The 115,343-nt window shown below is 60.6% G+C and carries 100 protein-coding genes, 1 tRNA gene and 2 pseudogenes (2 of these 103 running past the window's edge); 45 read left to right on the plus strand and 58 right to left on the minus strand.

Annotation, left to right across the window (positions count from 1 at the left end; translation table 11 throughout):
* From PMI25_RS20800 to PMI25_RS20810, 3 genes are all read right to left on the minus strand, one after another.
* On the minus strand, positions 1–773 hold the 5' portion of the coding sequence (locus PMI25_RS20800) for an NADH:flavin oxidoreductase (RefSeq protein WP_007968034.1). The gene continues 331 nt to the left of window position 1, outside the view; only the first 773 of its 1,104 coding nucleotides appear in the window; it begins with the start codon at positions 771–773; its stop codon lies off the left edge, out of view.
* A 140-nt stretch (positions 774–913) separates the two neighbouring features.
* On the minus strand, positions 914–1,396 hold the full coding sequence (locus PMI25_RS20805) for a glutathione peroxidase (RefSeq protein WP_007968033.1): 483 nt from the start codon (positions 1,394–1,396) through the stop codon (positions 914–916).
* 122 nt (positions 1,397–1,518) lie between these two features.
* Complete coding sequence (locus PMI25_RS20810; RefSeq protein ID WP_007968032.1) at positions 1,519–2,004, minus strand: FKBP-type peptidyl-prolyl cis-trans isomerase; 486 nt, start codon at positions 2,002–2,004, stop codon at positions 1,519–1,521.
* Here PMI25_RS20810 and PMI25_RS20815 point away from each other — a divergent pair.
* Genes PMI25_RS20815 through PMI25_RS20825 form a run of 3 tightly spaced genes read left to right on the plus strand, consistent with a single transcriptional unit; the run spans position 1,973 to position 5,365 of the window.
* Positions 1,973–2,299, plus strand: a complete 327-nt coding sequence (locus PMI25_RS20815; RefSeq protein ID WP_045122156.1) for a DUF3565 domain-containing protein — start codon at positions 1,973–1,975, stop codon at positions 2,297–2,299. The genes PMI25_RS20810 and PMI25_RS20815 overlap by 32 nt on opposite strands.
* Before the next feature lie 60 nt (positions 2,300–2,359).
* Positions 2,360–4,459, plus strand: a complete 2,100-nt coding sequence (gene pta / locus PMI25_RS20820; protein ID WP_007968031.1) for a phosphate acetyltransferase — start codon at positions 2,360–2,362, stop codon at positions 4,457–4,459.
* Entirely contained in the window at positions 4,460–5,365 is a 906-nt protein-coding gene (locus PMI25_RS20825; protein WP_007968030.1) for an acyltransferase, read from the plus strand.
* Positions 5,366–6,513: 1,148 nt separating this feature from the next.
* On the opposite strand, the gene cysN is transcribed toward PMI25_RS20825, so the two are convergent.
* The 3 genes from cysN to PMI25_RS20840 all read right to left on the minus strand — a co-directional run bounded on the left by cysN (position 6,514) and on the right by PMI25_RS20840 (position 10,347).
* Positions 6,514–8,412 carry a sulfate adenylyltransferase subunit CysN gene (gene cysN / locus PMI25_RS20830; RefSeq protein ID WP_007967230.1) on the minus strand — a complete coding sequence of 633 codons (1,899 nt, stop codon included), beginning with the start codon at positions 8,410–8,412 and terminating at the stop codon, positions 6,514–6,516.
* Positions 8,413–8,421: 9 nt separating this feature from the next.
* Positions 8,422–9,339, minus strand: coding sequence for a sulfate adenylyltransferase subunit CysD (cysD, locus tag PMI25_RS20835; protein ID WP_003221715.1), 918 nt, complete (start codon positions 9,337–9,339; stop codon positions 8,422–8,424).
* Positions 9,340–9,588: 249 nt separating this feature from the next.
* Positions 9,589–10,347 (minus strand): Nif3-like dinuclear metal center hexameric protein, encoded by a 759-nt coding sequence (locus tag PMI25_RS20840; RefSeq protein WP_003221714.1) that lies wholly within the window; start codon positions 10,345–10,347, stop codon positions 9,589–9,591.
* A 103-nt stretch (positions 10,348–10,450) separates the two neighbouring features.
* On the opposite strand from PMI25_RS20840, the gene algW reads away from it, so the two are divergent.
* The gene (gene algW / locus PMI25_RS20845; protein ID WP_007967229.1) at positions 10,451–11,605 is read left to right on the plus strand and encodes a Do family serine endopeptidase AlgW; all 1,155 of its coding nucleotides are present in this window, start codon (positions 10,451–10,453) and stop codon (positions 11,603–11,605) included.
* Between the two features lie 121 nt (positions 11,606–11,726).
* Here the strand turns inward: algW and hisC are convergent, their stop codons facing one another.
* The 10 genes from hisC to PMI25_RS20895 all read right to left on the minus strand — a co-directional run bounded on the left by hisC (position 11,727) and on the right by PMI25_RS20895 (position 19,692).
* Positions 11,727–12,779: a histidinol-phosphate transaminase gene (gene hisC, locus PMI25_RS20850; RefSeq protein ID WP_007967228.1), complete on the minus strand. Its 1,053-nt coding sequence runs from the start codon at positions 12,777–12,779 to the stop codon at positions 11,727–11,729.
* A 2-nt stretch (positions 12,780–12,781) separates the two neighbouring features.
* A complete protein-coding gene (gene hisD, locus PMI25_RS20855) occupies positions 12,782–14,119 on the minus strand; it encodes a histidinol dehydrogenase (protein WP_007967227.1) in 1,338 nt (445 codons plus the stop codon).
* A gap of 125 nt (positions 14,120–14,244) precedes the next feature.
* Positions 14,245–14,880 (minus strand): ATP phosphoribosyltransferase, encoded by a 636-nt coding sequence (hisG, locus tag PMI25_RS20860; RefSeq protein WP_007967226.1) that lies wholly within the window; start codon positions 14,878–14,880, stop codon positions 14,245–14,247.
* A gap of 127 nt (positions 14,881–15,007) precedes the next feature.
* Positions 15,008–16,273 carry a UDP-N-acetylglucosamine 1-carboxyvinyltransferase gene (murA, locus tag PMI25_RS20865; RefSeq protein ID WP_007967225.1) on the minus strand — a complete coding sequence of 422 codons (1,266 nt, stop codon included), beginning with the start codon at positions 16,271–16,273 and terminating at the stop codon, positions 15,008–15,010.
* Positions 16,274–16,295: 22 nt separating this feature from the next.
* Positions 16,296–16,535, minus strand: coding sequence for a BolA family protein (locus PMI25_RS20870; protein ID WP_007953556.1), 240 nt, complete (start codon positions 16,533–16,535; stop codon positions 16,296–16,298).
* A gap of 116 nt (positions 16,536–16,651) precedes the next feature.
* Positions 16,652–16,957, minus strand: coding sequence for an STAS domain-containing protein (locus tag PMI25_RS20875; protein WP_025109450.1), 306 nt, complete (start codon positions 16,955–16,957; stop codon positions 16,652–16,654).
* Positions 16,954–17,607, minus strand: a complete 654-nt coding sequence (locus PMI25_RS20880) for an MlaC/ttg2D family ABC transporter substrate-binding protein (RefSeq protein WP_007967223.1) — start codon at positions 17,605–17,607, stop codon at positions 16,954–16,956. Before PMI25_RS20880 ends, PMI25_RS20875 begins: the two co-directional genes overlap by 4 nt.
* An 11-nt stretch (positions 17,608–17,618) precedes the next feature.
* Positions 17,619–18,086 (minus strand): outer membrane lipid asymmetry maintenance protein MlaD, encoded by a 468-nt coding sequence (mlaD, locus tag PMI25_RS20885; RefSeq protein WP_007967220.1) that lies wholly within the window; start codon positions 18,084–18,086, stop codon positions 17,619–17,621.
* The gene (mlaE, locus tag PMI25_RS20890; RefSeq protein ID WP_003221704.1) at positions 18,086–18,883 is read right to left on the minus strand and encodes a lipid asymmetry maintenance ABC transporter permease subunit MlaE; all 798 of its coding nucleotides are present in this window, start codon (positions 18,881–18,883) and stop codon (positions 18,086–18,088) included. Before mlaE ends, mlaD begins: the two co-directional genes overlap by 1 nt.
* Positions 18,883–19,692 (minus strand): ATP-binding cassette domain-containing protein, encoded by an 810-nt coding sequence (locus tag PMI25_RS20895; protein ID WP_003221703.1) that lies wholly within the window; start codon positions 19,690–19,692, stop codon positions 18,883–18,885. Before PMI25_RS20895 ends, mlaE begins: the two co-directional genes overlap by 1 nt.
* Positions 19,693–19,967: 275 nt before the next feature.
* On the opposite strand from PMI25_RS20895, the gene PMI25_RS20900 reads away from it, so the two are divergent.
* The 10 genes from PMI25_RS20900 to PMI25_RS20945 all read left to right on the plus strand — a co-directional run bounded on the left by PMI25_RS20900 (position 19,968) and on the right by PMI25_RS20945 (position 26,980).
* Positions 19,968–20,942: a KpsF/GutQ family sugar-phosphate isomerase gene (locus PMI25_RS20900; RefSeq protein ID WP_007967217.1), complete on the plus strand. Its 975-nt coding sequence runs from the start codon at positions 19,968–19,970 to the stop codon at positions 20,940–20,942.
* Positions 20,942–21,466: a KdsC family phosphatase gene (locus PMI25_RS20905; protein ID WP_007967216.1), complete on the plus strand. Its 525-nt coding sequence runs from the start codon at positions 20,942–20,944 to the stop codon at positions 21,464–21,466. Before PMI25_RS20900 ends, PMI25_RS20905 begins: the two co-directional genes overlap by 1 nt.
* Before the next feature lie 8 nt (positions 21,467–21,474).
* Complete coding sequence (gene lptC, locus PMI25_RS20910) at positions 21,475–22,047, plus strand: LPS export ABC transporter periplasmic protein LptC (protein WP_007967214.1); 573 nt, start codon at positions 21,475–21,477, stop codon at positions 22,045–22,047.
* The gene (lptA, locus tag PMI25_RS20915; protein WP_007967212.1) at positions 22,034–22,579 is read left to right on the plus strand and encodes a lipopolysaccharide transport periplasmic protein LptA; all 546 of its coding nucleotides are present in this window, start codon (positions 22,034–22,036) and stop codon (positions 22,577–22,579) included. The genes lptC and lptA overlap by 14 nt, the downstream gene beginning before the upstream one ends.
* Positions 22,579–23,304 (plus strand): LPS export ABC transporter ATP-binding protein, encoded by a 726-nt coding sequence (gene lptB / locus PMI25_RS20920; RefSeq protein WP_007967211.1) that lies wholly within the window; start codon positions 22,579–22,581, stop codon positions 23,302–23,304. Before lptA ends, lptB begins: the two co-directional genes overlap by 1 nt.
* A gap of 173 nt (positions 23,305–23,477) precedes the next feature.
* Positions 23,478–24,971: an RNA polymerase factor sigma-54 gene (locus PMI25_RS20925; RefSeq protein ID WP_045122144.1), complete on the plus strand. Its 1,494-nt coding sequence runs from the start codon at positions 23,478–23,480 to the stop codon at positions 24,969–24,971.
* Positions 24,972–25,044: 73 nt separating this feature from the next.
* Positions 25,045–25,353 (plus strand): ribosome hibernation-promoting factor, HPF/YfiA family, encoded by a 309-nt coding sequence (hpf, locus tag PMI25_RS20930; RefSeq protein ID WP_007953578.1) that lies wholly within the window; start codon positions 25,045–25,047, stop codon positions 25,351–25,353.
* 11 nt (positions 25,354–25,364) lie between these two features.
* On the plus strand, positions 25,365–25,829 hold the full coding sequence (gene ptsN, locus PMI25_RS20935) for a PTS IIA-like nitrogen regulatory protein PtsN (protein ID WP_007967207.1): 465 nt from the start codon (positions 25,365–25,367) through the stop codon (positions 25,827–25,829).
* A gap of 2 nt (positions 25,830–25,831) precedes the next feature.
* Positions 25,832–26,689, plus strand: a complete 858-nt coding sequence (gene rapZ / locus PMI25_RS20940) for an RNase adapter RapZ (protein WP_007967205.1) — start codon at positions 25,832–25,834, stop codon at positions 26,687–26,689.
* Positions 26,690–26,704: 15 nt separating this feature from the next.
* Complete coding sequence (locus PMI25_RS20945) at positions 26,705–26,980, plus strand: HPr family phosphocarrier protein (RefSeq protein WP_003221684.1); 276 nt, start codon at positions 26,705–26,707, stop codon at positions 26,978–26,980.
* Between the two features lie 81 nt (positions 26,981–27,061).
* Here PMI25_RS20945 and PMI25_RS20950 read toward each other — a convergent pair whose 3' ends face one another.
* From PMI25_RS20950 to pmbA, 6 genes are all read right to left on the minus strand, one after another.
* Positions 27,062–27,955 (minus strand): ZIP family metal transporter, encoded by an 894-nt coding sequence (locus PMI25_RS20950; RefSeq protein ID WP_007967203.1) that lies wholly within the window; start codon positions 27,953–27,955, stop codon positions 27,062–27,064.
* Between the two features lie 30 nt (positions 27,956–27,985).
* Positions 27,986–28,597: a superoxide dismutase gene (locus PMI25_RS20955; protein WP_007967201.1), complete on the minus strand. Its 612-nt coding sequence runs from the start codon at positions 28,595–28,597 to the stop codon at positions 27,986–27,988.
* Position 28,598: 1 nt separating this feature from the next.
* Entirely contained in the window at positions 28,599–29,039 is a 441-nt protein-coding gene (locus tag PMI25_RS20960; protein WP_007967199.1) for a hypothetical protein, read from the minus strand.
* 27 nt (positions 29,040–29,066) lie between these two features.
* Positions 29,067–30,443: a class II fumarate hydratase gene (locus PMI25_RS20965; RefSeq protein WP_007967197.1), complete on the minus strand. Its 1,377-nt coding sequence runs from the start codon at positions 30,441–30,443 to the stop codon at positions 29,067–29,069.
* Positions 30,424–30,831 carry a hypothetical protein gene (locus PMI25_RS20970; protein WP_007967195.1) on the minus strand — a complete coding sequence of 136 codons (408 nt, stop codon included), beginning with the start codon at positions 30,829–30,831 and terminating at the stop codon, positions 30,424–30,426. The genes PMI25_RS20965 and PMI25_RS20970 overlap by 20 nt, the downstream gene beginning before the upstream one ends.
* Positions 30,832–31,047: 216 nt before the next feature.
* Entirely contained in the window at positions 31,048–32,394 is a 1,347-nt protein-coding gene (pmbA, locus tag PMI25_RS20975; RefSeq protein WP_007961590.1) for a metalloprotease PmbA, read from the minus strand.
* A 108-nt stretch (positions 32,395–32,502) separates the two neighbouring features.
* Here pmbA and yjgA point away from each other — a divergent pair, with 108 nt between their 5' ends.
* Positions 32,503–33,027 carry a ribosome biogenesis factor YjgA gene (gene yjgA, locus PMI25_RS20980; protein WP_007961589.1) on the plus strand — a complete coding sequence of 175 codons (525 nt, stop codon included), beginning with the start codon at positions 32,503–32,505 and terminating at the stop codon, positions 33,025–33,027.
* 51 nt (positions 33,028–33,078) lie between these two features.
* On the opposite strand, the gene tldD is transcribed toward yjgA, so the two are convergent.
* From tldD to mreB, 8 genes are all read right to left on the minus strand, one after another.
* A complete protein-coding gene (gene tldD / locus PMI25_RS20985) occupies positions 33,079–34,521 on the minus strand; it encodes a metalloprotease TldD (RefSeq protein WP_007961588.1) in 1,443 nt (480 codons plus the stop codon).
* 4 nt (positions 34,522–34,525) lie between these two features.
* Positions 34,526–35,386, minus strand: a complete 861-nt coding sequence (locus PMI25_RS20990) for a carbon-nitrogen hydrolase family protein (protein ID WP_007961587.1) — start codon at positions 35,384–35,386, stop codon at positions 34,526–34,528.
* Positions 35,387–35,444: 58 nt separating this feature from the next.
* Positions 35,445–39,248, minus strand: coding sequence for a YhdP family protein (locus PMI25_RS20995; protein WP_007961586.1), 3,804 nt, complete (start codon positions 39,246–39,248; stop codon positions 35,445–35,447).
* A 75-nt stretch (positions 39,249–39,323) separates the two neighbouring features.
* A complete protein-coding gene (gene rng / locus PMI25_RS21000; RefSeq protein ID WP_007961585.1) occupies positions 39,324–40,781 on the minus strand; it encodes a ribonuclease G in 1,458 nt (485 codons plus the stop codon).
* 58 nt (positions 40,782–40,839) lie between these two features.
* A complete protein-coding gene (locus PMI25_RS21005) occupies positions 40,840–41,436 on the minus strand; it encodes a Maf family protein (protein WP_007961584.1) in 597 nt (198 codons plus the stop codon).
* A gap of 44 nt (positions 41,437–41,480) precedes the next feature.
* Entirely contained in the window at positions 41,481–41,972 is a 492-nt protein-coding gene (gene mreD / locus PMI25_RS21010) for a rod shape-determining protein MreD (RefSeq protein WP_007961576.1), read from the minus strand.
* Positions 41,972–43,081: a rod shape-determining protein MreC gene (gene mreC / locus PMI25_RS21015; RefSeq protein ID WP_081755227.1), complete on the minus strand. Its 1,110-nt coding sequence runs from the start codon at positions 43,079–43,081 to the stop codon at positions 41,972–41,974. The genes mreD and mreC overlap by 1 nt, the downstream gene beginning before the upstream one ends.
* Positions 43,082–43,222: 141 nt before the next feature.
* Positions 43,223–44,260, minus strand: a complete 1,038-nt coding sequence (mreB, locus tag PMI25_RS21020) for a rod shape-determining protein MreB (protein ID WP_002555108.1) — start codon at positions 44,258–44,260, stop codon at positions 43,223–43,225.
* A 211-nt stretch (positions 44,261–44,471) separates the two neighbouring features.
* Here mreB and gatC point away from each other — a divergent pair, with 211 nt between their 5' ends.
* From gatC to PMI25_RS21050, 6 genes are all read left to right on the plus strand, one after another.
* The gene (gene gatC / locus PMI25_RS21025) at positions 44,472–44,759 is read left to right on the plus strand and encodes an Asp-tRNA(Asn)/Glu-tRNA(Gln) amidotransferase subunit GatC (protein WP_003221657.1); all 288 of its coding nucleotides are present in this window, start codon (positions 44,472–44,474) and stop codon (positions 44,757–44,759) included.
* Positions 44,760–44,775: 16 nt separating this feature from the next.
* On the plus strand, positions 44,776–46,227 hold the full coding sequence (gene gatA, locus PMI25_RS21030) for an Asp-tRNA(Asn)/Glu-tRNA(Gln) amidotransferase subunit GatA (RefSeq protein ID WP_007961566.1): 1,452 nt from the start codon (positions 44,776–44,778) through the stop codon (positions 46,225–46,227).
* Between the two features lie 146 nt (positions 46,228–46,373).
* Entirely contained in the window at positions 46,374–47,819 is a 1,446-nt protein-coding gene (gatB, locus tag PMI25_RS21035; protein ID WP_007961565.1) for an Asp-tRNA(Asn)/Glu-tRNA(Gln) amidotransferase subunit GatB, read from the plus strand.
* Positions 47,820–47,968: 149 nt separating this feature from the next.
* Positions 47,969–48,343, plus strand: a complete 375-nt coding sequence (locus tag PMI25_RS21040) for a septal ring lytic transglycosylase RlpA family protein (RefSeq protein ID WP_007966094.1) — start codon at positions 47,969–47,971, stop codon at positions 48,341–48,343.
* Positions 48,344–48,389: 46 nt separating this feature from the next.
* The gene (locus PMI25_RS21045; RefSeq protein ID WP_007966092.1) at positions 48,390–49,451 is read left to right on the plus strand and encodes a calcium/sodium antiporter; all 1,062 of its coding nucleotides are present in this window, start codon (positions 48,390–48,392) and stop codon (positions 49,449–49,451) included.
* On the plus strand, positions 49,448–49,825 hold the full coding sequence (locus PMI25_RS21050; protein ID WP_007966091.1) for a carboxymuconolactone decarboxylase family protein: 378 nt from the start codon (positions 49,448–49,450) through the stop codon (positions 49,823–49,825). The genes PMI25_RS21045 and PMI25_RS21050 overlap by 4 nt, the downstream gene beginning before the upstream one ends.
* Before the next feature lie 73 nt (positions 49,826–49,898).
* Here PMI25_RS21050 and PMI25_RS21055 read toward each other — a convergent pair whose 3' ends face one another.
* The 5 genes from PMI25_RS21055 to kdgD form a co-directional block, all read right to left on the minus strand.
* Positions 49,899–50,840: an AEC family transporter gene (locus PMI25_RS21055; RefSeq protein ID WP_007966090.1), complete on the minus strand. Its 942-nt coding sequence runs from the start codon at positions 50,838–50,840 to the stop codon at positions 49,899–49,901.
* A gap of 235 nt (positions 50,841–51,075) precedes the next feature.
* Positions 51,076–52,629 (minus strand): galactarate dehydratase, encoded by a 1,554-nt coding sequence (garD, locus tag PMI25_RS21060; RefSeq protein ID WP_007966089.1) that lies wholly within the window; start codon positions 52,627–52,629, stop codon positions 51,076–51,078.
* A gap of 11 nt (positions 52,630–52,640) precedes the next feature.
* Positions 52,641–54,005: an MFS transporter gene (locus PMI25_RS21065; protein WP_007966088.1), complete on the minus strand. Its 1,365-nt coding sequence runs from the start codon at positions 54,003–54,005 to the stop codon at positions 52,641–52,643.
* Between the two features lie 158 nt (positions 54,006–54,163).
* Positions 54,164–55,609: an aldehyde dehydrogenase family protein gene (locus PMI25_RS21070; RefSeq protein ID WP_007966087.1), complete on the minus strand. Its 1,446-nt coding sequence runs from the start codon at positions 55,607–55,609 to the stop codon at positions 54,164–54,166.
* 59 nt (positions 55,610–55,668) lie between these two features.
* Positions 55,669–56,580 carry a 5-dehydro-4-deoxyglucarate dehydratase gene (gene kdgD, locus PMI25_RS21075; protein ID WP_007966086.1) on the minus strand — a complete coding sequence of 304 codons (912 nt, stop codon included), beginning with the start codon at positions 56,578–56,580 and terminating at the stop codon, positions 55,669–55,671.
* A gap of 236 nt (positions 56,581–56,816) precedes the next feature.
* On the opposite strand from kdgD, the gene PMI25_RS21080 reads away from it, so the two are divergent.
* Together PMI25_RS21080 and PMI25_RS21085 are read left to right on the plus strand one after the other, a co-directional pair.
* A complete protein-coding gene (locus PMI25_RS21080) occupies positions 56,817–58,130 on the plus strand; it encodes a hypothetical protein (protein WP_007966085.1) in 1,314 nt (437 codons plus the stop codon).
* 2 nt (positions 58,131–58,132) lie between these two features.
* Positions 58,133–58,321 carry a hypothetical protein gene (locus tag PMI25_RS21085; RefSeq protein WP_007966083.1) on the plus strand — a complete coding sequence of 63 codons (189 nt, stop codon included), beginning with the start codon at positions 58,133–58,135 and terminating at the stop codon, positions 58,319–58,321.
* A 138-nt stretch (positions 58,322–58,459) separates the two neighbouring features.
* On the opposite strand, the gene PMI25_RS21090 is transcribed toward PMI25_RS21085, so the two are convergent.
* Together PMI25_RS21090 and PMI25_RS21095 are read right to left on the minus strand one after the other, a co-directional pair.
* Complete coding sequence (locus PMI25_RS21090; protein ID WP_024164483.1) at positions 58,460–59,209, minus strand: FadR/GntR family transcriptional regulator; 750 nt, start codon at positions 59,207–59,209, stop codon at positions 58,460–58,462.
* 174 nt (positions 59,210–59,383) lie between these two features.
* On the minus strand, positions 59,384–61,111 hold the full coding sequence (locus PMI25_RS21095; protein ID WP_007968927.1) for an ABC transporter ATP-binding protein/permease: 1,728 nt from the start codon (positions 61,109–61,111) through the stop codon (positions 59,384–59,386).
* 269 nt (positions 61,112–61,380) lie between these two features.
* Between PMI25_RS21095 and PMI25_RS21100 the strand changes: the two genes are divergently transcribed.
* Complete coding sequence (locus PMI25_RS21100; RefSeq protein ID WP_007968928.1) at positions 61,381–61,710, plus strand: hypothetical protein; 330 nt, start codon at positions 61,381–61,383, stop codon at positions 61,708–61,710.
* Positions 61,711–61,781: 71 nt separating this feature from the next.
* On the opposite strand, the gene PMI25_RS21105 is transcribed toward PMI25_RS21100, so the two are convergent.
* A complete protein-coding gene (locus PMI25_RS21105) occupies positions 61,782–62,342 on the minus strand; it encodes a response regulator transcription factor (RefSeq protein WP_007968930.1) in 561 nt (186 codons plus the stop codon).
* Positions 62,335–63,597: an ATP-binding protein gene (locus PMI25_RS21110; RefSeq protein ID WP_007968932.1), complete on the minus strand. Its 1,263-nt coding sequence runs from the start codon at positions 63,595–63,597 to the stop codon at positions 62,335–62,337. Before PMI25_RS21110 ends, PMI25_RS21105 begins: the two co-directional genes overlap by 8 nt.
* A gap of 413 nt (positions 63,598–64,010) precedes the next feature.
* On the opposite strand from PMI25_RS21110, the gene PMI25_RS21115 reads away from it, so the two are divergent.
* Complete coding sequence (locus PMI25_RS21115) at positions 64,011–64,730, plus strand: SIMPL domain-containing protein (protein WP_007968934.1); 720 nt, start codon at positions 64,011–64,013, stop codon at positions 64,728–64,730.
* A 169-nt stretch (positions 64,731–64,899) separates the two neighbouring features.
* Here PMI25_RS21115 and PMI25_RS21120 read toward each other — a convergent pair whose 3' ends face one another.
* A complete protein-coding gene (locus PMI25_RS21120; protein ID WP_007968936.1) occupies positions 64,900–65,259 on the minus strand; it encodes a DUF6124 family protein in 360 nt (119 codons plus the stop codon).
* 893 nt (positions 65,260–66,152) lie between these two features.
* Here PMI25_RS21120 and PMI25_RS21125 point away from each other — a divergent pair.
* The 9 genes from PMI25_RS21125 to PMI25_RS21165 all read left to right on the plus strand — a co-directional run bounded on the left by PMI25_RS21125 (position 66,153) and on the right by PMI25_RS21165 (position 78,784).
* Positions 66,153–67,754: an ABC transporter substrate-binding protein gene (locus PMI25_RS21125; RefSeq protein WP_007966692.1), complete on the plus strand. Its 1,602-nt coding sequence runs from the start codon at positions 66,153–66,155 to the stop codon at positions 67,752–67,754.
* Positions 67,755–68,014: 260 nt separating this feature from the next.
* On the plus strand, positions 68,015–69,640 hold the full coding sequence (locus tag PMI25_RS21130; RefSeq protein WP_007966695.1) for an ABC transporter substrate-binding protein: 1,626 nt from the start codon (positions 68,015–68,017) through the stop codon (positions 69,638–69,640).
* 303 nt (positions 69,641–69,943) lie between these two features.
* Positions 69,944–71,542, plus strand: coding sequence for an ABC transporter substrate-binding protein (locus PMI25_RS21135; protein WP_007966697.1), 1,599 nt, complete (start codon positions 69,944–69,946; stop codon positions 71,540–71,542).
* A gap of 174 nt (positions 71,543–71,716) precedes the next feature.
* A complete protein-coding gene (locus PMI25_RS21140; RefSeq protein WP_007966699.1) occupies positions 71,717–73,129 on the plus strand; it encodes an OprD family porin in 1,413 nt (470 codons plus the stop codon).
* A 78-nt stretch (positions 73,130–73,207) separates the two neighbouring features.
* Positions 73,208–74,803 (plus strand): ABC transporter substrate-binding protein, encoded by a 1,596-nt coding sequence (locus tag PMI25_RS21145; protein ID WP_007966700.1) that lies wholly within the window; start codon positions 73,208–73,210, stop codon positions 74,801–74,803.
* Positions 74,804–74,876: 73 nt separating this feature from the next.
* Positions 74,877–75,887, plus strand: coding sequence for an ABC transporter permease subunit (locus tag PMI25_RS21150; protein WP_007953665.1), 1,011 nt, complete (start codon positions 74,877–74,879; stop codon positions 75,885–75,887).
* A gap of 11 nt (positions 75,888–75,898) precedes the next feature.
* Positions 75,899–76,825: an ABC transporter permease subunit gene (locus PMI25_RS21155; RefSeq protein WP_007966702.1), complete on the plus strand. Its 927-nt coding sequence runs from the start codon at positions 75,899–75,901 to the stop codon at positions 76,823–76,825.
* Between the two features lie 10 nt (positions 76,826–76,835).
* Positions 76,836–77,804, plus strand: coding sequence for an ABC transporter ATP-binding protein (locus tag PMI25_RS21160; RefSeq protein ID WP_007966704.1), 969 nt, complete (start codon positions 76,836–76,838; stop codon positions 77,802–77,804).
* Positions 77,804–78,784, plus strand: coding sequence for a peptide ABC transporter ATP-binding protein (locus tag PMI25_RS21165; protein WP_007966705.1), 981 nt, complete (start codon positions 77,804–77,806; stop codon positions 78,782–78,784). The genes PMI25_RS21160 and PMI25_RS21165 overlap by 1 nt, the downstream gene beginning before the upstream one ends.
* A gap of 209 nt (positions 78,785–78,993) precedes the next feature.
* Here PMI25_RS21165 and PMI25_RS21170 read toward each other — a convergent pair whose 3' ends face one another.
* The 3 genes from PMI25_RS21170 to PMI25_RS21180 all read right to left on the minus strand — a co-directional run bounded on the left by PMI25_RS21170 (position 78,994) and on the right by PMI25_RS21180 (position 83,108).
* Positions 78,994–79,248 (minus strand): hypothetical protein, encoded by a 255-nt coding sequence (locus PMI25_RS21170; RefSeq protein WP_045122146.1) that lies wholly within the window; start codon positions 79,246–79,248, stop codon positions 78,994–78,996.
* A gap of 157 nt (positions 79,249–79,405) precedes the next feature.
* On the minus strand, positions 79,406–80,635 hold the full coding sequence (locus PMI25_RS21175; RefSeq protein ID WP_007966709.1) for an MFS transporter: 1,230 nt from the start codon (positions 80,633–80,635) through the stop codon (positions 79,406–79,408).
* Positions 80,636–81,524: 889 nt separating this feature from the next.
* Positions 81,525–83,108, minus strand: a complete 1,584-nt coding sequence (locus tag PMI25_RS21180) for a peptide chain release factor 3 (protein ID WP_007965665.1) — start codon at positions 83,106–83,108, stop codon at positions 81,525–81,527.
* Positions 83,109–83,465: 357 nt separating this feature from the next.
* Here PMI25_RS21180 and PMI25_RS21185 point away from each other — a divergent pair, with 357 nt between their 5' ends.
* The 5 genes from PMI25_RS21185 to PMI25_RS21205 all read left to right on the plus strand — a co-directional run bounded on the left by PMI25_RS21185 (position 83,466) and on the right by PMI25_RS21205 (position 88,706).
* Entirely contained in the window at positions 83,466–84,155 is a 690-nt protein-coding gene (locus PMI25_RS21185; protein ID WP_177325736.1) for an ABC transporter permease, read from the plus strand.
* A gap of 21 nt (positions 84,156–84,176) precedes the next feature.
* Complete coding sequence (locus PMI25_RS21190; protein ID WP_007965670.1) at positions 84,177–85,070, plus strand: glycine betaine ABC transporter substrate-binding protein; 894 nt, start codon at positions 84,177–84,179, stop codon at positions 85,068–85,070.
* A gap of 12 nt (positions 85,071–85,082) precedes the next feature.
* Positions 85,083–85,736, plus strand: a complete 654-nt coding sequence (locus PMI25_RS21195) for an ABC transporter permease (RefSeq protein WP_007965673.1) — start codon at positions 85,083–85,085, stop codon at positions 85,734–85,736.
* Positions 85,733–86,890, plus strand: a complete 1,158-nt coding sequence (locus PMI25_RS21200; RefSeq protein WP_003221591.1) for an osmoprotectant ABC transporter ATP-binding protein OsmV — start codon at positions 85,733–85,735, stop codon at positions 86,888–86,890. Before PMI25_RS21195 ends, PMI25_RS21200 begins: the two co-directional genes overlap by 4 nt.
* A gap of 652 nt (positions 86,891–87,542) precedes the next feature.
* Complete coding sequence (locus tag PMI25_RS21205; protein ID WP_003221589.1) at positions 87,543–88,706, plus strand: type III PLP-dependent enzyme; 1,164 nt, start codon at positions 87,543–87,545, stop codon at positions 88,704–88,706.
* Between the two features lie 85 nt (positions 88,707–88,791).
* Here PMI25_RS21205 and PMI25_RS21210 read toward each other — a convergent pair whose 3' ends face one another.
* Both PMI25_RS21210 and PMI25_RS21215 read right to left on the minus strand, forming a co-directional pair.
* Positions 88,792–89,532, minus strand: coding sequence for a tetratricopeptide repeat protein (locus PMI25_RS21210; RefSeq protein ID WP_007965676.1), 741 nt, complete (start codon positions 89,530–89,532; stop codon positions 88,792–88,794).
* Complete coding sequence (locus tag PMI25_RS21215; RefSeq protein ID WP_007965677.1) at positions 89,529–90,209, minus strand: Fe2+-dependent dioxygenase; 681 nt, start codon at positions 90,207–90,209, stop codon at positions 89,529–89,531. The genes PMI25_RS21210 and PMI25_RS21215 overlap by 4 nt, the downstream gene beginning before the upstream one ends.
* 208 nt (positions 90,210–90,417) lie before the next feature.
* Between PMI25_RS21215 and PMI25_RS21220 the strand changes: the two genes are divergently transcribed.
* Both PMI25_RS21220 and PMI25_RS21225 read left to right on the plus strand, forming a co-directional pair.
* Positions 90,418–92,745: a TonB-dependent receptor gene (locus tag PMI25_RS21220; RefSeq protein WP_007965678.1), complete on the plus strand. Its 2,328-nt coding sequence runs from the start codon at positions 90,418–90,420 to the stop codon at positions 92,743–92,745.
* A 214-nt stretch (positions 92,746–92,959) separates the two neighbouring features.
* A complete protein-coding gene (locus tag PMI25_RS21225) occupies positions 92,960–95,488 on the plus strand; it encodes a PepSY domain-containing protein (RefSeq protein WP_045122157.1) in 2,529 nt (842 codons plus the stop codon).
* 129 nt (positions 95,489–95,617) lie between these two features.
* On the opposite strand, the gene PMI25_RS21230 is transcribed toward PMI25_RS21225, so the two are convergent.
* The 4 genes from PMI25_RS21230 to ptsP all read right to left on the minus strand — a co-directional run bounded on the left by PMI25_RS21230 (position 95,618) and on the right by ptsP (position 102,892).
* Positions 95,618–97,159 carry an alkaline phosphatase D family protein gene (locus tag PMI25_RS21230; RefSeq protein ID WP_007965681.1) on the minus strand — a complete coding sequence of 514 codons (1,542 nt, stop codon included), beginning with the start codon at positions 97,157–97,159 and terminating at the stop codon, positions 95,618–95,620.
* A 185-nt stretch (positions 97,160–97,344) separates the two neighbouring features.
* Complete coding sequence (locus PMI25_RS21235) at positions 97,345–99,078, minus strand: PTS fructose-like transporter subunit IIB (protein WP_007965683.1); 1,734 nt, start codon at positions 99,076–99,078, stop codon at positions 97,345–97,347.
* An 11-nt stretch (positions 99,079–99,089) separates the two neighbouring features.
* The gene (gene pfkB / locus PMI25_RS21240) at positions 99,090–100,031 is read right to left on the minus strand and encodes a 1-phosphofructokinase (RefSeq protein ID WP_007965685.1); all 942 of its coding nucleotides are present in this window, start codon (positions 100,029–100,031) and stop codon (positions 99,090–99,092) included.
* Positions 100,031–102,892, minus strand: a complete 2,862-nt coding sequence (ptsP, locus tag PMI25_RS21245; RefSeq protein ID WP_007965686.1) for a phosphoenolpyruvate--protein phosphotransferase — start codon at positions 102,890–102,892, stop codon at positions 100,031–100,033. Before ptsP ends, pfkB begins: the two co-directional genes overlap by 1 nt.
* Before the next feature lie 306 nt (positions 102,893–103,198).
* On the opposite strand from ptsP, the gene cra reads away from it, so the two are divergent.
* Positions 103,199–104,194, plus strand: a complete 996-nt coding sequence (gene cra / locus PMI25_RS21250; protein WP_007965689.1) for a catabolite repressor/activator — start codon at positions 103,199–103,201, stop codon at positions 104,192–104,194.
* A 3-nt stretch (positions 104,195–104,197) separates the two neighbouring features.
* Positions 104,198–104,974, plus strand: a complete 777-nt coding sequence (locus PMI25_RS21255; RefSeq protein ID WP_007965690.1) for a TatD family hydrolase — start codon at positions 104,198–104,200, stop codon at positions 104,972–104,974.
* On the opposite strand, the gene PMI25_RS21260 is transcribed toward PMI25_RS21255, so the two are convergent.
* The 6 genes and pseudogenes from PMI25_RS21260 to PMI25_RS21280 all read right to left on the minus strand — a co-directional run bounded on the left by PMI25_RS21260 (position 104,975) and on the right by PMI25_RS21280 (position 111,624).
* On the minus strand, positions 104,975–105,364 hold the full coding sequence (locus tag PMI25_RS21260; protein ID WP_007965692.1) for a hypothetical protein: 390 nt from the start codon (positions 105,362–105,364) through the stop codon (positions 104,975–104,977).
* Between the two features lie 293 nt (positions 105,365–105,657).
* A pseudogene (locus PMI25_RS30000) lies at positions 105,658–106,230 on the minus strand (methyl-accepting chemotaxis protein); the annotation flags it as partial.
* 333 nt (positions 106,231–106,563) lie between these two features.
* A pseudogene (locus PMI25_RS30005) lies at positions 106,564–107,655 on the minus strand (methyl-accepting chemotaxis protein); the annotation flags it as partial.
* 321 nt (positions 107,656–107,976) lie between these two features.
* Positions 107,977–108,816: a regulatory signaling modulator protein AmpE gene (ampE, locus tag PMI25_RS21270; protein WP_007965695.1), complete on the minus strand. Its 840-nt coding sequence runs from the start codon at positions 108,814–108,816 to the stop codon at positions 107,977–107,979.
* Complete coding sequence (gene ampD / locus PMI25_RS21275) at positions 108,813–109,373, minus strand: 1,6-anhydro-N-acetylmuramyl-L-alanine amidase AmpD (RefSeq protein ID WP_003221563.1); 561 nt, start codon at positions 109,371–109,373, stop codon at positions 108,813–108,815. The genes ampE and ampD overlap by 4 nt, the downstream gene beginning before the upstream one ends.
* Before the next feature lie 64 nt (positions 109,374–109,437).
* Entirely contained in the window at positions 109,438–111,624 is a 2,187-nt protein-coding gene (locus PMI25_RS21280; protein ID WP_007965698.1) for a DUF1631 domain-containing protein, read from the minus strand.
* Between the two features lie 370 nt (positions 111,625–111,994).
* Here PMI25_RS21280 and nadC point away from each other — a divergent pair, with 370 nt between their 5' ends.
* Positions 111,995–112,843 (plus strand): carboxylating nicotinate-nucleotide diphosphorylase, encoded by an 849-nt coding sequence (gene nadC / locus PMI25_RS21285; protein ID WP_024164484.1) that lies wholly within the window; start codon positions 111,995–111,997, stop codon positions 112,841–112,843.
* A gap of 51 nt (positions 112,844–112,894) precedes the next feature.
* Here the strand turns inward: nadC and PMI25_RS21290 are convergent, their stop codons facing one another.
* The gene (locus PMI25_RS21290; RefSeq protein ID WP_007961446.1) at positions 112,895–113,194 is read right to left on the minus strand and encodes a DUF6388 family protein; all 300 of its coding nucleotides are present in this window, start codon (positions 113,192–113,194) and stop codon (positions 112,895–112,897) included.
* A gap of 276 nt (positions 113,195–113,470) precedes the next feature.
* Between PMI25_RS21290 and PMI25_RS21295 the strand changes: the two genes are divergently transcribed.
* Positions 113,471–113,965, plus strand: a complete 495-nt coding sequence (locus PMI25_RS21295; protein ID WP_007961445.1) for a hypothetical protein — start codon at positions 113,471–113,473, stop codon at positions 113,963–113,965.
* Positions 113,966–113,971: 6 nt separating this feature from the next.
* On the opposite strand, the gene PMI25_RS21300 is transcribed toward PMI25_RS21295, so the two are convergent.
* Positions 113,972–114,047, minus strand: a tRNA-Thr gene (locus PMI25_RS21300).
* 257 nt (positions 114,048–114,304) lie between these two features.
* Positions 114,305–115,343: the 3' end of a polyribonucleotide nucleotidyltransferase gene (gene pnp / locus PMI25_RS21305; protein ID WP_007961443.1), read on the minus strand. It continues 1,067 nt past the right edge of the window; the window shows 1,039 of its 2,106 coding nt (coding positions 1,068–2,106); its start codon lies beyond the right edge, outside the window — the gene reads right to left on this strand; its stop codon occupies positions 114,305–114,307.

Here is a 115,343-nt window from a genome sequence, read left to right on the forward strand (position 1 = left end):
TGGAAAATATCCACACCGGCATCGGCCAGCGGCTTGAGGAATTCGCCCAGCGCTTCCGGGGTCTGCACCAGACGTGCGGTGTAATCCTGCTGCTTCCACTGCGAGAAACGGAAGATGATCGGAAAGCCTTCACCGACTGCCGCACGCACCGCTTGAATCAGCTCGATGGCGAAGCGCGAACGGTTGGCCAGGCTGCCGCCGTATTCGTCGGTACGCTGGTTGCTGCCTTCCCAGAAGAACTGGTCGATCAGGTATCCGTGGGCACCGTGAATTTCCACGCCGTCCATGCCGATGCTTTTGGCATCTTTGGCCGCCTGGGCGAACGCGGCGATCACGTCCTGAATGTCCTGTTTGGTCATGCCGTGCACCACGACCTGACCATCCTTGAGTTTTTCCGTCGGACCGTAAGCCGGCACGCTGGCGTCCGGTTCAGTGCCGATGCGGCGCACGCTGCCGACATGCCACAGTTGCGGAACAATCTTGCCGCCCTCGGCATGCACCGCGTCGACGACTTTTTTCCAGCCAGCCAGTGGCGCTTCACCGAAAAACTGCGGCACGTTCGGGTAACCGTTGGAAGCCTTGTGACCGACCGTGGTGCCTTCGGTGATGATCAGGCCGACACCGGCCGCAGCACGGCGACGGTAGTACTCGATCACTTTGGAATTGGGTACGCCACCCGGGGAAAACGAGCGGGTCATCGGCGCCATGACCACGCGGGTCGGCAGTTCGAGGGCACCGAGGTGGAACGGTTTGAACAGGGCTTGCACCGGCATGGGAAGGCTCCACAGGGAATGACTTTATGACGGCGATAATATGAACAGTCAACGCCCTTGAACAGCACTATTGATTTGAATGATTAAGGGTCAAAAGTCAGGCAAAAAAATCGCAGCTCAATGGCTGCGATTTTTGTGTTTCAGCCCAGCGCTTTTTCAATCGCGTGGACAATGGTCGGATCATCCGGCGGCGTGCGTGGCGAGAATCGCGCCAGCACCCGGCCGTCCTTGCCGAGCAGAAACTTCTCGAAATTCCAGGTGATGTCACCGGGAAATTCCGCGCCCTCTCCCGCCAGCAAGCGATAGAGCTGATGGCGATCATGACCGTTGACTTCAAGCTTGCTCGACAACGGGAACGTCACGCCGTAGTTGAGGCTGCAGAACTCTTGAATTTCCTTCTCGGAGCCTGGTTCCTGGCCGGCAAACTGGTTGCACGGCAGGCCCAGCACACTGAAGCCCTTGCCCTTGAATTGCTGGTAGAGGTTTTCCAGTGCCGCGTACTGTGGGGTCAAGCCGCATTTGGAGGCGACGTTGACCACCAGCACGACTTGGCCCTTGAAAGGCGCCAGCGGTAGCTCCTGACCATCCAGGGCTGTCAACTTAAGGTCGTGAAAAGCACTCATGACGGACTCCAGATTCCCGTGTTCTACTCGAAACAGCCACTTGGCGAGAGCGCCAAGGACAGCCGCGGACTAAAAAGGCGCCCGCAGGCGCCTCTCCAGTACTCGAAGCTTAGCGCAGAAAATCAGTGGTGATGGCCACCTTCGCCATGGACGTGGCCATGAGCGACTTCTTCCTGGCTGGCGTCACGGATAGCAACGACCTTCACTTTGAAGTTCAGGCGCTGACCGGCCAGTGGGTGGTTACCGTCGACGGTGACGTCGTCGCCGTCCAGGTCACGGATGGTCACGATCTGCATCTGGCCGTCCGGCGCCGAAGCGTGGAACTGCATGCCGACTTCCAGCTCGTCAACGCCTTCGAACATGCTGCGGCTCAGGGTGCTGACCAGTTCAGCAGCGTATTCGCCGTAAGCGTCTTCCGGCTCAACGGACACTTCCAGCTCGTCACCGACAGCTTTGCCTTCCAGAGCTTTTTCCAGGCCCGGGATGATGTTGCCTGCGCCTTGCAGGTAGACCAGCGGAGCGCCGCCGGCGGAGCTGTCGATGACCTCACCAGCGTCGTTGGTCAGGGTATAGTCGATGGAGACAGCCTTATTGGCGGCGATCAGCATGGGGCGAGACCTTTTGCAGAAGAATATAGAAAGGCCAAGTTTAGCGAAGCAATCGCGCGAAAGCGAACACAACCCGGACAAACGGGATTCGACGATCACCGGCTTCCATCAGGATGAAGACGGTCACTGGGTGGCCGAGCTTTCCTGTGGCCACACCCAGCACCTGCGTCACCAGCCGCCGTGGCAATCGCGGGCCTGGGTTCTTGATCCGGCGCAACGTATTGAAAAAATAGGCCAACCCTTTGCCTGCGGTTGGTGCGCACAAGGCTCGGTTAGCGATAACCTTGGCGACTGAATTGCGGTAGGCGGTCACGTATAGATCGCCACCATTGCCATGCACCCTTAGAGAATACGCATGCAAACTTTTTTTATCGCGCCCACCGATTTTGGCGTGGGTCTGACCTCCATCAGCCTCGGGCTGGTGCGCACCCTGGAGCGGGCCGGACTGAAAGTCGGCTTCTTCAAACCGATTGCCCAACCGCATCCGGGCGATACCGGCCCTGAGCGTTCCACCGAACTGGTGGCGCGCACCCACGGCCTGAAACCGCCGCAGCCACTGGGCCTGGCCCACGTCGAGCGGATGCTCGGCGACGGCCAGCTCGATGAGTTGCTTGAAGAAATCATCGCCCTTTATCAGCAAGCCGCCATCGGTAAAGACGTGCTGGTGGTCGAAGGCATGGTGCCGACCCGCAGCGCCAGCTACGCCGCACGGGTCAATCTGCACCTGGCGAAAAGCCTGGATGCCGAGGTGATTCTGGTCTCGGCGCCAGAAAACGAAGTGCTCGCCGAACTCTCCGGCCGCGTCGAATTGCAGGCGCAGCTGTTCGGCGGCCCGAAAGACCCGAAAGTCCTCGGCGTGATCCTCAACAAGGTCAAGACCGACGAGAGCATGGACGCTTTCGCCACACGTCTGAAGGAGCATTCGCCGCTGTTGCGCAGCGGTGATTTCCGCCTGCTCGGCTGCATTCCGTTCCAGCCCGAACTCAACGCACCGCGCACCCGTGACGTCGCCGACCTGATGGGCGCGCAGGTGCTCAACGCCGGCGACTATGAAACCCGGCGCATGACCAAAATCATCATCTGCGCGCGCACCATGCGCAACACCGTGGAGCTGCTCAAGCCCGGCGTGCTGGTGGTGACCCCTGGCGACCGCGACGACATCATTCTCGCCGTCAGCCTCGCGGCGTTGAACGGCGTGCCGCTGGCCGGGCTGTTGCTGACCAGCGACACCCTGCCCGATCCACGCATCATGGATTTGTGCCGAGGCGCGTTGCAGGCCGGTCTGCCGGTGCTGTCGGTGAGCACAGGTTCCTACGACACCGCTAATCTGCTCAATGGCCTGAACAAGGAAATCCCCATCGATGACCGCGAGCGTGCGGAGATCATCACCGATTTCGTCGCCAGCCATCTCGACGCCAAATGGCTGCATCAACGCTGCGGCACCCCGCGGGAAATGCGCCTGTCGCCAGCGGTATTCCGTTATCAACTGATCCAGCGCGCGCAGTCGGCGAACAAACGCATCGTCCTGCCAGAGGGCAGCGAGCCGCTCACCGTGCAAGCGGCGGCGATCTGTCAGGAGCGCGGCATCGCCCGTTGTGTGTTGCTGGCCAAACCCGAAGACGTCGAAGCGGTAGCCCGCGCTCAGGGCATCGAGTTGCCGCCGGGACTGGAGATCCTCGATCCGGACCTGATCCGCGAGCGCTATATCGAGCCGATGGTCGCCCTGCGCAAGAGCAAGAGCCTCAACGCGCCGATGGCCGAACAGCAACTGGAAGACACCGTGGTGATCGGCACCATGATGCTCGCGCTGGATGAGGTCGATGGCCTGGTCTCGGGCGTGATCAACACCACCGCCAACACCATCCGCCCGGCGCTGCAACTGATCAAGACCGCACCAGGCTGCACGCTGGTGTCGTCGGTGTTTTTCATGCTGTTCCCCGAAGAAGTGCTGGTCTACGGCGACTGCGTGATGAACCCGCACCCGAGCGCCGTCGAACTGGCGGAGATCGCCCTGCAGAGCGCCGATTCCGCAGCGGCATTCGGCATCACCCCGCGCGTGGCGATGATCAGTTACTCCAGCGGCGAATCGGCCAGCGGTGAAGAAGTCGAGAAAGTCCGCGAAGCCACCCTGCTCGCCCACGAGCAACAGCATTCGCTGCTGATCGACGGCCCGCTGCAATACGACGCCGCTGCCAACGCAGACGTCGCCCGGCAACTGGCGCCGAACAGCCAGGTGGCCGGTCGCGCCACGGTGTTCGTGTTCCCCGACCTGAACACCGGCAACACCACTCACAAAGCCGTGCAACGCAGCGCCGACTGCGTCAGCCTCGGCCCGATGCTGCAAGGCCTGCGCAAACCGGTGAACGATTTGCCGCGCGGCGCGCAGGTCGACGACATCGTCTACACCATCGCCCTGACTGCGATTCAAGCCGCCAACCGACCTATGGATGTGTAAATGCTGGACTTCCTGCCCGCCCCGATTCGCGGTGTCATCGCCGCGCTGCTGTTGGCGCTCAATACGATTCTGCTATGCTCGTTCCTGTTCTGCGTGGCGCTGATCAAAGTGCTGCCGTTCGACCTCGCCCGCCGCGCCTCACTGTGGCTGATGAGCCACACCCACGAAGCCTGGATCAGCAACAACAAAGCCTGGATGAACCTGGTGCGCCGCACCCGCTGGCACATCAGCGGCCTGCAAGGTCTGGACTACCAGCACTCGTACCTGATCACCAGCAACCACCAGAGCTGGGTCGACATTCTGGTGCTGCAATACGTGCTGAATCGGCGCATCCAGCCGCTGAAATTCTTCCTCAAGCAGGAGCTGATCTGGGTTCCGGTGATCGGTCTGGCGTGGTGGGCGCTGGGCTTTCCGTTCATGAAGCGTTACTCCAAGGCATACCTGGAAAAGCACCCGGAGAAGAAAGGCAAGGACCTGGAAACCACACGCAAGACCTGCGCAAAGTTTCGCGATAACCCGGTGGGCATTTTCAACTTCGTCGAAGGCACACGCTTCACCGAAGGCAAGCACGCGCAGCAGCAGTCGCCGTTCAAATACCTGCTCAAACCCAAGGCGGGTGGTATCGCCTTCGTGCTCGATGCGATGGGTGAGCAACTGGAGTCGATCGTCAACGTGACCATCCACTATCCGGGCGGGCGTCCGGGTTTCTGGGATCTGCTGTGCGGCAACGTGCGTGACGTGGTGGTGCACTTTGAAGAGCTGCAGATCCCGCCAGCGTTCATTGGCAAGAACTACGACCAGGACGGCGAATATCGCCTGCAATTCCAGGGCTGGATCAACCAGCTGTGGCAGGACAAGGATGCGCTGCTGGAACAGATGCACCGCGAATTCGCAGACAAACGCTAATCCCCTGTAGGAGTGAGCCTGCTCGCGATAGCGGTGGAACAGCCACTCCAATGTTGAATGACACACCGCTATCGCGAGCAGGCTCACTCCTACAGTTGGATTGGGTGTGTTCAGTTGGAGATTGGTCGACTCGCAGGCCGCCTTCGCGAGCAAGCTCGCTCCCACAGTTTGAACCCGGCGTATTCAGGTAGAGATTGGTCGGCTGTCAGGCCGCCTTCGCGAGCAAGCTCGCTCCCACAGTTTGAACCCGGTGTATTCAGGTAGAGATTGGTCGGCTGTCAGGCCGCCTTCGCGAGCAAGCTCGCTCCCACAGTTTGAACCCGGTGTATTCAGGTAGAGATTGGTCGGCTGTCAGGCCGCCATCGCGAGCAAGCTCGCTCCCACAGTTTGAACCCGGTGTATTCAGGTAGAGATTGGTCGGCTGTCAGGCCGCCTTCGCGAGCAAGCTCGCTCCCACAGTTTGAACCCGGTGTATTCAGGTAGAGATTGGTCGGCTGTCAGGCCGCCTTCGCGAGCAAGCCCGCTCCCACAGTTTGGACCCGGTGTATTCAGGTAGAGATTGGTCGGCTGTCAGGCCGCCTTCGCGATCAAGCTCGCTCCCACAGTTTGAACCCGGTGTATTCAGGTAGAGATTGGTCGGCTGTCAGGCCGCCATCGCTGGCAAGCCAGCTCCCACAGGAAAAACTAAAGCCAGGCGCACGCTTTTCACCACTCAAATGGCCGAGTGTCAGCTCGCCGAAAGCTCTTGATCTTGATCCACGGGCGACGTCGGAAGGCTGAGTGGAGGGATTGATCCGGGGGTGGGAGCGCAGCGACCGTTTGGCGAAGCCAAACACAGCGAGAGGAGGTGCAGCGAAGCAAACCGTAGGCGCTGCCCCCGGATCAATCCCGCAGCGAAGGAACCCCGAGCTTTAGCGAGCGGGCCGAACGCAGGAGCAAGCCTTTTTGGTTACTTTTTCGGCGTCTGGAAAAAGTGACCCGCCGTAAGGGCGGAACCATAATCAGCCGTTACCGCAGCAACGGCTATGTACTCAATCAACAAGAGCATGCTCGGCCCAAAGGCCGCCACCGCCAAAAACCAAATGACCCACAATAAAAAAGCCCGCCGATGATCACTCATCCGCGGGCCTTTCATTTCCAGCTAACGCTTAAATCGCGCCACGCTTGCGCAGCAGATCCAACACCTGCTTGACGCTCTCTTCCAACGACAGCGACTGCGTGTCGATCACCAGATCAGCATTCAGCGGCACGTCATACGGGAACGACTCACCCGGAATATTATCGCCACCCGCAGCATACAAGCCCTGCGGATCACGCTCAGCGCACACTGCCGGCGAGGCCTGCACGTACACGGTCAGCAGACGCTCCTTGCCGATCAGATCCTTGGCTTGCTCACGACCTTCAGCACTCGGCGCCACAAACGCCGCCAGGGTCAACAGACCGGCCTCGTTGAACTGACGCGCCACATGCGCCGCACGCCGCCAGTTCTCGGTACGCCCGGCACGATCCTGCGGCAGGCCTTTGTTCAGATCCTGACGCAGATTCTGACCGTCGAGCACAAACACCGCACGGCCCATGTCGAACAGCTTGCGCTCGACTGCATAGGCCAGCGTGCTCTTGCCCGCGCCCGACAGGCCGCTGAACAACACGGTGGCTGGCTGCTGACCGAAGCGCTGGGCACGCTCCTCAGTGGCAACATGAGCCAGTTTGCCGTGGTGCGAGGCAGTCCCATGAGCCACTGGCTGAGCGACGATCATGCCGGCGCCGACGGTGCCATTGGTCAAACGATCGATAACGATGAACGCGCCGGTGGTGCGGTTGCTGTCGTAACCGTCGAGGGCGATCGGCGCGTCGAGCGCGATCTTCACCTTGCCGATTTCGTTGAGCTGCAACGCGCTCGCCGGGCCTTCTTCAAGGGTGTTGACGTCAACCTTGTTGACGATGCTGGCAATCGAGCCCGGCACGTAACTGGTGGCGCGTTTGATGTCGTATTTCTTGCCCGGCAGCATCGGCTCTTCGGCCATCCACACCAGCATCGCTTCGAAGCTGTCGGTGACTGGCGGCACGTTGTCGGCATGCACCAGCAAGTCGCCGCGAGAAATGTCGATCTCGTCTTCCATGGTCAGCGTCACCGCCTGACCCGGGCCTGCGTGCTCCAGTTCACCTTCGAAGGTGACGATGGATTTGACGCGGCTGCTCTTGCCGGATGGCAGAACCACGACTTCGTCGCCCTTGTGCACGATGCCGCTGGCCAGCGTGCCGGCGAAACCACGGAAGTTCAGGTTCGGACGGTTGACGTACTGCACCGGGAAACGCAGATCGGTGAAGTTGCGGTCGCCCGCCACTTCCACGGTCTCGAGAATCTCCATCAGCGACTGGCCTTTGTACCAAGGCGAGCGCTCGGACTTGTTCACCACGTTGTCGCCCTTGAGCGCCGACATCGGCACGAAGTGCATGCTGGTCGGCTTCATCTTCAAGCCTTCGGCGAACTTCAGGTAGTCGGCCTTGATCGACTCGAACACGCCTTCATCGAAGTCTTTGAGGTCCATCTTGTTGATGGCGACAACGATGTGCTTGATACCCAGCAAGGAGGCGATGAAGCTGTGGCGACGGGTCTGGGTCTGCACGCCGTAACGCGCATCGACCAGGATGATCGCCAGGTCACAGGTGGACGCACCGGTGGCCATGTTGCGGGTGTACTGCTCATGGCCGGGGGTGTCGGCGATGATGAATTTGCGTTTGGCGGTGGAGAAATAGCGGTAGGCGACATCGATGGTGATGCCCTGCTCACGCTCGGCCTGCAGGCCGTCAACCAGCAACGCCAAGTCGATGTCGTCACCGGTGGTGCCGACTTTCTTCGAATCGCGGGTAATGGCTTCCAGATGATCTTCGTAGATCATCTTGGAGTCGTGCAGCAGGCGCCCGATCAGGGTGCTCTTGCCGTCATCGACGTTACCGCAGGTCAAAAAGCGCAGCAGCTCTTTACGTTCGTGCTGGCCCAGGTAGGCGAGGATGTCCTCGCTGATCAAATCAGAAACATGCGACATGACAACCCCTTAGAAATAACCCTGACGTTTCTTGTCTTCCATCGAGCCTGCGCCATCGTGGTCGATGACCCGGCCCTGGCGCTCGGAAGTTCGCGTCAGGAGCATTTCCTGAATGATGTCCGTCAGCGTCTCGGCTTCGGACTCCACCGCGCCCGTCAACGGGTAGCAGCCAAGGGTACGGAAACGCACTTTCTTTTTGACGATGCGTGCCTTGTCCTCGTCGGACAGGTGTTCGAGGATACGGTCGTCGTCGATCATGATCAGCGTGCCGTTCTTCTCGATCACTTCACGCTCGGCGGCGAAGTACAGCGGCACGATCGGGATGCCTTCGAGGTAGATGTACTGCCAGATGTCCAGCTCGGTCCAGTTCGACAACGGGAACACACGGATGGATTCGCCCTTGTTGACCTTGCCGTTGTAGACGTTCCACAGCTCCGGACGCTGGTTCTTCGGATCCCAGCGATGCTTGCTGTCGCGGAACGAGTACACGCGCTCTTTGGCGCGGGATTTCTCTTCATCGCGACGGGCACCGCCGAACGCGGCGTCGAAACCATGCTTGTCGAGCGCCTGCTTGAGGCCCTCGGTCTTCATGATGTCGGTGTGCTTGGCACTGCCGTGGGTGAACGGGTTGATGTTCTGCGCCACGCCATCGGGGTTGATGTGGGTGATCAGGTCCAGGCCCAGCTCTTCGACCATCTTGTCGCGGAACTTGTACATCTCCTGGAATTTCCAGCGAGTGTCGACGTGCATCACCGGAAACGGCAGTTTGCCCGGGAAGAACGCCTTGCGTGCCAGATGCAGCATCACGGCGGAGTCTTTACCGATGGAGTACAGCATCACCGGGTTGTCGAACTCGGCGGCCACCTCGCGGATGATGTGGATGCTTTCCGCCTCCAGCTGTTTCAGATGCGTCAGTTTGTCGACCATGGCTACTCACGAAAGCTTTCTTATGAACGGCCAGCGGGCCGTGTTCGAGCGGGGAATCCTAGCACAGCGACCTCTTCTAATCAGGACGCCTACTAGATCGAAAGGGCATATCAATATGCCCACCCGTTTGGGCGCCCAACCCGTGAGGAGTGAGCCTGCTCGCGATAGCGGTGTATCAGTCACCGCTATATTGAATGTGACAAAGCTATCGCGAGCAGGCTCACTCCTACAGAGGAAATGCGGTGGATTTCAGATCGGGTTCGGGCAGTCGATGAAGATGTGTTCAAGGGCGAAACGTTTTGCCAGGTAGTCGCCCAGTGCCTGCACGCCATAGCGCTCGGTGGCGTGGTGACCGGCGGCGATGAAGCTGATGTCGTTTTCCCGCGCGCTGTGGAAGGTCTGCTCGGAGGCTTCACCGCTGAGGAACAGATCAACACCCGCCGCCACGCCCTGATCGATATAACCCTGCCCGCCGCCAGTGCACCAGCCGACCCGACGAATCATCGCACTGCCTTCGACCAGCAGCGGCTCGCGGCCCATGACCTCTTGGACCTTGCGCGCGAAATCACGCGGGGTCATCGGCTCATTCAACGAGCCAACCAGTCCGACAATTTTCAGGTTGTCCGGATCCAGTGGCCCTTCAACGGTAATGTCCAGCTGACGCGCCAGCTGCACGTTATTGCCGACTTCCGGGTGCAGATCCAGCGGCAAGTGATAGGCGAGCAGACTGATGTCGTGCTTGAGCAAGGTTTTCAGGCGACGCTGCTTCATGCCGGTGATGCACGGGTTCTCGCCCTTCCAGAAATAGCCGTGATGCACCAGCACCAGATCGGCCTCGGCTTCGACTGCGGCATCGAGCAAGGCCTGACTGGCGGTGACGCCACTGACGATGCGCATCACTTGAGGACGGCCTTCGACCTGCAGGCCGTTGGGGCAATAATCGGCGATTTTTGCACTGCCGAGGTAACGGTCGGCTTCTTCGACGAGGGTGCTGAGGGCGACGGCCATGAAAGACTCCTAAATATCCCGTTCAGAGGCGCGCGCGGCCTCGTATAATGCGCGACATTATCGGCGGTCTGCCCCCGCCTGCAACTTTTCCAGGACGTGCTTAATGCTCAAGGCGCTGCGTTTTTTTGGCTGGCCGCTGTTGGCCGGTGTGCTTATCGCTCTGTTGATTATTCAGCGTTACCCGCAGTGGGTCGGGCTGCCGAGCCTCGACGTCAACCTGCAACAGGCCCCGCAAACCACCAGCGTGCAGCAGGGGCCGGTGTCCTATGCCGACGCGGTGACCATCGCCGCACCGTCAGTGGTCAACCTTTACACCACCAAGGTCATCAACAAACCGGCGCACCCGCTGTTTGAAGACCCGCAGTTCCGGCGCTTCTTCGGTGACAACTCGCCGAAGCAGAAACGCATGGAATCGAGCCTCGGTTCCGGGGTGATCATGAGCCCGGAAGGCTACATTCTGACCAATAACCACGTGACCACCGGCGCCGACCAGATCGTGGTCGCACTCAAGGACGGTCGCGAAACCCTCGCCCGCGTCATCGGCAGCGACCCGGAAACCGACCTCGCGGTGCTGAAGATCGATCTGAAAAGTCTCCCGGCGATCACCGTCGGCCGCTCCGACAGCATCCGCATCGGCGACGTCGCACTGGCCATCGGCAACCCGTTCGGCGTCGGCCAGACCGTGACCATGGGCATCATCAGCGCCACTGGGCGCAACCAGTTGGGCCTGAACAACTACGAAGACTTCATCCAGACCGACGCGGCGATCAACCCGGGCAACTCCGGCGGCGCACTGGTCGATGCCAACGGCAACCTCACCGGGATCAACACCGCGATCTTCTCCAAGTCCGGCGGCTCGCAGGGCATCGGTTTTGCGATCCCGGTGAAACTGGCGATGGAGGTGATGAAGTCGATCATCGAGCACGGTCAGGTGATTCGTGGCTGGCTGGGTATTGAAGTACAGCCGCTGACACAGGAACTGGCCGAGTCGTTTGGCCTGTCCGGACGTCCGGGAATTGTCGTTGCAGGGATCTTCCGCGATGGCCCGGCACAGAAGGCCGGCCTGCAGTTGGGTGACGTGATTCTGAGTATCGACGGCGAACCGGCCGGTGATGGCCGCAAGTCAATGAACCAGGTGGCGCGGATCAAACCGACCGACAAGGTCACGATTCAGGTGATGCGCAACGGCAAGGAGATCAAGCTGACCGCTGAAATCGGCCTGCGTCCACCGCCGGCGCCGGTCAAAGAAGAAGAGTAAGCAACTGCCAAAAACACTGTGGGAGCGAGCTTGCTCGCGAAGAGGCCGTCACATTCAACATCGATGTTGAATGACCAACCGCTTTCGCGAGCAAGCTCGCTCCCACAGGTTTAGCGGTGTTCTACAGGTTGCCGAGGCCGTCGATCAGCGCCTGGTTCTGCTCCGGCGTGCCGATCGAAATCCGCAGGAACTGGGCAATCCGCTCCTGCTTGAAGTGACGCACAATCACGCCCTGCTCACGCAGTTTCGCTGCCAGCCCCGCGGCATCGTGTTGCGGGTGACGGGCGAAGATGAAGTTTGCCGCCGACGGCAGCACCTCAAAGCCCTTGGCCTGCAACTGCGCAACGACCCACTCGCGACTTTCGATAACCAGACGGCAGGTCTTGTCGAAGTACTCACGGTCTTCGAACGCCGCCGCCGCGCCGACAATCGCCAGGCGATCCAGCGGATAGGAATTGAAGCTGTTCTTGATCCGCTCCAGCGCTTCGATCAGATCCGGATGACCCACCGCCAGACCGACGCGCAGCCCGGCCAGCGAGCGCGACTTGGACAGGGTCTGGGTCACCAGCAGATTCGGATAACGATCCACCAGACTGATCGCGGTTTCGCCGCCGAAGTCGATATAAGCCTCGTCTACCACAACCACCGAATCCGGGCTGGCCTTGAGGATCTGCTCGACCGCTTCCAGTGCCAACAGGCAACCGGTCGGTGCGTTCGGGTTCGGGAAGATGATCCCGCCGTTCGGCTTGGCGTAATCCGCCGGGTTGATCTGGAACTGCGCGTCCAGCGGCACCGCATCGAACTGGATACCGTACAGTCCGCAATACACCGGATAGAAGCTATAGCTGATGTCCGGGAACAACAGCGGCTGCTCGTGTTGCAACAGACCGTGGAAGATGTGCGCGAGCACTTCGTCCGAGCCGTTGCCGAGGAATACCTGATTGCTCTGCACGCCGTAGTAGTGGGCGACGGCGTTTTTCAGCAGATCGCTGTTCGGGTCCGGGTACAGGCGCAGGTTGTCATTGAGTTCGGTCTGCATCGCCGCCAGCGCTCTGGGCGACGGGCCGTAGGGGTTTTCGTTGGTGTTGAGCTTGACCAGTCTGGTCAGCTTCGGCTGTTCGCCCGGCACATACGGCACCAGATCCTTGACGAACGGGCTCCAGAATTTACTCATGTTCACTCCCCCTGCCCTGGCAGAAAGTCTGCGTCTTTGATGCGGTATTCGGCGCTGCGTGCGTGCGCGCTCAGGGATTCGCCACGGGCCAGCACGGACGCGGTCTTGCCCAGCTCGGAAGCACCGGCCTCGGAGCAGAAGATGATCGACGAACGTTTCTGGAAGTCGTACACACCCAGCGGCGAGGAGAACCGCGCGGTGCCGGAGGTCGGCAGCACGTGGTTCGGACCGGCGCAGTAGTCGCCCAGTGCTTCGGAGGTGTGGCGGCCCATGAAGATCGCGCCGGCGTGGCGGATCTGCGGCAACCACGCTTGTGGGTCGGCGACCGACAATTCAAGGTGTTCCGGGGCAATGCGGTTGGCGACTTCGATGGCTTGCGCCATGTCGCGCACGTGGATCAGCGCACCGCGACCATTGATCGAGGTTTCGATGATGGTTGCGCGGTCCATGGTCGGCAGCAGTTTGTCGATGCTGGCGGCGACCTTGTCGAGGAATTCGGCATCCGGGCTGACCAGAATCGCCTGGGCGTCTTCGTCGTGCTCGGCCTGGGAGAACAGGTCCATGGCGATCCAGTCCGGATCGGTCTGGCCGTCACAGACCACGAGGATTTCCGACGGGCCGGCGATCATGTCGATGCCGACCTGACCGAACACGTGACGCTTGGCGGTGGCGACATAGATGTTGCCCGGGCCGACGACCTTGTCCACCTGTGGCACGCTTTCGGTGCCGTAAGCTAGCGCGGCAACCGCTTGCGCGCCGCCGATGGTGAACACCCGGTCGACGCCGGCAATGCACGCCGCCGCCAGCACCAGTTCGTTGATTTCGCCGCGCGGGGTCGGCACCACCATGACCACTTCGGTCACGCCGGCGACCTTGGCCGGAATCGCGTTCATCAGCACCGACGATGGATACGACGCCTTGCCGCCCGGCACGTAGAGGCCGGCGCGATCCAGTGGCGTGACCTTCTGGCCGAGCACGGTGCCGTCAGCCTCGGTGTAGCTCCAGGAATCCTGTTTCTGTTTTTCGTGATAGCTGCGCACCCGCGCCGCGGCTTTTTCCAGCGCTTCGCGCTGTGCCACGGTGATGCGGGTCAGGGCCAGTTCCAGGCGCTCGCGCGGCAGGATCAAGTCAGCCATCGAGGCGACTTCGAGGCCGTCGAACTTCTGGGTGAACTCGACCAGCGCCGCGTCACCGCGCTCGCGCACCGCCTTGATGATGTCCAGCACGCGCTGATTGACCGAGTCGTCAGACACACTTTCCCAGCTCAGCAGATGATCCAGATGATGCGCGAAATCCGGGTCAGCAGCGTTGAGTCGGCGAATTGCAGTCGGTGCGGTCATAGCGAGAGCCTCATAGGAATGGCAAAAACTCAGGCGCCCTAACTTAGCAGTCGTTTCCGCTTGGGCACCTGAGATTCTGGCTATGAGGCGGATAGACGGGCGCGACTCAAGGTCGCGCAGGTGAATCAGCCGCGGTGTCGCGATTCCACTGCGTTGCGCAGGGTATCGATCAACGCCTGGATTCGGGCGTGTTGCATCTTCATCGAAGCCTTGTTGACCACCAGGCGCGAGCTGATCGTGGCGATCAGTTCCTGAGGTTCCAGGCCGTTGGCGCGCAGGGTGTTGCCGGTGTCGACCACGTCGATGATCTTGTCGGCCAGACCGATCAGCGGCGCCAGCTCCATCGAACCGTAGAGCTTGATGATGTCGACCTGACGGCCCTGCTCGGCGTAGTAACGCTTGGCGACGTTGACGAACTTGGTCGCCACGCGCAGACGGCCCTTGGGCTCGGCCGCGCCGATCTTGCCGGCGGTCATCAGCTTGCACTGGGCAATCTGCAGATCCAGCGGCTCGTAAAGGCCCTGGCCGGTGTATTCCATCAGCACGTCTTTACCGGCGACGCCGAGGTCGGCCGCGCCATGCTCGACATAGGTCGGCACGTCGGTGGCACGCACGATCAACAGACGTACGTCATCCTGAGTGGTGGGGATGATCAGCTTGCGGCTCTTGTCCGGATTCTCGGTCGGCACGATGCCGGCTTCAGCGAGAAGCGGCAGGGTGTCGTCAAGGATGCGGCCCTTGGACAGTGCGATGGTCAACATGGGAAACGTCAGTCCTTATCAAGGTACTCATGCCCGGTCGCAATCGGCGCCGGACACACATCGAGCCGGTAACCGGCTCGACTCGAAACGAATTCGGTGGACACCTCCCTGTGTCCGCATGCAGCAATCAGCCCGGAACGCGACGGATCTTGGCGCCCAGCATCTGCAGTTTTTCTTCGATGCACTCGTAACCACGGTCGATGTGGTAGATGCGGTCGATCAGGGTGTCGCCTTCGGCAACCAGTGCCGAGATCACCAGGCTGGCCGAAGCGCGCAGGTCGGTGGCCATCACTGGCGCGCCCTTCAGGACTTCAGTACCGGTAACGATCGCAGTGTTGCCTTCGACCTGGATCCTGGCGCCCATGCGGTGCAGTTCGTACACGTGCATGAAACGGTTTTCGAAGATCGTCTCGATCACTGCACCAGTGCCTTCGGCAATGGCGTTGAGCGAGATGAACTGCGCCTGCATGTCGGTCGGGAACGCCGGGTACGGCGCTGTACGCACGTTGACCGCTTTCGGGCGCTTGCCGTGCATGTTCAGCTCGATCCAGTCGTCACCGCTGGTGACTTCGGCGCCAGCTTCACGGAGCTTTTCCAGAACGGCTTCGAGGATGGTCGGATCGGTGTCCTTGACCTTCACACGGCCACCGGTGACCGCTGCGGCCACCAGGTAGGTGCCGGTTTCGATACGGTCAGGCATGACTTTGTAGAAGCACGAACCCAGACGCTCGACGCCATCGATGGTGATGGTGTCGGTGCCGGCGCCGGAAACCTTGGCGCCCATGGCGTTGAGGAAGTTCGCCAGGTCAACCACTTCAGGCTCACGCGCAGCGTTCTGCAGCACGCTGCGACCCTTGGCCAGGGCCGCCGCCATCATGATGTTTTCGGTACCGGTCACACTGACGGTATCGAAGAAGAAGCTTGCGCCGCGCAGGCCGCCTTCAGGTGCCTTGGCCTTGATGTAGCCGCCTTCGACGTCGATCACCGCGCCCATGGCTTCGAGGCCACGGATGTGCAGGTCAACCGGACGCGAACCGATGGCGCAACCGCCAGGCAGGGCGACTTCGGCTTCGCCGAAACGCGCAACCATCGGGCCCAGTACCAGGATCGAGGCACGCATGGTTTTCACCAGTTCGTACGGCGCGATCAGGGTCTTGATGGTGCGTGGGTCGATTTCGACGCTGAGCTTCTCGTCGATCACCGGCTCGATGCCCATGCGACCGAACAGCTCGATCATGGTGGTGATGTCGTGCAGGTGCGGCAGGTTGCCAACGGTCACCGGGCCATCGCACAGCAGGGTGGCAGCCAGAATCGGCAGGGCGGAGTTCTTCGCCCCGGAGATACGGATTTCGCCATCAAGACGAACGCCACCGGTAATAATCAATTTATCCATAAGAATCTCGACGCCCTTGGGCTCAGGTGCGCTCGGCCCAGGCCGCGCTGCTGAAAAATTTCATAGTGACCGCGTGGATGCTGCCATCGGCGATCCACGGGTTCAAATGGGCATAAATGCTCTGCTGACGCTTGACCGGGCTCAATGCCGCCAGTTCATCGCTGATCACGTTCAGCTGAAAGTTGCAGCCTTCGCCTTCAACTTCCACCTGCGTTCCTGGCAGCTTTCCTTCAAGGAAGCTCTTCACTTCTACGGCCTGCATGCTCAACCTCAATCGGCGCCCTGTGCGCACGGGTCGGACATCATACAAAAAAGCCCCGCGCCTGCGAACCCCGCATTGGCAGGACTCTGACGGGGGGCTTCTTTATCGATGCGGGTTCAGGGGTGCGCCAGCAACTCGGTCAATTCACTGACCTGAGCGATTTCGCGCATGTCTTCCGGCATCGCGCGGATGCTGACGGCCTTGCCGGCCGCCTGGGCATCGCGCATGAAGCACAGCAGCAAGGACAAGCCGACGCTGCTGGACTTCTTCACTGCCGAACAATCGATGACCAGCGCTGCCGCCTTGCTGGACTTGATCAGCGCCTGGCCTTCCTTGCGCAGGTCGGGACCCGTGCGGTAATCCAGCACTCCGCTGAGCAATAGCTCGTCGACGTCACTCATACGAACTGCCGCCTCATTCATTGCGCTGGCTTCGCGGCAGCTTTGTCGGTTTCTTCCTTGGCTTTGGCGACTTCGCCGGCCCAACCATTGATGGTCTTGTCCAGATCGTTGCCATTGCGCTGCATTGCGTCGGCGAACTGATCACGGAACAGCTTGCCGATGTTGATGCCATTGATGATCACATTGCGCAGTTTCCACTCGCCATTGATCTTCTCCAGCGTGTACTGCACAGGGTAGATCGCGCCGTTGTTGCCCTTGACGGTCATGCCGACGCTGGTGCGATCGCCGGACTCATCCTTGGCAGGATCAACGGTAATGCCCTGGTTGTTGTATTCGAGCAAGGCATTGCCATAGAACTGGAACAGGCCGCGCTTGAAGTTTTCCTGGAAGGTCTGCATCTGCGCCGGCGTGGCCTTGCGCGAGTACTTGACCGTCATGATGCTCTTGGAAATGCCTTCGGCATCCACCACGGGACCGACGATGGTGTTCAGCGCCGTGTAGAAATCCTGCGGATCCTGCTTGTACTTTTCTTTATTGGCCGACAGGTCGGCCAGCATCCGGTTCGTGGTGTCCTGAATCAGGTCGTGTGCCGACTGTCCAGGCGCAGCGTTAGCCAGCAGTGGCAGGGCCGCGAGCAACACCAACAGGCCACGTCGCAAGGTAGAGATCATTCAAAAGCTCCTCATTTGGCGTCTTTGCTAACGGTATTGAGCAGGAATTTACCGATCAGGTCTTCCAGTACCAGAGACGACTGCGTGTCGTGGATGGTTCCACCATCCTTCAGACGGGTGTCTTCCCCGCCCACGCTGATACCGATGTACTTCTCGCCCAACAGGCCAGCGGTCAGGATAGACGCTGTGGAGTCGGTCGGCAGGTTGTCGACCTTTTTATCCACTTGCAGGGTGACCCGACCGGTGAAGCTGTCGCGATCCAGATCGATGGCCGTGACCTTGCCGATGGTCACACCGGCCATGGTCACTTTGGCTCTGACCGTCAAACCGGCGATATTGTCGAAGTAGGCATACAGTTTATAGGTGTCGGTGGTCGACGTCGGAGACAGCCCACTGACCCGCAGAGCAAGCAGCAACAAAGCCAGGATCCCTGCCAGCAGGAACAGGCCGACACCGATTTCCAGGGTGCGGTTTTGCATCAGAAATCTCCAAACATCAAAGCGGTCAGAATAAAGTCCAGGCCCAGTACCGCCAGCGAGGCAAATACCACGGTCTTGGTGGTGGCGCGACTGATGCCCTCGGAAGTGGGCTCACAGTCATAGCCTTGGAAAACGGCAATCCAGGTCACGACGAAGGCGAAAACGATACTTTTGATGACGCCGTTGAGCACATCGCTGGTGAAGTTCACGCTGTTCTGCATGTTCGCCCAGTAGGAGCCTTCATACACGCCAAGCCAGTCGACAGCCACCCACGAACCGCCCCAGATCCCCACCACGCTGAAAATCATCGCCAGCACCGGCAGGGAAATGAAACCGGCCCACAGACGCGGGGCAATAATGTATTTGAGCGGATCGACACCGATCATTTCCAGGCTGGAAAGCTGTTCGGTGGACTTCATATTGCCGATTTCCGCGGTCAGCGCCGAACCGGCACGCCCGGCAAACAGCAACGCCGTCACCACCGGCCCCAGTTCACGCAGCAACGTCAGGGCGACCATCTGCCCCACGGCCTGCTCCGAACCGTAGCTCGACAGAATACTGAAGCCCTGCAGCGCCAGCACCATACCGATGAAAATCCCCGACACGACGATGATCACCAGCGACATCACGCCAACCGAATGCAGTTGCTTGACCAGCAGGCCGAATCCGCCGCTGATGCCGCCACGACCGAGCAGGGCGTGAAACAGGAACAGGGTCGCGCGACCGAACACCGCGACGGCGTCGATCGCCGCCTCGCCGAAACGGCGCACGCGTTCTATTAGTGAAATTCTGCGCATCAGCGCTTCCCCAGAAGATCTGCGCGGTAATCCGTCGCTGGAAAATGATACGGCACCGGGCCATCGGGGTTGCCGGTCATGAACTGGCGAATACGCGGCTCATCCGAATTCATCAATTCGTCCGGCGTGCCCTGCCCCAGCACCTGACCATCACCTACTACATAGATGTAGTCAGCGATGCTCGCGGTTTCGGCCAGATCGTGAGAGACCACGATACTGGTGATTCCCAACGCATCGTTGAGCAGACGGATCAGGCGTACCAGCACGCCCATGGCGATCGGATCCTGGCCGACGAAAGGCTCGTCATACATGAGAATCTGCGGATCGAGCGCAATCGCCCGGGCCAGCGCCACCCGGCGCTTCATGCCGCCGGACAGCTCGTCGGGCATCAACTCGATGGCACCGCGCAAGCCGACCGCCTGCAATTTGAGCAGGACGATGTCGCGGATCATTTCATCCGGCAATTGGGTATGAACGCGCAGGGGGAACGCGACGTTCTCGAAGACATCGAGATCGGTGAACAGCGCGCCGCTCTGAAACAGCACACCCATGTGCTTGCGCGCATCGAACAGATCACTGCGCGACAGTGTCGGCAGGTTCTGGCCGTTGACCCAGACTTCGCCGCTGGAAGGACGCAACTGCGCACCCATCAAGCGCAACAAAGTGGTCTTGCCGCACCCGGAAGGTCCCATGATGCCGGTAACCTTGCCACGCGGGATGCGAATATCGACGTTATTGAAAATGCTGCGCGCACCGCGCTTGAAGGAGACTCCCTTCAGCTCGACCGCGTAGGCGTTATCGGCACTCATCTAAACTCCTTGCGATGCAGCCTCTCACTCGGACGCCTGGCTTTCCTTGGAAAGCACATACCTCCCGGGCAGGCCGAACTGGCGGCGAACTATATCACTGCAAAGGCCAAGCGCCCAAGGCCCATGCCCCTCTGTGTTCAGCGACATGACAGGCCCGCCCGCGCTTTTTCAGGGTTTTGGTGACAAGGAATGACAAAGCACGACGAACTTGCGTGAGGCTTTTCAACATAACCGCTATAATCGCCGCCTTTTCATCGGGCTATACGATTTCTGACATGAGCCAATCCAGCGACCTGATTCAATCGGCACAACGCACCATCCGCCTCGAAGTGGAAGCCGTACAAGGCTTGTTGCCCCATATCGACGCCGATTTCGTACGCGCTTGCGAGATGATTCTGGCCAGCAAAGGCCGTGTGGTGGTGGTCGGCATGGGCAAATCCGGGCACGTCGGCAACAAGATTGCCGCAACCCTGGCCAGCACCGGCACCCCGGCATTTTTCGTCCACCCGGCCGAAGCCAGCCATGGCGACATGGGCATGATCACCCGCGACGACGTGATCCTCGCCCTCTCCAACTCCGGCTCGACCAACGAAATCGTCACCCTGCTGCCATTGATCAAGCGCCTCGGCATCCAGTTGATCAGCCTCACCGGCAATCCGCAGTCGCCGCTCGCCAAGGCCGCCGAAGTCAATCTCAACGTTCACGTCGAGCACGAAGCCTGCCCGCTGAACCTGGCACCGACCTCTTCGACCACTGCGGCGCTGGTCATGGGTGATGCCCTGGCGGTGGCGCTGCTGGAAGCGCGCGGTTTCACTGCCGAAGATTTTGCTTTTTCGCACCCGGGCGGCGCTCTGGGTCGACGCCTGCTGCTGAAAGTGGAAAACGTCATGCATGCCGGGCAAGAGCTGCCGCAAGTGCAGCGCGGCACCCTGCTCAAAGACGCGCTGATGGAAATGACCCGCAAGGGTCTGGGCATGACCGCGATCGTTGAAGCAGATGGCAAGCTGGCCGGGATCTTTACCGACGGCGACTTGCGCCGCACCCTGGATCGCAGCATCGACATCCACAGCGCCACCATCGACCAGGTCATGACCGCACACGGCAAGACCGCACGGCCCGAGATGCTCGCCGCCGAAGCGCTGAAAATCATGGAAGACCACCGAATCAACGCACTGGTGGTCGTGGACGAAGAAGATCGCCCGATCGGCGCCTTCAACCTCTCCGATCTGCTGCGTGCAGGAGTGATGTAATGACCACCGATCTGCTGCAACGCGGCAAAGCGATCAAACTGGCGGTGTTCGACGTCGACGGCGTCCTCACCGACGGGCGCCTGTACTTCCTCGAAGACGGCAGCGAATTCAAGACCTTCAACACCCTCGACGGCCAGGGCATCAAGATGCTGATGAATGCCGGTGTCGAAACCGCCATCATCAGCGGCCGCAAGACGCCGGTGGTTGAACGCCGGGCGAAGAACCTCGGCATCCCGCACCTGTTTCAGGGCCGCGAAGACAAATTGGTGGTTCTGGACGGTCTACTGGCGCAACTGGGCCTAAGCTATGAACAGGTCGCCTACCTCGGTGACGACTTGCCTGACCTGCCGGTGATCCGCCGCGTAGGCTTGGGCATGGCCGTCGCCAATGCCGCCGATTTCGTGCGCGAACACGCCCATGGCGTCACTCGGGCCCGCGGTGGCGAAGGTGCCGCCCGTGAATTCTGCGAATTGATCCTGCGCGCCCAGGGCCGCCTCGATGCGGCCAACGCCGCGTACCTGTGAGCCAGACCATGTTTAGCAAAAAATTTCGCAACTTCCTGCTGTTCGGCTGTATCGCTGCCATGTTTGCGGCGGTCGGCTACTGGAACATCAGTCCGGAACGGTTCCTCGACAAACCTGCGGTCAAGGTCGAAGACACTGCAATCGACTGGTACGCCACCAATACGCATACCCTGCAATACCTGCCGGACGGCAAAGTGCAGTACGAAATGACCTCCGACAAGGCCGAACACCTGAAAGCGACGGATGTAACTCTGGTTACCAAACCGGACCTGAACATGTATCGCGGCACCGAGTTTCCATGGCACGTGACCAGCGAGCGCGGCGAAGTGAATCCGGACGGAACGCAGGTAGAATTGATCGACTCGGTACGCATCAAGCGCACCGATGAAAAGAACCGCGACACCCTGATCACCAGCACACGCATGACGGTGTTCCCTCAGCAGCAATATGCGCAGACCGAGCAACCCGTTAGAATCGACGGCGCTGGCGGTGTATCGACTGGCGTGGGAATGAAGGCGTATTTGAAGGACAGCAGGATACACCTGCAATCGAACGTAAGAGGACAGTATGAGGCTCGTTAAAACCCTCCCTATTTTGCTCAGTCTGGGCGCAGCACTGGGAAGCGTGAGCGCCTGGGCTCTGCCGAACGATCAGCAGCAACCTATCCGCATTCAGGCCGACGACGCCCAACTGGACGACAAGAATGGCATCGCCACCTATAAAGGTGACGTGATCATCACCCAGGGTTCGATGATCGTTAAGGGCAATACGGTGACCATCACCCGTACCCCGACCGGTGATATCGACGTGGTGACCTCGGTGGGCAACCTTGCCTACTTCGAGCAGTTGCAGACTCAGGGCGACAAAAAGCCGGTACAAGGCTGGGGCGTGACGATCCAGTACCACGCCGCGCAAAACCGCGTCGTGCTGATCGACAAGGCCAAGGTTGTCGACAAGGACAACAACACCACTCAGGGCGAGAAAATCGTCTATGACACAGTGAAGAAGCTGGCCAGTGCCGGTCGCGCTACCGGTAGCAAAGTCACCGAAGCGCGTCCGCGCATCGACATGGTGATCCAGCCGAAGAAGAAAACCGACGAGAAGACCCAGTAATGGCAACTCTGAAAGCCCAACACCTGGCCAAGGCCTATAAAAGCCGCCAGGTTGTGCGCGACGTCAGCCTGTCGATCGACAGCGGCCAGATCGTTGGCCTGCTCGGCCCGAACGGCGCCGGCAAGACCACCTGCTTCTACATGATCGTCGGTCTGGTGCAGGCCGATCAGGGTCGCGTGCTGATCGATGATCTGGACGTCAGCCATCAGCCGATGCACGGTCGTGCCAAGGCCGGTATCGGCTATCTGCCGCAAGAAGCGTCGATCTTCCGCAAACTGTCGGTGGCCGATAACATCATGGCCATCCTCGAAACCCGCACGGAACTCGACAAGGCCGGTCGTCGCAAGGAACTGGAAAGCCTGCTGCAGGAGTTCCATATCAGCCACATCCGCGACAACCTCGGCATGAGCCTGTCCGGTGGTGAACGCCGCCGGGTGGAAATCGCCCGCGCCCTGGCGACCGCACCGAAATTCATCCTGCTCGACGAACCGTTCGCCGGTGTCGACCCGATTTCGGTTGGCGACATCAAGCAGATCATCCACCACCTCAAGGCCAAGGGCATCGGTGTACTGATCACCGACCACAACGTGCGTGAGACCCTGGATATCTGCGAAACCGCCTACATCGTCAACGACGGTCAACTGATCGCCGAAGGCGATGCGGCGACCATCCTTGCCAACGATCTGGTGAAGGAAGTGTACCTGGGCCACGAGTTCCGCCTCTAAGCGAGCCGCCCGGGCGCTGTATCGATTCAAGCAGGATTTAATACGCTTTAATTGTTACAGCGCTCTAGGCAAACACGACAGTTTCAGGCATATAATTTGCTTAAGTTTGGCGCTCCGGCGCCCTGTAGTGGATGGCGCATGCGCGCCGGCGAATAAGGTGTTAAGCCCCTGCCATGAAACCATCGCTAGTCTTGAGAATGGGCCAGCAGCTGACGATGACACCGCAGCTGCAACAGGCCATCCGCCTGCTCCAATTGTCGACCCTGGACCTGCAACAGGAAATCCAGGAGGCCCTGGAATCCAATCCGATGCTCGAACGCCAGGAAGAAGGCGACGACTTCGACAACTCCGATCCTTTGGCCGACAACGCCGAACAAAAACCCAACACCGACATTCAGGAACCCTCCTATCAGGAAACCGCTCCGACGGTGGACAACCTGGAAGATGGCGAATGGAACGAGCGCATTCCTAACGAACTGCCCGTTGATACCGCTTGGGAAGACGTCTACCAGACCAGCGCCAGCAGCCTGCCCAGCAGCGATGACGACGAGTGGGACTTCACCACCCGCACCTCCGCCGGCGAAAGCCTGCAAAGCCATTTGCTCTGGCAATTGAACCTGGCGCCGATGTCCGACACCGACCGCCTGATCGCCGTGACCCTGATCGATTGCATCAACAATCAGGGCTACCTCGACGAAACCCTCGAAGAAATCCTCGACGCCTTTGATCCGGAGCTCGACATCGAGCTGGACGAGATCGAGGCCGTTCTGCACCGCATCCAGCAGTTCGAACCCGCCGGCATCGGCGCGCGCAACCTCGGCGAATGTCTGTTGCTGCAACTGCGTCAGCTCCCGGCCAAGACTCCGTGGCTCAACGAAGCCAAACGTCTGGTCAGCGATTACATCGATCTGCTCGGCAGTCGTGACTACAGCCAGTTGATGCGGCGCATGAAGCTCAAGGAAGACGAGCTGCGTCAGGTCATCGAACTGGTGCAAAGCCTCAATCCACGCCCGGGCTCACAGATCGAATCGACCGAAGCCGAGTACGTGGTGCCCGACGTCATTGTGCGCAAGGACAACGAGCGCTGGCTGGTCGAATTGAATCAGGAGTCGGTGCCCCGTTTGCGGGTCAACGCGCAGTACGCCGGTTTCGTCCGTCGCGCCGACACCAGCGCCGACAACACCTTCATGCGCAACCAGTTGCAAGAAGCACGCTGGTTCATCAAGAGCCTGCAGAGCCGCAACGAAACCCTGATGAAAGTGGCCACCCAGATCGTCGAGCATCAGCGCGGTTTCCTGGAATACGGCGACGAAGCCATGAAGCCGTTGGTCCTGCACGACATCGCCGAAGCGGTAGGCATGCACGAATCGACGATTTCCCGGGTCACCACGCAGAAATTCATGCATACCCCACGGGGCATTTATGAACTGAAATACTTTTTCTCCAGCCATGTAAGCACCTCCGAAGGCGGTGAATGCTCGTCCACGGCGATCCGCGCGATCATCAAAAAACTGGTTGCAGCGGAAAATCAGAAAAAGCCGTTGAGTGACAGCAAGATCGCTGGTTTACTGGAGGCACAAGGCATTCAGGTGGCTCGCCGCACCGTCGCCAAGTACCGTGAATCCCTAGGGATCGCGCCTTCGAGCGAACGCAAGCGGTTGATGTAAGCCACGTTACAGCGTTCCAGTGGCAGGCTGTTCGGCCTGCCGCTTTATGCACTGGCAACGAAGGAGAAGCTGTATGCAAGTCAACATCAGTGGACACCAACTGGAAGTGACCCAACCTCTTCGTGAATACGTTGAGCAAAAGCTCAAGAGGCTGGAGGGGCATTTCGACAAGATCACCAACGTGCAAGTCACGATGTGCGTCGAAAAGCTGAAGCAGAAAATCGAAGCCACGCTGCATATTCCCGGCAACGAGGTCGTCGCAAACGCGGAACATACCGACATGTACGCAGCGATCGACGCGCTGACCGACAAGCTTGATAAACAACTCAAAAAGCATAAGGAAAAGACCCAGAGCCTGCTTCAGGGCGCTACCGGTCGATAACCCCCACCCCCATGATCCGACTTGAAAGTATCCTGACCCCCGGCCGTTCCCTGGTGAACGTGCCGGGCGGCAGTAAAAAGAAAGCCCTCGAACAGATTGCCAACCTGATCGCCCGCGAAGTGCCGGATCTGGAGATGCAAGATGTCTTCGAAGCGCTGATCGCCCGTGAGAAACTCGGTTCCACCGGTTTCGGCAACGGCATCGCCATCCCCCACTGTCGTCTCAAAGGCTGCGAAGCGCCTATCAGCGCTTTGATGCACCTTGAAGCGCCCATCGATTTCGATGCAATCGACGGCGCACCGGTTGACCTGCTGTTCGTTCTGCTGGTCCCGGAAGCCGCCACCGATGCTCATCTGGAATTACTGCGCCAGATCGCCAGCATGCTCGATCGCAAGGAAGTGCGCGAAAAACTGCGTAGCGCACCGAGCAATGAAGCCTTGTATCAGGTCGTCCTGAGCGAGCAGAACGGTCACTAATCATGCGCTTGATCATCGTCAGCGGCCGCTCCGGCTCGGGTAAAAGTACCGCCCTGAATGTTCTTGAGGACAACGGCTACTACTGCATCGACAACTTGCCGGCCGGTCTGCTGCCGGAGCTCGCCGAACGCGCCCTGATTCATACCGAGCTGGCTCAGCCGTTGGTGGCTGTGTCGATCGATGCGCGAAACCTGCCGAGTCATTTGTCACGCTTCCCCGAGTTGCTCGAAGAAGTCCGCGCCCGACACATCCAGTGTGATGTGCTGTATCTGGATGCCGACGAAGAAACCTTGCTCAAACGCTTCTCGGAAACCCGCCGTCGCCACCCGCTGAGCACCGCCAACCGCTCACTGGCCGAAGCGATCGAAGATGAAACCGCCCTGCTCGGCCCGATTGCCGACCTGGCCGATCTCAAGGTCAACACCACCAATCTGAATCTGTACCAGTTGCGCGATACCATCAAACTGCGCCTGCTGAACCAGCCGGAGCCGGGGACGGCATTTCTGGTTGAATCGTTCGGTTTCAAGCGCGGCATGCCGGTGGACGCGGATCTGGTGTTCGACGTGCGCTGCCTGCCCAATCCGTACTGGAAGCCTGAATTGCGCGCACAATCCGGACTCGACGCACCGGTCGCCGAGTATCTGGCGACGCAGCCGGAGGTCGAAGAGATGTTCCAGGACATATACGGCTACCTGAATAAATGGTTGCCGCGCTTTGCGGCGAGCAATCGCGCCTATGTCACCATTGCCATTGGCTGCACTGGCGGACATCACCGCTCCGTTTACCTGACCGAACGCCTGGGTCAGGCCCTGCAGAAAACCCTGAAGAACGTCCAGGTTCGCCACCGCGACCTCACTTAAAGGATTCACACCGCGATGCCTGCTCTGGAAATCGAAATCATCAATAAACTGGGCCTGCATGCCCGAGCGTCGGCCAAGTTCGTCGGGGTGGCGGGGCAGTTCCCGGATTGCACGATCAGAGTGGGTCGCACACCGGAAACCACGGTGGATGGCAAAAGCATCATGGCGATGATGATGCTGGCCGCCGGTAAAGGCACCAAAATATATTTGAGTACTGAAGGACATCAGGAACAGGAAGCGCTGGATGCGCTGGTGGCGTTGATCAACAACTACTTCGACGAAGGCGGTTGAACGTTAAAAGATCGCAGCCTGCGGCAGCTCCTACAGTGAACGCAATCCAATGTAGGAACTGCCGAAGGCTGCGATCTTTTTTCAGCCCAATGCGGTATCCATCACCATCATCAGACAGAAGCCGATCAGCAAGCCTAGGCTGGCCAGCTTGTCATGCCCATGGCGGCGCGATTCCGGGATGATCTCATGCGTCACCACCAACAACATCGCCCCCGCCGCCAGCGCCAGCCCCAACGGCAATAACAGCTCCGCCAGACTGACCAGCCACGCGCACAGAAGTGCAAACACCGGCTCGACCAGCCCTGAAGCCGCACCGATCAAGAACGCTCTGACCCGCGACATTCCTGCCCCCGCCAGTACCAGCGCAATCACCAATCCCTCCGGCACATCCTGCAAGGCGATGCCCATCGCCAGACTGTCGGCATCCGGCATGCCGCCACCGGCCGATACCCCGACTGCCATGCCTTCGGGAATGTTGTGGGCAATGATGGCGAAGACGAACAGCCAGATCCGCGGCGGAATCACCGGGTGCTCGGGGGTACCGACGAGCATTTCCGGTGAGGCGCCGGACAGTTTCAGATCCACCAGATACAGAGCGAATGCACCGAGCATGATGCCGAAGCAGATCAGACCACTGGCGGCCCAGGGTGTCAGGCCCAGACTTTCGGCGGCGGCAATGCCCGGCACGATCAGCGAAAAAGCGGTCGCCGCCAGCATCACGCCGGCACCGAAGCCCAGCAGCGTATCGCTGAGCCTCTGCGGCATGCGCCGGATCACCAGCACCGGCACCGCACCGAGCGCCGTGCCGAGGGCGCAGATCGCGCCACCCTGCAAGGCCCGCGACAGTTTCGGCTGCAGATCCAGCCATTCCAGCCCATGCGCCGCGAGCAAGGTGATGCCCGCCAGCAGCAACAGCGACCCGACCGCGTAACGAAACATGCGCCCACCGCCAATCGCCAGTGTTTCAGTGCCCATAGTCAGCCTTGGATTGTTTTTATAGATGACTTAAACGAGTGCCGCCTGATAGCGCGCGGCAACTTCAGGCCAATTGATCACGTTGTAGAACGCGTTGATGTATTCCGGGCGACGGTTCTGGTAACGCAAGTAGTAGGCATGTTCCCAGACATCCAAACCCAGAATCGGCGTATTGCCGCTCATCAACGGGCTGTCCTGATTGCCGCTGCTTTCCACGATAAGTTTCTTCTCCGGAGTCACGCTGAGCCAGGCCCAGCCACTGCCGAAACGGGTCAACGCGGCTTTGGTGAAGGCTTCCTTGAAACTGTCGAGACCGCCCAGTTGCTCCTCGATCGCCTTGGCCAGCGCACCGTCCGGCTTGCCACCGCCGTTGGGCACCATGACTTCCCAGAACAACGAATGGTTGGCGTGGCCGCCGCCCTGGTTGATCACCGCCGCGCGGAGTTTTTCCGGCAACTGCTGAACGCTGGCGACCAGTTTTTCCACCGGCCACTCGGCGTACTCGGTGCCTTCGACGGCGGCATTGAGGTTGTTGATGTAGGTCTGGTGATGCTTGGTGTAGTGAATCTCCATGGTTTGCGCATCGATGTGCGGTTCCAGGGCGTCGTAGGCGTACGGCAAGGCAGGCAAGGTAAAAGCCATTTCAGTGGACTCCATGGTGATGTGAGGCTGACGCGCGGCGTGCATTGCCGGTGTCCGGGTGCAGCAGGCGCTGGGTGCGCGGATACTCGCCGTGTTCGCTGATGAAATTCAGCAGTTCGACGTAGGTCTTGCTGCTCTGGCGCAGCGCCGCTTCCCGCAGGGCCGGGCGCAGGCGCTCGTCCTGCATGGTCTGCAACAGCCGCTGGTGGATCGCGCAGAGGTACTCGGCGCTCTCCTCCGGCTGGTTCAGGCGCAGGTGCAGATCCGCCAGGTTGTGATGGGAGATGACGCAGGCCGCCACCGCTTCGTCGGCATCGGCCCAGCGTTCGAACAGCACTTGCGCCAGGGCCAGGGCCTGCAAGTAAGCCTCGCGGGCATCGATCAGCTCGCCCAGCATGAAGCAGCGATTGGCTCGTTCGATCGTGCGTTTCCAGTGCTCCATGGTGAGCCTCCAAAGCGGTTGCGGGATTTACACGCCGCCGGCGGTGAGTTTCTCGGGATTGAGCAACTCTTCCAGTTGGCTGCGCGACAAGTCAGTGTGTTCCAGGGCGACGTCGATCACCGGACGCCCTTGCTTGTAGGCCTGCTTGGCGATTTCAGCGGCTTTCTGGTAGCCGATGATCGGGTTGAGCGCGGTGACCAGAATCGGATTACGCGACAGCGCTTCCTTGAGCCGCGACTCGTTGACCTTGAAGCTGGCGATGGCCTTGTCACCAAGCAAACGGCTGGAATTGGCCAGCAGCTCGATGCTGCTCAGCAGGTTCTGGGCGATGATCGGCAGCATTACATTGAGTTCGAAGTTGCCCGACTGGCCGGCGATGGTGATCACCGAATCGTTGCCGATCACCTGTGCGGCGACCATGGCGGTGGCTTCCGGGATGACCGGATTGACCTTGCCCGGCATGATCGACGAACCCGGCTGCAGGCCCTCCAGCTCGATTTCGCCGAGACCGGCGAGCGGGCCGGAGTTCATCCAGCGCAGGTCATTGGCGATTTTCATCAGCGACACGGCCGTGGCCTTGAGCTGACCGGAGACCGCAACGGCGGTGTCCTGCGAGCCGATCAGGGCGAACAGATCCTTGCCCGGAGTGAATTGCACATTTGTCAGCTGACTGAGCTGGCGGCTGAAACGCGCAGCGAATTCCGGATGCGCATTGATCCCGGTGCCGACCGCCGTGCCGCCCTGCGCCAGCGATTGCAGGCTCGGCAGCAAATCCTGGAGATGAGCGATGTTGGCCTTGAGTTGCTGCGCCCAGCCATTGAGCACCTGGCTCATGCGCACTGGCATCGCGTCCATCAAATGGGTGCGGCCGGTTTTGACGTGGTGGTGTACCTGTCTGGCTTTGTTTTCGATGACCTGCACCAGATGCAACAGCGCCGGCAGCAGTTGTTCGTGCAACGCCAGGGCGGCGCTGACGTGGATGGTGGTCGGAATGATGTCGTTGCTGCTCTGGCCGCAGTTGACGTGATCGTTCGGGTTGACCGGCTCGCCGAGCAGGCGGCTGGCGAGGGTCGCGATCACTTCGTTGGCGTTCATGTTGGAGCTGGTGCCGGAACCGGTCTGGAAGATATCCACCGGAAAATGCTGCATGAAATCGCCTTCGAGCAAGCCTTGCGCGGCGTCGCTGATGGCCTTGCCTTGCGCGGCGCTGAGCTGATTGAGTTCGACGTTGGCCCGGGCGGCGGCGGCTTTGGCGAGGATCAGTGCGCGAATGAATTGCATCGGCATCGGCTTGCCGCTGATCGGGAAGTTATCCACTGCGCGCTGGGTCTGCGCGCCGTAGAGAGCGTCCACCGGCACCTGCAGTTCGCCCATGCTGTCGCGCTCAATACGTGTCTTGGTCATCGGTAAATCCTTGGACTAATTCAATGAGAGGAATCGAGGGAAGCAATTCGCAGGTCGCCAATTGCCAGGTGTAGCGTTGCCAGCGCTGGAGCCGGCAGTTGCACAGCGACAGGCGCTCCATTTCACGCAGCGGGCGCCAGGCTTGATCGAGACACAGGCTGCGCCAGTGCCACGGCAAGGCAATGTCGGTGGCTGTGTCGATCAGCAAACGGAAGGAGGTTTCAGCGATGGTCCACGGGGAAGTTGCCGTACAACAGGCCAGATAACGGCCTTCGGCCAGGTAATGTTCGATCAGGCGCGGTTCGTCAGGATCCATCGCGCAACGGATCTGGCGACTCATCCAGCGCCAGCTTTCGAGGTACGGCTGCTCGTGCAAGGCAGAACTCATGATCCGGGACTCGTTCGGAGATGAGATTCATTATTAGATGATAATGAGAACCAAAACAAGAGCGCTGTGTAGGAGCTGCCGCAGGCTGCGATCTTTTGATTTTGCTTTTACACACAAGATCAAAAGATCGCAGCCTGCGGCAGCTCCTACAGGGCGGACATGAAAAAGGCGCGCCATCCGGGTGGATGGCGCGCCTTTTTTTGTGCAGATGGGAGCTTAGCTGCCCGCGACAGTCATCCGTTCGATCAACACCGAACCCGTACGAATATTGCTGCGCAGCTCCAGATCATTACCGACCGCGACGATCTGCTTGAACATGTCGCGCATGTTGCCGGCGATGGTCACTTCCTGCACCGCGAACTGGATTTCGCCGTTCTCGACCCAGAAACCCGCCGCGCCGCGCGAGTAATCGCCGGTCACCATGTTCAAGCCATGGCCCATCAACTCGGTAACCAACAAGCCACGGCCCATGCGCTTCAACAGCGCCGCCTGGTCTTCATCACCGTGAGTGACGAACAGGTTGTGCACACCACCGGCGTTGGCGGTGCTCGGCATGCCGAGTTTGCGCCCGGAGTAGGTGCCGAGAATGTACGACACCAACTCGCCCTTCTCGACGAACGGTTTGGCATAGGTGGCCAGACCATCACCGTCGTAGGACGCACTGCCCATGGCGCGCATCAGGTGTGGACGCTCATCGATGGTCAGCCATTCCGGAAACAGCTTCTGCCCCAGCGTGCCTTCGAGGAACGATGATTTGCGATACAGACTGCCGCCGGACACCGCCGACAGGAAGCTGCCGAACAAGCCGCCCGCCAGCTCGGCGGAAAACAGCACCGGCACTTCGCAGGTCGGCACCGGACGCGCGCCCAGTCGGCTCGCCGCCCTTTGCGCGGCACGCTGGCCGATGCTCACCGGATCCGCCAGCAGGCTGCCCTGGCGATTGACGTCATACCAGTAATCGCGCTGCATCTGGCCATCGGCTTCGGCGATCATCACGCAGCTCAGGCTGTGCCGGGTCGACGCGTAACCACCGATGAAACCGTGGCTGTTGCCGTACACTCGGCAGCCCTGATGCGTGCTGAGGGTGGTGCCGTCAGCGTTCTTGATGCGCGCATCGGCGTCGAACGCGGCGGCTTCACAGAGCAACGCCTTCTCGATCGCCTGTTCCGGGGTAATGTCCCATTCGTGGAACAGATCGAAATCCTGCACATCCCTGGCCATCAGCGCGGCATCGGCGAGGCCCGAGGCTTCGTCTTCAGAGGTATGTTTGGCGATCGCCAGTGCAGCGGCAACGGTTTCACGAATCGCGTCCGGCCCGGTGGCGGAGGTGCTGGCCGAGCCTTTGCGCTGGCCGACGTACAGGGTGATGCCGAAGCCCTGGTCACGATTGAACTCGACCGTCTCGACCTCGCGCTGGCGCACCGACGTCGACAAACCCTGCTCCAGCGACACTGCGACTTCACAGGCACTGGCGCCCTGACGCCTGGCTTCGGCGATGATCTGCTCGACCTGTTCCTGCAGTGCCGGCAATGCTTGCGGGCCGACGCTTTGAACTGCACTCATGCTCATCTCCACTCAAATTCTGCTTTCGGCTGGGGTCATCGAGCGACCGGGCCGGACAAGCGGCCCCCGACTGGTTATCATGGCGGCGTTTCTTTGCGGACTGCCACCATGGTTGATTCTTACGACGACTCCCTCGATACGGGAGAAAAAAGCAAATCTCAGGTCAAACGCGAGCTGCATGCTCTGGTTGACCTTGGCGAGCGCCTTACAACACTCAAGCCCGACTTGCAGGCAAAACTGCCATTGACCGACGCTTTGCGCCGGGCCCTGGCCGATGCGCCGAAGCACACCGCGAACATCGCGCGTAAACGGCACCTGCAGTTCATCGGCAAACTGATGCGCGATCAGGACACTGACGCGATTCTGGTCCTGCTCGATCAACTCGATGCCTCCACCCGTCAGTACAACGAGCGTTTCCACAACCTCGAACGCTGGCGTGACCGCCTGATCGCCGGTGACGATGCCGTGCTGGAGAAATTCGTCGTCGAGTACCCGGACGCCGATCGCCAGCAACTGCGTTCCCTGATCCGTCAGGCTCAGCACGAGGTTGCACATAACAAACCTCCTGCCTCCAGCCGCAAGATCTTCAAGTACATCCGTGAGCTGGACGATACCCAACGCGGCCTGCGTTGATACTCGCCATCGGGTGGCCGCCCTGCGCGCCACCCGCAGCTCCACCTCTTTTTATGCGCCTGTGCCACCCACGGTAATCGCATCGATTTTCAGCGTCGGCTGACCGACACCCACCGGCACCGACTGCCCGTCCTTGCCGCACGTGCCCACACCGCTGTCCAGCGCCAGATCGTTACCGACCATCGACACCCGGCTCATCGCCTCGGGGCCGTTGCCGATCAACGTCGCGCCTTTGACCGGCGCAGTGATCTTGCCGTCCTCGATCAGGTACGCCTCGCTGGTGGAGAACACGAACTTGCCGCTGGTGATATCGACCTGACCTCCGCCGAGGTTGGCGCAGTAGATGCCTTTTTTCACCGACGCGATGATCTCCGCCGGATCGCTCTCGCCACCGAGCATGTAGGTGTTGGTCATGCGCGGCATCGGCAGATGCGCATAAGACTCGCGACGACCGTTGCCGGTACGGGCCACGCCCATCAGGCGCGCATTGAGCTTGTCCTGCATGTAGCCCTTGAGCACGCCGTTTTCGATCAGCGTGGTGCACTCGGTCGGGGTGCCTTCGTCGTCGACGCTCAGCGAACCGCGACGGCCGCTCAACGTGCCGTCATCGACAATGGTGCAAAGCTTGGAGGCAACCATTTCGCCCATGCGCCCGCTGTAGGCCGAACTGCCCTTGCGGTTGAAGTCGCCTTCCAGACCGTGGCCGACCGCTTCGTGCAAAAGCACACCGGACCAGCCCGAACCCAACACCACCGGCAAAGTGCCTGCCGGTGCCGGGATGGCTTCCAGATTGACCAGCGCCTGACGCAGCGCTTCCCGGGCATAACCCATGGCGCGGTCTTCGGCGAGGAAATAACGGTAGTCGGTTCGCCCGCCGCCGCCATGTCCGCCACGCTCGCGACGGCCATTCTGCTCGACGATCACGCTGACGTTGAAACGCACCAGAGGACGCACATCGGCGGCCAGGCCACCATCGGTGGACGCCACCAGAATCCGTTCCCAGACCCCGGCCATGCTCACGCTGACCTGCTGAATCCGTGGGTCGAGGGCGCGGGTAGCGACATCAATACGCTTGAGCAACTCGACCTTCTCGGCGCGGCTGAGCACTTCCAGCGGATTGTCCGGCGCGTACAACTGCGCGACATCCTGAGTGCTGAACGCCTGCACCGTACCGTTCTGCCCGGCACGGGAGATCGAGCGCGCAGCGCGAGCCGCAGCACCGAGGGCTTCGAGGGTGATCGCGTTGCTGTAGGCAAAACCGGTTTTCTCGCCGGACTGCGCACGCACGCCGACCCCTTGGTCGAGGTTAAAGCTGCCTTCCTTGACGATGCCGTCTTCCAGCGACCACGACTCGGAAATCTGGCCCTGGAAATACAGGTCGGCAGCATCGATACCCGGGCCGGCCAGGTCACCGAGCACGCCTTGCAGGCTCTCGATGGTCACGCCGCCGGGCGCCAACAGGTGATCACTGACTGAGGACAACAACTCGCTCATAGGTTTACGCCTTAAATTCGTGTTCTGAGGCAGGACGCTGTGCGCCCTGCGAGAAAAACCGCCGATGACTCGTCACCGGCATTCGCGCCCTGATAGACGCTTGTTCATCACTGTCGCGTGCGGCCAACAATACCGCCTCGCCTTGATCCTGATGCGCCAGCACACGGCCCCACGGGTCGACAATCGCCGCATGACCGAAGGTCTCACGCGGTCCCGGGTGGGTCCCGCCCTGCGCTGCCGCCAACACGTAACACTGGGTCTCGATGGCCCGGGCGCGAATCAGCACGTCCCAGTGCGCCGCACCGGTCACTGCGGTGAAGGCCGACGGCGCGGTGATCAACTCGGCACCGGCGGCACGCAACTCGCTGTACAGTTCCGGGAAGCGCAGGTCGTAACACACGGTCAGGCCGACTCGGCCAACCGGCGTGTCCGCCACCACCACACCACTGCCATAAGCATAGTCATCGGATTCGCGATACCGCCCGCGATTGTCCGCCACATCGACATCGAACAGGTGCAACTTGTCATACCGCGCCACGGTTTCACCCTGATCGTTGACCAGCAGCGAACAGGCATGCGACTTGGCGTCCGGTTGCCCGAGCGGCGGCAGCGGCAAGGTGCCGGCCACTATCCATAACTTGAGGTCGCGGGCGGTCTGTTTCAACCATGGCAGGATCGGCCCTTCGCCGAACGCTTCGGCGCGGCCGATGTCGGCGATATCGCGACGGCCCATGGCGGCGAAGTTTTCCGGCAGCACCGCCAGCTTCGCGCCGCCGGCCGCGGCCTGTTCGAGCAGGCGTCGAGCCTGCGCCAGATTGGCCAGCACATCACTCTGGCTGACCATTTGAATCACCGCTAAAGACATGGCGCACTCCGTAACAGGTATGCGGCCATGCTACTCCATAGGCCTGGGATGTGGCTGTTCAAAAAGGCTTGTCGAAGGTGATTTTTGGCTCTTTCCACGGGCCTTTGACGGTGTATTTGACGCTGGCGAAGCGTGCGACGCGGTCGCCGATCAGCTTGTCGATCAGGAACAACGCCCCGCCAACCGCCGGTGCGCCGACGATCAACGCGGCAATCGGCAGGTTGTTGGTCACCGGCAAGGTCACCAGCAATTTCGCATCGACCTGATCGCCGACCAGATCCAGCGTACCGTCCAACTCAAGGTTGCTCGAAGGACCGGTCAGACGAATCGGCTCGCGGGTGACATACACGCCGTTATTTGCCACCAACAGGCCCTTGACCCGATCGTAGCTCAAGCCTTTGCCGAACAAGTCGGAGAAGTCCAGACGCAGGCGACGGCCGATGGAGTTGAAGTTGAGCAGGCCAAACACCCGCAACGCCTGCGCGCCGCCCTCCACTTCAACGAACTGACCTTTATTGAGCGAGGCGTCCAGCGTGCCGGAGAAGCGCTTGGTCGCCAGCCATGCCGGCGAACCCGGCCAGCGGCCATCGACATCCATGTGGAATTCTTCACTGGTCACGCTCGGCGCAAAGCCCCAGCCCTTGAGCACATCGGCGAGGTTCTTGCCGCTGATCCGGCCCTTGAACCAGCTGTTGGTCGAACCCGGCGCCCCTTCCCAGCCGCCATTGCCCTGCAACAGGATGCCCTTGAGGCCCATGTCCAGATTGTTCAGGGCAATACCTTTGGCGGTCGGGCGCACTTTCAGCGACCAGCCGCCCACCAGATCCGGGCCGAGGAACAACTGATTGATGGTGATATCCAGCGCGGGAATTTTCGTCGGGTCGACCGAAACCAGCGGATCAGGCGAATTCTCGTCAGCCTGCACCGTCGGATCCGGCGCTGGCAGGCGTACGTATTGCAGATTGACCGCGATCGGCGCGCCCTTGGCATCGGGCAGGCTGGCCGAACCCTTGGCCTGCTGACTGTCGAGCGCCAGATTCCACGCCCATGGCTTGCGATTGACCTGTACCGCAGCTTGATCCAGGGTGGTGCCGAAGGCTGTGAGCTTGCCCACCTTGAAGTCGGCACTGTTGAGCAATTGCTTGGCGCTGCCACCCGGGTCGTTGCCGGCGTATTTGCTGACCAGATCCTGCCATGGCGCAACGTCCAGCTCCGACAGCACACCGCGAATGCGCAAGCCCTTGGCATCCGGCAGAACCGCGTCGCCCGTACCGAGGAACAGCTCACCGCGACCATCGGCGATATTGCTCGGCGGCGCGGCGAAGGTGAAGCTCGCCAGTTGATCGTAGTTGACCCAGTAACGCCGCTCCGCACCTTGCAGGGTCATGCGGAATACCGTGTCACGGCCCTGCTCGGCCGACATGCCGAACGGCGCCGGCAGATCCACTGCCACACCCTTCATGCTGGAACTGACGGTCAGCTGACTGTCGGTGCCGTCGAGATTGACCTTCAACTGATACGGAAGGGTCCCGGACACCGGCAACGGCTGAGTCACGCCCAGCCAGTCAGTGAGTTTTTTGACTTCGACCTGCCCGGAAGCCGCGACCCGAGTCTTGAGCTTGTTCGGGCTGCCATCAGCGAAAATCTGCGCGGTCACGGGCTTGTCGAAAGCCCTGGCGGCGATGTTCTGCCCGCTCAGTCCCTTGGCGCTGTCGAAGCGGAAATCTCCTTTGAGCTGACTCAGTTCCAGCTTCGGCTCAGCCAGTTTCAGGCGTGCATTGGCGGTCTTGAAGTCAACGAGGATCTTCGGCTGATCGCCCTTTTCCAGCGGAATGTCGAGTTTGACCTTGCCCTGCAGATCACCTTCGCCTTCCCAGCCGGCAAAGGTTTCGCCGGTACCGATCGGTGCGGTCTGCAGAATCTTCAAGCCATCGCCCAGCCCGCCGGCAAATCCGCCGTCGAGCAACAAATGCGTGGGCTGCCCGGCCGGCACATGGGGAATGTTGACGAAGACGTCACTGACCTGGGTGTCGAGCAACTGGCCCTTGTCGGCCACGATGCGCACGCCGCTGTCCTCGATGAACACATCGCCGCTGACCTTGCTGACATGCGGCCAGCCCGGCTGGAACGCCAGTTCAGCGTCATGCACCTTGAAGAACAGGCTGATGCTGCGATCCACGTCCTTGGCGTTTTTGCTCAGCGAACCCTGGTACTGGAAGAAGCCTTGATCCACGGCGCCCTTGAGGATCGCCGTACGCAGCCACTCGTCGAGGGCCGGGCTCAAGACTTCGGGCAGGTATTTGGCGGTGTAGCGACCATCGCCATCGACCAGCCCGACGCGCAGGTCCATGTAGTCTTCCTGGCTATGGTCGAAGTGCAGGCGGATCAGGAAATCGCCGGCAATCTTGCCCTCTTCGCCCAGCACTTTCAGGTACGGCGCGATCAGGGTGAAACCTTCTTTGTCGAGTTTCCAGGTCAGGCGGGCGTTGGCCTGGATGTATTGCCATGGCTTGGCGAAGATCGGGTCGAGGTGCAGGACGAAATCCTTGCTGTCCAGGCGCAACTCGCCACCGTCGAGGTTGCCGCTGAGGCTGCCACTGACGTTTCGCGCCGCCGGTGCACCGTGATAGGCATCGAAACCGACATTATCGAGGTTGGCAGCGAAGCCGAATTTCAAGCCGTCGGTGGCGTTGGGCCGAAAATCCAGCAGCACGTTGTGCAGTCCACCCGTCACCTTCAGGTGGTCGACCACCGTGGCGACGCTTTCGGGCAATGGCCCCAGCGCATTGAGCAGCGGCGTGATCGGCGTCAGATCGAGGCGGTCGGCCTGCAAGTGCCACAGCTCATCGGCTTTATCGGTGGCCACCGTCTGCTTGAGCTGCACATGGGATTCCCAGCGGGTCTCGCCGAAGTTCATCGCCAGTGAATCGAGGGTGACGATCGCGCCCTCGTCATCGCGCTGGTAATAGCCGTTGAGCGCCAGATTGCTGATCTTGATCGGCTTGCGCTCGGCATAAGCGCCGGTCACCTGTGGTGCGTTCAAACGGATGGCAGCGTTTTGCAGGGCGCCGTCGTTCCAGTTCACCCACAACTCGCCGCCCGCCTTGATCTCGGAGAAATTCCACTGTTGGGTCAAACGCTCCGGCAGCCACTTTGACCAATCGCTTTGCGGCAGGCTGACATAACCCTCCACCGAACTGTCCGGCAATCGAGAGGGGCGAATCCGCGTACGCAGGCTCATCGCCACCGGTTGCCCGTCGGGCAAGGTCAGACGGGCGTCGAGACGCTGACGGCTGCTGCCGGTTTTCAGATTGAGACCGACGTAGGTAAAGGTCATCGGCGCCTGATCCAGCGGCTGCACGGTCACCTGACTGTCGAGCACCGACAGCTGCTGAACCATCTGCGAGCGATTGAACAGTTGCTGGGGATCCAGCGGCTGGTCGTTCTGCACCGGAAGGCCTTCCAGCGCCCAGGTGCCGTCCTGTGCCTCCTTGACGCTAATCTTCAGGCCGTTCAGTTCGAGGTGGGCAATGCGCACTTCGCGGGCCAGCAGACTGGCCCAGAGATCAGGCACCACGCGTACCCGATCCAGACGCAAGGCATTCGCGCCCTCACCGACCATCACATCATGGGCCAGCAGAATCGGCGCGAAACCGCTCCAGTTGCCTTCCAGTTCGCCGATCTGCAACGGCATGCCGAGCGCAGCGGTGGCCTTGTCTTCGATATCGGTGCGGTATTCCGCCACCAGCGGCGTCAGTTCCCGACCGAGGCTGACGTACAACGCCATCAACACCAGAACCAACGCGCACAGGCCCAGCCCCCAGCGGGTCAGTGCGGCCAGAATGCGTGTCAGACGCTCCATGTCAGTTGGCTCCCATGGCAAAAAAACTACTCAAAGCTGAGGCCAGCCGTTGTGGATTAAATGTGCTGCAGGGGTTCAGAGCAGCACCACGTCATATTGTTCCTGGGAATACATGGTTTCGACCTGAAAACGTATGGTGCGGCCGATAAACCCTTCAAGCTCGGCGACGTTACCGGATTCTTCATCGAGCAAACGGTCCACCACTTTCTGGTTCGCCAGCACCCGGTAACCTTCGGCCTGATAGGCCCGGGCTTCGCGCAAAATCTCGCGGAAAATCTCGTAACAGATGGTTTCCGGGGTCTTCAGCTTGCCACGCCCCTGGCAACTGCTGCACGGCTCGCACAGCACTTGCTCAAGGCTTTCGCGGGTGCGCTTGCGGGTCATCTGCACCAGGCCCAACTCGGTGATACCGATGATGTTGGTCTTGGCGTGATCACGTTCGAGCTGTTTTTCCAGGGTGCGCAGCACCTGGCGTTGATGCTCTTCATCTTCCATGTCGATGAAGTCGATGATGATGATCCCGCCCAGATTGCGCAGGCGCATCTGCCGGGCAATTGCGGTGGCGGCTTCGAGGTTGGTCTTGAAGATGGTTTCTTCAAGGTTGCGATGGCCTACAAACGCGCCGGTGTTGACGTCGATGGTGGTCATGGCTTCGGCCGGATCGACCACCAGATAACCGCCGGACTTGAGCGGCACTTTGCGCTCGAGGGCTTTCTGGATTTCGTCTTCGACGCCATACAGGTCGAAAATCGGTCGCTCGCCCGGATAGTGCTCCAGACGATCGGCGATTTCCGGCATCAGTTCGGCGACGAACTGCGTGGTTTTCTGGAACGTTTCCCGGGAATCGATGCGGATTTTCTCGATCTTCGGGCTGACCAGATCGCGCAAGGTGCGCAGGGCCAGACCGAGGTCTTCGTAGATCACGCTCGGCGCGCCGATGGTCTGGATCTGCGCATTGATCTGATCCCACAGGCGGCGCAGGTAGCGGATGTCCATGAGGATCTCATCGGCCCCGGCACCTTCGGCGGCGGTACGCAGAATGAAGCCACCGGCCTCTTTGATCCCTTCTTTGGCCACACAATCGCTGACCACCTGTTTGAGGCGCTCGCGCTCGGCTTCGTCTTCGATTTTCAGGGAAATGCCGACGTGAGCGGTGCGCGGCATGTACACCAGATAACGCGACGGAATCGACAACTGTGTGGTCAGGCGCGCGCCCTTGGAACCGATCGGGTCCTTGGTGACCTGCACCACCAGACTCTGACCTTCGTGCACCAGCGCGCTGATGCTCTCCACCGCCGGGCCTTCGCGCAGGGAAATTTCCGAGGCATGAATGAACGCAGCACGATCCAGACCGATGTCGACGAATGCCGCCTGCATGCCCGGCAGCACCCGGACAATCTTGCCCTTATAGATGTTGCCGACGATCCCGCGTTTTTGCGTGCGCTCGACGTGGACTTCTTGCAGCACACCGTTTTCGACCACCGCCACGCGCGATTCCATCGGCGTGATGTTGATCAGAATCTCTTCACTCATGGCAGGGTCTCGTTCAGGCATGTTCACGATAATGGCCGCATCTTGATTCGTACGACGCTCATTGCGCGTTCAGGTTTTGCCAACAGGGTATGCCGAAATGGCCCAACAGTTCTGCGGTTTCGCAAACCGGCAGCCCGACCACCGCCGAATAGCTGCCATTGAGCCCGGCGACAAACACCGCACCGAGGCCCTGAATGCCATAACCGCCGGCCTTGTCCCGGGGTTCGCCACTGGCCCAGTAGGCCGCCGCTTCTTCGCGGCTGATCGGGCGGAACCGCACCAGACTGCGCACCACGCGCGACTCACAGCGCTCGCCTTCGAGCACGGCGATGGCGGTCAGCACTTCATGCTCCTTGCCGGACAACATCATCAGCATGGCGCATGCATCGGCTTCGTCCACCGGTTTGCCAAGAATTTTGCCGTCGAGCACCACCGCGGTGTCCGCGCCCAGAACGCAAAACGCCGCGTCGGACACCCGCGTGCGTCGACCGGCCTCGGCCTTGCCGCGCGCCAGGCGTTCGACATAGGCCGAGGGCGATTCTTCGGGGAGCGGGGTTTCATCGATGTCCGCACTGATGGCGGAGAACGGCACGCCGATCTGCGTGAGCAACTCACGCCGACGCGGCGAACCAGAGGCGAGGTAAAGCGGCTTCATCAAGACATCTCCCTTGTCGAGGTGCGGGCACATGCCTGACCGAATCAGTTGATTTTGTAGCGCCGGCGCAATCCACGCAAAGCGAAGCTGACCCAAGGCCAGAGCAAGGCACTGACCAATGCCGGCAATACCAGCGCCAGAGTCGGCTGGCGATTGCCGGTCAAGGCGCTGAGCCACAATTGAACCAGTTGAGCGAGGCCGAAGATCACCAGGATCACCAGGCATTGCTGCCACATCGGGAACATCCGCAGACGCTGCTGCAACGACAGCACGAGGAAGGTGATCAGCGTCAGGATCAAGGCATTCTGACCAAGCAGATCGCCCTGCAGCACGTCTTCGGCCAGCCCCAGGCAGAACGCGGTGACCATGCCGACCGTATGCGGCATGTACAACGCCCAGAAGGTCAGCAGCAAGGCCAGCCACAGCGGGCGCAGGATTTCCATGAACATCGGCAGCGGTGAAACACTCAGCAGGATGCCGACGACAAACGTCAGCCAGACAATCCAGCCGTTACGCGAAGCAGTAGCCCCGACCATTATTCTTGCCTCCCGGTATTGGCCGGCGCAGTGGCGGGCGGTTTCGCCGCCGGTCGCGCAGCCGGATGGGATGCTGGCGGCTTGCTCGCCGCCGCTGGCTTGACCGCCGGTTTGGCCGGCGTAGTGCTGGCCGCAGCAGCAGGAGCTGGAGCGGCGGCTGCAGCTGGCGTTGCCGCCGCCGGTGGGTTGACGACTTTCGGCACCGTGGCCGGAAGCATCGGGCCACCGCCCTGCGCATCAAGATTTTCCTGGGCCTGCGCCGCATCGTTGGCGCGCTCTTCGGCGGTGCGGTTGTCGCTGAATACCAGCAGCAGGTAACGGCTGCGATTCAGCGCCGCGGTCGGCACCGCACGGACAATCGCGAACGGCTGGCCGGAGTCGTGAATGACTTCCTTGACCGTCGCCACCGGATAACCGGCCGGGAAGCGCTGACCGAGGCCGGAGCTGACCAGCAGATCGCCTTCCTTGATGTCGGCGGTATCGGCAACATGCCGCAGTTCCAGACGTTCCGGGTTGCCGGTGCCGCTGGCAATCGCCCGCAGACCGTTACGGTTCACCTGGACAGGAATGCTGTGTGTGGTGTCGGTCAGCAGCAGCACCCGGGAGGTGTACGGCATCAACTCGACCACCTGGCCCATCAGACCGCGTGCATCGAGCACCGGCTGACCGAGCACCACGCCATCGCGCTCACCTTTATTGATGATGATGCGATGGGTGAAGGGATTGGGGTCCATGCCGATCAACTCGGCCACTTCGACCTTTTCGTTGACCAGTGCGGAGGAATTGAGCAACTCGCGCAGCCGCACGTTCTGCTCGGTGAGGGCGGCAAGCTTCTGCATGCGCCCCTGCAACAGCAGGTTCTCGGTCTTGAGTTTTTCGTTTTCGGCGACCAGCTCGGTGCGGCTGCCGAACTGACTGGCGATCCCTTCCCACAGCCGTCCGGGCAGGTCGGTGATCCAGTAGGCGTCCATCAACACCAGCGACGCTTGTTTGCGCGCGGGTTTGAGCAGGTCGAAGCGGGCATCGACCACCATCAGCGCGACCGACAGCACGGCCAGCACCAACAGGCGCACACCCAACGAAGGGCCTTTGGCGAAAAGCGGTTTAATAAGCCGCTCCTCCCAGGCAAATGTTCTGTTTATTCATACGGCATCAAACCGGCCTGGATGAAGACTGACAGAAGATAAACGCCAACAGGCAGCACTGCAAAGTGCTGCCTGCGCGCTCACCCACGTATTGCAAACCGGCGCTTATTCGCTGGAGAGCAGGTCCATGGTGTGCTTGTCCATCATTTCCAATGCACGGCCACCGCCGCGAGCAACGCAGGTCAGCGGATCTTCGGCAACGATCACCGGCAGACCGGTTTCCTGGGCCAGCAACTTGTCGAGGTCACGCAGCAGCGCGCCACCACCGGTCAGCACCAGGCCACGCTCGGCGATGTCGGAAGCCAGTTCCGGCGGCGATTGCTCCAGCGCGCTTTTCACCGCCTGAACGATAGTGGCCAGGGACTCTTGCAGAGCTTCCAGCACTTCGTTGGAGTTCAGGGTGAATGCACGTGGAACGCCTTCGGCCAGGTTGCGACCGCGAACGTCGACTTCGCGAACTTCGCCGCCCGGGTAGGCCGTACCGATTTCCTGCTTGATGCGCTCGGCAGTCGATTCACCGATCAGGCTGCCGTAGTTGCGGCGCACGTAGGTGATGATCGCTTCGTCGAAGCGGTCGCCGCCCACGCGGACGGATTCGGCGTAGACCACACCGTTCAGGGAGATCAGTGCGATTTCAGTGGTACCACCACCGATATCGACGACCATCGAACCGCGCGCTTCTTCAACCGGCAGGCCGGCACCGATCGCAGCAGCCATTGGCTCTTCGATCAGGAACACTTCACGGGCACCGGCACCGAGGGCCGATTCACGGATGGCACGACGCTCAACCTGGGTGGACTTGCATGGAACGCAGATCAGCACACGAGGGCTGGGCTGCAGAAAGCTGTTTTCGTGAACCTTGTTGATAAAGTATTGCAGCATCTTTTCGCAGACGCTGAAGTCGGCGATCACGCCGTCCTTCATCGGACGAATGGCAGCAATGTTGCCCGGCGTACGGCCGAGCATGCGCTTGGCTTCGGTGCCGACAGCAACGACACTTTTCTGGTTACCGTGTGTCCGAATGGCCACAACCGATGGCTCATTCAGGACGATACCGCGCTCGCGCACGTAAATAAGGGTGTTGGCAGTGCCCAGGTCAATGGAAAGATCGCTGGAAAACATGCCACGCAGTTTCTTGAACATGGGAAAGGGACCCTAGGCAACGCGTGGGTAAAAAAGTGCGGCAAACTCTAACAACGACAGGGATTTTGGGCAAGGCGCCAATATGTTAAATTGGCCGCTTTTCTGTGCACCAAGCCCCACAATCGCGGCCTTATGACCGTAGAAGTGCGGTAGTGTTCCGACAATCTAACACACGGACGCCGTCCGTTCTGTTTTCCACTGGAGAATCCCGATGGCGCTAGAACGCTCCGACGTGGAAAAAATCGCACATCTGGCCTGCCTTGGCCTCAATGATGCCGATCTTCCGCACATTACTTCCGCCCTCAACAGCATTCTCGGGCTGGTCGACGAAATGCAGGCCGTCGATACCGACGGTATCGAGCCTTTGGCCCACCCGCTGGAAGCCAGTCAGCGCCTGCGCGCCGACGTCGTGACCGAGACCAATCACCGCGAGGCCTATCAGTCCATCGCACCAGCGGTCGAAAACGGCCTGTATCTGGTTCCGAAAGTCATCGACTAAAGGGAAAGAGCCTGCAATGCATCAAATGACTCTGGCCGAGATCGCCCGCGGTCTCGCCGATAAAAAGTTTTCCTCCGAAGAGCTGACCAAAGTCCTGCTGGCGCGTATTACCCAGCTCGATCCGCAGCTCAACAGTTTCATCAGCCTCACCGAAGAGCTGGCACTCGAGCAGGCGAAAGCCGCCGACGCGCGCCGGGCCAACGGTGAGAGCGGCGCCCTGCTCGGCGCGCCGATCGCCCACAAGGACCTGTTCTGCACCCAGGGCATCCGCACCAGCTGCGGTTCGAAGATGCTCGACAACTTCAAGGCCCCGTACGATGCCACCGTGGTTGCGAAACTGGCGGCTGCCGGCGCCGTGACCCTGGGCAAGACCAACATGGACGAATTCGCCATGGGTTCGGCCAACGAGTCGAGCTGGTACGGCGCGGTCAAAAACCCGTGGAACCTGGAGCACGTGCCGGGCGGCTCCTCCGGCGGTTCAGCGGCGGCGGTTGCCGCGCGTCTGTTGCCGGCGGCCACGGCCACCGACACCGGTGGTTCGATTCGTCAGCCCGCTGCATTCACCAACCTCACCGGCCTGAAACCGACCTACGGTCGTGTGTCGCGCTGGGGCATGATCGCGTACGCCTCCAGCCTCGATCAGGGCGGCCCGTTGGCGCGCACTGCCGAAGACTGCGCGATTTTGTTGCAAGGTATGGCCGGGTTCGATCAGAACGATTCCACCAGCATCGATGAGCCGGTTCCGGATTACTCCGCCAGCCTCGGCGATTCGCTGCAAGGCCTGCGCATCGGCGTACCGAAGGAATACTTCAGCGCCGGTCTCGACCCGCGCATCGCCGAGCTGATCCAGAACAGCATCAAAGAGCTGCAGAAGCTCGGTGCGGTGATCAAGGAAATCAGCCTGCCGAACATGCAGCACGCGATTCCGGCGTACTACGTGATCGCGCCAGCCGAGGCCTCCTCGAACCTGTCGCGTTTCGACGGCGTGCGCTTCGGCCATCGCTGCGAGAACCCGGAAAACCTGATCGACCTGTACAAGCGCTCCCGCGGCGAAGGCTTCGGGCCGGAAGTGCAGCGCCGGATCATGGTCGGCGCCTACGCGCTGTCCGCCGGTTACTACGACGCCTACTACCTGAAAGCGCAGAAGATCCGTCGTCTGGTGAAGAACGACTTCATGGCGGCCTTTAATGAAGTCGACATCATCCTCGGCCCAACCACGCCGAACCCGGCCTGGAAACTCGGCGCGAAGAACAGCGATCCGGTCGCTGCCTATCTGGAAGACGTCTACACCATCACCGCCAACCTCGCGGGCCTGCCGGGCCTGTCGATGCCGGCCGGTTTTGTCGACGGTCTGCCGGTGGGCGTGCAGTTGCTTGCGCCGTATTTCCAGGAAGGTCGCCTGTTGAACGTTGCTCACCAGTATCAGTTACACACTGACTGGCACACCCGCACCCCGCAGGGGTTTTGAAACTGCTGCGCTAGGTAATGCTGCGTTGAAAACTGGCTCGTAATGCTCATTGACTAAAGTCAACTCCGCTTACTCGCCAGTTTTCGCCTTGCCTTACCTTCGCTCGCGACGTTTCAAAATCCCCAGCAAAAGGCTAGGAGACACACATGCAATGGGAAGTCGTGATCGGGCTGGAGATTCACACTCAGCTCACTACCCGGTCGAAAATCTTTTCCGGTAGTTCCACCCAGTTCGGCTCCGAGCCGAACACCCAGGCCAGCCTGATCGACCTGGGCATGCCCGGCGTATTGCCGGTGCTGAACCAGGAAGCCGTGCGGATGGCGGTGATGTTCGGTCTGGCGATTGACGCCGAGATCGGTCAGCACAACGTGTTCGCGCGTAAAAACTACTTCTACCCGGACCTGCCGAAGGGCTACCAGATCAGCCAGATGGAATTGCCGATCGTCGGCAAGGGTCACCTGGACATCGCCCTGGAAGACGGCACCGTCAAACGTGTCGGCATCACCCGCGCGCACCTGGAAGAAGACGCCGGCAAGAGCCTGCACGAAGAATTCAACGGTGCCACCGGCATCGACCTGAACCGTGCCGGCACGCCGCTGCTGGAAATCGTTTCCGAGCCGGACATGCGCAGCGCCAAGGAAGCCGTGGCTTACGTCAAGGCGATCCACGCGCTGGTGCGTTACCTGGGCATCTGCGACGGCAACATGGCCGAAGGTTCGCTGCGTTGCGACTGCAACGTCTCGGTACGCCCGAAAGGCCAGGTCGAGTTCGGCACCCGCTGCGAGATCAAGAACGTCAACTCGTTCCGCTTCATCGAGAAGGCGATCAACTCGGAGATCCAGCGGCAGATCGAGCTGATCGAAGACGGCGGCAAAGTGATCCAGCAGACCCGTCTGTACGATCCGAACAAGGACGAAACCCGTCCGATGCGTTCCAAAGAGGAAGCCAACGACTACCGTTACTTCCCCGATCCGGACCTGCTGCCGGTGGTCATCGAAGAGTCGTTCCTCGGCGAGGTGCGCGCCACCCTGCCGGAACTGCCACCGCAAAAACGCGAGCGCTTCCAGAGCCAGTTCGGTCTGTCGGCCTACGACGCCAACGTGCTGGCCACCAGCCGTGAGCAAGCGGACTACTTCGAGAAAGTCGCAGCCATTGGTGGCGACGCCAAACTGGCGGCGAACTGGGTGATGGTCGAGTTGGGCAGCCTGCTCAACAAGCAAGGCCTGGACATCGACGAATCGCCAGTTTCCGCTGAACTGTTGGGCGGCATGCTGCAGCGCATCAAGGACAACACCATCTCCGGCAAGATCGCCAAAGTGGTGTTCGAAGCGATGGCCAACGGCGAAGGCACGGCGGACGAGATCATCGACAAGCGCGGTCTGAAGCAAGTGACCGACAGCGGCGCGATCTCTGCGGTGCTGGACGAAATGCTCGCGGCTAACGCCGAGCAGGTCGAGCAATACCGTGCGGCAGACGAAGCCAAACGCGGCAAGATGTTCGGCTTCTTTGTCGGTCAGGCCATGAAGGCTTCGAAAGGCAAGGCCAACCCGCAGCAAGTGAACGAACTGCTGAAAAGCAAGCTCGAAGGCTGACCACAATTGAGCCAGATCCAAAGCCTGGCTCTATTCCCTGTGGGAGCGAGCTTGCTCGCGAAGGCGTCATGACATTCAACATGAATGCTGAATGTGGCGGCCTCTTCGCGAGCAAGCTCGCTCCCACATTGTTATCTGGGAGCTTTCGAATGAAACGCCTGCTCGGCGCCTGCGCCCTGCTCTCCTTGCTCGCCGGTTGCGCCAGCAACGACATCATCGACCCGCACGGTTACGACCAGACCGGCGTCGCCTCCTATTACGGTGCCAAACACCACGGTAAACGCACCGCCAGTGGCGAGCCGTTCAACCAGCATTCCCTGACCGCCGCCCACCGCCAATTGCCATTCGGCACACGGGTGAAGGTCACCAACCTGAAAAACGACAAATCCTGCGTTGTGCGCATCAATGATCGCGGCCCGCACACCCGTGGCCGCTTGATCGATGTCTCGCGTGAAGCCGCCGAACGCCTCGGCATGCTCGGCAGCGGCACGGCGCGGGTGCGCATACAGGCCCTCGACGACTGATGGAGCGCTGACCATTTTTGCTCTAGCCGACTTACCGCTGATCAACGTGATCGAGTTGCTCAGCGGCCTGATCCTGCTGATCCTCGGCGCCGAACTGATGGTGCGCGCCGCTGTGCGTCTGGCCGCGCGCCTGCATGTGCGACCGCTGATCATCGGCCTGACCATCGTTGCCCTCGGCAGCAGCGCCCCACAGATGGCGGTCAGCCTGCAAGCGACCCTGGCGCACAACCCCGACATTGCCGTCGGCAGCGTGATCGGCAGCAGCATCTTCAACATCCTCGTGACCCTTGGCCTGTCGGCGCTGATCATTCCGCTGCGAGTCTCGCGGCAACTGGTGCGCCTGGATATTCCACTGATGATCGGCGCCAGCCTGCTGGTGTTCGTCCTCGCCTGGAATGAACAGATCGGTCGCTTCGATGGCGTGTTGCTGCTCGCGGCACTGGCGTTGTATCTGGGCCTGCTGCTGCGCCAGTCGCGGCACTCGGCGCGCCCGCATTCGGAATTGCCGCAAGCCCCGCAGGCACCGTGGTTCAGCAGTCTGCTGATGATCATTGCCGGCCTCGCGCTGTTGGTGTTCGCCGGGCATTTACTGCTCGGCGCAGCGGTGGCGGTGGCGACCGATCTGGGCTTCTCCGAGCGAGTGATCGGCCTGACCGTGGTCGCGGTCGGCACCTCGCTGCCGGAACTCGCCACCTCGTTGATCGCCGCATTGCGCGGGCAACGCGATATCGCCGTGGGCAACGTGATTGGCGCCAACCTTTTCAACCTGCTCGGCGTGCTCGGGGTCACTGCGTTGATTGCGCCGACGCCGTTGTCGGTCTCGCCCAATGCGCTGGATTTCGACTTGCCGGTGATGCTTGGCGTCGCCGCGTTGTGCCTGCCGGTGTTTTATTCCGGCTACCGCGTGACCCGCGCCGAGGGTCTGCTGTTGCTCGGTTTGTACGCGGCTTACGGACTGCACGTGGTGTCGTTCACCACCGGCATGCCGCTGGCCGGCAAACTGGAAAAACTGATGCTGTTCTACGTGCTGCCGACGCTGCTGGCGTTTCTGTTGTTCACGTCCGTACGCGCTTGGCGCCGCCAACACCACAAGAGGGATATGCCATGACCGATTCGCAGAAAACCGGGGTTGAAATCCGCCGTCAGGTAATGGGCGATGCGTTCGTTGATCGCGCGCTGGGTAACGCCACCGAATTCACTCAGCCGTTGCAGGATTTCGTCAATGAACATGCCTGGGGCGGGGTGTGGAATCGCGAAGGTCTGCCGCTGAAAACCCGCAGCCTGATCACCCTTGCCGCGCTGACCGCGTTGAAGTGCCCGCAGGAACTGAAAGGCCACGTGCGTGGTGCGCTGAACAATGGCTGCACGGTCGAGGAGATTCGCGAGGCGCTGCTGCATTGCGCGGTGTACGCCGGCGTGCCGGCGGCGATTGATGCGTTTCGCGCGGCGCAGGAAGTGATCGACAGTTACCAGAAAAACTAAAAGATCGCAGCCTTCGGCAGCATGCATTTTCCTGTAGGAGCTGCCGCAGGCTGCGATCTTTTGATCTTGCCCTTCAGATCCACCCACCCCACTGCAACAGAAAGATCCCGATATTGGTGGTCACCGCCGCCATCAATGTGGTCAGCACAATGATCGCCGCCGCCAGCTCATGATTGCCCTGCGCCGCCCGGGCCATGACGAAACTGGCCGCCGCCGTCGGGCTGCCGAAGTACAGAAACAGAATCCCCAGCTCCGCCCCGCGAAAACCCCACAGCCACGCACCGAGGGTTGCCAGCACCGGCAGACCGACCATCTTCAGCAGACTGGAGCTGAGTGCCATGCTGCCGCTCTGACGCAGCGCCGCCAGTGACAGCGTGCCACCAATGCAGATCAGCGCCAGCGGCAACGTGGTTTGCGCCAGATACTGGCCGGAGGTTTCCAGCCAGCCCGGCAGGCTGATCTTGAACCAGGCAAACGGCGCCGCCGCAATCACGCTGATGATCAACGGATTGCTGAACACGCTTTTGCAGATGCTCCACGGATCGGACTTGATCACCGGGCTGTACACCGCGAGCACGATGGTCGACAGGGTGTTGTAGAACAGGATCACCAGCGCCGCGAGAATCGCCCCGAGGGAAATCCCGTAGTCGCCGTACATGCTCGCCGCCAGCGCCAGGCCGATCACCCCGTTGTTGCCGCGAAACGCGCCCTGGGTGTAGATGCCGCGATCTTCGCGCGGACACTTGATGATCGCCCAGCCCCAGGCCAGAGCAAAACTCACCAGCGTCGCGATCGCAAAATAGATCAGCAGCGCCGGTTGCAGCGCGGCGTGCAGATCCGCATGCAGGATCCCGAGAAACAACAGCGCCGGCATGCTGACGTTGAACACCAGCGCCGAGGCGGTGTGGATGAAGTTGTCGTTGATCCAGTCGATGCGCTTGAGCAACACCCCGAGGAACAGCATGGCGAACACCGGCGCGGTGATGTTCAGGGTTTCGAGGAAGATTGCCAGCATGCCGGGGGGGAGCCTTTGAGTGAGCGTCGTCAGGGCTTAATGATAAGCCAGCGAGTCCTCCGGCGTCTGTCAGATTGCCTTCGCGAGCAAGCCCGCCCCCACAGAAACACCACAGATCCAATGTGGAAGCGGTCACACCTGTGGCGAGGGAGCTTGCTCCCGCTGGGTCGCGAAGCGGCCCCAAAAAATGGGAATGCAATGCAGTCCAGCGGGAGCAAGCTCCCTCGCCACAGGGTCAGGTAATCGGCGCCGGATTGAACAGGGTGATGTCGTTATGCAGCTTGTGCTTCTCCGCCCAGGTCTGCTGCTTGCCGCTCGCCACATCCAGGTAGTAGTGGAACAACTCCCAGCCCAACTCCTCGATGGTCGCGCGCCCAGTGGCAATCCGACCGGCATCGATGTCGATCAGGTCCGGCCAGCGCTGCGCCAGCTCGGTGCGGGTCGAGACCTTGACCACCGGCGCCATCGCCAAACCATACGGCGTACCCCGCCCGGTGGTGAACACATGCAGGTTCATTCCCGCTGCCAACTGCAAGGTGCCGCAGACAAAATCACTGGCCGGGGTCGCACAGAAGATCAGGCCCTTGCGCTTGAAACGCTCGCCCGGACCGAGCACGCCATTGATCGCGCTGCTGCCGGATTTGACGATCGAACCCAGCGACTTCTCGACAATGTTCGACAACCCGCCTTTCTTGTTGCCCGGCGTGGTGTTGGCGCTGCGATCCGCCTCACCCTTGGCCAGATAGCGGTCGTACCAGTCCATCTCGCGCACCAGTTCCTGCGCCACGGTTTTGGTTTCGGCGCGGGAGGTCAGCAGGTAAATTGCATCGCGCACTTCGGTGACTTCGGAAAACATCACCGTCGCTCCGGCGCGCAGCAGCAAATCCGAGGCATAACCCAGCGCCGGGTTGGCGGTGATTCCGGAGAACGCATCGCTGCCGCCACACTGCATGCCAAGGATCAGCTCGGAGGCCGGCACGGTTTCGCGGCGGCGCTGGTCGAGCTTCTTCAAACGGGTCTCGGCCAGCGCCATGATCTGCTCGATCATCTCGGTGAAACCGTGACTGGAATCCTGCAGGCGATACAGCCATGGCTCGCTCAAATCGACCGATGCATCGTCCTCGTGCATCACCTGCCCGGCCTGCAATTTCTCGCAGCCCAGACTGATCACCAGCGCTTCGCCACCGAGGTTCGGGTTGCGCGCCAGATTGCGCACGGTGCGAATCGGGATGTAGGCGTCGGTGGCGGTGATCGCCACGCCGCAGCCGTAACTGTGGGTCAGCGCCACCACGTCATCGACGTGCGGGTACTTCGGCAGCAGCTCGTCCTTGATGCGTTTCACCGCGTGATCGAGCACGCCGGTCACGCACTGCACGGTGGTAGTGATCCCGAGAATATTGCGCGTACCGACGGTGCCGTCGGCGTTGCGATAACCCTCGAAGGTGAAGCCTTGCAGCGGGGCCTGCGCGGCCGGCACTTCGGTGGACAGCGGCAGGCTGTCCAGCGGCGGCGCGGTCGGCATGCGCAGTTGATCTTCCTTGACCCAGCTGCCACGCGGGATCGGCTGCAACGCGTAGCCGATGGTCTGGCCGTAGCGAATCACCTGACCGCCCTCGGGAATATCCTCGAGGGTGACCTTGTGGCTCTGCGGCACAAAATCCACAGTCACCAGACCGTCCGGGAACTCGGTGCCGGCCGGTACGCCCTGGTCGTTGACCACGATCACTACGTTGTCCCGCTCGTGCAGGCGGATGTAGCGCGGCGAGTCGGAATGTTCAATCAACTGCATGACGCCGCTCCTCAGGAATGCGCTTGAGACAATTTGCCGGTGATTTCAGAACCACCGTTGGTTGGCGGCTCTTTGAGCACCACACGTTTGATCGGGCCGACGATCACCAGATAGCTGAACACCGCGACCAGTGCGTTGGCACCGACGAACACCAGCGCCCACTTGAACGAACCAGTGGAGCTGATGATGTAGCCAATTACGATCGGCGTGGTAATCGAAGCGATATTGCCGAAGGTGTTGAACAGGCCACCACTCAAACCGGCGATCTGTTTCGGCGAGGTGTCGGAGACGACTGCCCAACCCAACGCGCCAACGCCCTTGCCGAAGAATGCCAGGGCCATGAAGCCGACCACCATCCATTCCACGTCAACATAGTTGCAGGCCACGATGCTGCTGGACACCAGCAGACCGGCGATGATCGGCGCCTTGCGGGCGAAGGTCAGCGAATGGCCCTTGCGCAGCAGGTAATCGGAAATCACCCCGCCCAGCACGCCACCGATGAAGCCGCAGATCGCCGGCAACGAGGCGATGAAACCGGCCTTGAGGATGGTCATGCCGCGCTCTTGCACCAGGTACACCGGGAACCAGGTCAGGAAGAAATAGGTGATGCCGTTGATGCAGTACTGGCCCAGATACACGCCGAGCATCATGCGGTTGGTCAGCAACTGGCGAATGTAGTCCCACTTCGGCCCGTCGGCTTTTTTGCCTTGCTTGACGTCCATGTCGACCATGCCGCCGTTGTCGGCAATGAACTGCACTTCCGCTTCGTTGGCCAGCGGATGTTGACGCGGGCTGTGGATAACCTTGAGCCAGATCCCCGAGAACACGATGCCGAACACGCCCATGACGATGAACACGTGTTCCCAGCCGAAGGTGTAGACGATCCAGCCCATCAGCGGTGCGAACAGCACAGTGGCGAAGTATTGCGCCGAGTTGAAGATCGCCGAGGCGGTACCGCGTTCAGCGGTCGGGAACCAGGCAGCGACAATCCGTGCGTTACCGGGGAATGATGGCGCTTCGGCCAGGCCCACCAGAAAGCGCAGCATGAACAACGCGACAATCGCCGTGGACATGCCGAACTCACCGACAAAGCCCTGCAGCACGGTGAACAGCGACCAGCAGAAAATGCTCAGGGCGTAGACTTTTTTCGAACCGAAACGATCGAGCAGCCAGCCACCAGGAATCTGCCCGGCGACGTAGGCCCAACCGAAAGCGGAGAAGATATAACCGAGGGTGACCGCGTCGATGCCGAGGTCTTTTTGCAGGCTGGAACCGGCGATGGCGATGGTCGCGCGGTCGGCGTAGTTGATCGTGGTCACCAGGAACAGCATGAGCAGGATCAAATAGCGGACGTGAGTCGGCTTGGACGATTGCATGTAGATGTACTCCCACTGATTATTTTTATGCGCGGGTGAATCTTCTTTGGTGTTGCTTTTGTGGGAGCTGGCTTGCCAGCGATGGCATCACCGCGGCACGAGGGCATATCGCGTCGTCCGCATCGCTGGCAAGCCAGCTCCCACAGGTATTGCGTGTATCAGGAACCGATGTAGGCGGTCTTCACCACGGTGTAGAACTCTTGTGCATAGCGGCCTTGCTCACGTGAGCCATAGGATGAACCCTTACGGCCACCGAACGGAACGTGGTAATCGACACCGGCGGTCGGCAGATTGACCATCACCATCCCGGCCTGCGAATGGCGCTTGAAGTGGTTGGCGTACTTCAGCGACGTGGTGGCGATACCGGCCGACAGGCCGAACTCGGTGTCGTTGGCCATCGCCAGCGCCGCCTCGTAATCGGCCACGCGAACAATGTTCGCCACCGGGCCGAAGATCTCTTCACGGCTGATGCGCATCGACGCTTCGCTGTCGGCAAACAGCGTTGGCGCGAGGAAGTAGCCTTCAGTGTCGCAGGTCACCAGACCACCGCCGCTGACCAGACGCGCACCCTCGCTTTGGCCGATGTCGATGTACTTCATGTCCTGTTCAAGCTGCGCCTGGGAAACCACCGGGCCAATGTCGGTGCCGGACTTCAGCGCGTGGCCGACCTTGATCGACTGCATGCGCTCGGCCATCGCTTCGACGAATTTGTCGTGAATCCCGGCGGTGACGATCAGGCGGCTCGACGCCGTGCAACGCTGGCCGGTGGAATAGAACGCGCTCTGCACCGAGAGCTCGACCGCTTGTTTGAGGTCGGCGTCGTCGAGAATGATCTGCGGGTTCTTGCCGCCCATTTCCAGCTGCACCTTGGCCTGGCGCGACACGCAATTAACAGCGATCTGCCGACCCACGCCCACCGAACCGGTAAAGCTGATGCCATCGACTTTCGGGCTGTTGACCAGTGCTTCGCCGACTACCCGACCGCTGCCCATCACCAGGTTGAACACGCCGGCCGGGAAGCCTGCGCGGGAGATGATTTCCGCCAGCGCCCAGGCACAGCCCGGCACCAGATCCGCCGGTTTCAACACCACGCAGTTGCCGTAAGCCAACGCCGGAGCAATCTTCCATGCCGGGATCGCAATCGGGAAATTCCACGGGGTGATCAGGCCGACCACGCCGAGGGCTTCGCGGGTCACTTCGACGTTGACGCCCGGGCGCACCGACGGCACGTAGTCGCCGGACAGACGCAGGCATTCACCGGCGAAGAACTTGAAGATGTTGCCGGCGCGGGTCACTTCGCCAATGGCTTCGGGCAGGGTCTTGCCCTCTTCCCGGGCCAGCAGGGTGCCGAGTTCTTCGCGACGGGCGAGGATTTCCGTGCCGACTTTATCCAGCGCATCGTGACGGGCCTGAATGCCCGACACCGACCAGGCCGGGAACGCCGCGCGGGCCGCATCGATGGCGGCGTTAACCTGAGTCAGGTCAGCCTTGGCGTAATCGCCGATGGTGTCGCTCAACTCGGACGGGTTGATGTTCGCCGAGTAGTCGGCACCGGCAACCCATTCACCGTTGATGTAATTGTCGTAACGCTTGGAATCAGCCACAGAAATTCTCCTCTCTACGCAAAAGCCGCTGATTGCTCAGCGGCCTTGTGGGTCGGTGTTTATTGCGCGCCTTGCTTGTCGATCAGCGCGGCGAGCATTTCGAATTCTTCGCCGGTAAGGTCGGTCAGCGGCGCCCGCACCGGGCCTGCGTCATAGCCGGCAATTTTGGCCCCGGCTTTGACGATGCTCACGGCGTAACCGGCCTTGCGGTTGCGGATGTCGAGGTACGGCAGGAAGAAGTCGTCGATGATCTTGGCGACGGTGGCGTGATCGTCGCGGGCAATCGCGTGGTAGAAGTCCATCGCGGTTTTCGGGATGAAGTTGAACACCGCCGACGAGTAGACCGGCACGCCGAGGGCCTTGTAGGCAGCGGCGTAGACTTCTGCGGTCGGCAGGCCGCCGAGGTAGCTGAAGCGATCACCGAGGCGGCGACGGATCGACACCATCAGCTCGATATCGCCCAGACCGTCCTTGTAGCCGATCAGGTTCGGGCAGCGTTCGGCCAGACGTTCCAGCAGTGCTGCGTTCAAGCGGCAGACGTTGCGGTTGTAGACCACCACGCCGATGTTCACCGATTTGCACACCGCTTCAACGTGGGCGGCAACGCCGTCCTGGCTGGCTTCGGTCAGGTAGTGCGGCAGCAGCAACAGGCCTTTGGCGCCCAGACGCTCGGCTTCCTGTGCGTACTCGATGGCCTGACGGGTCGAACCGCCGACACCGGCCAGGATCGGCACGCTGCTGGCGCAGGTATCGACCGCCGTCTTGATGATTTCCGAGTATTCGCTGGCGGCCAGGGAGAAGAACTCACCGGTGCCACCCGCTGCGAACAGTGCCGACGCGCCGTACGGGGCCAGCCATTCAAGACGCTTGATGTAGCCGGCGCGATGAAAGTCGCCCTGGGCGTTGAAATCGGTCACCGGGAACGACAGCAGACCGGCGGAGAGGATGGACTTCAGTTCTTGTGGATTCATTTTTCGAACACCCTGGGTAGCAACATTTTTTGTGAGTTTTATGGTTCAGCCAGCGCTGAAGTTGTAGGTCATCGTACAACTTAAAAGATAACCGTCAACTGCATTTCATCGTCGCCCGGAGCGTTTTGTCGGACAGGATTGTTTCTTGACGTAGGAAATATCTGGTCTAGGCTCGATTTGACTGTATATCCATACAGCTAAAATAAATTGACCGAAGACATATCAAGGAGAAAGAAATGTCCGGACTGCATGCAAAACCACAGGAACGCCCCAAACCGGTCATCGCCCGGTTCGATGATCTTTTCACGATCAATGGCATCCACTTCAGCGCCGACAATCCGCATCTGCTGCTGCACATTGTCGACGCCCACAACGATCTCGAACCGGCCACCGCCCTCCCCGGCAACGCCTTGAAAATTCGACCGCCACTGCGCTTCGAAGGCGCTGAACACACGGCCATCGGTGATAACACCCTGCTGCGCCTGGCGGAAAATGCCGAGCCGATTCGCGCGCAAAACGTGCCGTTGCATTTGCCTAACGGCCTCGCCCTGACCTACGGCCAGGTCGTGGCGCTGGCCGGCGATTTCTACGGTGTCGTCGATCGGCCGATCAACGAAGGCGCCACGCCTGCCGATCGTCTGAACCGCTTCAGCGCCGCATTCGACTCCCTCGCCGTGCTCCCGGCCTCACGCGCCGAAGCGACGCAGATTCTCACGGTCATGCAAAAAGAGGTCGACGCGGTTAAACAGGCGATCAAGGACGGCAAAGCACCGCACGAAGCCTACGATGCGCTCGGAGATACGTTGTCCGAAGAGTGGAACAAGATCACTGGTGGCGGCAGTTTTGTCTCCGCGCTGTTCCCGCTCGGGCGTTATCTGAAACTGGCGGCGAACAACGCCGACCACTTCGGCGAATGGGCCAGACTGGCCTACATCGCCGGGCACACCGCCGCCCTGCAGACCGCCGTCGCGGCCCGCGCCACTCACGATGAGCAACAACTGGAACGGGCCTACGCGATGAACGCGTTTGCCGACCACTTCCTCACCGACCTGTTCTCTGCCGGCCATCTGCGGGTGCCGCGCAAGGAAATGGCGGCGGTGGTCACGCCGAGCGATCTTGGCTCGCTGGTGACCCGTTTCATGCATGACGAGGACAGCAAATTCGGCCTCAAAGTGCGCAACGCCCACGGCGATCAATGGCGAGCCTACGGCGACAAACGCTACTTCGACCCCAGCGACGCGGACAACCGCACCCAGGTCAATCTAGCGGTGCAAGCTTCAGCGGACGAAATCTTTGCTGCCTATCTCAGCGGCAGCGTGCCCGCCCCTTCGACGTTCGCCGCGCTGCAACGCCTTCCGGATCTGACGGCGGTGCTGAATCTTTCCAGCAATTTCTCGCCGCTGTTCCGCGTCGAGGGCGGCAAGGTGCTGCGACGCAAAGATGTGAACAACCTCAACGACACCGCCACCATCGATGACTGGTGGGGCTGGAGCACGTACCTGCTGCTCAAGGACTACCACCCGACGGGCAACGTCAATCAAGGAGAATGAGCATGACGATCACATTGAAACTGGAACTGGCGTCGGGGCAGTCGCTGCAAGGTGCGCCACTGGAGTTACTGGCGGATGGCAAGCCGATTGCGCGGGGGGTTGTGGATCAATCAGGCGAGGTGGCGTTTGTTGCCAAACCGGGGAAAGCGCAACTGGCGGTGAGGGTGGATCGCTCGATATTGCCGCGCTGAACTCACCGCCCTCATCGCTGGCAAGCCAGCTCCCACAGTGATTGATGCCGTACACGAAATCCGCTTCAACATAGGAACCTGTGGGAGCTGGCTTGCCAGCGATGGCGGTGTGTCAGGCGCGAACAGACTGCCAGACACTCACCCGCGCTGCGCCTGCGCCTCTTCATGCGCCTGACGCAAACGCTCACGGCTGTTGGTCAGGTGCAGGCGCATGGCCGCCCGCGCCGCATCGGAATCCTGACGGGCAATCGCCTCGTAGATTTCCTCGTGCTCACGGCTCAGACGATTCATGTAATGCTGCTGATCATCATGGGCCAGACGCGCCGAATTTAACCGCGTACGCGGAATGATGCTGGTGCCCAGGTGGGTCATGATGTCGGTGAAATAGCGGTTGCCGGTGGACAGGGCGATTTCCAGGTGGAAGGCGAAGTCCGAGGCCACCGCATCGCTGGCGTGGGCCACGCTGTCGTTCAGCGCATCGAGGGCGGCGCGCATGGTCGCCAGTTGTTCGGGGCTGCGGCGCTGCGCGGCAAGGCCGGCGGACTCCACTTCCAGGCTGATACGCAATTCGAGAATCGCCAGCACATCACGCAGGGTGACGACCGTCGCCGGGTCGATGCGGAAACCGCTGGGGCTTGGCGTATCCAGCACGAAGGTGCCGATGCCGTGGCGGGTTTCCACCTGGCCTGCGGCCTGCAACCGGGAAATCGCCTCGCGCACCACGGTGCGGCTGACGCCGTGCTCCTGCATGATCGCCGACTCGGTGGGCAACTTGTCGCCGCGCTTGAGCAGACCGTCGCGGATCTGCTCGGTCAGCACCGTCACCAGCTCCTGGGCCAGGCTGCGGCGCTTGCGCGGGAGGCGTGGGGTGTCGATCGGGTTTTCCATGGTCAACGTCTGGTCTCGAAAATTCGGCATGGTTCGCATCATAGCGCAGGCGGGTTGTACGATCACTGTCGAGTCAACACCCTGCCCTTGTAGGAGCTGCCGCAGGCTGCGATCTTTTGATCTTCAAAAACAACATCAAAAGATCGCAGCCTGCGGCAGCTCCTACAGAGGGGGTCAGGCGGTCACGGCCTGCTCCACCAGATGCCCGCTGTCGATCCGCACATGCCGTGGATGGAAGCGTTTCAGGCTGCTGCGATGGCCGACGCTGACGATGCTCAGCCCCGGCAACTGATCGATCAGCGCCTGATACAACGTTGCCTCATCCTCTTCATCCATCGCCGACGTCGCTTCGTCCATGTACAGCCATTGCGGCGCGTAAAGCATGGCGCGGGCGAAGGCCAGGCGTTGCTGCTCACCCGGCGAGAGCATGCGCTGCCAGTGATTGGCTTCGTCCAGGCGCGCGACCAGATGCGGCAGTCGGCATGTTTCCAGCACCTGCGCGTAACGCTCCGGCGCGTAGGTGTCGCCCGGTTGTGGATAACTCAAGGCTTCGCGCAAGGTGCCGATCGGCAGATACGGCTTCTGCGGCAGGAACAGATAGCGCGCCGCCGGCAGGCGAATACTGCCGTGCCCCGCCGGCCACAAATGCCCCATCGCTCGCAGCAACGTCGACTTGCCGCTGCCGGAACGACCACTGAGCATTACCCGGTCGCCCGGCTCCACGGTCATGTCGGCATTGGTCAGCAGATGACGCCCATCGGCCAGATCCAGACCGAGATTGTGCACTTTTAGTTCGCTGCCCTGATTCTGCACATCGATGGCCGGAGTGCGCTGTTCGTTATCGGTCATGGCCTGACGGAAACTCAGCAGACGATCACAGGTGGCACGCCAGGACGCGAGGCTCTGATACGCACTGATAAACCAGCTGAAACTCTCCTGGACGTTGCCGAATGCCGAGCTGATCTGCATCAGCTCACCGAGTTCGATCTTGCCGGCGAGGTAACGCGGCGAGGCCACGATAAACGGGAAGATGATGGCCGCCTGGCTGTAACCGGCAGTGAAGAACGTCAGGCGCTTGGACACTTTCATGATGTCCCAGAAGTTGTGCCAGACATTGCCGAAGCGCCCGCTCAAACGGCGGTTCTCGTTCGGCTCGCCGTTGTACAACGCAATGCTTTCGGCATTCTCGCGAATCCGCACCATGGAAAAACGCAGGTCGGCTTCGAAGCGTTGTTGTTGGTTGTTCAAGCCGATCAGGCGACGACCGATCAAATGCGTCAGCCAGCTGCCCACCACGGCGTAGACCAGCACGCACCAGAACATGTAGCCGGGGATGGTGATGCCATAGACTTCGATGCTGCCCGACACGCCCCACAGAATGATCGAGAACGACACCAGGCTGACGATATTGCGCAGCAGGCCGATCCCCAGCTCAAGGGTATTGGAGGTGAAGTTGTTAAGGTCTTCGGAAATCCGCTGGTCCGGGTTATCGGTATAACCGCCCTGCTCCAGCTGGTAGTAATTCTTGTTGGCGAGCCAACGGGAGAAATGCTTTTCGGTGAGCCAGGCCCGCCAGCGAATCGTCAGCATCTGGGTCAGATACAGCCGGTACACGGCACCAATAATCGCCACCGCCGCTATGCCGCAAAAATACAGAATCAAGCGCCAGAACGCCGCTTCATCTTTCTTCTGCAGCGCGTTGTAGAAATCCTTGTACCAAGTGTTGAACCACACCGAGATACCCACGCTCAGCAGCGAGAGTGCGATCACCGCAATCAGCAGCGTCCAGGCCTTGCCCTTCTCTTCACTGCGCCAGTAAGGCGTGATGATCGCCCACACCTTGCGAAAAAACTGCCCGCGCACAGCATCGTTGACCGCGGAATATTCAGCGTTCTGATTCATGGAAAAGGCTCGATAAAGAAAAGAACAGACACGCACCGATCATAGATGATCGGTTCGTTTTATCGCCAGAGTGGGACTGGCTCATTCAGGGATTGTTCAGATTGATGGGGGTTTCAGTATCGCAGCGAGCGCACGTACCGTTCATCGGGACTGTCAGAGTTGACAGTAGTGGGGGGCGATTCACGCTGATCAACTGGGCTGGCCTCCTGCAAGGAATTCGCTGTGAATCAGGAGAGCAGATTCCCCTCTGACAACGAAAGGAATTGGTTATGAACAAAGAAGACAACCCGCTTAATGCTCCAACCAGCGATTCGATCAGGAAGGGCGAACTGTCTATCAGTGAGCTGAGTGATTCGGGGGCTACATTCATATTCTGGTCCGATAACCGTGAGGCAATTATCGATGTTGCCTGGATCGGTTATGACGACACCCAATCTGAAATCAACCGACAAGTCGGTAATCAGAACAAGGTCATTCTCCCGGTATCAAAAGCTATCTTGAAACAATGGGTAGGAAAGAAACTCTACGCACAATGCAACGGAACTCTGGGCGAAGGGCATTACACATCGCCACCAACGCACTTCATGGTTGTAGATTGAACCCAAGGCGCGACCCGAATGCAGGGTAGCGCCTGTTTCATTCAGTCTCGCTCATTTGCCCAGAAAAACTTTCAACGACGAACCGGGCGCTTCTGCAGTTTGCGCTGCAGGGTGCGGCGGTGCATGCCCAGGGCGCGGGCAGTGGCGGAAATGTTGCCTTCGTGCTCGGTGAGCACACGCTGGATGTGCTCCCATTGCAGGCGGTCGACCGACATCGGGTTTTCCGGCACCAGACTGTCGAGGTCGGCGTGCTCGGAGAGCAGCGCGGTCAGCACGTCGTCGGCGTCGGCCGGTTTGCACAGGTAGTTGCAGGCGCCGCGCTTGATCGCTTCGACCGCGGTGGCAATGCTCGAATAACCGGTGAGGATCACCACGCGCATTTCCGGGTCCAGCTCCAGCAGCTTGGGCAGCAGCACCAGGCCGGAGTCGCCGTCCATTTTCAGGTCCAGCGCGGCGTAGTCCGGCAGGTCGGCCTGGGCGATGGTCAGGCCTTCTTCGGCAGAACCTGCGGTGCTGACGCGAAAGCCACGGCGGGCCATGGCACGGGCCATCACTCGGGTGAAGGTCGCGTCGTCGTCGACCAGCAGCAAATGCGGCAGTTCTTCGCCTTCGACTTGGATTTCGTCACTCATGTTGGTCTCCTCGGGCGCCGTGGGGCAGGCGCAGCTCGGTGAGCGTGCCGCCTTCCTCATGACTATAGAGTTTCACTGAGCCGCCGGCGCGTGTCACGCTGGCCTTGCTCAAAAACAGGCCCAGGCCGAAACCTTTGCCCTTGGTGGTAAAAAACGGTTTGCCGATCTGCTCGGCGATGGCCAGCGGCACACCGGCGCCGTGGTCACGAATGCTGATGGTCACGGTTTCCGCGTCCCAGTCCAGCGTCACCTGAAGATTTTCCGGGCAGGCGTCGGCGGCATTGTTCAGCAGGTTGAGCAGCGCCTGGGTCAGGTCCGGCGGCGGCGCCATGCGCGGCACGGTGCCCTGGCCGAGACGATGGAAACGGTAACTGGCCTCGGGGCGCATCAGGTGCCAGCGGTTCAGTGCCTCGTCGAGCCACTGAGTGACGTCCTGCATTTCTACCGCCAGACGCCGGTTGGCTTCGGCGGCGCGCACCAACTGCTGCAAGGTTTCCTTGCAGAGTTTGACCTGATCCTGCAGCACCTTCAGATCGTCCTGCAGCATCGGGTCCGGGTGATCCTGCTGCATCTCCTTGAGCAACACACTCATGGTCGCCAGCGGTGTGCCGAGTTCATGCGCGGCGCCGGCCGCTTGGGTGGCGACGGCGAGCAATTGCTGATCGCGCAAGCCTTCTTCGCGGCGAATCGCCCGCAGCTCTTCCTGACGACGCAGCTCTTCAGCCATGCGTGCAGCAAAAAACGTGATGACCGCAGCAGCGAGGGCGAAGCTCAACCACATGCCGTAGATCTGCAGGTTCTCGCGGGCCACCGGCAGGGTTTCCAGCGGATAGAAACGCGTGAGCATCACGGTGTACAGCGCCAGCGCGATACCCGACAGAATCACCGAATAACGCCACGGCAGCGTCACCGCCGCGATGGTCAGCGGCACCAGATAGTAGGAAACGAACGGGTTGGTCGAACCGCCGGAGAAATACAGCAGCGCACTGTGGATCACCAGATCGCAGGCCAGTTGCAGCGCGTATTCGAGTTCGGTCACCGGCCATGAAGTGCGCAGACGCACGGCGGTGAACACGCATAGCAGAATCGAGCAGCCGAGGGTCATCGCCAGTTGCACCCACGGCAACGGCAGCAGTTGCAGCCAGTAGGCCAGGCCTACGGAACCAGCCTGCGCGGCGAGCACCAGGGTGCGGATGAAAGTCAGCCGCCAGAGGTTCTGGCGAGTGGCGGAAGTCAGTTGTACGGGGGCGAGCATGAGCTCTCCTGATGAGCGCTCCAGGCGGATCGCACGGAGTATAACCAAGCCGCGCCTTTGAGAGGCGAAAGTGCGGCAAATGACCACATGGCGCTGGCGGTAAATTGGGCTACTGCGCATGGCTGTCCGAGATCGACTGTGGCGAGGGAGCTTGCTCCCGCTGGACTGCGAAGCAGGCCCGACCCCGGCAACCGTGATCTGCCAGAAATACCGCAGATACCGGATTTACGACTGCTGCGCAGTCGAGCGGGAGCAAGCTCCCTCGCCACAAGAGCGCACTCGACTCAGGATCGGCGGTGAGCCGGGCGCATCTGTATAGAAGTTGTAACTGGGCGAACCGGATCGCAGAAGCTAGAGTCTGATGGTTTCACGCAGGGACGAACCAACACCTGCGCATTATTCAAGGAGCCTTCATGCACACCTTTCGCCGCAGCGCCGCCCTTCTCGCCCTGACCGTCGGCAGCATCGCCAGCCTTCCGGCGCTGGCCGCCGATGAGCTGCACTACAACCAGATTTCCCTGCGCGCCGAAGTCAACCAGGAAGTGGCCCGCGACCTGATGATCGTGACGCTCTACACCGAAGCGCAAAACACCGACCCGGCCAAACTCGCCGCCGACGTCAGCACCACCATGAATAAGGCACTGGCCCAAGCCAAGCAAGTCAAAGACATCACCCTGCGCCAGGGCAGCCGCAACAGCTACCCGATCTACGACACCAAGGGCCAGAAGATCACCGGCTGGCGTGAACGCGCCGAACTGCGCCTGGAAAGCGCCGACTTCGCCGCCCTGTCCAAACTCACCGGCGAACTGCTGACCGACCTGAAAATGGGCGGCATGGACTTCGCCATCGCCGAGCCGACCCGCAAGGCCAGCGAAGACAAACTGTTGAAAGAAGCCGTCAGCGCCTTCAAGGCCCGCGCCCAACTGGCCACCGATGCACTGGGCGGCAAGGGCTACAAAATCGTCAACCTGAACCTCAACAGCAACGGCTACCCACAACCGTACATGCGCGCCCCGATGATGATGAAAGCCGCCGGCATGGCGGATTCGGCACCGGTCACACCGGAAGTTGAAGCCGGCACCAGCCAGGTCAGCCTCACCGCCGATGGCTCGATTGAAGTGCTGATGCAGTGAGTTGATGTAGGCTGAATGAGAAACCGGCGATCAGTGAATGATCGCCGGTTTTTTTGCGCCCGGGATTTGTAGTGAATGATCTGACGCCTTCGCGAGCAAGCTCGCTCCCACATTTGAAATGCGCACTCCTGTGGGAGCGAGCTTGCTCGCGAAGAACGATGACGCGGTCTCAAGCCTGCGGATCAACCCGATCCAGCGCCCGATTCACCGCCAGTTCAGCCAGCATGATGATTTGCTGAATCGCCAGCGCCGTATTGCGCTGCGGACGACTGAGCTGATCGGCGAAATCGCTGGCCATGGTGTTGGCCGAGGCCAGGGATTCACAGGCATGGGCCAGCAGGCTTTCCGTGTCGATGCCCGGATGGACGAGGAACATCGAACTCGGGGGGCGCGGTTTTGTAGCTTCGGGGCTGAGGTAGAAATCGAGGGCGCGTTTGATCGCTTCGCGGTTTTTTGCGAGATCTTCGGCGTGGAGGGCTTCGGTGAGTGGGGTTGTTTCTGGAGGTGGATCGGGGACAGGCTTGGACATTGATAGCGTTCCTAATCAATAGCCATTCACTCGCCGTTTCTCACGCGGCAGAGTGGTGGCAGCAATGTGCGGGGTGAGAAACCGGTAGGAACAAGCCCGGCCGGACCGAAGCCCGCCCGCACACAGCCGCCATAAAACATTGCAGCAGCAGAAATGCCGGCGGCAATTATGGTGGTACTGATTGTGGATTAACAGTTCCTGCGGGTTCTCACACCCGATCGCTGAGTTTTCAGCGACAGCTCAAGGCTAGAGAGCTGACGTCCGAGGGACAACCTGAAAACCTTGTGGGAAGGTTCTGGCTATTTGAAACGACTTTAAACAAGCCAATTTTATCAGGTGACTGGACGGGCCTCTTCGCGAGCAAGCCCGCTCCCACAGTGGATGGCGTGCAGGCAGTTAGAGATTGGTCGGCTGTCAGGCCGCCATCACTTAGCCATTCGCCGCACCCGCTTTTCACCACTCATACGATGAGCGTTAGCTCGAGTACCGCTTTTGATCTTGATCCACGGGCGACGTCGGAAGGCTGAGTGGAGGGATTGATCCGGGGGTGGGAGCGCAGCGACCGTTTGGCGAAGCCAAACACAGCGAGAGGAGGTGCAGCGAAGCAAACCGTAGGCGCTGCCCCCGGATCAATCCTGCAGCGAAGGGACCCCGAGCCCCAGCGAGCGGGCCGAACGCAGGAGCAAGCGTTTTTGGTTACTTTTTAGGCGTTTGTAAAAAGTGACCCGCCGTAAGGGCGGAACCATAAGCCGCAGCACCCGAAGAAACGGATATGCCCAAACAGCGCTGGATATACCGAGATAGACGCATCCCCTCAAAAAACGATATTTCCGAACACCCCCGAATCCCCGCTAACCTCAAGGAACAACCACCTCCAGACCTACGGGCCAGACATGCAAAGATCCACCCTCAAACCACTCCTGATCACCCTGGCCCTGACCGCCATAACCCCGATCACCAACGCAGCCACCACCCTGGTCTACTGCTCCGAAGCCAGCCCCGCCGGCTTCGACCCCAGCCAATACACCAGCGGCACCGACTTCGACGCCTCCGCCGAAACCGTCTTCAACCGCCTCACCCAATTCCAGCGCGGCGGCACCGACATCGAACCCGGCCTGGCGACAAAATGGGACGTCTCCAACGACGGCCTCCAATACACCTTCCACCTGCGCCAAGGGGTAAAATTCCACACCACGGAATACTTCACCCCAACCCGCGACTTCAACGCCGACGACGTGCTATTCACCTTCCAGCGCCTGCTTGACCCGGACAACGCCTTCCGCAAGGCCTACCCCGCCGAGTCCCCGTACTTCACCGACATGGGCTTGAACACCACCATCAAATCGGTAGAAAAAATCGACGCCAACACCGTGCGCTTCAACCTCAACAACGTCGACGCCGCATTCGTGCAAAACCTCGCCATGAGCTTCGCCTCGGTGCAATCGGCCGAATACGCCGCCCGGCTATTAAAGGAAGGCAAAGCCGCCGACCTCAACCAGAAACCGGTGGGCACCGGCCCGTTCGTGTTCAAGCGCTACCAGAAAGACTCGCAGATACGCTACGCCGCCAACCCGGCCTACTGGAAACCCGAAGACGTGAAGATCGACAACCTGATCTTCTCGATTACCCCGGACGCCGCCGTACGCCTGCAGAAACTCAAGGCCGGCGAATGCCAGGTCAGCGGCTACCCGCGCCCGGCCGACATCGAAGTGATGGAACAAGACCCGAACCTGCGCGTGCTCAAACAGGCCGGATTCAACCTCGGCTTCCTCGCCTACAACACCACTCACCCGCCACTGGATCAGCTCAAGGTCCGTCAGGCACTGGACATGGCCATCGACAAACCGGCGATCATCAAAGCCGTCTACCAGAGTGCCGGCCAACTGGCGCAGAACGCCTTGCCGCCGGCGCAATGGTCGTATGACCCGAACATCAAGGACGCTCCGTACGACCCGGTGAAAGCCAAGGCGCTACTCAAGGAAGCCGGGGTGGCACCGGGTACCACCATCAATCTGTGGGCAATGACCGTGCAGCGTGCGTCCAACCCGAACGCGCGGATGTCGGCGCAGATGATCCAGCAGGATTGGGACAAGATCGGGATCAAGGCCAACATCGTCAGCTACGAGTGGGGCGAATACATCAAGCGCGCAAAAAATGGCGAACACGACGCGATGATCTATGGTTGGACAGGTGACAACGGTGATCCGGACAACTGGCTCGGCGTGCTCTACAGCTGTGCGGCGGTCAAGGGCAGCAACTACGCCAAGTGGTGCGACCCGGCCTACGACAAACTGGTGCAGCAGGCCAAGGTGACCACCGACAAGGCGCAACGGGTAAAACTGTATCAACAGGCGCAACTGATCCTTAAACAGCAGGTGCCGATCACCCCGATCGCCAACTCAACGGTGTTCCAGCCGCTGCGCAAGGAAGTGACCGACTTCAAGATCAGTCCGTTTGGCCTGACGCCCTTCTACGGCGTGGGTATAAATAAGTAACACCAAGCCCCAAGGCGGCGCGCACAACATGACCAGCGCACCGTTTTGGGGCTTGGTTTGCACCGTAAAAAACGGCCGCAAACGGTCAAATGCGTCAACTCTTATACAAATGCGACATTAAGGTACGTTCGTGCCACCGTTTAACGCCCGCTCACACTCTGGATCTTGCATTGGGTATGGCCCCTGCATAAGTATCCGCAGGCACGACTCACGAGGTCGTACCTCACTATTAAAAAATGACAACAAATCATGAGGCCAACATGCTTAAACACGCGGTCATTCCGTTTTTAGTCGGCGCAGGCTTGTTAGCCTCCGCACCTTTCGCATCCGCTGCGACTAACCTGGTGTTCTGCTCCGAAGGGAGCCCGGCCGGTTTTGATCCAGGCCAGTACACCACCGGAACCGACTTCGACGCCTCAGCCGAAACCATGTTCAACCGCCTGAGCCAGTTCGAGCGTGGCGGTACCGCCGTTATCCCGGGCCTGGCCACCAGTTGGGACATTTCTCCGGACGGCCTGACTTACACCTTCCACCTGCGCGAAGGCGTCAAGTTCCACACCACCCCGTATTTCAAGCCGACTCGTGAGTTCAACGCCGACGACGTGCTGTTCACCTTCAATCGCATGATTAACAAGGATGACCCGTTCCGTAAGGCGTACCCGACCGAATTCCCGTACTTCACCGACATGGGGATGGACACCAACATCACCAAGATCGATAAAGTCGACGACCACACCGTTAAATTCACTCTGAAAGAAGTCGACGCCGCGTTCATCCAGAACATGGCCATGAGCTTCGCCTCGATCCAGTCCGCCGAGTACGCTGCCCAGTTGCTCAAGGAAGGCAAGGCTGCCGACATCAACCAGAAGCCGATCGGCACTGGCCCGTTCGTGTTCAAGAGCTACCAGAAAGACTCGAACATCCGTTACACCGGCAACAAAGATTACTGGAAGCCGGACGACGTGAAGATCGACAACCTGATCTTCGCCATCACCACCGACCCGTCGGTACGTATCCAGAAGCTGAAAAAGAACGAGTGCCAGGTCACCCTGTTCCCGCGTCCGGCGGATCTGGCGGCACTGAAAGCCGACAAGACCCTGAAGATGCCTGACCAGGCCGGTTTCAACCTCGGCTACATCGCCTACAACGTGATGGACAAGGTCAAGGGCAGCAACGAGGCTAACCCGCTGGCTGACCTGCGCGTGCGCCAGGCGCTGGACATGGCGGTGAACAAGCCGCAGATCATCGATTCGGTTTACCAGGGCGCCGGCCAGCTGGCCGTCAACGCCATGCCGCCGACCCAGTGGTCCTACGACACCACCATCAAGGACGCCAAGTACGATCCTGAAAAAGCCAAGCAACTGCTCAAGGAAGCTGGCGTCAAGGAAGGTACCGAGATCGTTCTGTGGGCGATGCCGGTGCAGCGTCCGTACAACCCGAACGCCAAGCTGATGGCTGAAATGCTCCAGTCCGACTGGAAGAAGATCGGCCTGAACGTGAAGATCACCAGCTACGAGTGGGGCGAGTACATCAAGCGTTCCAAAGGTGGCGAGAACCAGGCCATGATCATTGGCTGGAGCGGTGACAATGGTGACCCGGACAACTGGCTGAACGTGCTGTTCGGCTGCGACTCGCTCAGCGGCAACAACTTCTCCAAGTGGTGCGACAAGAAGTTCGACGGTCTCGTTAAAGAAGCCAAGCGCACTACCGACCAGGCCAAGCGCACCGAACTGTACAAACAGGCGCAACACGTCCTCAAAGATGCAGTCCCAATGACACCTATCGCTCACTCGACGGTGTATCAACCCATGCGCGCCAACGTGCAGGACTTCAAGATCAGCCCATTCGGCCTGAACTCCTTCTACGGCGTCAGCGTCAGCAATTAAGAAGAGACAGCGGCGACGTTTCAGGCGGCGCCGCTGTTTTTTTTCTGCCGACTAGCCAGGAATTTGCCTACAGCCATTTCCACCCTGCTTTAACAGGGAGGTACATGACGTGTTGCCTTTTCCTACGAGTCTTTAGGACTCAGCGCATTTACTGCCAGACCCACGGCCCCTACCGTCGGGTTCTGACCAGTGTCTGCGTGGGCCATCGGCTTGCTGTACGTACTGGATTGAGCTCAATGCAACCTCAACGTCCCTGGACGGGATCGCGATGCATTGAACAACACAACAAAAAGAGGGAGCGTCATGCGCCATACCTTGGTTTTTTCCGCATTGCTGGGCGCCGGCCTGATGGCCGCCACGTCCGCCAGTTACGCCGCCAGCGACAGCCTGGTGTTCTGCTCCGAAGGCAGCCCGGCGGGTTTCGATACCGCGCAGTACACGACCGCGACCGATAACGACGCTGCCGAACCGCTGTACAACCGCCTGGTCGAGTTCGAAAAAGGCGCGACCAACGTCGTACCCGGACTGGCAACCAAGTGGGATATTTCCGAGGATGGTCTCAAGTACACCTTTCACCTGCGTGAAGGTGTGAAGTTTCATACCACGCCGTACTTCAAACCGACGCGCGATTTCAACGCCGACGACGTGCTGTTCACGTTTAACCGCATGCTCGATCCGCAACAGCCATTCCGTAAGGCTTATCCGACCGAATTCCCGTATTTCAACGGGATGAGTCTGAACAAGAACATCGCCAAGGTCGAAAAGACCGGGCCGCTGACCGTGGAGTTCACGCTCAACAGCGTCGACGCCGCGTTCATCCAGAACATCGCCATGAGCTTCGCTGCCATCCTGTCCGCCGAATACGCCGACAAGCTGCTGGCCGAAGGCAAGCCGAGCGATATCAACCAGAAGCCGGTCGGTACCGGGCCGTTCGTGTTCAAGAGCTATCAGAAAGACTCGAACATCCGCTACACCGGCAACCCGCATTACTGGGATCCGAGCCGGGTCAAGTTGAAGAACCTGATCTTCGCGATCAACACCGACGCTTCGGTGCGCGTGCAGAAGCTCAAGGCCGGCGAATGCCAGATCACCCTGCATCCGCGCCCTGCCGACGTCGAAGCGCTGAAAGCCGACTCGAAACTGCAGCTGATTTCCAAGCCCGGCTTCAACCTCGGGTACATTGCCTACAACGTGCGCCACAAGCCCTTCGATCAGCTTGAAGTGCGTCAGGCGCTGGACATGGCGGTGAATAAACAAGGGATTCTCAACGCCGTTTATCAAGGCGCCGGGCAACTGGCCGTCAACGCCATGCCGCCGACCCAGTGGTCCTACGACGACAGCATCAAGGACGCCGCCTACAACCCGGAAAAAGCCCGCGAGCTGCTCAAGGCTGCCGGCGTCAAGGAAGGCACCGAAATCACTCTGTGGGCGATGCCGGTACAGCGTCCATACAACCCGAATGCCAAATTGATGGCCGAAATGCTTCAGGCTGACTGGGCCAAGATCGGTCTGAAAGTGAAGATCGTCAGCTACGAATGGGGCGAGTACATCAAGCGCACCAAGAATGGCGAGCACGACATCAGCCTGATCGGCTGGACCGGCGACAACGGTGACCCGGACAACTGGCTGGGCACCCTGTACAGCTGCGACGCGATTGGCGGCAACAACTATTCCATGTGGTGCGATCCGGCTTACGACAAGCTGATCAAAGAGGCCAAGGTCGTCACCGACCGCGACCAGCGCACCACGCTCTACAAACAGGCGCAGCAGTTGCTCAAGCAGCAAGTGCCGATCACGCCTGTCGCCCACTCGACGGTCAACCAGCCGTTAAGCGCCCGGGTTGAAGGCTTCAAGGTCAGCCCCTTCGGTCGCAATGTGTTCTCGGGCGTCAGTATCGATTAACCCAACCGATTAGCCGCAACGCTGAGGGGACTGTCTATCCCCTCACGCAAGCGCTTTGCCGAAATTCGCCAATCGGGCCTTTTGCAAACGTTTGCGATGTGTGAATGAGTTCTAAACCAATAACCGGCCAACCCAAAAAAGCCGGCATAAAAAGAAAGTAAAGGAGCTTCACCCATGAAACTGAGCAGCACCGCGATCCTGGCCTTGGCCATAAGCAGCATCACCGCTACCGCTTATGCGGAAGAGCAGAGCCAGGCGTTTACCCCGGTGACCGTCAACGAGAAGAGTGCCCAGGCTGACGCCAAAGGTTTCCTCGAAGGTTCGACAATCAGCGGCACTACCCGTAACTGGTACGCGAACGAGCAACTCAAACGCGGCGGCAAGTTCACTTACCGCAAGGACGGCGTCGCCACCCCGACTGACCGTCGTATCAACTGGGTGCAGGGCACCATCGTCAACTTCAGCTCCGGCTTCACTGAGGGCACCGTCGGTGTCAGCACTGAAATTGCCGCTTACAACGCTGTAGCGCTGGAGCGTAATCGCAAGGATCTGGCCTCCAACAATGGTGGCGCACCGGGTTCACGTCCAGGCGCGGGCAACAACCGTACGCTGACCAAGGAAGGCGGTGACGCTGAAGGCCAGTGGAGCAAACTGGGCCTGGCCAACGTCAAGTTCCGTGTTTCGAACACCACGCTGACCGCCGGTCGTCAGAACTTCAGCACGCCGATCGTCGACACCATCGGCAACCGTGCGCTGCCTTCGAGCTTTGAAGGTGTCAGCCTGCACAGCGAAGAACTGAACAACCTGTCGTTCGACGCCGGCAGCTTCGACCGCGTATCGCCGCGTACAGAAGAAAGCCTGTCGAAGTTTCGCACCGAGTACAGCGCCAACGGCGCCGAGACCGATCGCGTCAGCATTGTCGGCCTGAACTACCAGCCGCTGAAAAGCCTGAAGACCAGCCTGTACGCCTCCAAGGCTGAAGACTTCTGGAACCAATACTACTTCGGCGCCACCCACGAACTGGGTGACAGTAATGTCCTGAGCCTGACCACCGGCCTGAACTACTACAAGACCGTCGATACCGGCAAGAAAGAGATGGGTGAAATCGACAACGATACCTACTCCCTGTCGTTCGGCCTGACCCATCAGGCCCACAGCCTGACCTTCTCGTACCAGGCCATCAACGGTAACGAGTACTTCGACTACCTGCACGAAACCAACGGCATCTACCTGGCCAACTCCCTGCTGTCGGACTTCAACGGCCCGAACGAGAAGTCCTTCCAGGTCGCCTACGGTCTGAACATGGCCGAATACGGCGTGCCAGGCCTGAAGTTCAACATCTACCAGGCGCGCGGCTGGGGCATCGACGGTACTCATTACACCGGCACTGCGTACGACGTACGCAGCATGGACGGCGAGCACCACTATGAATATGGCATCGGTGCAACCTACGCGGTACAGAGCGGCCCACTCAAGGCGACCACCATCCGTGGCACCTACACCGCTCACCGCGCCAGCGAAAACCAGGCTGACGGCAGCATCAACGAGTTCCGTCTCGTGACCACCGTTCCATTCAACATCCTGTAAAAAACGCCAACCGGCGGCTGACTCATGATGAGTCGGCCGTCCGGTTTTTTGTCTTCAACCGATTGCAGAGGGTTATCGATGAAAATGCTTCCCCTACGTGCAGCCGTCGCGGCTGCGTTGTTGAGCGCCGCCATCGGCGTCTCGGCCAAACCCTTGGTGGTCTGCACCGAAGCCAGCCCGGAAGGCTTCGATATGGTCCAGTACACAACTGCAGTCACTGCCGATGCGGTGGCCGAAACCATCTTCAACCGTCTGGCGGACTTCAAGCCCGGCACCACCGAAGTGATTCCGGCGCTGGCCGAGTCCTGGGACATCAGTGAAGACGGCCTGACGTACACGTTCCACCTGCGCAAAGGCGTCAAGTTTCACACCACCGAATACTTCAAGCCGACCCGCGACATGAACGCCGACGACGTGGTCTGGAGCTTCCAGCGTCAGCTGGACCCGAATCACCCGTGGCACAAACTGTCGAGCGTGGGCTTCCCGTACTTTGAAAGCATGGGCTTCAAGGAACTGCTCAAAAGCGTAGAGAAAGTCGACGACAACACGGTCAAGTTCACCCTGACCCGTCGTGAAGCGCCGTTCCTGGCCGACATCGCCATGGCGTTCTCCTCGATTTACCCGGCCGAATACGCCGACCAGTTGCTCAAGTCTGGCAAAACTGCCGACCTGAACAGCAAGCCGATCGGCACCGGCCCGTTCATCTTCCAGCGCTACGCCAAGGATGCGCAGGTGCGCTTCAAGGCCAACCCGGACTACTTCCGTGGCAAGGCCCCGGCCGACGCGCTGATTCTGGCGATCGCCACCGACAACAACGTGCGCCTGCAGAAGCTCAAGGCCAATGAGTGCCAGATCGCGTTGTATCCGAAGCCGGATGACATCCCGAGCATCAAGAAAGACAGCAACCTGAAAGTCGACGAGATGGACGCGATGACCGTCTCGTACATCGCCATGAACACCCAGCACAAGTACATCAGCGACGTGCGCGTGCGCAAAGCGATCGACATCGCCTTCGACAAGGAAGCCTACGTCAACGCGCTGTTCGGCAAAGGCAACGCCAGCGTGGCGGTCAACCCGTACCCGCCGACGCTGCTGGGCTATAACCACGACCTGAAGAACCCGCCACGCGATCTGGACAAGGCCCGTGCCTTGCTCAAGGAAGCCGGGGTTCCGGAAGGCACCGTGTTTACCCTGTTTACCCGTAATGGCGGCGGCCCGACCAACCCGAATCCGATGCTCGGCGCGCAAATGATGCAGGCTGACCTGGCGAAAGTCGGGATCAAGATCGACATCCGCGTGATGGAATGGGGCGAAATGCTCAAACGCGCCAAGGCCGGCGAGCACGACATGGTGTCGGCCGGATGGGCGGGCGACAACGGCGACCCGGATAACTTCCTGACGCCTATGCTCAGTTGCGAAGCGGCCAAGAACGGCGAAAACTACGCTCGCTGGTGCAACGAGAAATTCCAGGGCCTGCTGGACGAAGCACGGGCTAAAGTAGATCCGGCCGAACGCGCGAAGCTCTACGAACAAGCCCAGGTGCTGTTTAATCAGGACCAACCGTGGATCAGCATGGCCCACACCCGTATGTTTACCGCAATGCGCAACAACGTAGAGGGTTATCACATCAGCCCTCTCACAACCAATAACTTCGCCACCACCCAGGTGAAGTAGATAAGAAACTCCCGGCCTCCCTGACCCCAGGGTCGCCGGGCACGCCTAACCGGCTGATGAGGTACCACACAAGATGTTTAGTTTTATTGCCCGCCGACTGGGGTTGTTGATCCCCACGTTTTTCGGCATCACCTTGCTGACTTTCGCGTTGATTCGCATGATTCCGGGCGACCCCGTGGAAGTGATGATGGGCGAACGTCGGGTCGACCCCGAAATGCACGCTCAGGCAATGGAACGCCTAGGTCTGAACAAACCGCTGTATGCCCAGTACCTGGACTACATCGGCAAACTGGCCCACGGCGATCTCGGCGAATCCCTGCGTACGCGGGAAAGCGTATGGACCGAGTTCACCTCCCTCTTCCCGGCGACCCTGGAACTGTCCATGGCCGCTCTGCTGTTCGCCGGTATCCTGGGCCTGCTGGCCGGGGTGATTGCGGCACTCAAGCGAGGATCCCTATTCGACCACGGGGTGATGGGCATCTCCCTGGCGGGGTATTCGATGCCGATCTTCTGGTGGGGCCTGATCCTGATCATGTTCTTCTCGGTGAGCCTGGGCTGGACCCCGGTGTCCGGGCGGATCGACCTGCTCTACGACATCGAGCCGCGCACCGGTTTCATGCTGATCGACACGCTGTTGGCCGATGACATGGGCGCATTCCTCGATGCCCTGCATCACCTGATCCTGCCGGCCATCGTGCTCGGCACCATTCCGCTGGCGGTGATTGCGCGGATGACCCGCTCGTCGATGCTCGAAGTGCTGCGTGAAGACTACATCCGCACCGCCAAGGCCAAAGGCCTGTCGCCGTCGCGCGTGGTGTTCGTGCACGGTCTGCGCAACGCACTGATCCCGGTACTGACCGTAGTCGGCCTGCAAGTCGGCACTCTGCTGGCCGGTGCAGTCCTGACCGAAACCATCTTCTCCTGGCCCGGCATCGGTAAATGGCTGATCGAAGCCATCGGCGCCCGGGACTACCCGGTTGTGCAAAACGGCATCCTGTTAATCGCCTGCCTGGTGATTCTGGTCAACTTCGTGGTGGACATCCTCTACGGCTTTGCCAACCCACGCATCCGTCATCAGCGCTGAGGTCAATACCCATGAGCACTCCAACATCCTCAGTAGCCACTTCCGCCCCAAACGCGGATCAAAGCCTGCTGTACCCGTCACCGTACAAAGAATTCTGGCAAGCCTTCTCCAAGAACAAGGGCGCGGTTGCCGGTCTGCTGTTCATGCTGCTGGTGATTTTCTGCGCGATCTTCGCGCCGTGGGTCGCCCCGCATAACCCGAGCGAGCAATACCGGGACTTCCTGCTGACGCCACCGGCGTGGCTCGAAGGCGGGCAGATGCAGTTCCTGCTCGGCACCGATGAACTGGGCCGTGACCTGCTGTCGCGGCTTATCCAGGGTTCGCGCCTGTCGCTGCTGATCGGTCTGTCGTCGGTGGTGATGTCGCTGATTCCGGGGATCCTGCTGGGTCTGTTCGCCGGTTTCTTCCCGAAAATGATCGGCCCGACCATCATGCGTCTGATGGACATCATGCTGGCCCTGCCGTCGCTGCTGCTGGCTGTGGCGATCGTCGCCATCCTTGGCCCTGGCCTGATCAACACCGTGATCGCCATTGCTGTGGTGTCCTTGCCGTCCTACGTGCGTCTGACCCGTGCTGCGGTGATGGGCGAACTGAACCGCGACTACGTGACCGCCGCGCGCCTGGCCGGTGCCGGTCTGCCACGCCTGATGTTCATCACCGTGCTGCCCAACTGCATGGCACCGCTGATCGTGCAGGCCACCCTGAGTTTCTCTTCGGCGATTCTCGACGCGGCGGCGCTGGGCTTCCTCGGCCTTGGCGTACAACCGCCAACCCCTGAGTGGGGCACCATGCTGGCCTCGGCCCGCGACTACATCGAACGCGCCTGGTGGGTCGTCAGTCTGCCTGGTTTGACCATTTTGCTCAGCGTGCTGGCAATCAACTTGATGGGCGACGGCCTGCGCGATGCGCTGGACCCGAAACTCAAGAACGCCGCCTGAGGAGATTCCCATGTCACTGCTAGAAATCAAGAATCTCAACGTTCGCTTCGGCGACAAGAACGCCGTTCCGGTGGTCGATGGCCTCGACCTGAAGGTCGACAAGGGCGAAGTCCTGGCGATCGTCGGCGAGTCCGGCTCGGGCAAGTCAGTTACCATGATGGCGCTGATGGGCCTGATCGAGCACCCGGGGATCGTCACTGCCGACGCCCTGAGCTTCGACGGCAAAAACATGCTCAAACTGAGCAACCGCCAGCGTCGGCAGATCGTCGGCAAAGACCTGGCGATGGTGTTCCAGGACCCGATGACCGCGCTCAACCCGAGCTACACCGTCGGCTTCCAGATCGAAGAAGTGCTGCGCCTGCACCTGAAAATGTCCGGCAAGCAAGCGCGCAAACGTGCCATCGAACTGCTGGAAAAAGTTGAAATCCCGGGTGCCGCCAGCCGTATGGACGCTTACCCGCACCAACTGTCCGGCGGTATGAGCCAGCGTGTCGCGATCGCCATGGCGATTGCCGGCGAGCCGAAACTGCTGATCGCCGACGAACCGACCACGGCACTCGACGTGACGATTCAGGCACAGATCATGGATCTGCTGCTGGCGTTGCAGAAAGAACAGAACATGGGTCTGGTGCTGATCACCCACGACCTCGCCGTCGTTGCCGAAACCGCCCAGCGCGTGTGCGTGATGTACGCCGGCCAGGCGGTGGAAGTCGGTCAGGTGCCGCAACTGTTCGACATCCCGGCGCATCCGTACAGCGAAGCGCTGCTCAAGGCGATTCCCGAGCACAGCCTGGGCGCCGCGCGCCTGTCGACCCTGCCGGGCATCGTTCCGGGCCGCTACGATCGTCCGCAGGGTTGCCTGCTGTCGCCGCGCTGCCCATACGTGCAGGACACCTGCCGCGCGCAGCGTCCGGCCCTTGATCCGAAAAGCAACAGCCTCGCGCGCTGCTTCTTCCCGCTGAACCAGGAGGTGGCGTAATGGCCGTCGTACTTACCGCCCGCGACCTGACCCGTCACTACGAAGTCTCCCGTGGCCTGTTCAAGGGCCACGCGACTGTGCGCGCCCTCAACGGCGTGTCGTTCGAACTGGAAGCCGGCAAGACCCTCGCCGTAGTGGGCGAATCGGGCTGCGGCAAATCCACCCTTGCCCGCGCCCTGACCCTGATTGAAGAGCCGTCGTCCGGCTCGCTGAAAATCGCCGGGCAAGAAGTCGCCGGCGCCGACAAGGCCCAGCGCAAGCAACTGCGCAAAGACGTGCAGATGGTGTTCCAGAGCCCGTACGCATCGTTGAACCCACGGCAGAAAATCGGTGATCAACTGGCCGAGCCGCTGCTGATCAACACCAACCTGAGTGCCGCCGAACGTCGCGAGAAAGTCCAGGCGATGATGAAGCAGGTGGGCTTGCGTCCCGAGCACTACCAGCGCTATCCGCACATGTTCTCCGGCGGTCAGCGTCAGCGTATTGCCCTCGCCCGGGCGATGATGCTGCAACCGAAAGTGCTGGTGGCGGACGAACCGACCTCGGCGCTGGACGTGTCGATTCAGGCACAGGTATTGAACCTGTTCATGGACCTGCAGCAGGAATTCAACACCGCCTACGTGTTCATTTCGCACAACCTGGCGGTGGTGCGTCACGTTGCTGATTCGGTGCTGGTGATGTACCTCGGCCGGCCAGTGGAAATGGGCCCGAAAGAGGACATCTACACCCGTCCCCTGCACCCGTACACCCAGGCCTTGTTGTCGGCAACGCCCACGATCCACCCGGATCCGGACAAGCCGAAAATCAAGATCGTCGGCGAACTGCCCAACCCGCTGAACCCGCCACCGGGCTGCGCGTTCCACAAGCGTTGCCCATACGCGACCGAGCGTTGCAGCAGCGAAGAGCCGGCCCTGCGCCAGCTCGACAACCGGCAGGTGGCTTGCCACTACGCCGAGCAATTCCTCGACGGCGCCGCGTAAACAAACCGCAGACCGACACCAAACCTGTAGGAGCTGTCGAGTGAAACGAGGCTGCGATCTTTTGATTTTCAGCATCAGGATCAAAAGATCGCAGCGTGCCGCAGCGCCTGCAGGGATCGTGTTTATCCGGAGGTAACGTGTTAACCCAAACCCCTTCTCCCCCGATTGCGCATCAATCGGGGAAGAAGGGGTTTTCTTTTGCCTGCGCTTTACGACTGGCTGTCGCCGTCGTCATCGTCGGTGTCCGGCTCGTCGGTGGTCGAGTCGTCATCATCCTTGCTGCCGCCCTGATCCTGATCGCCCGGTTCGGATTCCGACTTGGCCAGCATGACCACACCGGATTGTCCGTGGGCGGCATTAAAACCCTGTGGTGGCGTGGCAGAACTCGCCCACGCCGCCGTGGTGCCAAGCGTCAACATCACCAAAACCTTAAGCAACAGCACAACGCGTTGAAAAATGCTCATAGCCATTTCCATCCTTTCGTGGTTGAAGCCTGGGGTGCCGATCCGGCGCTGAATGAAATCTAGTTCCGATCAGCCGGGTTCACCAGATAGGACGCTAACGAGCCCGCGGAAATGCCCCGGCAGGGAAGATCACTTGTGAATAATCCCTATAACCGAATCAGCTAAGCGAGCTGGCTTCTTTGCTGGCGGTCGGCGCATTGGTCTGGGTCGATGAGCGCGTCGCGAGATAGATCAGCGGCAAGGTCAACAACGCCAGTGTCGCGCTTGCAAGCCATACGCTGTGCCCTCCGAAGTGCCCATACAGCTGACCACTCAGCACCGGCGACAGCAATGCACTGGCGCTCCAGCTCATGAAAAACAGGCCGAAATACTGGCCGCTTTTGCCGCCCTGCGCATGCCGCATGACCAGCACATTCATCGGCGGCATGAAAAAAGCTTCACCCAACGTCCAGATCACCGTCGACAGACACACGTAAAACAGCCCGGAGCCAAACGGTAACATTCCCAACCCGACCGCCAGCAACACACAGCCCGCCAGCAATTGCCGACGCAAGCCCCAGCGCTCGCCCCAATGTGTCAGAGGTATCTGCAGCGCCACCACCAGCATCGCGTTAAGGCCAAACTGCCAGCCGATGGCCTCGGTGCTCAAGTGGTAGTAGTCACGCAGATAGTTGCCCAGCGTGCTGTAGACCGTATCGAACGCCATCCCCAGTAACACCGCCGCACCAAGCAGCCAGAGGAACGCCGTGTCGCGCAACGGTGTGCCAGTGCCAGCCTCGGTCACCTCATCGGGCTCGAGCACTGCACGGCGCCAGGTGGTGCGCACAAACCACAGCAACGCGAGCAACGTCATCGCAGCGCTGACAAAAAACACCCAACGGAAATCCGTCTGCGCCAACACCCCGCCGGCAACACCGGCAGCCGCCATGCCGAGGTTTCTTGCAACCCGGCTCAAGGCTTGCGCGCGCGAGCGCTGCGCAGGCTCGCAATACTCCATGATCAGCCGCTGATGCAGCGTTCGAATCGCCCCGTCGAGGGTGCCGCTGAGCAACAGCAAACCGGCCAGCAGCGGCACCTGCGTCACCAGCCCCAACAGGATCAACACAAACACAGAAACAAAGAACAACGCCGCCGTCAGCCGCGCCGTCCGCACATGGTCACTGAGCAAACCACCCAGCATCGAACCGACCAACAACCCGGCACCGTAAGCCGACAACAGCCAGCCCACCGTCTCGATCGCCAGCCCCAGCTCCTGACGCAGATACAGCGCCATGAACAACTTGACCATGCTGCTCAGACGATTGATGAACAGCAACGCCGCCAGTACCCAGGCCATCAGGCTGAAATAGCCGTTGGGGCGCAGCAGATGGACGAGGTTGCGCGTCATTCCATTGACCTCTCAAAGCGACTGGCGTGGACCCGAAACACTAACGCCCGGCACACCGGTTGTCGCGCTCAAGAACCTCGATATCTCACAATAAAGAGTCGCCCTACAACCCCTGTAGGAGCTGCCGTAGGCTGCGATCTTTTGACTTCGCTTTTTAATTCCAAAGATTGCAGCCTTCGGTCGCTTAGCTCGATTAGAAAATGGTTGGCTGCCAGGCCGCCATCGCTGGCAAGCCAGCTCCCCCAAGATCAAAAGATCGCAGCCTTCGGCAGCTCCTACAGGAGAACTCAGAGTATTCAATTAAATTCAGGTCGGCTGTCAGGCCGCCATCGCGAGCAGGCTCACTCCTACAGTTGGATTGGGGGCGGTCAGTTGGAGATTGGTCGGCTGTCAGGCCGCCATCGCCAGCAGGCTGGCTCCCACAATTTTGAACTGTGTGCACCGCACGCGGCGAAGCCGCCCCACTCAATGGCCGAGTGTCAGCTCGCCGAAAGCTTTTGATCTTGATCCACGGGCGACATCGGAAGGCTGAGTGGAGGGATTGATCCGGGGGTGGGAGCGCAGCGACCGTTTGGCGCAGCCAAACACAGCGAGAGGAGGTGCAGCGAAGCAAACCGTAGGCGCTGCGCCCGGATCAATCCCGCAGCGAAGGGACCCCGAGCCCCAGCGAGCGGGCCGAACGCAGGAGCAAGCCTTTTGGGTTACCTTTTCGGCGTTTGGAAAAGGTGACTCGCCGTAAGGGCGAAACCCTAAGTAGCCGTTACCGAAAAAACGGATATGTACACAAAAAAACCAAGACCCTGGTCGGCCCAAAGGCCGCCAAGACCAAAGCCAAAAAAAGCCCCCAAGGCCTACACCTCAGGGGCTTTCGAACAAACCAGCTCAGCGCTTAATGATGCTCACGCGTCGCACGGAATTTCACATCCGGCCACCGCTCTTCCATCAACGCCAGGTTAACCCGCGTTGGCGCCAGGTAGGTCAGGTGCCCACCGCCATCCAATGCCAGGTTCTCCACAGCCTTGTTGGAAAACTCCTCAAGCTTCTTCTTGTCGCTGCATTCGATCCAGCGTGCGGAGTAAACAGTGATCGGCTCATACGAGCACTCGACCTTGTATTCCTCCTTCAAACGGCTGGCGACCACATCGAACTGCAGCACACCCACGGCGCCAAGAATGATGTCGTTGCTGCGCTCCGGGAAGAACACCTGAGTCGCGCCCTCTTCAGCCAACTGCTGCAGACCCTGACGCAATTGCTTGGACTTCAGCGGATCACGCAGACGCACACGACGGAACAGCTCCGGGGCGAAGTGCGGAATACCGGTGAAACCGAGGACTTCGCCTTCGCTGAAGGTGTCGCCGATCTGGATCGTGCCGTGGTTGTGCAGACCGATGATGTCGCCGGCGTACGCCTCCTCCAGCTGTTCACGCTCGGACGAGAAGAACGTCAGGGCGTCGCCGATGCGCACGTCCTTGCCGGTACGCACGTGGCGCATCTTCATGCCTTTCTCGTACTTGCCGGAGCAGATACGCATGAAAGCGATGCGGTCGCGGTGTTTCGGGTCCATGTTCGCCTGGATCTTGAAGATGAAGCCCGAGAACTTCTCTTCCACCGGCTCCACGGTACGTTCGTTGGCGACACGGGCCAGCGGACGCGGTGCCCAGTCAACGACAGCGTCGAGCACGTGATCGACACCGAAGTTGCCCAATGCAGTACCGAAGAACACCGGGGTTAGTTGACCGTCGAGGAATTCCTGCTGGTTGAACTCGTGGCAGGCACCCTGCACCAGTTCCAGCTGTTCGAGGAAGCGCTCGTACTCGTCGCCCAGGTGCGCGCGCGCCTCGTCGGAGTCGAGCTTCTCGATGATCTTGGTTTCGGTGCGTTCGTGACCGTGACCGGCGGTGTAGACAATGATGTAGTCGTCGGCCAGGTGGTACACGCCCTTGAAGTCGCGGTAGCAACCGATCGGCCAGGTGATCGGCGCGGCCTTGATCTTCAGCACGGCTTCGATTTCGTCGAGCAGTTCGATCGGGTCGCGGATGTCACGGTCGAGTTTGTTGATGAAGCTGACGATCGGCGTGTCACGCAGACGGCAGACGTCCATCAGGGCGATGGTCCGTGGCTCGACGCCTTTACCGCCGTCGAGCACCATCAGCGCCGAGTCGACCGCCGTCAGGGTGCGATAGGTGTCTTCGGAGAAGTCTTCGTGGCCCGGGGTGTCGAGCAGGTTGATCATATGCTCGCGATACGGGAACTGCATGACCGACGTGGTAATGGAAATACCCCGCTGCTTCTCCATCTCCATCCAGTCGGATGTCGCATGGCGGTCGGATTTACGGGATTTCACCGTACCGGCCACCGCAATCGCCTTGCCCATCAACAGGAGCTTTTCGGTGATCGTGGTTTTACCGGCATCGGGGTGGGAAATAATGGCGAAAGTGCGGCGTTTCGCGACTTCGGCGGCCTGGTTGGTCATGGGAAATCGCCTGGCGGTGATTCAAAAAAGGGCCGCGATTATAGCCCAACTCGATGCAATAACCGAACCGTTGAGCACATTAAGGGTGGCCAAATGCTGCCCCAGATGGGAACCTTTTAAAGCACGGAGACGTCCATCCCCTGTTACGACTTTTCGTCAGGGGCTGAAAAATCAGCAAGTTAGCCTGACGAGGCTGCGCTCATGGCTCGCTTTCAGACCGCTTTGCCGGCCCTGAAAAACGGCTACTTTTCGCGAACGACGCTCCCGGCGGCCAGGAATGGCATGCCACACGGGACTGCGCTCGCCGACTACAAAAAAAGGAGTCCGCCTGTGGCTATCCGCTATGGCAAAGGGCTGATGGGAGGTGCGGTGGTGATCGCGCTCCTGGCCCTGCTGGTTCACTGGATCGGCATCAACACGATCGAACACTACCGCGACGATTTGTTGTTTTACCTGCAAGCTCATCTGATTCTCGTCCTCGCTTCAATGCTGGCTGCCCTGATCGTGGGTATCCCCGCCGGTATCTTTCTCAGTCGCCCGACCATGGTCGGCCGTGCTGAACGTTTCATGCAGATCTTCAATATCGGTAACACCGTGCCACCGCTGGCCGTACTGGCGATTGCCCTGGGGATTCTCGGCATCGGCAGTGGTCCGGCGATCTTCGCTTTATTCCTCGCCTCACTGTTGCCGATTGTGCGCAACACCTACGAAGGCCTGAAAAACGTCCAGGGTTCGCTCAAGGAAGCCGCCGTCGGCATCGGCATGACCCCGCGTCAGGTGCTGTGGAAAGTCGAATTGCCCAACGCCGTGCCGATCATCATCGGTGGCGTGCGCGTGGCACTGGCGATCAACGTCGGCACCGCGCCGCTGGCCTTCCTGATCGGCGCCAACAGCCTCGGCAGCCTGATCTTCCCCGGCATCGCCCTGAACAATCAGCCGCAACTGCTGCTCGGCGCCGCGTGCACCGCGCTGCTGGCCCTGCTGCTCGATGGCGTGGTCACCCTCGCCAGCCGTCTCTGGCTGGAACGCGGTTTGCGCCCGTCTTAAGGCTTTTGCGAAGGAATACTTATGAAACGACTTAGCTTGATCTTGGGTTGCGTGCTGCTGTTCGCAGGAATCGCGCAAGCCGCCGAGAAGCCCGTGATCCGCCTCGGCGCCCGGGTCTTCACCGAGCAGACCCTGCTCGCGGAAATCACCGCGCAATACCTGCGCAGCAAAGGCTACGACGCGCAGATCACTGGCGGTCTGGGCAGCAACCTCGCCCGCAGCGCTCACGAAAGCGGACAACTGGACATGCTCTGGGAATACACCGGCGTGTCGCTGGTGGCCTACAACCATGTCACCGAGAAACTCGACAGCGAACAGTCCTACGCCCGGGTCAAAGAACTCGACGCGAAAAAAGGCCTGATCTGGCTGACCCCGTCGAAATTCAGCAACACCTACGCCCTCGCCCTGCCGCAGAAAGTCGCCGAGGCGTATCCGCAGATCAACACCATCAGTGACCTGAACAAGGTGCTGCGCGATGAGTCCAAGACCAATCACCTGGTGGCGCTGGACACCGAGTTCGCCAACCGCTCCGACGGTCTGGATGGCATGGTCAAGCTCTACGACATGAACCTGACCCGCAAGAACATTCGGCAGATGGACGCGGGACTGGTCTACACCGCACTGCGCAATGGCCAGGTATTCGCCGGTCTGGTCTACACCACCGACGGCCGCCTCAACGCCTTCGGCTTGAAACTGCTGGAAGACGACAAGCACTACTTCCCCGACTACACCGCCGCGCCGGTGGTGCGTCAGGCGTATCTGGATGCGCATCCGCAACTGGCCGAGCAACTCAAGCCGCTGGCGCAACTGTTCGACGACGAAACCATGCGCCAGCTCAACGCGCGGGTCGACGTCGATCACGAAAGCCCATCGAAAGTGGCCGCGGATTTCCTGCGCCAGCATCCACTCAACTAAGGAGGAAAAGTCATGGAATTTCTCAACGCCTTTTCCCACCTCGACTGGCAGCAGGTGATGCACCTGACCTGGCAGCACATCACCCTGGTCGGCATCGCCGTGACCCTGGCAATTCTCATCGGTGTGCCGCTGGGCATCCTGATGACGCGCTTCCCGAGCCTCGCCGGTCCCTTGCAGGCCAGCGCCACAGTGCTACTGACCGTGCCGTCGATTGCCCTGTTCGGCCTGCTGCTGCCGTTCTATTCCAAGTTCGGCCAGGGACTCGGGCCGATGCCGGCGATCACCGCAGTGTTCCTTTATTCACTGCTACCGATCATGCGCAACACCTACCTCGCCCTGACCGGCGTCGAGCCTGGTATTCGTGAAGCTGCACGCGGTATCGGCATGACTTTCGGCCAGCGCCTGCGCATGGTCGAGCTGCCAATTGCAGTGCCGGTGATCCTCGCCGGGGTGCGCACCGCCGTGGTGATGAACATCGGCGTGATGACCATCGCCGCGACCATCGGCGCCGGTGGCCTCGGCGTGTTGATCCTCGCCTCCATCAGCCGCAGCGACATGTCGATGCTGATCGTCGGCGCGCTGCTGGTCAGTCTTCTGGCGATCTTCGCCGACCTTCTCCTGCAGTGGCTGCAACGTACGCTGACTCCAAAAGGACTCCTCAAATGATCGAACTTCAAAACCTCAGCAAGACCTTCCAGAGCAACGGCAAAGACGTCAAAGCCGTGGACTCGGTGAGCCTGACCGTCAATGAAGGCGAAATCTGTGTGTTCCTCGGGCCATCGGGTTGCGGCAAAAGCACCACGCTGAAAATGATCAACCGGCTGATCAAGCCGACCTCTGGCAAGATCCTGATCAACGGCGAAGACACCACCGACCTCGACGAAGTGACCCTGCGTCGCAACATCGGTTACGTGATCCAGCAAATCGGCCTGTTCCCGAACATGACCATCGAAGAGAACATCGTCGTGGTGCCGAAACTGCTCGGCTGGGATAAGCAGAAATGCCACGACCGCGCTCGCGAACTGATGAGCATGATCAAGCTGGAACCCAAGCAGTATCTGCATCGCTATCCGCGTGAACTGTCCGGCGGCCAGCAACAGCGCATCGGTGTGATCCGCGCACTGGCGGCGGATGCGCCGCTGTTGCTGATGGACGAGCCGTTTGGTGCGGTCGACCCGATCAACCGCGAGATGATCCAGAACGAGTTCTTCGAGATGCAGCGCGCGCTGAACAAGACTGTGATCATGGTCAGCCATGACATCGACGAGGCGATCAAACTCGGTGACAAGATCGCGATCTTCCGCGCCGGCAAACTGCTGCAGATCGATCACCCGGACACCCTGCTCGCCCATCCGGCAGACGACTTCGTCAGCAACTTCGTCGGCCAGGACAGCACCCTCAAACGCCTGCTGCTGGTGAAAGCCGAAGACGCGGCGGACAACGCGCCATCGGTCAGCCCGGAAACCCCGGTGGCCGATGCGCTGGAACTGATGGACGAGCACGACCGCCGCTACGTGGTGGTGACCTGTGCCGAGAACAAGGCGCTTGGTTATGTACGACGTCGCGACCTGCACCGCCAGACCGGCACCTGCGCGCAGTATCTGCGCGAGTTCAACGCCACGGCGGCGTACGACGAACATCTGCGCATCCTGTTGTCGCGGATGTACGAGTTCAACCGTTCATGGCTGCCGGTGATGGATGCCGAGCGGGTGTTCCTCGGTGAGGTGACGCAGGAGTCGATTGCGGCCTACTTGAGCTCGGGGCGTTCGCGCGGGATGAAGACCAATATCGTCTCGCCGGCTGAGGCCGTGGTCGCCTGATCGATAAAAAGGTCGTACACCGAACCTGTGGCGAGGGAGCTTGCTCCCGCTGGGTTGCGAAGCGGCCCTGCTTTTAAAAAAAAGCGGGGACTGCCGCGCAGTCCAGCGGGAGCAAGCTCCCTCGCCACAGGTTTTTTGTGTTTTCAAAGACTGGAAAAGAATATCAACACCAAGGTGGGCTCTGGCACTGCTGGACCACCTGCCACATTTATCAAAATCCTCCTCACATCCACCTCTCGCCGCCAACGTCGCCGATGTTGCGCCGATCACACTTACCCACGACTTCGCCGACAAAAGCTGCGAACGTGCAGGTATTTTTAACACTTTAAAAATCGCAGGGAACATCTGTCCGTCATCTCGGTCGGCTACAAAGAGTGATATCCGCGACGTACGTCAGAAGCGTGCAGAAACGCGACATTTTTAGTTGATCTCAGGCCCCTCACGCCCTAAAGTTCGCGCCGAACGTCCATGCTGGAAACGATCCATCCGGCTCAAGTACTGACGACGAGACAGCAAGGCCAAGGGCAGATACGCCCGTGGCCTTTTTGCTTTCGGCGACATGCCTTGGGAAGTAGGCGAACCAAAGTGGGGATACGGAGGACGTTCATTTACACCCATGTTTTTACCCGTTTGCCCATAGGAGCACTCCAGCATGTCGATCCAGGTCGAAGACTATTTCGCGCGCGAAACCTTTCAGAAAATGAAGGCGTTCGCCGACAAACAGGAAACCCCGTTCGTGGTGATCGACACCGCGATGATCAGCCAGGCCTACGACGACCTGCGCGCCGGTTTCGAATTCGCCAAGGTCTACTACGCGGTCAAGGCCAACCCGGCCGTCGAAATCATCGACCTGCTCAAAGAGAAAGGTTCGAGCTTCGACATCGCCTCCATCTATGAGCTGGACAAAGTGCTGAGCCGTGGCGTCAGCCCGGATCAGATCAGCTACGGCAACACCATCAAGAAGTCCAAGGACATCCGCTACTTCTTCGAGAAGGGCGTGCGTCTGTACGCCACCGACTCCGAAGCCGACCTGCGCAACATCGCCAAAGCTGCACCGGGTTCGAAAGTCTATGTGCGCATCCTCACCGAAGGCTCGACCACCGCCGACTGGCCACTGTCGCGCAAGTTCGGCTGCCAGACCGACATGGCCATGGACCTGCTGATCCTCGCCCGTGACCTCGGTCTGGTGCCGTACGGCATCTCGTTCCATGTCGGTTCGCAACAACGCGACATCAGCGTCTGGGACGCGGCGATCGCCAAGGTCAAAGTGATCTTCGAGCGTCTGAAAGAAGAAGACGGCATTCACCTGAAACTGATCAACATGGGTGGCGGCTTCCCGGCCAACTACATCACCCGCACCAATAGCCTGGAAACCTACGCCGAGGAAATCATCCGCTTCCTCAAAGAAGACTTCGGTGATGACCTACCGGAAATCATTCTGGAACCGGGCCGTTCGCTGATTGCCAACGCCGGTATTCTGGTCAGCGAAGTGGTGCTGGTCGCGCGTAAATCGCGCACTGCTGTCGAGCGTTGGGTGTATACCGATGTGGGCAAGTTCTCCGGCCTGATCGAAACCATGGACGAGGCGATCAAGTTCCCGATCTGGACCGAGAAGAAAGGCGAGATGGAAGAAGTCGTCATCGCCGGCCCGACCTGCGACAGCGCCGACATCATGTACGAGAATTACAAGTATGGTCTGCCGTTGAACCTGGCGATCGGTGATCGTCTGTACTGGCTATCGACCGGTGCGTACACCACCAGTTACAGCGCTGTCGAATTCAATGGCTTCCCGCCGTTGAAATCGTTCTACGTGTAAGCGCCGCCGTCGAAACGCAAAAAGCCCATGACGTGTCAGTGGCTTTTTTTGTATCTGCTGATCCCTGTAGGAGCTGCCGCAGGGCTCATGCGCAACGGCGGGCGTATTCCGTTGCCAAGGCTCGAAACCTGGGTTCGGCTGCGGCGGCCAGCGTCTGACTTGCTACCCGCAGGAAGTTCTGATTACCACCCGCCAACGCTTTCTCCAACCACACAACTGCCTCATCGACCCTGCCCTCATCCGCCAACACCGCCGCATGACTGAACTGCCCCCGAAAATCCCCACCCTCGGCCGAACGCCGATACCAGTCATGCGCCGCCGTCAGATCCCTCGGGCACACCCGCCCTTCTTCCAGATAACGTCCCAACAGGTTCATTGATTTGGCGTGGCCGGCTTCGGCGGCGCGTCGATACAGGTCCAGTGCTTGAAGTTGATCCTCAGGTATCCCGCGCCCGGTGGCGAGCAGATTGGCCAGGTTGTACATCGCCCAGTCCAACCCGTTTTGCGCAGCGATCCGATAATGCCGCGCGGCAACCGCAGCATCCGCCACACAGCCCCAACCCTGCTCATGGCAGCGACCGAGCATGTTGCGCGCCATCAGGTGACCCTGCCCGGCAGCGATGCCAAACCAGCGCAGCGCCAATGGAGCATCCTGAGCGATGCCACGACCATCGAGCAGAATCTGCCCGAGCAGCGCCTGCGCTTCAACAATGCCCTGCCCCGCCGCCAGCAGAATCGCCTGAGCGGCACGGGCCGGGCTTTCTTCGAGCATGGCACTGAGCTGGGCGCCGTCGAGCACTTCTTCGCGCCGCAGTTGAAAACTCATACCTCGACCCAGCGCCGCAGCAGATTGTGATAGGTGCCGGTGAGGCGTATCAGCGACGGATGATCGGGCATGTCCTGGGTAAGTTGCTGAATCGCGCCGTCCATCTCGAACAGCAGGGCGCGCTGGCTGTCTTCGCGCACCAGACTTTGCGTCCAGAAGAACGACGCATAGCGTGCACCGCGGGTGACGGCATTTACCTTGTGCAGGCTGCTGCCCGGATACAAAACCATGTCACCGGCGGGCAGTTTCACCCGTTGCGTGCCGAAAGTGTCCTGGATCTCCAGCTCGCCGCCGTCGTAATCCTCGGGTTCGCTGAAAAACAGCGTGGCCGACAGATCGGTGCGCACCCGCTCGATGCTGCCCTTGGGCTGGCGCACAGCGTTGTCGATGTGAAAATCGAAACTGCCGCCCGCCGTGTAGCAGTTGAGTAACGGCGGAAATACCTTGTGCGGCAGCGCGGCGGACATGAACAGCGGGTTTTTCCACAGCCGTTCGAGCATCGCTGCGCCGATTTCCTTGGCCAGTGGATGACCTTCAGGCAATTGCAGATTGTGTTTGGCCTTGGCCGACTGATAGCCGGCGGTGATCTTGCCATCGGCCCAATCCGCCTGCTCCAGCGCCTGGCGGATGCGCTGCACTTCTTCTTTCGCGAACAAGCCGGGAATGTGCAGCAGCATGGCAAACGTACCTGATGGCAAAGGGGCGCCAATGGTATTGATTCTTATTGGCTGTGTAAAACCCGCATGACGAATGAATCGGTAAAAACCGTAAGGTTAAATTGTAAAGAATGTAAATTCGTCGCGAATAACAATGTTTCGCAATTGATACGAATACCTGTTTACCCTATATTCCGCCGCCTCAAATCCTTGGGGAGGGGAAATAAAAATGTCACGTCAACACGCACAATTGCCGGTCAGTACACCACGCCTGCTCGCTTCGGCCATTGGTGTCGCCATCACCGCTGGTTCCGCTGGCCACATGGTCTTCGCCGCAGAAAAGACCGACAGCAAAGCCTCCGGCAACGCTATCGCACTGGACGCTACCGCCATCACCGGCGAAGCGCAGGACCCGACGTCCTACCAGGTCGAAAAAGCCTCCTCGCCCAAGTACACCGCGCCACTGGTCGACACGCCACGCTCGGTCACCGTGATCCCGCAACAAGTGCTGAAGGACACCGGCGCCCTGAACATGCAGGACGCGCTGCGCACCGTGCCGGGCATTACCTTCGGCGCCGGTGAAGGCGGCAACCCGCAGGGCGACCGTCCGTTCATCCGTGGTTTCGACGCCCAGGGCGACACCTACCTCGACGGCGTGCGCGACACCGGTTCGCAAAGCCGCGAAATCTTCGCCGTGGAAAACATTGAAGTCAGCAAAGGCCCGAACTCGGCCATCGGCGGTCGCGGCGCAGCTGGCGGCAGCATCAACCTGGTGAGCAAGAAAGCGCACCTGGGCAACTCGTTCGATGGTGGTTTCACTTGGGGCTCCGACCAGACCCAGCGCTACACCCTGGACGGCAACTACCAGTTCAGCGACACCGCTGCCGGCCGTCTGAACCTGATGAGCCACGAAAGCAACGTCGCCGGTCGCGACAGCGTCGATTACGACCGCTGGGGTATCGCCCCGTCGCTGGCGTTTGGCCTGGGCACCGACACCCGTGTCAACCTCGATTACTACCATCTGGAAAGCAACGACACCCCGGACTCGGGCATTCCGTACACCATTCCGGCCGGCGGTTCGGCGGCACGCACCAAATCCAACCCGGACAAACCGTACTCGGGTGGCGATCACAGCAACTTCTACGGGCTGGACGGTCGCGACTTCCGCAAGGGCCGCACCGACACCGCGACCTTCGCCATCGAGCATGACCTGAGCGATTCGCTGACCATCAAGAACACCCTGCGTCACGGCACCAGCATGCAGGACTACATCCTGACCCAGCCGGACGACAGCAAGGGCAACGTCAACAACGGCAGCGTCTGGCGTCGTGCCAACACTCGGGTGAGCAACACCGAGACCACCACCAACCAGACCGACCTGTTCGGCAATTTCTACGTCGCCGGCTTCAAGAACAGCTTCTCCACCGGCGTTGAATACACCCGTGAGGAAAGCCAGAAGTCCTCGTACAACGTCAACACCGACACCACGCCACGTACTCCGGGCAACTCCAGCACCAACTGCACCCCGTCGATGATCGGCGCGTCCAGCGGTTACAACTGCACCTCGCTGTCGAACCCGAATCCGAACGATCCGTGGAACGGCGCGATCTCGCGCAACTACGCCGGCACTGACACCAAGGCTGACACCTACGCGCTGTATGCGTTCGATACGCTGGAACTGTCCGAGCAATGGCTGGTGAACATGGGCCTGCGTTACGACCACTTCGACACCGACTACAAGACCTACACCGCCGCCGGCGCCACCACTGCCAAGGGCAAAGACACCAGCGAATTCGTCACCGGGCAGTTCGGCGTGGTCTACAAACCTGCGCCAAACGGCAGCATCTATGCTTCGTACGCCACCTCCGCCACCCCACCGGGCAGCACCCTGGGTGAAGGCATGGACGGCAACCCGCTGGGTGGCACCCCGGATCGCAATGGCAACCTGCTGAGCAGCGACATGGAGCCGGAAACCACCAAGAACTACGAAATCGGCACCAAGTGGGATCTGTTGAACGATCGCCTGTCGCTGACCGCTGACGTGTTCCGCACCGAGAAAGAAAACGCTCGCGTACAAGTCGACACCACCTCCTACGAGAACGCCGGCAAGACCCGCGTGCAGGGTATCGAGCTGTCGGCCAGCGGCAAGATCACCGACAAGTGGCAAGTGTTCGCCGGCTACGCCTACATGGACAGCGAGCAAGTGGACGGCGGTGACCTGCCGGCCAACAAGGCCAACAACGGCAACGAACTGCCTAACACGCCGAAAAACAGCGCCAGCCTGTGGACCACTTACCAGGTCACGCCGAAGCTGACCATCGGTGGCGGTGCGTTCTACGTGGACGACGTGTACGGCAGCGTGGCCAACACCACCATGGTCGATTCCTATGTACGTTACGACGCGATGGCCGCCTACAAGCTGAGCAAGAACGTCGACCTGCAACTCAACGTGCAGAACCTGACCAACGAAACCTACTACGACAAGGCCTTCTCGACCCACTTCGCCAACCAGGCGGCGGGCCGTACGGCGCTGTTGAGCACCAACTTCCACTTCTAAGGAACCTGTAGGAGCTGCGGCACGCTGCGATCTTTTGATCTTGATTGTTGAAAACCAACATCAAAAGATCGCAGCCTTCGGCAGCTCCTACAAAGAACAAAGCCCCGTTCATTCATGTGAACGGGGTTTTGTGCGTAATAAAGAACGCTTCTCGATAACCCACGGCATAATGCGCGCCGTGATGACAAATTTTCGAACGGACAAGGCGAGCGACGTGTTGAAGAAAACCCTGTTCCAGTTGCACTGGTTTTTCGGCATCACTGCCGGGCTGGTGCTGGCCCTGATGGGCATTACCGGTGCCGCCTATTCGTTCCAGGACGAAATTCTGCGGGCGCTGAACCCGTCGGTGTTGCAGGTGGAAAAGCAGGTCGCTGGCGTCCTGCCTCCCGTCGAGCTGGTGGAACACATCGAAGCGACCTCCGGCAAAAAGGTCTCGATGCTCTGGGTCGAGACCGACAGCGGCAACGCCGCACGCGTCTACTTCACCCCGCCCAAAGGCGAACGTCGTGGCGAGATGCGCTACTTCGATCCGTACACCGGCGAGTTAATGGGCGGCGCGGTGGGTCAGGACTTCTTCGGCCTGATGCTGCAACTGCACCGCTTCCTCGCCATGGGCGATACCGGGCGCAACATCACCGGCGCCTGCACCCTGATTCTGCTGTTCTTCTGTCTCTCCGGGCTGTACCTGCGCTGGCCGCGCCAGTGGAACAGCTGGCGCGTGTGGCTGACCCTGGACTGGAAGAAAAAGGGCCGCAGCTTCAACTGGGACCTGCACTCGGTGGCCGGCACTTGGTGTCTGCTGTTGTATCTGCTGCTGGCGTTGACCGGGTTGTCGTGGTCGTACGAGTGGTACAACAAGGGCCTGACCAGACTGCTTTCCGATGCGCCGCAAAACGAGCGCGTGCGCGGCGGTCGCGGCCCGGCGCCAGAAGGTCCGGCACCGACCGCCGACTATGCGGCGATATGGAGCAGCATCTACAGCGCTGCCGGCCCGGGCCTGTCGGCCTACAACATCCGCATGCCGCCAGTGGCCGGGCAACCGGCGACCGTGTTCTACCTGCTCGACAGCTCGCCGCATGATCGCGCGCTGAACCAGATCACCCTCGACCCGGCCACCGGCGTGGTCAAACGTGTCGACCGCTACGCCGACAAGAGCTTCAAGGCGCAGCTGCTGACCAGTATTTACGCGCTGCACGTCGGCAGCTATTTCGGTCTGGTCGGGCGGATCATCATCACCCTCGCCGCCGTGTGCATGCCGCTGTTTTTCATCACCGGATGGCTGCTGTATCTGGACCGCCGGCGCAAGAAAAAGCAGATTCAGGACGCGCGCAAAGGTCTTCAGGCACCGAACGCAGATACACCGGCATGGCTGGTGGGTTTCGCCAGCCAGAGCGGTTTTGCCGAACAACTGGCGTGGCAGACCGCCGGACAATTACAGGCCGCCGGGTTACCGGTGAAGGTGCAGCCGCTGGCGAATGTCAGCGCGCAGGATTTGCGTGAGTCGAATAACGCACTGTTCGTGGTCAGCACCTTCGGCGACGGCGAAGCCCCGGACAGCGCGCGTGGTTTCGAGCGCAAAGTCTTGAGCAACGCTGCAAGCTTCGACGGCCTGAACTACGCGGTGTTGGGCCTCGGTGACCGCCAGTACCAGAATTTCTGTGGCTTCGCCCGACGCCTGCATCAGTGGCTGGGCGAGCACGGCGGCAAGACCCTGTTCGCCCCGGTCGAAGTCGACAGCGGCGACCCCTACGCCCTGCGTCATTGGCAAACCCAGCTCGGACAGCTGACCGGACAAGCGCCGGTCGACACCTGGCAAGCGCCGAGCTACGACAACTGGACGCTGGTCAGCCGCGAACTGATGAACCCCGACAGCAGCGGCGCGCCGGTGTACCTGCTGGGCCTGAAGGCGCCGAGCACCAGCAGCTGGCTGGCCGGCGATCTGGTGGAAGTGCTGCCGCGCAACTGCCCGTGGGCCATCGAACACTTCCTCGACGGCCTCGGCATTCGTGGCGAAACCACGGTGAAGATCAACGGCCTCGAAGAGCCACTGGAAGTGGCCCTCGCCAGCCGTCAGTTGCCGGAGCATCGCGCGCATCTGGTCGGCCTGCATGCGCAAGCGCTGGTGGATGCGATGGTGCCGCTGGCCATGCGCGAATACTCGATCGCCTCGATTGCCGCCGACGGTGTGCTGGAACTGATCGTGCGTCAGGAACAACACAGTGACGGCAGCCTGGGCATCGGCTCCGGCTGGCTGACCGAGCATGCGCCCGTAGGCGGCAGCATCAGCCTGCGCGTGCGGCGCAACAGTGGCTTCCACTTGCCGAACCAACCGGTGCCGATGATTCTGCTGGGCAACGGCACCGGCCTCGCCGGGCTGCGCAGTCTGCTCAAGGCGCGCATCGCCGACGGTCAGCAGCGTCACTGGCTGCTGTTCGGCGAACGCAATCGCGAGCACGATTTCCTCTGCCGGGCGGAGCTGGAAGAGTGGTTGATCAATGGCGACCTGGCGCGACTGGACCTGGCGTTTTCACGGGATCAGGCGCAGAAAATCTACGTCCAGGATCGCCTGCGCGAATCCGCTGACGAGCTGAAAAAATGGCTGGCTGACGGTGCGGTGATCTACATCTGCGGCAGCCTGCAGGGCATGGCATCCGGCGTCGATCAGGCACTCAACGACATCCTCGGCGCCGCTGAAGTCGAACGCCTGATCGAACAGGGTCGCTACCGCCGCGACGTGTACTGACACTACTCATACCCCGTGTGGGAGCGAGCTTGCTCGCGAAGGCGTCGTGCCAGTCGGCCTAATTGTCAACTGATCCACCGCTTTCGCGAGCAAGCTCGCTCCCACAAGGAAATTGCAGTGCCGGTGAAATCAGACGGGCTGCAATTTCTGCTCGAAAACCGCCACCCCATTCAAATCCCGCAACACCACGCTCATCTCCCCGCTCTGCCCTTCGATATTCACCTCGCCAAAGAACTGAAACCCGGCAAACGGTGAAGCATTCTGGGTCGGCGGTGCCTTCTGGAACACCACTTCCGGGCCGAAGGTCTTGTCCAGCGGATTAGGACCGAAACTCCCGGCATTCAACGGCCCGGCGACAAACTCCCAGAACGGTTCGAAGTCCTGAAACGCCGCGCGATCCGGGTGGTAGTGATGCGCTGCGCAGTAATGCACGTCCGCCGTGAGAAACACGAAATTGCGCACGTTTTGCGCCCGCAGAAAACCAAGCAGCTCGGCGACTTCCAGCTCGCGCCCCTGCGCCGGGCCGGGATCGCCGTTGGCCACCGCCTCCCAGCGCGCCACGCCCGGGCTGACTTCACCGTCGGGCACACCGAGGCCGATCGGCATGTCGGCGGCGATCACCTTCCACTGCGCCCTGGAGTGCTTCAAGCCACGCTTGAGCCAGTCCAGTTGCTCACGCCCGAGGAACGGTTTGGCCGCGCCGAGGTTGTCGTCGTTGGCGCCGCGATAACTGCGCATGTCGAGCACGAACACATCGAGCATCGGCCCGTAGCTGAGCTTGCGATAAATCCGCCCGCCGCCGTCTGCCGCTTGCAAACGCATCGGCGAATATTCCAGCCAGGCCTTGCGCGCGCGGCCGACCAGGGTGTGGATATCTTTTTCCTGATAACGCTCGTCGAGCTGCTTGCCCGGCGACCAGTTGTTGACCACTTCGTGGTCGTCCCACTGCCAGATCTGCGGCACTTCAGCGTTGAAGCGGCGGATGTTTTCGTCCATCAGGTTGTAGCGGTAGTTGCCGCGATAGTCGTCCAGGGTCTGGGCAACTTTGCTCTTGGCTTCGGTGGTGAGGTTGCGCCAGATCCGCCCGCCTTCGGTGGTCAGTTGCGCGGGCACCGGGCCGTCGGCGTAGATGGTGTCGCCGCTGTGGATAAAGAAGTCCGGCAGGCGCAGGCGCATGGATTCGTAGATGCGCATGCCGCCGATGTCCGGGTTGATGCCGAAGCCCTGGCCGACGGTGTCGCCGCTCCAGACGAAACGGATATTGCGCCGTGCCTTCGGAGCGCTGCGCAAATGGCCGAGCCACGGTTCGCTGGCGACGCCGGTTTGCGCATCCTTGAAATACACCCGATAGAAAATCGCCTGATCGGCGGGCAGCCCGGTGAGTTCGACGCGGGCGGTGAAATCGGTGCGCGCATCGGCCAGGGCCGAGACTACACGGCGCGGGTGACGAAACTGGCTGCGGGTGTCCCACTCGACCACCATTCGCGCCGGACGGTCGCTGCGGCTCCAGATCATCGCGCGGTCGCCCTGCAGATCGCCGGACTGCACGCCGTCGGTGAGTTGCGGCCGATCCTTGACCGACGCGATCACCGCCGGCGCCAGCCCCGGCATCAGCAGGCCGGCACCGACCACCTGCATGACCCGTCGGCGACCAATATCGAAATCGCTCATGCGTGTTCTCCCTGAAAAAAGGAAAACTTAAGCACGCGCACATGACCCGGAAATGACACCAGACACACCACACAACCCATGTGGGAGCGAGCTTGCTCGTGAATGCGTACTATCAGTCGAAATCTTATTCGCTGACACACCGCTTTCGCGAGCAAGCTCGCTCCCACAGGGTTTTGTGGAGCCACTTAAGCCTTAGCGGGTTCCAGCGCCAGCTCTACCGCTTCCGGCCGTTTGACCGCCGCGTAGACCACAGCAGTCAACAAACTCCCCGCGACAATCGCCAGCAGATACAACAGCGCATGATTGATCGCATTCGGAATCGCCAGCACAAACAAACCACCGTGCGGCGCCATCAGCTTGCAGCCGAAGTACATCGACAACGCGCCAGTCAACGCACCGCCGGCAATGCTCGCCGGGATCACCCGCAGCGGGTCTTTCGCGGCAAACGGAATCGCCCCTTCGGAGATGAAACACAGCCCCAGCACCAGCGCCGCTTTACCGGCCTCGCGCTCGGTCTGGGCGAACTTGCGCCGGGCGATGAAGGTAGCGATGCCCAGCCCGATTGGCGGCACCATGCCGGCGGCCATGGTCGCGGCCATCGGCGCATAACTCTGCGAAGCCAGCAGCCCGACGGAGAAGGCATACGCGGCTTTGTTGATCGGTCCGCCGAGGTCGACGCACATCATGCCACCGAGCAACACGCCGAGCAGAATCGCGTTGGTGGTGCCCATGCTGTCGAGAAAATGCGTCAGCGCCGCGAGCATCCCGGCGACCGGTTTACCGACCACGTAAATCATCACCAGACCGGTGATCAGGCTGGCGAACAACGGGATGATCAGAATCGGTTTCAGCGCTTCGAGGCTCTGCGGCAATGCCACATAACGACTGATCAACTTGGCCGCATAACCGGCGATGAAACCGGCGACGATCCCGCCGATAAACCCGGCGCCCAGCGTACTGGCGAGCAAGCCACCAATCATCCCCGGCGCCAGGCCCGGACGGTCGGCGATCGAATAGGCGATGTAACCGGCGAGCAACGGCACCATCAATTTGAACGCGGTCTCGCCGCCAATCTGCATCAGCGCCGCCGCCAGCGTGCCCTCTTCCTTGAATGCGGTGATGCCGAAGATGAACGACAAGGCGATCATCAGACCGCCAGCCACTACCATCGGCAGCATGAACGAGACACCCGTCAGCAGGTGTTTGTAGACCCCGGTTTTCTCTTGCTTGGCCGGCGCCTTGCCGTCGCTCGCAGCGCTCTCCACCTGAGCTTCGGCGAGGGCTTTTTTCAGTGTCGCTTCGGATTGCTTCAAGGCAATCCCGGTGCCGCAGCGATAGATTTTCTTGCCGGCAAAACGCTCGGTGGCGACTTCGATGTCCGCCGCCAGCAACACCACGTCAGCCTCGGCAATGGCCGTCGCACTGAGCGGGGTTTTCGCGCCGACCGAACCCTGGGTTTCGACGTGCAGTTCATAGCCCAGACGCTTGGCCGTCTGCTGCAACGCCTCGGCGGCCATGAAGGTGTGGGCGACGCCGGTCGGGCACGCGGTGATGGCGACAATGCGCGGCGCACGTGGCGCAGCGGCAACCGGGACGGCTTCGCTGACGAGGTAAACTTCGGCCTCTTGCACACCACGGCGCAGCACCGCTTCGACATCCTGCAGCGCTTGCGCCGGGGCGATGCGGAACACGCGCTTGCCGACGAAACGACGCATGTCGACGTCACCGGTGGCAACCAGCAACACCCACTCCGCGGCCGCGATGGTGGCAGCCGACAGCTCACGTTCCGGGTGCGACGCATCCACCACTTCAACGCTGGTGCTCCAGCCCTGACGCTGGGCCGCCGCATCGAGCAGGCGGGCGCACAGCACACTGGTGACCATGCCGTTCGGGCAGGCCGTGACAATGGCTAATTTCATGACAAACCCTCTTATTGTTCTGTCAGGGGACGCACGCGTACGCCCTGTTCGTGCTGCGCCAGTTGCGCCGCATCGTTGATGCCGAAACCGATCTGCGTCACCGCCATCGCAGCAATCGCCGTGGCCGTGCGCAGGGTCTGCTCAGGCGTATCGGCACTGAGCAGGCCGTGGAGCATGCCGGCCAGCAGCGAATCACCGGCCCCTACCGTACTGGCGACCGTCACCTTCGGCGGCGTGGCATGCAGCGCCGAGCCGACGCTGAACCAGTTCACACCGTCGGCACCGTGGGAGATCACTACGTGCTCGATACCCTTAGCGTGCAGGCACGCCGCAGCCTGGGCTTCGGCGGCGTGCGAAACCACATCGCAATCGAGCGCATCGGCGAGTTCTTCAGTATTCGGCTTGATCAGCCACGGACGCCCTTCAATGGCCGCGCGCAAAGCTTCGCCACTGCTGTCGAGGGCGACTTTCAGGCCGAGACCGTTCAGGCGTTCGATCAACTCACGCAACCACTGCGCGCTGACGCCACGCGGCAGACTGCCGGCGACCACCACCGCGTCATGCCCCGGAGCGATCTGCAGCAGACGCTCAAGCAACGCCTGCTGCGCCGTCGCGTCGACCACCGGCCCCGGGCCGTTGATGTCGGTGATGCGCCCGTCGCGCTCGGCGACCTTGATGTTGCTGCGCGTCTCCCCCGGCACGCGAATGAACGCATCGACAAAGCCGCGCTTGGCGAACAAGGTTTCGAAGGCTTGCAGATTGTCTTCGCCGAGAAAGCCGCTGACCGTCAGTTGATGCCCGAGGTCTGCGAGTACCTGGGCGACGTTCACGCCCTTGCCAGCGGCGTGGGTGTGCATCTCGTCGCTGCGGTTGACCTGACCGGCCTCCAGGCGTGGCAGCTCGACTGTTAGGTCCAGCGCCGGGTTGAGGGTCAGGGTAAGAATCTTGGCCATTACAGGGCCTCCACTAATGCACGCACTTCGTTCGCGCTGCCCACGGTGAGGGCTTGTTGAGCAAGGGTTTGCGCCTGGGTCAGGCTGAGTTCGCGGATACGCGCCTTGACCTCGGCGATGCTGCGCCCGGACACGCTCAGCTCATCGACGCCAAGGCCGACCAGCACCGGCACCGCCAGCGGATCGGCCGCCAGCTCGCCGCACACACCGACCCATTTGCCATGGGCATGCGCGGCGCGCACGGTGATGTCGATCAGTTGCAGCACCGCCGGGTGCAGGCCGTCAGCCTGGGCCGAAAGCGTCGGGTGACCACGGTCGATGGCCAAGGTGTATTGGGTCAGATCGTTAGTGCCGACGCTAAAGAAATCGACTTCTTTCGCCAGCACCGGCGCCAGCAAAGCAGCGGACGGTACTTCGATCATGATCCCCAGTTGCAGATCAGCGACCGGGATTTCCACGCGCAGGCGCTCGGTCATGTCGCGGGCCTGCCGCCACTCTTCAACGCTGCCGACCATCGGGAACATGATGCGCAGCGGACGGTTGTCCGCCGAACGCAGCAAGGCGCGCAACTGCGCTTCCATGATCTGCGGACGCTGCAAGGTCAGGCGAATGCCGCGCACGCCGAGGAACGGGTTTTCTTCCTTGGCGATCGGCCAATACGGCAGCGGTTTGTCGCCGCCGACATCAAGGGTGCGCACTACCAGCGGCCGTCCGGCGAGGCCATCGAGGACGCGGCGGTATTCAGCTTCCTGAGTGGCTTCGTCCGGCGCCTGCGGGTGGGCCATGAAAATCAGTTCGGTGCGCAGCAGACCAATGCCTTCGGCGCCCTGCTCCACTGCGCTGGCGACACCGGCGCTTTCACCGATGTTGGCGAACACTTCCACGGCGTGGCCGTCGGTGGTGTGTGCCGGTTGATGACGCTGTTCGGCGGCGGCCTTGAGGCGCTGCTCGCGGGTGTCACGTTCTTCGGCGGCGCGTTGCAGGGTCGCGGCATCGGCGTCGACGTGCAGGCGACCGCGCTGGCCGTCGAGCAGCAACGGCGTGCCCGGTTCCAGCAGCAACACCGCTGCACCCGCACCGACCAGCGCCGGAATTCCGAGAGCACGGGCGACGATTGCACTGTGCGCGGTGGCGCCGCCACGAGCGGTGAGAATCCCCGCTACCCGCGCCGGATCGAGCCGCGCCACGTCCGACGGGCCGACCTCGTCCATCACCAGAATGTACGGCTGCTCCGGCTCGTTCGGCGTTTGCACGCCGCAGAGTTGCGCCAGCACCCGGCGACCGATGTCACGCAGGTCCGCCGCCCGCTCAGCGAGCAACGCGTCCTGCAACGATTCCTGTTGTCTGGCTGCCGCTTCGATCACCGCCATCCACGCCGCTTCGGCGCTTTCGCCTTGCTTGAGGCGGGTGTCGACTTCGTCGGTGAGTTCCGGGTCGTCGAGCATTTCCTGGTGGGTGATAAAGATCTCGCGGATGGCCTTGGCCTTGCTGCGTTCGATCAGGCCCTGAATGTCACTGCGCACATCGCTCAGCGCTTGCTTGAGACGTTCGCGCTCGATGGCGGCGGACTCACCGCGCAACGGGTAATCGATAGCCTGCTGCACCTGAATGTGCGCCGGGCCGATGGCAATACCCGGCGCGGCAGGGATCGCCTGCAACTGCGCGCCGGACGCCGGCGCGATCAGCACCTCTGCAATATCGGTGATGACTTCGCGTTGCTGACTCACGGCCGGCAGCGGTTCGACTTCTTCGCCGAGGCCTTCTTCGATGGCCGCCAGCAGCGCCGGTAAAGCATCGGCAGCGATGCTCGGTTCGGCGATCAACTCCAGCACCTGACCACGACGCGCGCCGAGGCTCAGCAGTTTGCTCAGGCTTTTCACCGACACGGCGCTGTCCGCGCTGTCGACGATGCGCACGCGGATTTCGCCGTCAAAACTCTTCGCCAGTTGCGCAAGGATCTTCGCCGGACGTGCGTGCAGACCGTGGGCGTTGGCCAGGGCAATACGCGCGCTCGGCCAGTCGGCGGGCAGTTCGCCGCCGAGCACTTCGAGGACTTTGCGGCTGCTGGTGGCGCGGCCCAGTTCATGGCCGCGCCCTTCGATGAGCAACGCACACAGACGCTCAAGCAGCGCCTGATGCGCCTCACCCAAACTGGCCAGACAAAACAGACCACTCAGTGGCTGGCCGAGGTAACGCATCGGTTTGTCCGGGGTGACGAACGCCAGGCCCGGGCGTTTCACGGTCTGCTCGCTGTGCAGCCACCAAAGGCCATCGCCCAGCGGCAGCGCTTCGACTTGCTGCAACACCCCGGCAAAACCGTTGCTCACACAATCGGCCTGCCGCAACAGACGCGCACCACGCCAGACCAGCTCTTCAAAATCATCAGCCGACACGCCGAGGCCGATCATCTGCGCATCCAGCGCCAGTTCCTGCGGCGCGCCTTGCAGCAGTTTCAGCAGCGCTTGCGGTGAGCTGGCGCGGCGCAGGGCCTGACCCAGATCGGTCTCGCCGAGAGCGCGGGTCAGCAGTTGCAGCAGACGCAGGTGTTCGTCGGATTTGGCGGCGATGCCGATCGCCAGATAAACGATCTGGCCGTCGCCCCAATCCACGCCCTCAGGAAACTGCATCAGCCGCACGCCAGTGGCGAACACCTGATCGCGGGTTTCCGGGGTGCCGTGGGGGATGGCGATACCCTGGCCGAGAAAGGTCGAGCCCTGGGCTTCCCGGGCCTGCAAACCGGCGAGGTAGCCATCGGCGACCAGACCGTCGGCCACCAGATGATTGGCGAGCAATTGCAGGGCGGCGGGTTTATCCACAGCCGATTGGCCCATGGATATCTGCTCTATAGTGAGCTCGAGCATGCGATCTCCTTTTTGGCACATGGATGCGCCAGGATATTGTTTTGAATGGTCACAGCTTAGGCGCTGGGCAGCCTGCTTTTCAGCGGCAGTTTTGGCGGTTTCACGGCAGAACCGGCCAAAGGCGTCTAAAACGTAGAAAATACGCTTGCTGAAACGTTTAATCTAGATTGATCGGCACGTTACTCGATAATGTCTCATTCTTGAAGTCCAACTTGTCGGATGCGCTGCGACAATAGTCGTCTGCCCGAATCGGGTAGGATTGGCGAAAATGTCGCGGCAAGCTCGAAAAAACAAGGAAATCCCGGGTTGAAACTCAGTGATATCGCGCGGTTGGCCGGAGTGTCCGTGACCACCGCCAGCTACGTCATCAACGGCAAGGCCGAACAGCAACGCATCAGCAACGCCACGGTGGAGCGGGTGCGTGCGGTCGTCGAACAGCACGGCTTCACGCCCAACCCGCAGGCGGCCGGGTTGCGCAGTCGGCACACACGCACGTTGGGCTTTATTCTGCCGGATCTGGAAAACCCCAGTTACGCGCGAATCGCCAAACTGCTGGAGCAAGGTGCGCGAGCGCGTGGCTATCAGTTACTGATCGCCAGCTCCGACGATGCGCCGGACAGCGAACGCCAGTTGCTGCAACTGTTCAAGGCGCGCCGCTGCGACGCGCTGATCGTCGCCAGTTGCCTGCCGGCCGCTGACGACAGCTATCGCCAGTTGCAGGCCAAGGGCTTGCCGATCATCGCCATCGACCGGGTCATGGAACCCGAGCACTTCTGCTCGGTGATCAGTGACGACCGCGAGGCCAGCCAGCACCTGACCCAGAGCCTGCTCAATCCACAGCCGAAACAGATCGTGCTGCTCGGCGCGCGTCCGGAGCTGAGCATCAGTCAGGAACGTGCTGCCGGCTTCAAACAAGCGCTGGCCGACTTCAAAGGCGAAGTGCTGATCGAGCACGCCGAGTCCTTCAGCCGTGAATGCGGCAAGCAACTGATGGAAGAACTCCTGCAACGCCTGGGGCATTTGCCGGATGCGCTGGTGACCACGTCCTACGTGCTGTTGCAGGGCGTGTTCGATGCGCTGCATGACTTCCCGCTCAAATCCCGTCCGCTGCGCCTGGGCACCTTTGGTGACACGCAGTTGCTGGACTTTCTGCCGCTGCCGGTCAACGCCATGGCCCAGCAGCACCAGTTGATCGCCGACAAGGCCCTGGAGCTGGCGCTGGCTGCGGTTGAGCAATCCGAATACAAGCCTGGCGTGCAGGCCATCGCGCGGACCTTCAAGCAGCGTATTCACCGGGACTGAGCCGTGGAGCTGATCGACAGCCACACCCACCTCGACTTCCCCGACTTCGACGCCGATCGCTCAGCGTTGCTCGCCGAAAGCCGCGCCCTCGGGGTGCGGCGGATGGTGGTGCTGGGAGTGTATGAAGGTAATTGGCAGCGGGTGTGGGATCTGGTGCAGAGCGATGCGGATCTGTACGCAGTATTTGGTCTGCACCCGGTGTACCTCGATCAGCATCAACCCGAAGACCTGCGCGCACTCGGCGACTGGCTGACGCGGCTGCGCGGCCATCGGCAACTGTGTGCGGTGGGCGAGATCGGTCTGGATTACTTCATCGAAACCCTCGACCGCGAACGCCAGCAGGCGCTGTTCGAGGCCCAACTGCAACTGGCGGCAGATTTCGAACTGCCGGCGCTGATCCACGTGCGCCGCAGCCACGCGGCGGTGATCGCCACACTCAAGCGCTTCAAGCTCAAACGCGCCGGCATCATCCACGCCTTCGCTGGCAGCCGCGAAGAGGCCCGCGAATACATCAAGCTCGGTTTCAAATTAGGTCTGGGCGGCGCGCCGACCTGGCCGCAGGCGTTGCGCATGCATCGGGTGCTGGCGGAGTTGCCACTGGAGTCGATCGTGCTGGAAACCGACTCCCCGGACATGGCGCCGGCGATGTTTCCCGGAGTACGCAATACCCCGGCGCACTTGCCGGCGATCTGTGCGGCGCTCGCCGAGTTGATGAATATCAGTGCAGAACGACTGGCCGCCGCCAGCACCGCCAACAGCTGCGAAGTGTTCGGTTGGTAATCAGTCGCCGTGGGCCTTGGCCGCCTCGAGGATCAGAGTCATGTGCTGACGTTGACGGACAAAGCGTGCCAGTGCGAAGTAGATAAAAATCACGATCAACGACGCATTCAACTGTTCAGTCACGCTGAGCAGGCCGATCCATTCCATGACCAACGCCACCAGCAGCGCAGTGCACACGGTGACCGATGCGCTGAAGCGCAACAATCCCAGTGAATCGAGGGATTTTAAGCGTTTGATCTGTCTGGGGCAGCGCAACTCCAGCGCTTTCTGGCAGTGTGCGCAGGTGAACGGTTCGTTGATTGCGATGGCGTTGAGTTGCCAGGGTTTGAGTACCTGTAGGGTCTGGCAATGAGCACAACGGCCCTGGATTCCCAGGGTTGCAACGGACATGAGCGGCCTCCTCGACGCAATCAGCGGAACTCGGATACTGGCTCATTAATGACGAAAAGCCAGCCGCCGGAAGAAAACAGGAATTGGCTTACAAGCGTAAGTATCAATGCATTACAAAATGTTCTGATATTTCCACGCCCCTCTGCAGGATCGAAGCCTGTGGTGAGGGGATTTATCCCCGATGGGCTGCGCAGCAGTCCCTCATCACTGACTGGGTATTGGGGACGCTTCGCGTCCCATCGGGGATAAATCCCCTCGCCACAGGTTTCTGAAAAGGGGTGGCGCGGCCGGCTTCAGACGCGGAACGCGCTGATCAGTTGCTTGAGTTCCACCACCTGCGCTGACAGTGCCCGGCTGGCGTCCTCCGTCTGGTGCGCCCCTTGGGCCGTGCGCTCGCCAGCGCGGTTGATCTCGACGATGTTCTGGTCGATGTCATGGGCCACGGCGGTCTGCTGCTCCACGGCGGCGGCGATCTGCTGGTTCTGATCGACGATCATGCCGACCGCGCCGAGGATGTTTTCCAGCGCCTGCTGGACCTTTTCCGACTGCCCGACCGTGCCGTTGGCCATCTGATGGCTGACGCCCATGGCTTTCACCGCCGCGCCGACGCCGCCATGCAGCTTGGCGATCATCTGCTCGATTTCTTCGGTCGATTGCTGGGTGCGCTTGGCCAACGTTCGCACTTCGTCCGCCACCACCGCAAATCCCCGGCCCTGCTCACCGGCCCGGGCCGCTTCGATGGCGGCATTGAGCGCCAGCAGGTTGGTCTGCTCGGCAATGCTTTTGATCACTTCCAGCACGCGGCTGATCGACTGGCTGTCGCTGGCCAACTGGTTGATCACCAGCACCGATTGATCGATCTCGCTGGCCAGCGCGGCAATGCTGCCCTGCTGCGACTCCACCAGCGTGCGGCCGCTGACGGTTTCATCGTTGACGCTGTGCGCGCTGCTCACCGCTGCCGCCGCGCTGCGTGCAACTTCCAGCGAGGTCGCCGACATCTGGTTCATCGCGGTCGCCACTTGCTCGATCTGCGTACGCTGCCCGGCCACTGCCTGATTGCTTTGCGCCGAGACAGTTTCCACCTGCCCTGCCTGGCGCTCGACCTCAGCCACGGTCTGCCCGACTCGTTCGATCAGGTCGTGGATTTTCCTCACGGTGCCGTTGAACACTTCGCCCAACTCGCCCAGCTCATCGCGGCTGTTGGCCTTGAAATTGACCGTCATGTCACCGGCTGCGACCTTGTCCATCATCGCGCCCAGACGCTTGAGCGTGGTGCGGGTCGAGGCGTAGAAACCACCGTAGAGATAGAAAATCAGCACGAACACCACCGACAGCGCCACAGCCTGCAACACCATGTGCGTGCGGTTTTGCGCCAGGCGCTGTTGCAATTGGGTATCGAGGAATTTCAGCGTCGCGTCGTTGAGCTGGTAAGTCTTGTCCATCAGCCCGGTGACCTGGTCGTAGAACGCTTGCCACGGCGTATCGAGAGTCTCGGCCACCACGACTTTCTCTTCGAACAGTTCGCTGGCCTGTTTGAGCGAGGTTTTGCTGCTGTCGGCCTGGGCACTGAGGCCGGCGCGCGCGGCCTGGCTGGAGTCGAGGGCGTCGGTCAGTTTCAGCGCGTATTCGGCCTGGAGTTTTTCGATCTGCGCCAGCAACTCGTCAAACCGGGTACTCGACGAGCTGTTCAAAAAACCTTGGCCCAGTGAATAAGCACCAATGGCCCGGCCCTCGCCGAGGGTCTGGGTCACCGCAGGGGTGATGTTGGTGAGCAGTTCGCTGAGCTGGCGGATGTCGCTCTGGTTGTCGCGGCTCAGGCCGGCCTGACTGGCGATAATCTGACTGAAAATCTGCGCGTTGCCGAGCAGTTTGCCGATCATCCCGCTTTTGCTTTGCAGGGAGCTTTCCGCTTGCTGGGCCTTGAACGCGCTTATCATTTCGTCGCGTTTGCCGTCGAACAACTTGATCTGCTCGGGATCGTCGGTCATAGCCTGCAGACCTTGCAGACGGGCCAATACGGCTTGTTCCAGGGTGCTGATCTGCGCTTCGAGGTTGTCGGCCTTGCCGGACTGCCCGAGGACCACGTTGATCTGCACCCGATTGTTCAGGGTTTCCAGATCCCGGCGCAGGGTCAGGCTGCTGCCCAGCAGGTCGAGGCTCTGCAATTCGACCCGGGTGCCCTGGAATTCGCGATAGGAATCGCGCACCAGATAGAAATTGGTCACCAGCATCGGTACCAGGAACAGCACGCTGATCAGGCTGAACTTCATGCCGAAGCTCAGACGGTTCATCAGCGAGACGGCGGGATAGAGCAAGCTCTTCACTGGAGGTCTCCCTTGGCTTTTCTTGTTTTTATTGGCAGGCGCGGGGCGACAGCAGATAGCCACTATCGGGCGCTGTCTCTGTATAGCTCAAATCGGGGGGAGGTTTTGTAACTTAAGGTTAACGACTATCTGGGGCAGATCGCTCACCCTGTGGCGAGGGAGCTTGCTCCCGCTCGGCTGCGCAGCAGACGCAAATCGCTTGGACGCGTCGTTTATGATGAACAGCGAGGGCGGCTTCGCCACCCAGCGGGAGCAAGCTCCCTCGCCACAATGAATTTTACCGAGGGTTCAATGGATCAGCACTGTCCACAAGGCAAACCCGGCATACCACAACACCGCCGCGCGCAGCAGCAGTTCCCACAGGCAATCGAGGGTGTTGATGCCTTCAGGCCCGACCACTGGCGGCGGGATCTCACCCGCTGCCAGCCCGACCTTGTTGATCAGCTGCGCGGCGCTGATGTTCCAGTTCAGCAGCTCATGCAACATCACCCGGCTGACCGCAACGAAGTTGCCGACCAGCGCAAGGCTGGCAGCCAGCAGGCGCACCGGTAACCAGTCAAAGGCGTGACGTAACTGGCCGGCGCGTTCGGCGAGCGCCGGGTTCTGGCTGTTTTCTTCGGCCAATGCGAGCAAACGATAAGCCAGCGCCGCGACCGGACCGAGCACGAAGTACCAGAAGATCACCGCGAAGAAGCTCTGATAGGCCTGCCACAACAGGTGTCCTTGGACCCGATCCAGCAATTGCTCACCACTGTCGGCGCAGATATCCAGATCACGCTTGGCCACATGCGCGGCCGCTTGCAGGTCTTCACGGCGCCAGGCGTCACGAAACGGCCCGAGGCCACCGAGCAGATCACCGCGCCCCAAGGCGTAAATCACCACCAGCAAGTGCACCGGCAAGGCCAGCAAGCCGTACGCGACGGGTTCCAGTACCACCAGCAACAAGCCGAGCAGTGCCACCGGCAGCAACACCAGAATCGTCAGCACCAGCCATGGTCGCTGGGCCAGGCGCTCGCTGGTTTCGAGTTTGTGCAGTTCGCGGATCCATCCGCCATCGCGTTGAACCCGATGGCGCAGGGCCGAGAATTTCTCGATCCAGACCGCCAGCAGTAACACCAGAAAACTCATTGTCCTTCCTCTTGTGCCAGGGCTGCGCGGTAACGCGCCCAGTCGAATGCCGGGCCAGGATCGGTCTTGCGCCCGGGTGCGATGTCGCTGTGCCCGCAGATACGGGCGCCGGTGATGGCCGGAAATGCTGTTTGCAGCTGACGCGTCAGCGTGATCAGCGCCTGATATTGCGCATCGGTAAAGGGCAGATCATCGGTGCCTTCGAGCTCGATGCCCACGGAAAAATCGTTACAGGTTTCCCGGCCTTCGAACATCGACACACCAGCATGCCACGCCCGCTCAAGACAGGAGACAAACTGGGTGACGCTGCCGTCACGTTCGATCAAAAAATGCGCCGAGACGCGCAGGTCGGCAATCCCTGCAAAATAGGGATGCTCGGTGACATCCAGACGATTCTGGAAAAATTCCTGCACCTTGCCGGTGGCGAACTGCGCCGGCGGCAGGCTGATGTTGTGGATCACCAACAGGGAAATTTCGCCCGCAGGGCGTTCATTGAAGTTGGGCGATGGGCAGACCTGCACCCCGTGACACCACCCGCTAGCGGGATCCAACTGCATACCGATTCCTTCAACGCCGACTGTGTTGGCGCCCAGTATGCCGTGATCGACCCCCGGCGCGCGATCACTTGCCGCGATTGAGTCGCCGCAGGTTGCCCAGCACCGACTCCAGCGCCCGGTCGAACAGCAAGGTGTCATCCAGTGCCCGCACCGCGCCACGGCGGAACTCCAGGGCCAGATCGACGCGGCTGCGCTCCAGCACTTTCATCCCGGTGCGGTCGACAAAAACGTACTTGCCGGTGGTTTCAATGATGGCCGCCAGCTTGCAGCGCAGAACGTGCTCGTCGTCCTCCTGGAATGCGACCCAACTGCCCAGGCGCAATTGCTCCACCTGTCGCAACCCGACGTCGTCATGGGCAAGGCCAGTCGGATTCAGGCTGCCTGAGTTCTCGTCGGCGGATCGCAGGGTAATGTGCTGCGACACCTCGACCAGCGTCGCTGGGTCGGCCGGTTCCTGCCCGGCAGCAGGGTCGAGTGCCCGCACATGCAACGCTTCCAGCTCACTGAAAAACTCGCTGGTGGCAAACGGATCGAACGCTGCACTGCTCAGGCCGTCACGCAGTGACTTGAGCAGGCCCGGCACCAGTGCCAGCAAACGCAGGCCGGCGTCCGCTTCGTCATGCTGCTGCACGCTCCAGATCAGTTGTTCCATGGTCTGCACATCGGCCTGCCATTCGGCGGACTGATCGCCATGCTTGAGGCAGGTCAGCAGCAGGACTTTGCTCCACGCATCACGTACAAAGGTCACTACCGACGGCGGCAGGACTTTGCCCAACAGCGCCTGATTCAACGCTTGCTCGACGCGCTGGCGGGCCAGTTCGGTTTTCGCCCGCCCCTCTTCGGCATCGCGCAGACGCTGCTCGAGCAATTCGCTGCGCCGCCGCTCATCGCTGGTGAAGGCCAGGAAATCGGCGAGCAGCTCGGAGAAAATCGCCGGGTCGTCGACGAAATCACTCAACAGGCGCTGCACCACTTGTTCGATGCGCAGATACAGGCTGTCACGCGCTTCACCATTGCAATCGCCCCAGCCCATGGCGGCATCGGCGATTTCATTGAGCAGGCGCCGCGCCGGGTGGCTGCTGCGGCTAAAGAAGCTCTTGTCGAGTACTGCCACCTTGAGCATCGGAATCTGCAAACGGGCGATCAAAGCCTTGAGCGAATCCGGCAGATTACGGTCTTCGAGGATGCAATCGAAGACCATGGCGATCAGGTTGATCACGTCTTCATCCGCGCCGTCGACAATGCGCGATTTGCCGCTCCTCACGCTGACCCTCGTCAGCAGCTGCTCAAGCTGATTGCGCAGATCGAAATCGTCCTGCGCCGCCAGTGCCGGGACGTATTGCTGCAAGTGCGAGAGCAGGCGCAGCAGATCGCGGGTGCTGATCGGTTGCGCCGCCGCACTCGGTTCCAGGGTCGGCGCGACGCTGCCGCGCACGTGCAACAGCAGTTCCTGCAACGCGGCGAAGACTTCCTGCACGCCTTCGTCGGCGGGCGCCGGTTCGTCACTTTCTTCGCTGCTGATGCTTGCTGCCGCACGCTCGATTGCGCGGCGTGCGGGGGCCGGTTTCAACTCAGGCAACACGCCGGTGGCGACCAGCAATTGATTGGCTTCGGCATACAACTGCTCGGTATCGGCCAGCACGTAGCGTTCGAACAGTTTGAGCAGGATCAGCTTGACCTTGATCTCCACGCCCAGGTTACGTCCGGCCTGCAGAAAAAACTCGCAGAGCATCGCCGGGCCGAGCGGGTTGTGTTGGTTATCGAAATCCTTGCCCAGCAACACGTTGAGCCGCGCGGTCAGTTGATCGAGGGCAAAGCCGTCACGCTTGAGCACCCGGCCGACCATGGTTTCGACCGCCACGCTGCGCTCCATGTCATCGGTACGCGGTGCCGAATCCTCGAATATCAGCGTGCCGGGCAATGTGGGTTGCACGACTTCGTATTGAATCAGCGCGACAAAGGCCTCGAAGAATTGCTCGAGAAAACCCCGTTCGATGTTTTTGCGCTTGAGGCGCAGGTCGCGCATGGCTTCGAAAAAGATGTTCTGTTCGACGTCATTGCGCGCCCGGTCAGCCATTTCGAACAGGGTGTCGTCGGCGTTATCGAACAACTCCTGCAAACCGTGGCGCAGTTGCTGGGCAGCCTTGTCGCGAACCTGAAGCAGAATCACAGGCAGGCGGGCGAGCGGCGAGTGATTCGCCTGATCGGTAGCGGCCTTGTGCAAAGGCACTACATTCCCGTCGTTGTGCATCCAAGCCTCCTGAAACGGTGATTCCACTGGGCATTTACCGCGCAATTCCCTGTGGGAGCGAGCTTGCTCGCGAAAGCGGTGTGTCGTTCGCCAAAACTGTCACTGACAAACCGCTTTCGCGAGCAAGCCCGCTCCCACATCGGCGTCAAAGCTATGACGTCAAACCCAAGGCGGATTATCTTGCAAAACTTGTCCCCGATGCTATAGCCGTCAGGGTTTCCCCTATGTCCACGACCCCTTCCAGTGACCACAAAAAACGGCGCTTTGCTCACAGAAAATCGACCAGTTGCAGTCTGGCACGCGCGTTCTCGCCTTGGGTTGGCTCCTGCCATGCCCCTATAATCGGCGCACTTAGTTTGTGGAGCCCGTTATGCCGAATTTACGTCTCGCCGATTTGACCGCCGAAATCGAAGCCAACGTGCGCCGTGCGTTGCTCGAAGATGTCGGCAGCGGCGACATCACCGCACAACTGATCCCGGCCGAACGTCTGGCCAAAGCCACCATCATCACCCGCGACGAGGCAGTTATCTGCGGCACGGCATGGGTCGACACGGTGTTTCGCCAGCTCGATCCGCGGGTCGCGGTGCATTGGCAGGTGCGGGACGGCGAACGGGTCAAACCCAATCAGCCGCTGTTTCATCTGGAAGGCCCGGCCCGTTCGTTGCTGACTGGCGAACGCAGCGCGCTGAACTTCCTGCAACTGCTGTCCGGCGTGGCAACGCGTGCGCAGTATCTGGCGGACTTCGTGGCCCAGACCCAGGTCAAACTGCTGGATACCCGCAAGACCCTGCCGGGACTGCGTCTGGCGCAGAAATATGCGGTGACCTGCGGCGGCTGCCACAACCACCGCATCGGCCTCTACGACGCGTTCCTGATCAAGGAAAACCACATCGCCGCCAGCGGTGGCATCGCGCAGGCCGTCGCCGCCGCGCACAAGATCGCCCCGGGCAAACCGGTGGAAATCGAAGTGGAGAGCCTGGAGGAGCTGAAGGAGGCGCTGGCAGCCGGCGCCGACATCATCATGCTTGATGAACTGAGCCTGGACGACATGCGCGAAGCCGTGCGTCTGAACGGCGGCAAGGCCAAACTGGAAGCCAGCGGCGGCATCAACGAAAGCACGCTGCTGCCGATCGCCGAGACCGGGGTGGATTACATCTCGATCGGTGCGATGACCAAGGATGTGAAGGCAGTGGATCTGTCGATGCGTCTCAGCCTCTGAGACCGTCACACAATAAAAAACGCCAGCCCGGTTGAGGCTGGCGTTTTTGTTTCAGACCACCAGATTGTTCATCTCGCAGTACTCTTCCCAGTCGACACCCAATACTTCGGCCGCCTCTTTGTGCAGCTCCAGACGCTTGGCCTCGAACTCCTCCGGGGTGCTGGTGTACTTGAGCGTCAGCTCCCACGGCTGCAAGCCCTGGGCTTCGGCTTCGTCCTCGAACGCCCACTGGATCTGATCTTTCTGATCATCAGGGCTCAGGTCCTTGATCTCTTCTTTCAAGTCCGGTACGTCCAGAATGTACTTTGCCAGCGCTTGTTCGTGACGTTGCTCTTGAGTTAATTCGGTCATGGCGTTCTCGCTGATCGTAAGAATGGAGGATGGATCTGGATCATCAAGGATCTCTCTGACGCGGATTGTCCGGCCTTCGGAACCATTCGGGATCATCTGAAAACTGCTAAGCGATGCTCATGCAGGCACCGAATATAGGACGTTTGCATGACGAATTACACGGCTCTTTACATCTCTCGCACAAAAAGTTGACCTGCGGAACATAAATACGGTTTTCGAGTCATAGCGATGTGCCATAACGGCACTCACCCTCGCTGTCCACAAGGAAAAACCGTGATGCGCAGCTTTTCGAAGATTTGTACCGTTGCGTCTGCCAGTACTCTGCTCGCCGCCATGCTGTTGCCGGCCAGCGCCATGGCGCTTGAATTGAGCAACAGCAGCTCATCCTATGGCGACAAGGTTTCGCTGATTCACAATGACTACGGCAAGAATGTTGTGATCGAAAGCGATATCAGCATCGACGAACTGCAAAAGATCCGCGATACCGTCCGCGATCAGTCACGCCAGATTGAAGAACTTAAACGCAGCAGCGGTTCGAGTTCGAACTCCAGCAGCAAGGAAATCGATGACCTGAAGAGCAAGGTCAAGGATCAGGAACGGCAACTGGACACCCTCGGACGCCAGGTCGAAGACCTCAAGCGCAACAGCGGCTCGAGCTCGAATTCCGCCAGCAGCGAGATCTCCAGCCTGAAGCAGAAAATCAATGATCAGGATCGCGCCATGGACCAGCTCAAACGTACCGTCGAGGATCTGAGCCGCAAGGTGAAATAAGGGAAGTGGTGCCCGAGACAGGAATCGAACCTGCGACCTTCGCGTTACGAGTGCGCTGCTCTACCGGCTGAGCTACACGGGCGGTGGGCTAAACCTAGCACCGGTCTCGGGCGGCGGCAAATTTGAGCGTGTTTCTACTGATCATAACTTGTGGCGAGGGAGCTTGCTCCCGCTGGGTTGCGCAGCGACCCCAAGCTTTCTGAGGCTGATGTTTTTTACGGCTGCTGCGCAGCCGAGCGGGGGCAAGATCCCTCGCCACAAATGCGTTTATGGCTGACAAAAAAATGCCCCGCCGTTTTCACGGCGGGGCATTTTCATTGCGCTAAAGCTGTGGGGTGATTAAACGCCCGAAGCCTTGGCTGCTGCTACGTCTTTGATGGACAGCTTGATACGGCCGCGGTTGTCCACGTCCAGTACCAGCACTTCCACTTCCTGGCCTTCTTTCAGGATGTCGGTCACTTTCTCTACGCGAGCGTCGCTCAGCATCGAGATGTGTACCAGACCGTCCTTGCCCGGCAGGATGTTGACGAATGCGCCGAAGTCGACGATGCGCTCTACCTTGCCGACGTAGATCTTGCCGATTTCAGCTTCTGCAGTGATGCTCAGAACGCGCTGACGAGCAGCTTCTGCGGCATCCTTGGTTTCGCCGAAGATCTTGATCGAACCGTCGTCTTCGATGTCGATCGAAGCCTTGGTTTCTTCGCAGATCGCACGGATGGTCGCGCCACCTTTACCGATAACGTCACGGATCTTGTCGGTGTCGATCTTCATCGCGATCATGGTCGGAGCGTTGGCCGACAGTTCGGTACGCGACTGGCCGATGATCTGGTTCATCTGGCCGAGGATGTTCAGGCGCGCTTCCAGGGCCTGGCCCAGAGCGATTTCCATGATCTCTTCGGTGATGCCCTTGATCTTGATGTCCATCTGCAGCGCAGTAACGCCTTTGGCGGTACCGGCTACCTTGAAGTCCATGTCGCCCAGGTGGTCTTCGTCACCCAGGATGTCGGTCAGAACAGCGAACTTCTCGCCTTCCTTGACCAGACCCATGGCGATACCGGCAACCGGCGCCTTCATTGGAACACCAGCGTCCATCAGGGCCAGGGAAGCGCCGCAAACGGAAGCCATCGAGCTCGAACCGTTGGATTCGGTGATTTCCGAAACCACACGGATGGTGTACGGGAACACGTCAGCGGCCGGCAGCATGGCCGAAACCGAACGACGGGCCAGACGGCCGTGACCGATTTCACGACGACCGGCGCCACCCATGCGACCACACTCGCCCACCGAGAACGGAGGGAAGTTGTAGTGCAGCATGAACGGGTCTTTTTTCTCGCCTTCCAGGGTGTCCAGCAGCTGTGCGTCACGGGCAGTACCCAGT

The sequence above is a fragment of the Pseudomonas sp. GM30 genome (assembly GCF_000282275.2).
GTDB lineage: Bacteria > Pseudomonadota > Gammaproteobacteria > Pseudomonadales > Pseudomonadaceae > Aquipseudomonas.

Coding starts and splice junctions, on each gene's coding strand:
- algW (WP_007967229.1), top strand. CDS start 10,451: ATGCTCAAGGCGCTGCGTTTTTTTGGCTGGCCGCTGTTGGCCGGTGTG.
- mreB (WP_002555108.1), bottom strand. CDS start 44,260: ATGTTCAAGAAACTGCGTGGCATGTTTTCCAGCGATCTTTCCATTGAC.
- PMI25_RS21135 (WP_007966697.1), top strand. CDS start 69,944: ATGCGCCATACCTTGGTTTTTTCCGCATTGCTGGGCGCCGGCCTGATG.
- PMI25_RS21205 (WP_003221589.1), top strand. CDS start 87,543: ATGTCGATCCAGGTCGAAGACTATTTCGCGCGCGAAACCTTTCAGAAA.
- PMI25_RS20960 (WP_007967199.1), bottom strand. CDS start 29,039: ATGGAGCACTGGAAACGCACGATCGAACGAGCCAATCGCTGCTTCATG.
- PMI25_RS21235 (WP_007965683.1), bottom strand. CDS start 99,078: ATGAAATTAGCCATTGTCACGGCCTGCCCGAACGGCATGGTCACCAGT.
- PMI25_RS21175 (WP_007966709.1), bottom strand. CDS start 80,635: ATGACGCGCAACCTCGTCCATCTGCTGCGCCCCAACGGCTATTTCAGC.
- hisD (WP_007967227.1), bottom strand. CDS start 14,119: ATGACCGCACCGACTGCAATTCGCCGACTCAACGCTGCTGACCCGGAT.
- PMI25_RS21090 (WP_024164483.1), bottom strand. CDS start 59,209: ATGGAAAACCCGATCGACACCCCACGCCTCCCGCGCAAGCGCCGCAGC.
- lptC (WP_007967214.1), top strand. CDS start 21,475: ATGTTTAGCAAAAAATTTCGCAACTTCCTGCTGTTCGGCTGTATCGCT.
- PMI25_RS21005 (WP_007961584.1), bottom strand. CDS start 41,436: ATGAAGCCGCTTTACCTCGCCTCTGGTTCGCCGCGTCGGCGTGAGTTG.
- PMI25_RS20970 (WP_007967195.1), bottom strand. CDS start 30,831: ATGAGTTCTGCCTTGCACGAGCAGCCGTACCTCGAAAGCTGGCGCTGG.
- pmbA (WP_007961590.1), bottom strand. CDS start 32,394: ATGAGTGCAGTTCAAAGCGTCGGCCCGCAAGCATTGCCGGCACTGCAG.
- cysD (WP_003221715.1), bottom strand. CDS start 9,339: ATGGTCGACAAACTGACGCATCTGAAACAGCTGGAGGCGGAAAGCATC.
- PMI25_RS21170 (WP_045122146.1), bottom strand. CDS start 79,248: ATGAGCATTTTTCAACGCGTTGTGCTGTTGCTTAAGGTTTTGGTGATG.
- PMI25_RS21185 (WP_177325736.1), top strand. CDS start 83,466: ATGGGAGGTGCGGTGGTGATCGCGCTCCTGGCCCTGCTGGTTCACTGG.
- PMI25_RS21280 (WP_007965698.1), bottom strand. CDS start 111,624: ATGCACAACGACGGGAATGTAGTGCCTTTGCACAAGGCCGCTACCGAT.
- PMI25_RS20900 (WP_007967217.1), top strand. CDS start 19,968: ATGAGCCAATCCAGCGACCTGATTCAATCGGCACAACGCACCATCCGC.
- PMI25_RS21215 (WP_007965677.1), bottom strand. CDS start 90,209: ATGCTGCTGCACATTCCCGGCTTGTTCGCGAAAGAAGAAGTGCAGCGC.
- PMI25_RS21160 (WP_007966704.1), top strand. CDS start 76,836: ATGTCACTGCTAGAAATCAAGAATCTCAACGTTCGCTTCGGCGACAAG.
- PMI25_RS20875 (WP_025109450.1), bottom strand. CDS start 16,957: ATGAATGAGGCGGCAGTTCGTATGAGTGACGTCGACGAGCTATTGCTC.
- yjgA (WP_007961589.1), top strand. CDS start 32,503: ATGGTTGATTCTTACGACGACTCCCTCGATACGGGAGAAAAAAGCAAA.
- hisG (WP_007967226.1), bottom strand. CDS start 14,880: ATGTTGACCATCGCACTGTCCAAGGGCCGCATCCTTGACGACACCCTG.
- pfkB (WP_007965685.1), bottom strand. CDS start 100,031: ATGGCCAAGATTCTTACCCTGACCCTCAACCCGGCGCTGGACCTAACA.
- PMI25_RS21115 (WP_007968934.1), top strand. CDS start 64,011: ATGCACACCTTTCGCCGCAGCGCCGCCCTTCTCGCCCTGACCGTCGGC.
- PMI25_RS21295 (WP_007961445.1), top strand. CDS start 113,471: ATGCGCAGCTTTTCGAAGATTTGTACCGTTGCGTCTGCCAGTACTCTG.
- PMI25_RS20965 (WP_007967197.1), bottom strand. CDS start 30,443: ATGACCAAGACACGTATTGAGCGCGACAGCATGGGCGAACTGCAGGTG.
- PMI25_RS21180 (WP_007965665.1), bottom strand. CDS start 83,108: ATGACCAACCAGGCCGCCGAAGTCGCGAAACGCCGCACTTTCGCCATT.
- PMI25_RS20895 (WP_003221703.1), bottom strand. CDS start 19,692: ATGAGTGCCGATAACGCCTACGCGGTCGAGCTGAAGGGAGTCTCCTTC.
- ptsN (WP_007967207.1), top strand. CDS start 25,365: ATGATCCGACTTGAAAGTATCCTGACCCCCGGCCGTTCCCTGGTGAAC.
- cysN (WP_007967230.1), bottom strand. CDS start 8,412: ATGTCGCATGTTTCTGATTTGATCAGCGAGGACATCCTCGCCTACCTG.
- PMI25_RS21165 (WP_007966705.1), top strand. CDS start 77,804: ATGGCCGTCGTACTTACCGCCCGCGACCTGACCCGTCACTACGAAGTC.
- PMI25_RS21065 (WP_007966088.1), bottom strand. CDS start 54,005: ATGCAATCGTCCAAGCCGACTCACGTCCGCTATTTGATCCTGCTCATG.
- hpf (WP_007953578.1), top strand. CDS start 25,045: ATGCAAGTCAACATCAGTGGACACCAACTGGAAGTGACCCAACCTCTT.
- PMI25_RS21105 (WP_007968930.1), bottom strand. CDS start 62,342: ATGAGTGACGAAATCCAAGTCGAAGGCGAAGAACTGCCGCATTTGCTG.
- rapZ (WP_007967205.1), top strand. CDS start 25,832: ATGCGCTTGATCATCGTCAGCGGCCGCTCCGGCTCGGGTAAAAGTACC.
- murA (WP_007967225.1), bottom strand. CDS start 16,273: ATGGATAAATTGATTATTACCGGTGGCGTTCGTCTTGATGGCGAAATC.
- PMI25_RS20925 (WP_045122144.1), top strand. CDS start 23,478: ATGAAACCATCGCTAGTCTTGAGAATGGGCCAGCAGCTGACGATGACA.
- PMI25_RS21290 (WP_007961446.1), bottom strand. CDS start 113,194: ATGACCGAATTAACTCAAGAGCAACGTCACGAACAAGCGCTGGCAAAG.
- PMI25_RS21140 (WP_007966699.1), top strand. CDS start 71,717: ATGAAACTGAGCAGCACCGCGATCCTGGCCTTGGCCATAAGCAGCATC.
- PMI25_RS21040 (WP_007966094.1), top strand. CDS start 47,969: ATGAAACGCCTGCTCGGCGCCTGCGCCCTGCTCTCCTTGCTCGCCGGT.
- PMI25_RS20805 (WP_007968033.1), bottom strand. CDS start 1,396: ATGAGTGCTTTTCACGACCTTAAGTTGACAGCCCTGGATGGTCAGGAG.
- gatA (WP_007961566.1), top strand. CDS start 44,776: ATGCATCAAATGACTCTGGCCGAGATCGCCCGCGGTCTCGCCGATAAA.
- tldD (WP_007961588.1), bottom strand. CDS start 34,521: ATGAGCGAGTTGTTGTCCTCAGTCAGTGATCACCTGTTGGCGCCCGGC.
- garD (WP_007966089.1), bottom strand. CDS start 52,629: ATGCAGTTGATTGAACATTCCGACTCGCCGCGCTACATCCGCCTGCAC.
- PMI25_RS21085 (WP_007966083.1), top strand. CDS start 58,133: ATGACGATCACATTGAAACTGGAACTGGCGTCGGGGCAGTCGCTGCAA.
- PMI25_RS21190 (WP_007965670.1), top strand. CDS start 84,177: ATGAAACGACTTAGCTTGATCTTGGGTTGCGTGCTGCTGTTCGCAGGA.
- PMI25_RS20810 (WP_007968032.1), bottom strand. CDS start 2,004: ATGCTGATCGCCGCCAATAAGGCTGTCTCCATCGACTATACCCTGACC.
- PMI25_RS21230 (WP_007965681.1), bottom strand. CDS start 97,159: ATGAGCGATTTCGATATTGGTCGCCGACGGGTCATGCAGGTGGTCGGT.
- PMI25_RS21210 (WP_007965676.1), bottom strand. CDS start 89,532: ATGAGTTTTCAACTGCGGCGCGAAGAAGTGCTCGACGGCGCCCAGCTC.
- rng (WP_007961585.1), bottom strand. CDS start 40,781: ATGAGTGAAGAGATTCTGATCAACATCACGCCGATGGAATCGCGCGTG.
- PMI25_RS20870 (WP_007953556.1), bottom strand. CDS start 16,535: ATGCAGGCCGTAGAAGTGAAGAGCTTCCTTGAAGGAAAGCTGCCAGGA.
- lptA (WP_007967212.1), top strand. CDS start 22,034: ATGAGGCTCGTTAAAACCCTCCCTATTTTGCTCAGTCTGGGCGCAGCA.
- hisC (WP_007967228.1), bottom strand. CDS start 12,779: ATGAGTAAATTCTGGAGCCCGTTCGTCAAGGATCTGGTGCCGTATGTG.
- PMI25_RS21145 (WP_007966700.1), top strand. CDS start 73,208: ATGAAAATGCTTCCCCTACGTGCAGCCGTCGCGGCTGCGTTGTTGAGC.
- gatB (WP_007961565.1), top strand. CDS start 46,374: ATGCAATGGGAAGTCGTGATCGGGCTGGAGATTCACACTCAGCTCACT.
- PMI25_RS21220 (WP_007965678.1), top strand. CDS start 90,418: ATGTCACGTCAACACGCACAATTGCCGGTCAGTACACCACGCCTGCTC.
- PMI25_RS21130 (WP_007966695.1), top strand. CDS start 68,015: ATGCTTAAACACGCGGTCATTCCGTTTTTAGTCGGCGCAGGCTTGTTA.
- kdgD (WP_007966086.1), bottom strand. CDS start 56,580: ATGAATCCACAAGAACTGAAGTCCATCCTCTCCGCCGGTCTGCTGTCG.
- PMI25_RS20840 (WP_003221714.1), bottom strand. CDS start 10,347: ATGGCCGTCGCCCTCAGCACCCTCGTCGAAGAAGCCGACCGTTACCTC.
- PMI25_RS21200 (WP_003221591.1), top strand. CDS start 85,733: ATGATCGAACTTCAAAACCTCAGCAAGACCTTCCAGAGCAACGGCAAA.
- PMI25_RS21080 (WP_007966085.1), top strand. CDS start 56,817: ATGTCCGGACTGCATGCAAAACCACAGGAACGCCCCAAACCGGTCATC.
- PMI25_RS21110 (WP_007968932.1), bottom strand. CDS start 63,597: ATGCTCGCCCCCGTACAACTGACTTCCGCCACTCGCCAGAACCTCTGG.
- PMI25_RS20880 (WP_007967223.1), bottom strand. CDS start 17,607: ATGATCTCTACCTTGCGACGTGGCCTGTTGGTGTTGCTCGCGGCCCTG.
- ampD (WP_003221563.1), bottom strand. CDS start 109,373: ATGCAGTTGGATCCCGCTAGCGGGTGGTGTCACGGGGTGCAGGTCTGC.
- nadC (WP_024164484.1), top strand. CDS start 111,995: ATGCCGAATTTACGTCTCGCCGATTTGACCGCCGAAATCGAAGCCAAC.
- PMI25_RS21195 (WP_007965673.1), top strand. CDS start 85,083: ATGGAATTTCTCAACGCCTTTTCCCACCTCGACTGGCAGCAGGTGATG.
- PMI25_RS21125 (WP_007966692.1), top strand. CDS start 66,153: ATGCAAAGATCCACCCTCAAACCACTCCTGATCACCCTGGCCCTGACC.
- PMI25_RS20945 (WP_003221684.1), top strand. CDS start 26,705: ATGCCTGCTCTGGAAATCGAAATCATCAATAAACTGGGCCTGCATGCC.
- PMI25_RS20995 (WP_007961586.1), bottom strand. CDS start 39,248: ATGGAGCGTCTGACACGCATTCTGGCCGCACTGACCCGCTGGGGGCTG.
- mreD (WP_007961576.1), bottom strand. CDS start 41,972: ATGGTCGGGGCTACTGCTTCGCGTAACGGCTGGATTGTCTGGCTGACG.
- gatC (WP_003221657.1), top strand. CDS start 44,472: ATGGCGCTAGAACGCTCCGACGTGGAAAAAATCGCACATCTGGCCTGC.
- lptB (WP_007967211.1), top strand. CDS start 22,579: ATGGCAACTCTGAAAGCCCAACACCTGGCCAAGGCCTATAAAAGCCGC.
- PMI25_RS21260 (WP_007965692.1), bottom strand. CDS start 105,364: ATGTCCGTTGCAACCCTGGGAATCCAGGGCCGTTGTGCTCATTGCCAG.
- PMI25_RS20955 (WP_007967201.1), bottom strand. CDS start 28,597: ATGGCTTTTACCTTGCCTGCCTTGCCGTACGCCTACGACGCCCTGGAA.
- pta (WP_007968031.1), top strand. CDS start 2,360: ATGCAAACTTTTTTTATCGCGCCCACCGATTTTGGCGTGGGTCTGACC.
- PMI25_RS20825 (WP_007968030.1), top strand. CDS start 4,460: ATGCTGGACTTCCTGCCCGCCCCGATTCGCGGTGTCATCGCCGCGCTG.
- PMI25_RS20950 (WP_007967203.1), bottom strand. CDS start 27,955: ATGGGCACTGAAACACTGGCGATTGGCGGTGGGCGCATGTTTCGTTAC.
- PMI25_RS20990 (WP_007961587.1), bottom strand. CDS start 35,386: ATGTCTTTAGCGGTGATTCAAATGGTCAGCCAGAGTGATGTGCTGGCC.
- PMI25_RS21050 (WP_007966091.1), top strand. CDS start 49,448: ATGACCGATTCGCAGAAAACCGGGGTTGAAATCCGCCGTCAGGTAATG.
- PMI25_RS21155 (WP_007966702.1), top strand. CDS start 75,899: ATGAGCACTCCAACATCCTCAGTAGCCACTTCCGCCCCAAACGCGGAT.
- mlaE (WP_003221704.1), bottom strand. CDS start 18,883: ATGCGCAGAATTTCACTAATAGAACGCGTGCGCCGTTTCGGCGAGGCG.
- PMI25_RS21120 (WP_007968936.1), bottom strand. CDS start 65,259: ATGTCCAAGCCTGTCCCCGATCCACCTCCAGAAACAACCCCACTCACC.
- mlaD (WP_007967220.1), bottom strand. CDS start 18,086: ATGCAAAACCGCACCCTGGAAATCGGTGTCGGCCTGTTCCTGCTGGCA.
- PMI25_RS20815 (WP_045122156.1), top strand. CDS start 1,973: ATGGAGACAGCCTTATTGGCGGCGATCAGCATGGGGCGAGACCTTTTG.
- PMI25_RS21095 (WP_007968927.1), bottom strand. CDS start 61,111: ATGAATCAGAACGCTGAATATTCCGCGGTCAACGATGCTGTGCGCGGG.
- ampE (WP_007965695.1), bottom strand. CDS start 108,816: ATGAGTTTTCTGGTGTTACTGCTGGCGGTCTGGATCGAGAAATTCTCG.
- PMI25_RS20905 (WP_007967216.1), top strand. CDS start 20,942: ATGACCACCGATCTGCTGCAACGCGGCAAAGCGATCAAACTGGCGGTG.
- PMI25_RS21100 (WP_007968928.1), top strand. CDS start 61,381: ATGAACAAAGAAGACAACCCGCTTAATGCTCCAACCAGCGATTCGATC.
- PMI25_RS21150 (WP_007953665.1), top strand. CDS start 74,877: ATGTTTAGTTTTATTGCCCGCCGACTGGGGTTGTTGATCCCCACGTTT.
- ptsP (WP_007965686.1), bottom strand. CDS start 102,892: ATGCTCGAGCTCACTATAGAGCAGATATCCATGGGCCAATCGGCTGTG.
- PMI25_RS21055 (WP_007966090.1), bottom strand. CDS start 50,840: ATGCTGGCAATCTTCCTCGAAACCCTGAACATCACCGCGCCGGTGTTC.